General features: G+C 65.4%; 99 protein-coding genes and 1 riboswitch (2 of these 100 cut by a window edge). Of the genes, 55 read left to right on the forward strand and 44 right to left on the reverse strand.

Annotated features, from left to right (window positions below; translation table 11 throughout):
* The 4 genes from glcE to HNO53_RS16870 all read left to right on the forward strand — a co-directional run.
* A protein-coding gene (gene glcE / locus HNO53_RS16855; protein WP_209473745.1) for a glycolate oxidase subunit GlcE crosses the window boundary here: on the forward strand, positions 1 to 246 show its final stretch. 846 nt of this gene lie to the left of the window's left edge; the window shows 246 of its 1092 coding nt (coding positions 847-1092); its start codon lies off the left edge, out of view; the stop codon is at positions 244 to 246.
* Between the two features lie 18 nt (positions 247 to 264).
* On the forward strand, positions 265 to 1512 hold the full coding sequence (glcF, locus tag HNO53_RS16860; RefSeq protein ID WP_209473746.1) for a glycolate oxidase subunit GlcF: 1248 nt from the start codon (positions 265 to 267) through the stop codon (positions 1510 to 1512).
* Between the two features lie 185 nt (positions 1513 to 1697).
* Positions 1698 to 2099 carry a GlcG/HbpS family heme-binding protein gene (locus HNO53_RS16865; RefSeq protein ID WP_209473747.1) on the forward strand — a complete coding sequence of 134 codons (402 nt, stop codon included), beginning with the start codon at positions 1698 to 1700 and terminating at the stop codon, positions 2097 to 2099.
* Between the two features lie 218 nt (positions 2100 to 2317).
* Positions 2318 to 2569 carry a hypothetical protein gene (locus HNO53_RS16870; protein WP_209473748.1) on the forward strand — a complete coding sequence of 84 codons (252 nt, stop codon included), beginning with the start codon at positions 2318 to 2320 and terminating at the stop codon, positions 2567 to 2569.
* Positions 2570 to 2613: 44 nt separating this feature from the next.
* Here the strand turns inward: HNO53_RS16870 and HNO53_RS16875 are convergent, their stop codons facing one another.
* A complete protein-coding gene (locus HNO53_RS16875; RefSeq protein WP_209473749.1) occupies positions 2614 to 3525 on the reverse strand; it encodes a choline sulfate utilization transcriptional regulator in 912 nt (303 codons plus the stop codon).
* 137 nt (positions 3526 to 3662) lie between these two features.
* On the opposite strand from HNO53_RS16875, the gene betC reads away from it, so the two are divergent.
* From betC to HNO53_RS16910, 7 genes are all read left to right on the forward strand, one after another.
* Positions 3663 to 5189, forward strand: coding sequence for a choline-sulfatase (gene betC / locus HNO53_RS16880; protein ID WP_209473750.1), 1527 nt, complete (start codon positions 3663 to 3665; stop codon positions 5187 to 5189).
* 2 nt (positions 5190 to 5191) lie between these two features.
* The gene (locus HNO53_RS16885) at positions 5192 to 6862 is read left to right on the forward strand and encodes a SulP family inorganic anion transporter (protein ID WP_242597454.1); all 1671 of its coding nucleotides are present in this window, start codon (positions 5192 to 5194) and stop codon (positions 6860 to 6862) included.
* Positions 6863 to 6991: 129 nt separating this feature from the next.
* Positions 6992 to 8641, forward strand: a complete 1650-nt coding sequence (locus HNO53_RS16890) for a BCCT family transporter (RefSeq protein ID WP_242597455.1) — start codon at positions 6992 to 6994, stop codon at positions 8639 to 8641.
* Positions 8642 to 8779: 138 nt separating this feature from the next.
* A complete protein-coding gene (locus HNO53_RS16895) occupies positions 8780 to 9046 on the forward strand; it encodes a DksA/TraR family C4-type zinc finger protein (protein WP_209473751.1) in 267 nt (88 codons plus the stop codon).
* Between the two features lie 120 nt (positions 9047 to 9166).
* Positions 9167 to 10066 (forward strand): DMT family transporter, encoded by a 900-nt coding sequence (locus tag HNO53_RS16900; RefSeq protein ID WP_209473752.1) that lies wholly within the window; start codon positions 9167 to 9169, stop codon positions 10064 to 10066.
* Positions 10063 to 10644 (forward strand): gamma-glutamylcyclotransferase, encoded by a 582-nt coding sequence (locus tag HNO53_RS16905; protein WP_209473753.1) that lies wholly within the window; start codon positions 10063 to 10065, stop codon positions 10642 to 10644. The genes HNO53_RS16900 and HNO53_RS16905 overlap by 4 nt, the downstream gene beginning before the upstream one ends.
* 137 nt (positions 10645 to 10781) lie before the next feature.
* Complete coding sequence (locus HNO53_RS16910) at positions 10782 to 11930, forward strand: GGDEF domain-containing protein (protein ID WP_242597456.1); 1149 nt, start codon at positions 10782 to 10784, stop codon at positions 11928 to 11930.
* Between the two features lie 66 nt (positions 11931 to 11996).
* Here the strand turns inward: HNO53_RS16910 and HNO53_RS16915 are convergent, their stop codons facing one another.
* From HNO53_RS16915 to HNO53_RS16935, 5 genes are all read right to left on the reverse strand, one after another.
* Entirely contained in the window at positions 11997 to 12764 is a 768-nt protein-coding gene (locus tag HNO53_RS16915) for a MauE/DoxX family redox-associated membrane protein (protein ID WP_209473755.1), read from the reverse strand.
* A 53-nt stretch (positions 12765 to 12817) separates the two neighbouring features.
* Positions 12818 to 13660, reverse strand: coding sequence for a carbohydrate ABC transporter permease (locus tag HNO53_RS16920; RefSeq protein ID WP_209473756.1), 843 nt, complete (start codon positions 13658 to 13660; stop codon positions 12818 to 12820).
* On the reverse strand, positions 13657 to 14544 hold the full coding sequence (locus tag HNO53_RS16925; protein WP_209473757.1) for a carbohydrate ABC transporter permease: 888 nt from the start codon (positions 14542 to 14544) through the stop codon (positions 13657 to 13659). The genes HNO53_RS16920 and HNO53_RS16925 overlap by 4 nt, the downstream gene beginning before the upstream one ends.
* 187 nt (positions 14545 to 14731) lie before the next feature.
* Complete coding sequence (locus HNO53_RS16930; RefSeq protein ID WP_209473758.1) at positions 14732 to 16051, reverse strand: ABC transporter substrate-binding protein; 1320 nt, start codon at positions 16049 to 16051, stop codon at positions 14732 to 14734.
* Positions 16048 to 17334, reverse strand: coding sequence for an ABC transporter ATP-binding protein (locus HNO53_RS16935; protein ID WP_209473759.1), 1287 nt, complete (start codon positions 17332 to 17334; stop codon positions 16048 to 16050). Before HNO53_RS16935 ends, HNO53_RS16930 begins: the two co-directional genes overlap by 4 nt.
* A gap of 205 nt (positions 17335 to 17539) precedes the next feature.
* Here HNO53_RS16935 and HNO53_RS16940 point away from each other — a divergent pair, with 205 nt between their 5' ends.
* The 3 genes from HNO53_RS16940 to HNO53_RS16950 all read left to right on the forward strand — a co-directional run bounded on the left by HNO53_RS16940 (position 17540) and on the right by HNO53_RS16950 (position 20774).
* Complete coding sequence (locus HNO53_RS16940) at positions 17540 to 19111, forward strand: bifunctional GNAT family N-acetyltransferase/carbon-nitrogen hydrolase family protein (RefSeq protein WP_209473760.1); 1572 nt, start codon at positions 17540 to 17542, stop codon at positions 19109 to 19111.
* Between the two features lie 4 nt (positions 19112 to 19115).
* On the forward strand, positions 19116 to 19928 hold the full coding sequence (locus HNO53_RS16945; RefSeq protein ID WP_209473761.1) for a M90 family metallopeptidase: 813 nt from the start codon (positions 19116 to 19118) through the stop codon (positions 19926 to 19928).
* A gap of 162 nt (positions 19929 to 20090) precedes the next feature.
* A complete protein-coding gene (locus HNO53_RS16950) occupies positions 20091 to 20774 on the forward strand; it encodes a TVP38/TMEM64 family protein (protein WP_209473762.1) in 684 nt (227 codons plus the stop codon).
* A 4-nt stretch (positions 20775 to 20778) separates the two neighbouring features.
* Here HNO53_RS16950 and HNO53_RS16955 read toward each other — a convergent pair whose 3' ends face one another.
* Positions 20779 to 22104 (reverse strand): glycosyltransferase, encoded by a 1326-nt coding sequence (locus HNO53_RS16955; RefSeq protein WP_209473763.1) that lies wholly within the window; start codon positions 22102 to 22104, stop codon positions 20779 to 20781.
* Positions 22105 to 22127: 23 nt separating this feature from the next.
* The gene (locus HNO53_RS16960) at positions 22128 to 23057 is read right to left on the reverse strand and encodes a LysR family transcriptional regulator (protein ID WP_209473764.1); all 930 of its coding nucleotides are present in this window, start codon (positions 23055 to 23057) and stop codon (positions 22128 to 22130) included.
* A gap of 112 nt (positions 23058 to 23169) precedes the next feature.
* On the opposite strand from HNO53_RS16960, the gene HNO53_RS16965 reads away from it, so the two are divergent.
* From HNO53_RS16965 to HNO53_RS16980, 4 genes are all read left to right on the forward strand, one after another.
* The gene (locus HNO53_RS16965) at positions 23170 to 24243 is read left to right on the forward strand and encodes a tartrate dehydrogenase (RefSeq protein WP_209473765.1); all 1074 of its coding nucleotides are present in this window, start codon (positions 23170 to 23172) and stop codon (positions 24241 to 24243) included.
* 129 nt (positions 24244 to 24372) lie between these two features.
* Entirely contained in the window at positions 24373 to 25767 is a 1395-nt protein-coding gene (locus HNO53_RS16970) for an FAD-dependent oxidoreductase (RefSeq protein ID WP_209473766.1), read from the forward strand.
* A gap of 11 nt (positions 25768 to 25778) precedes the next feature.
* Entirely contained in the window at positions 25779 to 26126 is a 348-nt protein-coding gene (locus HNO53_RS16975; protein WP_209473767.1) for a DUF5368 family protein, read from the forward strand.
* A gap of 156 nt (positions 26127 to 26282) precedes the next feature.
* Positions 26283 to 27098, forward strand: coding sequence for a PRC-barrel domain-containing protein (locus HNO53_RS16980; protein ID WP_209473768.1), 816 nt, complete (start codon positions 26283 to 26285; stop codon positions 27096 to 27098).
* Positions 27099 to 27194: 96 nt separating this feature from the next.
* Here HNO53_RS16980 and wrbA read toward each other — a convergent pair whose 3' ends face one another.
* Complete coding sequence (gene wrbA, locus HNO53_RS16985) at positions 27195 to 27791, reverse strand: NAD(P)H:quinone oxidoreductase (RefSeq protein ID WP_209473769.1); 597 nt, start codon at positions 27789 to 27791, stop codon at positions 27195 to 27197.
* Positions 27792 to 27905: 114 nt separating this feature from the next.
* Entirely contained in the window at positions 27906 to 28808 is a 903-nt protein-coding gene (locus HNO53_RS16990) for a class I SAM-dependent methyltransferase (protein ID WP_209473770.1), read from the reverse strand.
* Positions 28809 to 29010: 202 nt separating this feature from the next.
* Between HNO53_RS16990 and astE the strand changes: the two genes are divergently transcribed.
* The 7 genes from astE (at position 29011) to iadA (ending at position 35693) form a co-directional block, all read left to right on the forward strand.
* A complete protein-coding gene (gene astE / locus HNO53_RS16995) occupies positions 29011 to 30006 on the forward strand; it encodes a succinylglutamate desuccinylase (RefSeq protein ID WP_209473771.1) in 996 nt (331 codons plus the stop codon).
* 222 nt (positions 30007 to 30228) lie between these two features.
* Positions 30229 to 30999 (forward strand): ABC transporter ATP-binding protein, encoded by a 771-nt coding sequence (locus HNO53_RS17000; protein ID WP_209473772.1) that lies wholly within the window; start codon positions 30229 to 30231, stop codon positions 30997 to 30999.
* Between the two features lie 11 nt (positions 31000 to 31010).
* Positions 31011 to 31712, forward strand: coding sequence for an ABC transporter permease (locus HNO53_RS17005; protein ID WP_209473773.1), 702 nt, complete (start codon positions 31011 to 31013; stop codon positions 31710 to 31712).
* 1 nt (position 31713) lies between these two features.
* Positions 31714 to 32448 (forward strand): ABC transporter permease, encoded by a 735-nt coding sequence (locus HNO53_RS17010; RefSeq protein WP_209473774.1) that lies wholly within the window; start codon positions 31714 to 31716, stop codon positions 32446 to 32448.
* 120 nt (positions 32449 to 32568) lie between these two features.
* Positions 32569 to 33336 (forward strand): transporter substrate-binding domain-containing protein, encoded by a 768-nt coding sequence (locus HNO53_RS17015; RefSeq protein ID WP_209473775.1) that lies wholly within the window; start codon positions 32569 to 32571, stop codon positions 33334 to 33336.
* Positions 33337 to 33695: 359 nt separating this feature from the next.
* Positions 33696 to 34481: a transporter substrate-binding domain-containing protein gene (locus HNO53_RS17020; RefSeq protein ID WP_209473776.1), complete on the forward strand. Its 786-nt coding sequence runs from the start codon at positions 33696 to 33698 to the stop codon at positions 34479 to 34481.
* A 63-nt stretch (positions 34482 to 34544) separates the two neighbouring features.
* A complete protein-coding gene (gene iadA / locus HNO53_RS17025; protein WP_209473777.1) occupies positions 34545 to 35693 on the forward strand; it encodes a beta-aspartyl-peptidase in 1149 nt (382 codons plus the stop codon).
* 17 nt (positions 35694 to 35710) lie between these two features.
* Here the strand turns inward: iadA and cadR are convergent, their stop codons facing one another.
* On the reverse strand, positions 35711 to 36166 hold the full coding sequence (cadR, locus tag HNO53_RS17030; protein ID WP_209473778.1) for a Cd(II)/Pb(II)-responsive transcriptional regulator: 456 nt from the start codon (positions 36164 to 36166) through the stop codon (positions 35711 to 35713).
* A gap of 84 nt (positions 36167 to 36250) precedes the next feature.
* Here cadR and HNO53_RS17035 point away from each other — a divergent pair, with 84 nt between their 5' ends.
* Both HNO53_RS17035 and HNO53_RS17040 read left to right on the forward strand, forming a co-directional pair.
* Positions 36251 to 38482: a heavy metal translocating P-type ATPase gene (locus HNO53_RS17035; RefSeq protein WP_209473779.1), complete on the forward strand. Its 2232-nt coding sequence runs from the start codon at positions 36251 to 36253 to the stop codon at positions 38480 to 38482.
* A gap of 96 nt (positions 38483 to 38578) precedes the next feature.
* On the forward strand, positions 38579 to 40186 hold the full coding sequence (locus tag HNO53_RS17040) for a gamma-glutamyltransferase family protein (RefSeq protein WP_209473780.1): 1608 nt from the start codon (positions 38579 to 38581) through the stop codon (positions 40184 to 40186).
* Positions 40187 to 40264: 78 nt separating this feature from the next.
* Here the strand turns inward: HNO53_RS17040 and HNO53_RS17045 are convergent, their stop codons facing one another.
* Positions 40265 to 41461, reverse strand: a complete 1197-nt coding sequence (locus tag HNO53_RS17045; RefSeq protein WP_209473781.1) for a cation:proton antiporter — start codon at positions 41459 to 41461, stop codon at positions 40265 to 40267.
* Between the two features lie 169 nt (positions 41462 to 41630).
* On the opposite strand from HNO53_RS17045, the gene HNO53_RS17050 reads away from it, so the two are divergent.
* Positions 41631 to 42881: an NAD(P)/FAD-dependent oxidoreductase gene (locus HNO53_RS17050; RefSeq protein WP_209473782.1), complete on the forward strand. Its 1251-nt coding sequence runs from the start codon at positions 41631 to 41633 to the stop codon at positions 42879 to 42881.
* 18 nt (positions 42882 to 42899) lie between these two features.
* Here the strand turns inward: HNO53_RS17050 and HNO53_RS17055 are convergent, their stop codons facing one another.
* The 8 genes from HNO53_RS17055 to HNO53_RS17090 all read right to left on the reverse strand — a co-directional run bounded on the left by HNO53_RS17055 (position 42900) and on the right by HNO53_RS17090 (position 52135).
* Entirely contained in the window at positions 42900 to 43619 is a 720-nt protein-coding gene (locus HNO53_RS17055; RefSeq protein WP_209473783.1) for a glutamine amidotransferase-related protein, read from the reverse strand.
* 99 nt (positions 43620 to 43718) lie between these two features.
* Positions 43719 to 44900, reverse strand: coding sequence for an iron-containing alcohol dehydrogenase (locus HNO53_RS17060; protein WP_209473784.1), 1182 nt, complete (start codon positions 44898 to 44900; stop codon positions 43719 to 43721).
* A 19-nt stretch (positions 44901 to 44919) separates the two neighbouring features.
* The gene (locus HNO53_RS17065) at positions 44920 to 46305 is read right to left on the reverse strand and encodes an aldehyde dehydrogenase family protein (protein ID WP_209473785.1); all 1386 of its coding nucleotides are present in this window, start codon (positions 46303 to 46305) and stop codon (positions 44920 to 44922) included.
* Between the two features lie 164 nt (positions 46306 to 46469).
* Positions 46470 to 47849 carry a glutamine synthetase family protein gene (locus HNO53_RS17070; protein WP_209473786.1) on the reverse strand — a complete coding sequence of 460 codons (1380 nt, stop codon included), beginning with the start codon at positions 47847 to 47849 and terminating at the stop codon, positions 46470 to 46472.
* 137 nt (positions 47850 to 47986) lie between these two features.
* The gene (locus HNO53_RS17075) at positions 47987 to 49045 is read right to left on the reverse strand and encodes a TRAP transporter substrate-binding protein (protein WP_209473787.1); all 1059 of its coding nucleotides are present in this window, start codon (positions 49043 to 49045) and stop codon (positions 47987 to 47989) included.
* 79 nt (positions 49046 to 49124) lie between these two features.
* Positions 49125 to 50447 (reverse strand): TRAP transporter large permease, encoded by a 1323-nt coding sequence (locus tag HNO53_RS17080; RefSeq protein WP_209473788.1) that lies wholly within the window; start codon positions 50445 to 50447, stop codon positions 49125 to 49127.
* On the reverse strand, positions 50444 to 50971 hold the full coding sequence (locus HNO53_RS17085) for a TRAP transporter small permease subunit (RefSeq protein ID WP_209473789.1): 528 nt from the start codon (positions 50969 to 50971) through the stop codon (positions 50444 to 50446). Before HNO53_RS17085 ends, HNO53_RS17080 begins: the two co-directional genes overlap by 4 nt.
* A 180-nt stretch (positions 50972 to 51151) precedes the next feature.
* The gene (locus HNO53_RS17090; protein WP_242597457.1) at positions 51152 to 52135 is read right to left on the reverse strand and encodes a LysR family transcriptional regulator; all 984 of its coding nucleotides are present in this window, start codon (positions 52133 to 52135) and stop codon (positions 51152 to 51154) included.
* Between the two features lie 69 nt (positions 52136 to 52204).
* Between HNO53_RS17090 and HNO53_RS17095 the strand changes: the two genes are divergently transcribed.
* Positions 52205 to 53005 carry a TraX family protein gene (locus HNO53_RS17095; protein WP_209473790.1) on the forward strand — a complete coding sequence of 267 codons (801 nt, stop codon included), beginning with the start codon at positions 52205 to 52207 and terminating at the stop codon, positions 53003 to 53005.
* Positions 53006 to 53011: 6 nt separating this feature from the next.
* Here HNO53_RS17095 and HNO53_RS17100 read toward each other — a convergent pair whose 3' ends face one another.
* Positions 53012 to 55351 (reverse strand): putative bifunctional diguanylate cyclase/phosphodiesterase, encoded by a 2340-nt coding sequence (locus tag HNO53_RS17100; protein WP_209473791.1) that lies wholly within the window; start codon positions 55349 to 55351, stop codon positions 53012 to 53014.
* 198 nt (positions 55352 to 55549) lie between these two features.
* Between HNO53_RS17100 and HNO53_RS17105 the strand changes: the two genes are divergently transcribed.
* Positions 55550 to 57571 carry a PhoX family protein gene (locus HNO53_RS17105; RefSeq protein WP_209473792.1) on the forward strand — a complete coding sequence of 674 codons (2022 nt, stop codon included), beginning with the start codon at positions 55550 to 55552 and terminating at the stop codon, positions 57569 to 57571.
* A gap of 105 nt (positions 57572 to 57676) precedes the next feature.
* Here HNO53_RS17105 and HNO53_RS17110 read toward each other — a convergent pair whose 3' ends face one another.
* From HNO53_RS17110 to HNO53_RS17130, 5 genes are all read right to left on the reverse strand, one after another.
* Positions 57677 to 58816, reverse strand: a complete 1140-nt coding sequence (locus tag HNO53_RS17110; RefSeq protein ID WP_209473793.1) for a 5-(carboxyamino)imidazole ribonucleotide synthase — start codon at positions 58814 to 58816, stop codon at positions 57677 to 57679.
* A 10-nt stretch (positions 58817 to 58826) separates the two neighbouring features.
* Positions 58827 to 59336: a 5-(carboxyamino)imidazole ribonucleotide mutase gene (purE, locus tag HNO53_RS17115; protein WP_209473794.1), complete on the reverse strand. Its 510-nt coding sequence runs from the start codon at positions 59334 to 59336 to the stop codon at positions 58827 to 58829.
* Positions 59337 to 59454: 118 nt separating this feature from the next.
* Positions 59455 to 61473 carry a TRAP transporter permease gene (locus HNO53_RS17120; RefSeq protein ID WP_209473795.1) on the reverse strand — a complete coding sequence of 673 codons (2019 nt, stop codon included), beginning with the start codon at positions 61471 to 61473 and terminating at the stop codon, positions 59455 to 59457.
* Positions 61474 to 61483: 10 nt separating this feature from the next.
* Complete coding sequence (locus HNO53_RS17125; protein ID WP_240549015.1) at positions 61484 to 62008, reverse strand: DUF1850 domain-containing protein; 525 nt, start codon at positions 62006 to 62008, stop codon at positions 61484 to 61486.
* Positions 62009 to 62014: 6 nt separating this feature from the next.
* Positions 62015 to 62974, reverse strand: coding sequence for a TAXI family TRAP transporter solute-binding subunit (locus HNO53_RS17130; protein WP_209473796.1), 960 nt, complete (start codon positions 62972 to 62974; stop codon positions 62015 to 62017).
* 281 nt (positions 62975 to 63255) lie between these two features.
* Between HNO53_RS17130 and HNO53_RS21615 the strand changes: the two genes are divergently transcribed.
* The gene (locus tag HNO53_RS21615; protein ID WP_209473797.1) at positions 63256 to 63537 is read left to right on the forward strand and encodes an XRE family transcriptional regulator; all 282 of its coding nucleotides are present in this window, start codon (positions 63256 to 63258) and stop codon (positions 63535 to 63537) included.
* A 100-nt stretch (positions 63538 to 63637) separates the two neighbouring features.
* On the opposite strand, the gene HNO53_RS17140 is transcribed toward HNO53_RS21615, so the two are convergent.
* The 4 genes from HNO53_RS17140 to HNO53_RS17155 all read right to left on the reverse strand — a co-directional run bounded on the left by HNO53_RS17140 (position 63638) and on the right by HNO53_RS17155 (position 68741).
* Positions 63638 to 63826, reverse strand: coding sequence for a hypothetical protein (locus HNO53_RS17140; protein ID WP_209473798.1), 189 nt, complete (start codon positions 63824 to 63826; stop codon positions 63638 to 63640).
* An 85-nt stretch (positions 63827 to 63911) separates the two neighbouring features.
* A complete protein-coding gene (gene ilvD / locus HNO53_RS17145) occupies positions 63912 to 65603 on the reverse strand; it encodes a dihydroxy-acid dehydratase (protein WP_209473799.1) in 1692 nt (563 codons plus the stop codon).
* Between the two features lie 105 nt (positions 65604 to 65708).
* The gene (locus HNO53_RS17150) at positions 65709 to 67151 is read right to left on the reverse strand and encodes an APC family permease (protein WP_209473800.1); all 1443 of its coding nucleotides are present in this window, start codon (positions 67149 to 67151) and stop codon (positions 65709 to 65711) included.
* Positions 67152 to 67352: 201 nt separating this feature from the next.
* Positions 67353 to 68741 (reverse strand): sodium:solute symporter family transporter, encoded by a 1389-nt coding sequence (locus HNO53_RS17155; RefSeq protein ID WP_209473801.1) that lies wholly within the window; start codon positions 68739 to 68741, stop codon positions 67353 to 67355.
* Positions 68731 to 68839: riboswitch (TPP riboswitch) on the reverse strand. It overlaps the preceding gene by 11 nt.
* Positions 68840 to 68955: 116 nt before the next feature.
* Between HNO53_RS17155 and HNO53_RS17160 the strand changes: the two genes are divergently transcribed.
* Complete coding sequence (locus tag HNO53_RS17160) at positions 68956 to 69624, forward strand: hypothetical protein (RefSeq protein ID WP_209473802.1); 669 nt, start codon at positions 68956 to 68958, stop codon at positions 69622 to 69624.
* 9 nt (positions 69625 to 69633) lie between these two features.
* Here HNO53_RS17160 and HNO53_RS17165 read toward each other — a convergent pair whose 3' ends face one another.
* The 3 genes from HNO53_RS17165 to HNO53_RS17175 form a co-directional block, all read right to left on the reverse strand.
* Positions 69634 to 70224 (reverse strand): peroxidase-related enzyme, encoded by a 591-nt coding sequence (locus tag HNO53_RS17165; RefSeq protein ID WP_209473803.1) that lies wholly within the window; start codon positions 70222 to 70224, stop codon positions 69634 to 69636.
* Between the two features lie 90 nt (positions 70225 to 70314).
* Complete coding sequence (locus HNO53_RS17170; RefSeq protein ID WP_209473804.1) at positions 70315 to 72165, reverse strand: sensor domain-containing diguanylate cyclase; 1851 nt, start codon at positions 72163 to 72165, stop codon at positions 70315 to 70317.
* A 144-nt stretch (positions 72166 to 72309) separates the two neighbouring features.
* Positions 72310 to 73809, reverse strand: coding sequence for a CoA-acylating methylmalonate-semialdehyde dehydrogenase (locus tag HNO53_RS17175; RefSeq protein ID WP_209473805.1), 1500 nt, complete (start codon positions 73807 to 73809; stop codon positions 72310 to 72312).
* Between the two features lie 143 nt (positions 73810 to 73952).
* On the opposite strand from HNO53_RS17175, the gene HNO53_RS17180 reads away from it, so the two are divergent.
* Positions 73953 to 74936, forward strand: coding sequence for a LysR family transcriptional regulator (locus HNO53_RS17180; RefSeq protein ID WP_242597458.1), 984 nt, complete (start codon positions 73953 to 73955; stop codon positions 74934 to 74936).
* 33 nt (positions 74937 to 74969) lie between these two features.
* On the opposite strand, the gene kynU is transcribed toward HNO53_RS17180, so the two are convergent.
* Together kynU and kynA are read right to left on the reverse strand one after the other, a co-directional pair.
* Positions 74970 to 76217 carry a kynureninase gene (gene kynU, locus HNO53_RS17185; protein WP_209473806.1) on the reverse strand — a complete coding sequence of 416 codons (1248 nt, stop codon included), beginning with the start codon at positions 76215 to 76217 and terminating at the stop codon, positions 74970 to 74972.
* Positions 76214 to 77086, reverse strand: a complete 873-nt coding sequence (gene kynA, locus HNO53_RS17190; RefSeq protein ID WP_209473807.1) for a tryptophan 2,3-dioxygenase — start codon at positions 77084 to 77086, stop codon at positions 76214 to 76216. The genes kynU and kynA overlap by 4 nt, the downstream gene beginning before the upstream one ends.
* Before the next feature lie 110 nt (positions 77087 to 77196).
* Here kynA and HNO53_RS17195 point away from each other — a divergent pair, with 110 nt between their 5' ends.
* The gene (locus HNO53_RS17195; protein ID WP_209473808.1) at positions 77197 to 78099 is read left to right on the forward strand and encodes a LysR family transcriptional regulator; all 903 of its coding nucleotides are present in this window, start codon (positions 77197 to 77199) and stop codon (positions 78097 to 78099) included.
* 3 nt (positions 78100 to 78102) lie between these two features.
* Here HNO53_RS17195 and HNO53_RS17200 read toward each other — a convergent pair whose 3' ends face one another.
* Together HNO53_RS17200 and HNO53_RS17205 are read right to left on the reverse strand one after the other, a co-directional pair.
* Complete coding sequence (locus tag HNO53_RS17200) at positions 78103 to 79581, reverse strand: protein adenylyltransferase SelO (RefSeq protein ID WP_209473809.1); 1479 nt, start codon at positions 79579 to 79581, stop codon at positions 78103 to 78105.
* Positions 79582 to 79670: 89 nt separating this feature from the next.
* Positions 79671 to 80354 carry a GntR family transcriptional regulator gene (locus HNO53_RS17205; protein WP_209473810.1) on the reverse strand — a complete coding sequence of 228 codons (684 nt, stop codon included), beginning with the start codon at positions 80352 to 80354 and terminating at the stop codon, positions 79671 to 79673.
* A 168-nt stretch (positions 80355 to 80522) separates the two neighbouring features.
* Here HNO53_RS17205 and dctP point away from each other — a divergent pair, with 168 nt between their 5' ends.
* From dctP to HNO53_RS17235, 6 genes are all read left to right on the forward strand, one after another.
* A complete protein-coding gene (dctP, locus tag HNO53_RS17210; protein ID WP_209473811.1) occupies positions 80523 to 81518 on the forward strand; it encodes a TRAP transporter substrate-binding protein DctP in 996 nt (331 codons plus the stop codon).
* A gap of 65 nt (positions 81519 to 81583) precedes the next feature.
* The gene (locus HNO53_RS17215) at positions 81584 to 82105 is read left to right on the forward strand and encodes a TRAP transporter small permease subunit (protein ID WP_209473812.1); all 522 of its coding nucleotides are present in this window, start codon (positions 81584 to 81586) and stop codon (positions 82103 to 82105) included.
* Between the two features lies 1 nt (position 82106).
* Positions 82107 to 83441 (forward strand): TRAP transporter large permease, encoded by a 1335-nt coding sequence (locus HNO53_RS17220; RefSeq protein ID WP_209473813.1) that lies wholly within the window; start codon positions 82107 to 82109, stop codon positions 83439 to 83441.
* A gap of 13 nt (positions 83442 to 83454) precedes the next feature.
* A complete protein-coding gene (locus tag HNO53_RS17225; protein WP_209473814.1) occupies positions 83455 to 84819 on the forward strand; it encodes a malonyl-CoA decarboxylase in 1365 nt (454 codons plus the stop codon).
* Positions 84816 to 86333 (forward strand): malonate--CoA ligase, encoded by a 1518-nt coding sequence (locus HNO53_RS17230; RefSeq protein WP_209473815.1) that lies wholly within the window; start codon positions 84816 to 84818, stop codon positions 86331 to 86333. The genes HNO53_RS17225 and HNO53_RS17230 overlap by 4 nt, the downstream gene beginning before the upstream one ends.
* Before the next feature lie 125 nt (positions 86334 to 86458).
* Positions 86459 to 87382 carry a siderophore-interacting protein gene (locus tag HNO53_RS17235; protein ID WP_209473816.1) on the forward strand — a complete coding sequence of 308 codons (924 nt, stop codon included), beginning with the start codon at positions 86459 to 86461 and terminating at the stop codon, positions 87380 to 87382.
* A 12-nt stretch (positions 87383 to 87394) separates the two neighbouring features.
* On the opposite strand, the gene HNO53_RS17240 is transcribed toward HNO53_RS17235, so the two are convergent.
* Positions 87395 to 89533 (reverse strand): methyl-accepting chemotaxis protein, encoded by a 2139-nt coding sequence (locus tag HNO53_RS17240; protein ID WP_209473817.1) that lies wholly within the window; start codon positions 89531 to 89533, stop codon positions 87395 to 87397.
* A 223-nt stretch (positions 89534 to 89756) separates the two neighbouring features.
* On the opposite strand from HNO53_RS17240, the gene HNO53_RS17245 reads away from it, so the two are divergent.
* The 3 genes from HNO53_RS17245 to HNO53_RS17255 all read left to right on the forward strand — a co-directional run bounded on the left by HNO53_RS17245 (position 89757) and on the right by HNO53_RS17255 (position 91567).
* Positions 89757 to 90359 (forward strand): 2-hydroxychromene-2-carboxylate isomerase, encoded by a 603-nt coding sequence (locus HNO53_RS17245; protein WP_209473818.1) that lies wholly within the window; start codon positions 89757 to 89759, stop codon positions 90357 to 90359.
* A gap of 177 nt (positions 90360 to 90536) precedes the next feature.
* On the forward strand, positions 90537 to 90818 hold the full coding sequence (locus HNO53_RS17250) for an EF-hand domain-containing protein (RefSeq protein ID WP_197451090.1): 282 nt from the start codon (positions 90537 to 90539) through the stop codon (positions 90816 to 90818).
* Between the two features lie 209 nt (positions 90819 to 91027).
* A complete protein-coding gene (locus tag HNO53_RS17255) occupies positions 91028 to 91567 on the forward strand; it encodes a helix-turn-helix domain-containing protein (RefSeq protein WP_209473819.1) in 540 nt (179 codons plus the stop codon).
* 35 nt (positions 91568 to 91602) lie between these two features.
* Here the strand turns inward: HNO53_RS17255 and HNO53_RS17260 are convergent, their stop codons facing one another.
* Together HNO53_RS17260 and HNO53_RS17265 are read right to left on the reverse strand one after the other, a co-directional pair.
* Positions 91603 to 92217, reverse strand: coding sequence for a flavin reductase family protein (locus HNO53_RS17260; RefSeq protein ID WP_209473820.1), 615 nt, complete (start codon positions 92215 to 92217; stop codon positions 91603 to 91605).
* A 58-nt stretch (positions 92218 to 92275) separates the two neighbouring features.
* Positions 92276 to 93220 (reverse strand): AraC family transcriptional regulator, encoded by a 945-nt coding sequence (locus HNO53_RS17265; RefSeq protein WP_242597459.1) that lies wholly within the window; start codon positions 93218 to 93220, stop codon positions 92276 to 92278.
* Positions 93221 to 93462: 242 nt separating this feature from the next.
* Between HNO53_RS17265 and HNO53_RS17270 the strand changes: the two genes are divergently transcribed.
* Entirely contained in the window at positions 93463 to 94185 is a 723-nt protein-coding gene (locus HNO53_RS17270; RefSeq protein ID WP_209473821.1) for an SDR family oxidoreductase, read from the forward strand.
* A 68-nt stretch (positions 94186 to 94253) separates the two neighbouring features.
* Positions 94254 to 94526, forward strand: a complete 273-nt coding sequence (locus tag HNO53_RS17275) for an EF-hand domain-containing protein (RefSeq protein ID WP_209473822.1) — start codon at positions 94254 to 94256, stop codon at positions 94524 to 94526.
* Positions 94527 to 94637: 111 nt separating this feature from the next.
* On the opposite strand, the gene HNO53_RS17280 is transcribed toward HNO53_RS17275, so the two are convergent.
* A complete protein-coding gene (locus HNO53_RS17280) occupies positions 94638 to 95630 on the reverse strand; it encodes a 5'-nucleotidase (RefSeq protein ID WP_242597460.1) in 993 nt (330 codons plus the stop codon).
* Between the two features lie 170 nt (positions 95631 to 95800).
* Between HNO53_RS17280 and recC the strand changes: the two genes are divergently transcribed.
* Complete coding sequence (gene recC, locus HNO53_RS17285) at positions 95801 to 99394, forward strand: exodeoxyribonuclease V subunit gamma (RefSeq protein ID WP_209473823.1); 3594 nt, start codon at positions 95801 to 95803, stop codon at positions 99392 to 99394.
* Positions 99395 to 99403: 9 nt separating this feature from the next.
* Here the strand turns inward: recC and HNO53_RS17290 are convergent, their stop codons facing one another.
* Entirely contained in the window at positions 99404 to 100312 is a 909-nt protein-coding gene (locus HNO53_RS17290; RefSeq protein ID WP_209473824.1) for a polyprenyl synthetase family protein, read from the reverse strand.
* A 189-nt stretch (positions 100313 to 100501) separates the two neighbouring features.
* Between HNO53_RS17290 and fni the strand changes: the two genes are divergently transcribed.
* Genes fni through crtB form a run of 5 tightly spaced genes read left to right on the forward strand, consistent with a single transcriptional unit; the run spans position 100502 to position 106424 of the window.
* Positions 100502 to 101548 (forward strand): type 2 isopentenyl-diphosphate Delta-isomerase, encoded by a 1047-nt coding sequence (gene fni, locus HNO53_RS17295; RefSeq protein ID WP_209473825.1) that lies wholly within the window; start codon positions 100502 to 100504, stop codon positions 101546 to 101548.
* 1 nt (position 101549) lies between these two features.
* On the forward strand, positions 101550 to 102809 hold the full coding sequence (locus HNO53_RS17300) for a glycosyltransferase (protein ID WP_209473826.1): 1260 nt from the start codon (positions 101550 to 101552) through the stop codon (positions 102807 to 102809).
* Positions 102806 to 104008 (forward strand): lycopene beta-cyclase CrtY, encoded by a 1203-nt coding sequence (crtY, locus tag HNO53_RS17305; RefSeq protein ID WP_209473827.1) that lies wholly within the window; start codon positions 102806 to 102808, stop codon positions 104006 to 104008. The genes HNO53_RS17300 and crtY overlap by 4 nt, the downstream gene beginning before the upstream one ends.
* A complete protein-coding gene (locus HNO53_RS17310; protein ID WP_209473828.1) occupies positions 104005 to 105492 on the forward strand; it encodes a phytoene desaturase in 1488 nt (495 codons plus the stop codon). The genes crtY and HNO53_RS17310 overlap by 4 nt, the downstream gene beginning before the upstream one ends.
* Positions 105489 to 106424: a 15-cis-phytoene synthase CrtB gene (gene crtB, locus HNO53_RS17315; RefSeq protein ID WP_209473829.1), complete on the forward strand. Its 936-nt coding sequence runs from the start codon at positions 105489 to 105491 to the stop codon at positions 106422 to 106424. The genes HNO53_RS17310 and crtB overlap by 4 nt, the downstream gene beginning before the upstream one ends.
* Here the strand turns inward: crtB and HNO53_RS17320 are convergent.
* Both HNO53_RS17320 and HNO53_RS17325 read right to left on the reverse strand, forming a co-directional pair.
* On the reverse strand, positions 106363 to 106914 hold the full coding sequence (locus HNO53_RS17320) for a sterol desaturase family protein (protein WP_209473830.1): 552 nt from the start codon (positions 106912 to 106914) through the stop codon (positions 106363 to 106365). The genes crtB and HNO53_RS17320 overlap by 62 nt on opposite strands.
* Positions 106911 to 107378, reverse strand: a complete 468-nt coding sequence (locus HNO53_RS17325) for an FAD/FMN-containing dehydrogenase (protein WP_209473831.1) — start codon at positions 107376 to 107378, stop codon at positions 106911 to 106913. Before HNO53_RS17325 ends, HNO53_RS17320 begins: the two co-directional genes overlap by 4 nt.
* A 192-nt stretch (positions 107379 to 107570) precedes the next feature.
* On the opposite strand from HNO53_RS17325, the gene recB reads away from it, so the two are divergent.
* From recB to HNO53_RS17345, 4 genes are all read left to right on the forward strand, one after another.
* Positions 107571 to 111497, forward strand: a complete 3927-nt coding sequence (gene recB, locus HNO53_RS17330) for an exodeoxyribonuclease V subunit beta (RefSeq protein ID WP_209473832.1) — start codon at positions 107571 to 107573, stop codon at positions 111495 to 111497.
* Positions 111494 to 113851 carry an exodeoxyribonuclease V subunit alpha gene (gene recD / locus HNO53_RS17335; RefSeq protein ID WP_209473833.1) on the forward strand — a complete coding sequence of 786 codons (2358 nt, stop codon included), beginning with the start codon at positions 111494 to 111496 and terminating at the stop codon, positions 113849 to 113851. Before recB ends, recD begins: the two co-directional genes overlap by 4 nt.
* 62 nt (positions 113852 to 113913) lie before the next feature.
* Positions 113914 to 114669, forward strand: coding sequence for a phosphatase PAP2 family protein (locus HNO53_RS17340; protein WP_209473834.1), 756 nt, complete (start codon positions 113914 to 113916; stop codon positions 114667 to 114669).
* Positions 114670 to 114866: 197 nt separating this feature from the next.
* A protein-coding gene (locus HNO53_RS17345) for a GmrSD restriction endonuclease domain-containing protein (protein WP_209473835.1) crosses the window boundary here: on the forward strand, positions 114867 to 115343 show its 5' portion. It continues 1026 nt past the right edge of the window; the window shows 477 of its 1503 coding nt (coding positions 1-477); it begins with the start codon at positions 114867 to 114869; the stop codon falls past the right edge of the window.

Below are 115343 nucleotides of genomic sequence, written 5' to 3' on the forward strand. Positions count from 1 at the left end.
GAGAGCCACATGATTCACGATTGGGCCGGTGCCCAGCGCTGGCTTCGCGCCGAGCTGGATGCCGAGGCCGTGCGCCGGGCCTGCCAGACAGCCGGCGGCCATGCCACCTGCTACGGCCCACGTCCGACCGCGATAGAGCCCTTCGCGCCGCTTCCCGAGGTACTGATGAAATATCACCGCAACCTCAAGGACCAGCTCGACCCCAAGGGAATCTTCAACCCCGGCCGGCTCTACGCGGCGCTCTGAGAAGCACAGGATCTCGACATGCAGACGCACTTCACCGAGGAAGCCCTCAAGCAGCCGCACATCCAGGAGGCCGACCGCGTCCTGCGCAGCTGCGTGCACTGCGGCTTCTGCAACGCCACCTGCCCTACCTACCAGCTGCTGGGCGACGAGCGCGACGGGCCACGCGGGCGCATCTACCTGATGAAGCAGATGCTGGAGAACCCGGACGACAGCGAGAACGTCACCGAGCAGACCCGCCTGCACCTGGACCGCTGCCTGACCTGTCGCAACTGCGAGACGACCTGCCCCTCGGGCGTGGAGTACCACAAGCTGCTCGACATCGGCCGCGCCGAGATCGAGCGCCGCGTGCCGCGCAGCACCGCCGACCGCGCCCAGCGCAACGTCCTGCGCAAGGCCCTGGTCGAGCCCAAACGCTTCCAGGCGCTGCTCAAGCTGGGCCAGACCTTTCGCCCGCTGGTGCCCGGCAAGCTCAAGGACAAGCTGCCACCCAAGCCGGTGGATGCCGGCACGCGCCCCGACCACCAGCGTCATGCACGGCAGATGCTGATCCTCGAAGGCTGCGTGCAGCCGGGGCTCTCGCCCAACACCAATGCCGCCACGGCGCGAGTGCTCGACCGCCTGGGCATCGGCCTCACGCCGGTGGCCGAGGCCGGCTGCTGCGGTGCCATCGACTTCCACCTCAACGCCCAGGACGACGGCCGCGCCCGTGCACGGGCCAACATCGACGCCTGGTGGCCGCATATCGAGGCGGGGGCCGAGGCCATCGTCCAGACCGCCAGCGGCTGCGGCGCCTTCGTCAAGGAGTACGTCGACATCCTCAATGACGACCCCGCCTACGCCGACAAGGCCAGGCGGGTGAGCGAACTGGCCAAGGACCTGGTCGAGGTGCTACGCGAAGAGGACCTGCAAGGCTTGAAAGTCGACGCGGGCCGCCGGCTGGCCTTCCACTGCCCCTGCACCCTGCAGCACGCCCAGCGGCTCGGCGGCGCGGTGGAGGGCGTGCTGGTCAAGCTCGGCTTCACCCTGACCCCGGTAGCCGACGCCCACCTCTGCTGCGGCTCGGCAGGCACCTACTCGATCACCCAGCCGGAGCTGGCCACCCAACTGCGCGACAACAAGCTCAACGCCCTCGAGGCCGGCAACCCGGAAACCATCGTCACCGCCAACATCGGCTGCCAGACCCACCTCAACGGCGCGGGGCGCACACCGGTCAGGCATTGGATAGAAGTTGTCGATGACGCATTGGCACCGCCCGTAAGCAGCTAGCTTCATCGGGTAGCGCATAAGAGAGCATTCGCACCTCATCCGATGAGCGACGGGGACAAGCCAAAGCGAGGGTCTTTTGCCATGGATGGCAAAAGGGGCGCCCAAGGACGGGTTCACAGCGCCCTCGCGTGGCTTTGTCGCCGGGAAGCTCATCACCGACAACATTGCGACTCAAGGAGAGTCCCATGAAGACCAAACCCGTACTCACCCTGACCGACGTCAACGCCATCCTCGACGCGGCCCAGCAAGAAGCCGAAGCCAACGACTGGAAAGTGACCATCGCCGTGGCCGACGACGGCGGCCACCTACTCGGCCTGCGCCGCCTCGACGGCGCCCCGGCCATGACCCCCGACATCGCCACCCAGAAGGCCCGCAGCTCGGCGCTCGGTGCCCGCGAAACCCAAGCCTTCGAGGACATGATCAACGGCGGGCGTAACGCCTTCCTCTCCGCGCCGATGCAGGGCCTGCTCGCCGGCGGGGTGCCGGTGATGATCGAGGGCCAGATGGCCGGCACCGTGGGCGTTTCCGGCGTCAAGCCCGACCAGGACGTGCAAATCGCCAAGGCCGGCATCGCCGCCGTCGGTTGATCTCACCACCCATCAACGTTGTGCGCCCGCCCTGCCCGCTCACGCCGGCAGGGCACCGTCGTTTCGGTGTGAATCGCCACGGCGATCTATACTGACAGCGCCCGACCGCAGCTCCACACCTGGCCAGCCCCCGGAGCACGACTGGGCAACTGACGCGAGGCATTCACCGGGCCCGGCCTGGACAGGTATCGAGGCCGCGCCCAACGGGAGGGACCACAATGATCAAGAAGCTCTTTGCCGCTATGGTGCTGATGGCCTTCATGGCACCTGCCTGGGCCAGCCAGTGCCCCATGCTCATGTCCGAGATCGACGACGCCCTGGAAGATGACGCCAAGGTTTCCCAGCTCAGCGAAGATGAGCTCGCTCGAGTCAAGGAACTGCGTGAGCAGGGCGAGCAGTACCACAACGACGGTGACCATGCCCAGTCCGAGGAAGCTCTCAATGAGGCCAAGGAGATCCTCGGCGTTTGACACCCGAGCCGGGCGCGCTCATACGCCCGGCTCCTCTCGTCCGTTCAGCAGCCCGCCGCTGCGCATTCCAATACCCACTCCTGTAGCGCCCGCTTGGCTTCACCCGGCGAATCGGGGCGCGCATCGATCAGCCCGTAGCCCTGCGTCGAGCGCAGCATCAGCTCGTGCAGACCGACTAGCATGCCGCCATCAAGCAGGTCGTCGACCAGGCCTCGCCAGCCCATTCCGATGCCCTGCCCGGCAATCGCCGCCTGGATCAGCAGGGTGTAGTTATTAAAAGTCAGCTCCGACGCTTCCTGATAGTCGATGCCCGCCAGTCGCTCGAAGTAGCGCGGCCAGTCCAGCCAGCTCTGGCCCTGGTCAGCGGTCAGGGTCAGCAACGGTAACTCGACCAGCCGTTGCGGCGAGTCGATGGGCCCAGCCTGCTCTAGAAACCCCGGACTGCAGACCGGCAAGACCTGCTCCGGGAACAGCCGCGGCACCCCGGAAGCCAGGGTGCGCTCATCACAGAACAGGATGGCCACATCGACTTCCTGGGCCCGCCAGTCAAGCACGCCCTGGTTGGTCACGATACGCACATCGATATTCGGATGCCGCTCCCGAAAGTGCGGCAGCCTCGGCATCAGCCAGTAAGCCGCGAACGAGAAGTCGGTCAGGATGTTCACGTGGGGGTGGCGATGCTTGTGCTGCAAGCGGTCGATCGTTCGGTCGATGGTCGCGAAGCCCTCCTGCACGCTGACGAACAGCGCCTGTCCCGCCTCGGTCAGCCTCACCCCACGGTAGATGCGCTCGAACAACGGCAAGTCGAGCTGTTCTTCCAGGTTGCGAACCTGCTGGCTGACGGCCGACTGGGTCGAGCGAAGTTCGCGTGCCGCGGCGGTGAAGCTCAGGTGCCGGGCCGCCGCCTCGAACACACGCAGGCTATTGGGCGAAGCCGCCCTGGCTATCCATGACATTAGTTAAGCTAATGCCTCCCATAAAAATTCAGCGAGTTTACAGACAATAAGATTAGCAGGGAGACTGTTTAAAGAGCCAGCCACGGTGTGGCTCGAGCATGACATACCTGTGCGCAGCGACAAGCTAGAGAGGCCCCATGACCCGCAAGCAACCCAATATCCTGTTCCTGATGGCCGACCAAATGGCCGCATCGGCGCTGCCCATCTACGGCCATTCGCTGGTCAAGACACCCAACCTGTCGCGCCTAGCCGCCGAGGGCGTGGTGTTCGACTCCGCCTATTGCAATAGCCCGCTGTGCGCGCCCTCGCGCTTCACGCTGATGGCCGGCCAGCTGCCTTCGCGTATCGGCGGTTATGACAACGCCGCCGAATTCGCCTCAGACATTCCCACCTTTGCCCACTATCTGCGCGATGCCGGCTATACCACTGCGCTGTCGGGCAAGATGCACTTCTGCGGACCCGACCAGCTGCATGGCTTCGAGGAGCGCCTGACCACCGACATCTATCCGGCCGACTACGGCTGGTTCGTCGACTGGGAGAACTTCGAATTACGGCCGAGCTACTACCACAATATGTCATCGGTGATTCAGGCCGGCCCCTGCGTGCGCTCCAATCAGCTCGATTTCGACGACGAGGTCACCTTCCGCGCCAAACGTTTTCTCTACGACTACGTGCGCAACGGCGAGCCGCGACCGTTCTGCCTGACCGTGTCGCTGACCCACCCGCATGACCCCTACACCATTCCGCAAGAGTACTGGGACCGCTACGACCACGACGCCATCGACATGCCGCGCGTGCCCTACTCGCGCGAGCTGATGGATCCCCACTCCCAGCGCCTGCGTCATGTCTATCAGCTCGACGAGGACACCATCGACGACGAGCAGATCCGCAGCGCGCGTCATGCCTACTACGGAGCGCTCAGCTACGTCGATGATCAGATAGGCGAGGTGTTGAAGACCTTGAAGGAGACCGGTCTCGATGAAGACACCATCATCGTGTTTTCCGGCGACCACGGCGACATGCTCGGCGAGCGCGGCCTGTGGTACAAGATGAGCTGGTTCGAGGACTCGGCGCGGGTGCCGATGATCTTCCACGCTCCCGGCCGTTTCTCCCCGGGACGCGTGCGCGAGTCGGTGTCGACCATGGACCTGCTGCCGACCTTCGCCGAACTCGCCCATGACGGCGCTGCACCGGAGTACGCCGTACCCGTCGACGGTCGCAGCCTGCTGCCGCATTTGAGCGGCAACGGCGGCCACGACGAGGTGATCGGCGAGTACCTAGGCGAGGGGGCCATCGCGCCGCTGCTGATGATCCGCCGCGGCCGTTTCAAGTTCGTTCACTCCGCGCCCGATCCGGACCAGTTGTTCGATCTCGAGGCAGACCCACTCGAACTCGACAATCTGGCCGAGGATCCCGCCCATCTCGATTTGTGCAAGCAGTTTCGCGACGAAGTCGCCAGGCGCTGGGATTATGCCCGGCTGCACGAAGAGGTGATCGCCAGCCAGCGTCGCCGCAAGCTGGTGTCGCGTGCGCTCATGAAAGGCAAGGTCACGCCTTGGGATCACCAGCCGACATTCGATGCCAGCACCCAGTACATGCGCAACACCATCGACCTGGACGATCTCGAGCGGCGTGCGCGCTTCCCGGTAGCTGCCGCCGAATAGTCATGATGACATCGCCGACCACAATCCACCGGCACCCGGCCAGGCTGCAACGCTGGTTGCCATTTCTCGGCTGGCTGCCGCAGCAGACCTCGCGTTCGCTGCGTGACGATGCCATTGCCGGTTTGACCGGTGCGGTGCTGGTCGTGCCTCAGGGGGTAGCCTACGCCTTGCTGGCCGGGCTGCCTCCCGAGTATGGCCTGTACGCCGCCATCGTGCCGACGATTCTGGCCGCCCTGTTCGGTTCCTCGCGATACATGATCAGCGGACCGACGGCGGCGCTGTCGATCGCGCTGTTCGCCACTCTGCAGCCCTTTGCCGATGCGGGAAGCGACGAGTTCATCGTCCTGGTGCTGACGCTGACCTTTCTCGCCGGCGTCTTCCAGCTCTTGCTGGGGCTGGCACGTTTGGGCGTACTGGTCGATCTCGTCTCGCACTCGGTGGTGACGGGGTTCACCGCTGGCGCCGCGCTGATCATCGCCACCAGTCAGCTACCCTACGCGCTGGGGCTTGCACCCCTGGAGAGCAGCGGTTTTATCGCCACATGGCCACAGCTATTGGAACGGCTAGACAGTATCCGCCCCGATAGCGTGCTGCTCGCCGGATTCACGCTCGCCGCCTGCCTGGCGTTTCGACGTTGGCTGCCACGCTGGCCGGGCATGCTACTGGCACTGCTGGCCGCCTCGCTGCTGGCTGCCTGGCTCGACCCGGCACATAACCAGATACTGCGCATCGCGGCGATCCCCACCGGCCTGCCACCACTCTCGTCGCCAGACCTCTCGTTGGAAACGCTACGCCTGCTGACGCCCGGCGCCATCGCCCTGGGGCTGCTGGGATTGGTCGAAGCCGCAGCGATTGCACGAGCACTGGCAGTCCGCACCGGCCAACAACTGGACAGCAATCAGGAGTTCATCGGCCAGGGACTCTCCAACATCGGCGGCGCCTTCTTCTCCGGCTATGTCTCGTCGGGGTCCTTCACTCGCTCAGGACTCAACGCCAGCGCCGGGGCCTGCTCGCCGTTGGCAGCAATTTTGTCGGCGCTGTTCCTGGTGCCGATCATGCTGCTGGCGGCACCACTGCTGCATCATGTGCCGATGTCGGCCATGGCAGGCCTGTTGCTGCTGGTCGCCGCGCGGCTGATCGACTGGCACAGCATTCACGAGGCACTGACCACCAGCCGTTCGGAGATGGCCGTCTTGCTGGTCACCTTCATCAGCACTCTGCTGTTGGCGCTGGAATTCGCCATCTATTTCGGCGTGCTCGCCTCGCTGGCTCTCTACCTGCGCCGCACTACCCGCCCGCCGGTGGTGAAAGACACGCTATCCCAGGCGCCCCAAGCGATACAGCAGGCCGTGGAAGCGCCGAGCTGCGACGTCGTCAGGATCGATGGATCGCTGTTCTTCGGTGCCTGCGAGTCGATCACCCGACGACTCGACAAGTACGACCGGCCGAACCTGGTGGTCCTGGCGGCGGGCATCAACTTCATCGACCTGAGCGGCATTCACCTCCTCCAGCGCCAGGCACACCGCTGCCATGCCCGCGGTGGAAAGCTGTACCTGGCCTGGATCAAACCCGGCGTTTTGGCCCGCTTGCAACGTAGCGGTCTCGTCGACAACGATCACCACGATGACAAGCCATTGGCACTGGCAATACGAAATACGAGAGGAGGCCCATGACGGATAAACCAAACAGGCAGAGGGATTCCCTGCAGCGACTCCATGTTCTTCAAGGTCGGCTTATGACAGTTAATTCCATGCCCTACAATTTATAATAACTCTATATCTTATAATAAGGAATGTTTCCCCATGACACTATCAAGCGACTCGACGTCGCCCTCCACACCAAGCGACATGCAGACGGACTACGTGGTCGGGCAGGATAATATCTCGGGGCGACTTGGCCCTATCGGCTTCGATATCCACAACCGTGTCTTCCTCGTATCGGCTCTCGCTTCGGTCGTCTTCATCGTCCTCACCCTGATGTTTCCGGAAAGGGCGGGGAGCCTGTTCCAGTCCATCGTCAGCTTCTCGACCGGGACGCTGGACTGGTATTTCATGATCGTGGTGGATTTCTTCATCCTGTTCTGTCTGGCGCTCGTCGTACTACCCTATGGCTCGGTCAGGCTGGGAGGTCCGGATGCCCGACCGGAGCACAGTTACCTATCCTGGTTTGCCATGTTGTTTACCGCTGGCATCGGCATCGGGCTGCTGTTCTTCAGTGTGCTGGAGCCGGTCTACCATGCCAACGTCTCGTTGCCATTGAGCATTCCCTCCCCTTTCGGGAGCGAGGGCGAACTGAACGCGGAGGCCATTCCCCAAGCCACCGCCCTGGGCCTGGCCGGCACCTTTCTGCACTGGGGCATCCATGGCTGGGCCGTCTATGTGGTCATGGCGTTGGCGCTTTCCCTTTTCACCTATAACAAGGGCCTGCCCTTTTCCATCCGTTCGGCGTTCTTCCCCATCCTTGGCGAACGTGTCTGGGGCTGGTGGGGGCATGTGATCGACATCCTGGCGGTATTCTCCACCCTGTTTGGCCTGGCCACGGCGCTCGGGCTCGGTGCACAGCAGGCCAATGCGGGGATGAATTTCGTCTTCGGTCTGGAGATCAGCACCACCTTCCAGGTCATCGTCATCGTGCTGGTGACGGCGGTGGCCCTGGTATCGGTCTGGCGCGGACTCGAGGGCGGCGTGAAGAAGCTCTCCGAGATCAACATGATCCTGGCCGTGCTGTTCTTCTTCTTCGTACTGTTCGCCGGCCCGACCCTGGTGGGTCTGAGCGGATTCTGGACGGGACTTTCCACCTACGTCACGGACTTCATCCCGTTGTCCGCTCCCTTCGGACGTGACGATGATGCCTATCGCCAAGCCTGGTCGGTCTTCTACTGGGCCTGGTGGGTCAGTTGGGCGCCGTTCGTCGGCATGTTCATCGCCCGGGTGTCGCGTGGCCGCACGGTACGGGAGTTCGTGATCTGTGTACTGGTCATTCCCAGTCTGTTCATCTTCATCTGGATGGGCGTGTTCGGCGGCATCGCGCTCGACCAGCTCTATGCCGACCCAGCGGGCAGCCTGATCAAGGATTATGTGATCGACAATTACAGCCCTGAGCTGTCGCTGTTCGGCATGCTGAATGGACTGCCGCTGACGGGCCTGATGTCGACCCTCGGCATCACCCTGGCGTTGATCTTCTTCGTCACCTCGTCGGATTCCGGCTCCCTGGTGATCGATACCATCACCGCCGGTGGCAAGATCGACGCCCCCAGGCCCCAGCGGATGTTCTGGGCCACGGTGGAGGGCCTGATCGCCATCGTGTTGCTGCTCGGCGGCGGCCTGTCGGCGCTTCAAGCCGGGGTGACGGCGACGGCGATCCCGTTCTCCATCGTCATGCTGCTGATGTGCTACACCATCATCAAGGCGCTCAATGGCGAACTGGGCCAACTGCGCCGCAAATCCGACTGAAGCATCCGGCACATGTGATAACGACTCGCTCCCCTGGGCTCCGTCGAGATGGGCCCCGGGGAGTGGTCCGAACCGTTCGGATGGCCCAGAATGTCAGGATGAGTAGACGGCGCCTCGAGGGCCGAAGGAGACGACATCATGGCAGGTGGCTGGTCGCGCGACGGAGCGGTGCAAGAGCAGATCGACAGCACCGTGGAGGATGCATTGCAGCGGGCACGCAGCGAGCTGCCCCGGGGCGAGAGCCTGACCCACTGCGAAGAGTGCGACGAGCCCATTCCCCAGGCCCGCCGCGAGGCCATGCCCGGCGTACGCCTGTGCATTGCCTGCCAGAGCGAGCGCGACAAGCAGCGCACCACCTACAGCGGCTACAACCGGCGTGGCAGCAAGGACAGCCAGCTGCGCTGAGCGTCGCACTCGGAAAACCTCTTAGCCTCCTTATCATTTGCACCGCTGCGACGGCTCGATATCATGGCGCCATTGCCGGCCCCGGTACCAGCGGGGCTTCTTTATGCTCATGAGGCCGCCATGCCGCTGCTCTACTTCCTGCCACCGCTGGGTGCCGTGCTGATCTGGTCAGGCAACATGACCATCAATCAGCTTACCGTCGGGGCCATCGCGCCTAGCAGTATCGCCTTCCTGCGCTGGGTACTGGCACTCGCCGTGCTCACGCCGTTCCTGCTCCCGGCCGCCTGGCGCCACCGCGATGCGCTGCGCCGCGAGTGGCCCAAGCTGGCCATACTGGGCCTGCTCGGTATGGGGCTGTGGCAGGGGCTCGCCTATATCGCCGCCGAGACCACCACCGCCACCAACATGGGCATTCTTGCCGCCATGGTACCGTTGCTCACGGTACTGCTCAGCGCCTTGATCCTGCGCGAGGCGCCCAGCCTCGGCGGTACGCTGGGCGGGCTTGTTGCCCTGTTCGGCGTGCTGGTGCTGCTGGGAAGGGGTGACCCACTTGCATTGCTCGACCTTGAAGTGGCACTCGGCGACCTGCTGATGGTGGTCGCCGCCACCTGCTACGCGCTCTACGGCGTGATGCTCAAGCGCTGGCCGTTGGGCCTGCCGCCCTGGGTGGTACTCTATGGCCAGGTGGTTTTCGCCGTGCTGTTCCTGCTGCCGCCCTACCTGATGGGGCCGATGACGCCAGTCGACGGCCATAACGTATGGCTGATCCTGTATGCCGGTATCCCTGCCTCGATCATTACGACCTTCCTGTGGATGCGCGCCATCCGTCAGATCGGCGCCAGCCAGGCCAGCATCTTCATCAACCTTATGCCGCTGTTCAGCGCGCTGATCGCCATGGCCTTCCTCGGCGAACGGATCTCGTCCTTCCACTTCATCGGCGGGACACTGGTGCTGGCCGGAGTGATCATGGCCCAGACGTTGACTCAACCACTCGTACGCAGAGCCACGCGCAGCCAATGACCCACGACACCACTCTGTTGAATCGAGAGAGGAACTTCTTCACTGACGGCGAGACACTGTGGCTGTTCGGCTACGGTTCGCTGATCTGGAAAGCCGAATTTCCCTTTCACGAGCGCTGCCCCGCCCATATCGAGGGATGGGCCCGACGCTTCTGGCAGGGCTCTCATGACCACCGCGGCACGCCCGAAACCCCAGGGCGTGTAGCGACCCTGATCGAGTCGCCCGGCGCGATATGCCAAGGCATGGCCTACCGTATCGACGCCGACACCCTGGGCCCGCTGGATGTGCGCGAGAAGAACGGCTATCTGCGTGAAAAGGTGATGCTGCACTTCCACGACGGCAGCCATGCCGAGGGATTGATCTATCTCGCGGGCGAACACAACGCCGCCTTCCTCGGCGACGCTCCGCTCGATGCCATGGCCCGGCAGATCGCCACCGCGCAGGGCCCAAGTGGCTTGAATTGCGATTACCTGCTGAAGCTTGCTGCCGCGCTGGAGGACCTCGGCGCCCAGGATGCCCACGTGTTCGCCTTGGTGGAGCGAGTGAAGGAGATAAAGACGAGAGCAACGAAGAAGTAAAGTTAGGTCTTTATTGGCCGATAACCCTTTCAGAGCACCAAGCCCAAAAATGGTGCCGTATCGTGAGGGGGTGGCCGGCTGTGAAAGAGGCCTTGCTGCAAGCAGTGGAAGCAGACCTATTCAGGCCTTGGTATCGCTTGCGCTTCAGCCACGCCGTGGAGACACGCTTCGAAGCCGATACCTCCGTTCAGCGCGGTCGTCACTTGGTGATCGCCGGTATCATGGCGTTGGTCATCTACGACCTCTACATCATCAACGACTATGCCTTCCGCCCTGAAGCCGTGCACATTGCCGCCTGGATCCGCTTCGGCCTGATGACACCCTTGGCTCTCGCAGTGTTTTACTGCATACGCCGCGGGCTACCGTCGCTCCTGCGCGAGGCGGCGATGGCGGCCACCATCGTCGTGGCCATGCTGCTCTCCAACGTGATCTTCTTCCTGTCCAAATCCCCCTATTCGTTTCTCGATACCTTCTCGTTCGGGTTGATCCTGCTGGTCGGCAATATCGTGCTTTCGCTGCGTTTCGCCTTTGCTGTCGGCTCGTCGCTGTTCTGCGCTCTGATCGTGGCTACGTTCGTGGTGACCTACGAGCCCATGCCGACGGAAGTAAAAATCAATACCCTCGTCGTCTTTACCTCAAGTGCGCTGTTTACGTTAGTGGCCAACTTCCGCCTGGAAGCCAGCGAGCGGCAGTCTTATTTGCTGCTCCTGCGCGAGCAGTTACGCAACCAAGCCGCCCTAGAGGACAACCAGGTCTTGGCCAAGATCTCGATTACCGACCCGCTGACCGGCGTCGCCAATCGACGTCATTTCGACACCATGCTGGAACAGCGCTGGGACGAGGCCATCGCCGAGCGAGCCATGCTCGGCATGCTGGTCATCGATATCGACTTTTTCAAGCATTACAACGACCATTACGGCCACCTGAAGGGAGACGCCTGCCTGCGCCAAGTTGCCCAGGAGATTCAGAACCATATCCGCCAGGAGGACGATCTGGTGGTGCGCTATGGTGGCGAGGAGTTCGTTGTGCTGCTACCCAACGCCTCGGCTTCCTCGGCGATGCGCGCCGCTCAGCGCATCCGGCAAGGCATCGAGGCACTCGCCATTCCCCAGGCAGGCCCCGGGGTGATTACCGTAAGCGTCGGCGCAGCGGCCGTGCGCCCCTACGAATCTATAGATCCCACCATGCTGCTCTCGATCGCCGACGAAGCGCTCTTCCAAGCCAAGCGGGCAGGGCGCAACCGCAGTGTACTGGCGCCGCTACAGGATGGCCCGCTGCCCGCATAAGCCATCGTGGGCCGGACGATACGGCTAAGACCCAGCCGGTACGCCAATACGGCCCCCGGCACTGCGCTAAAGCACATACATGCGCAGCGGCATCCAGATACCCATGCCGATCATGATCAGGTTCTCGGTCAGCGAGACGAAACCCAGCGGTACCTGGCTGTCACCGCCCACGCAGGCGCACTTGAGTTCACGCTTGTCGATATAGACCGCCTTGAACACCGAGACGGCGCCCACCGTGCCGATGAACAATGCCACGGGTGCGGCCAGCCATACCAGGGCGCCCGCCAGCATCAGGATGCCGGCCAGCGTCTCGGCATAGGGGTAAACGTAGCCGTAACGCACCTGGCGCTGAGCCAGCAGATCATAGTTGAGAAACATCGTGCTGAAGCTCTCCACGTCCTTGAGCTTCTGCAGCCCCAGCAGGGTCATGGCGATGGCCACGAAGTACTCCGGCATCCTCGCGCTCACCAGCGAACCGGTCGCGGTCCAACTGACGGCCAGCCCCATCAGCAGCGCCGTGGCGAACAGCGCGATCACCGGCCGGTAGGTGGTTTCGTCCTCGCCCGGCGAATCCTTGCCGAAATACTCACGCAGCTCGTCGTAGCCGCCGATGCGCTGGCCGTCGATAAAGGCCTGAGGCGTCGTATCGACGTCATGCTTCTCCTTGAACTCCTCGGTCTCCTCCCGCGTGGTCAGGTGATGGTCCTCCACCGCGAAGCCCTTGCGTTCCAGCAGGTCCTTGCTCTTGAGGCCGAAGGGGCACAGGTGCTCCTCCATGACCATGCGGTAGAGCTGGGCATGCTTGCCCTGTTCTGCCGTCTGTCCATGTGCCATGACATCTCTCCTTGGGTCATGCGTTCACCCCAAGGGTAGTCAATCGACTTTTATCAGCGAATCCCCGCCCTGAGGAACGACTGCACGAACTGGCGCTGGAACAGCAGAAAGGCGACCAGCAGCGGGGCGATGCTGAGCAGGGTGGCGGCGCTGACGGTGGCCCAGTTGACGCCGGTTTCCGGCGCCGAAAAGATGCCCAGCCCCACGGTCAGCGGGCGGCTGTCCACCGAATTGGTGACCACCAGCGGCCACAGGAAGTTGTTCCAGTGGTGGCTGATCGAGACCAGGCCGTAGGCCAGGTAGGTGGGCTTGGCCAGCGGTACGTAGACCTTGAGCAGGATCGCCATCCAACCGCAGCCTTCGACCCTGGCGGCCTCCTCCAGCTCACGCGGGATGGTCTTGAAGGTCTGCCGCAGCAGGAAGATGCCGAAGGCGCTGGCAACGTACGGCAGCCCGATACCGGTGATGGTGTCGACCAGCCCCAGGCCGCTGGCGATGCGGTAGTTCTCGACGATCAGCACCTCGGGAAAGACGAACAGCTGGATCAGCACCAGCATGAACAGCACGTCGCGGCCGGGAACGGGAAAGCGGGCAAAGGCGAAGCCCGCCAGGGTGCAGACCACGAACTGTGCCAGCACCACCCCGGTCACCAACAGAAAGGTGTTGAGGTAGTAGCGGGCGAATGGCGCCTGGGCCCAGGCGTCGGAAAAGTTGTCCAGTGTCAGCGGCGCGAGCAGGTCGAAGCGCACCATGTAGGCCGGCGGGTGGAAGGCGGCCCAGACCGCATAGACGAGCGGAAAGATCCAAACGATCGCCAGCAGCCAGGCCGCCGTCGTCTCCAGGCTAGGCACTCGCCAGGCAAGGCGTCCACGATGAGTGCTGATGGCTTGGTTCATTGATAGTGCGTCCTGCGGTCGAGCACGGTGAACTTGAGCGTGGCCACCATCGCCAGCACCAGCAGGATCACCACGGTGATGGTGGCGGCGTAGGTGCGGTCGAAGAACGAGAAGGCGTTTTCGTAGACGTAGTAGAGCAGCAGGTTGGTGGCGTTGTTGGGCCCGCCCTTGGTCAGGATGAACAGGTGATCGACCACCCGCACGGCATTGATCAGCGCGTTGATCAGCACGAACAGCGTGGTTGGCATCAGCAGCGGGAAGGTCACCCGCCAGAAGAAGCTCCAGCGGCTGGTGCCCTCCAGGTCAGAGGCTTCCTTGAGTTCCGGCGGAATGCTCTGCAGCGCCGCTAGGTAGAAGATCATGAAGAAGCCGGCCTCCTTCCACACCGTCATCACGATCACCGAGATCAGCGCAACACCGGGATCGCCCAGCCAGTTGACGCCGGAGAGCCCCAGCGCGCCGAGCAGCGTGTTGAACAGGCCGATCTGCGGGGCGTAGAAGAACATCCAGATGTTGGCCGCGGCGATCATCGGCAGAATCGTCGGCGTGAAGTAGGCCATGCGTACCAGGCCGCGCCCCGGCAGGCGGGCATTGACGAACAGCGCCATGCCCAGCGCCAGGGCGATGGAAGTCGGAATGGTGCCCAGTGCATAGAGCAGGTTGTTGCGCGCCACCTTCCAGAAGGTGGCGTCCCCGACCAGCATGGCGTAGTTCTCGAGCCCGACGAATTCGGGCGGCGCACCGCGAAAGCCGGGCAGGAAGAAGCTGTTGATCAGCGTCGCCACGGTGGGCAGGTAGGCAAAGGTGCCGAGCAGCACCGCCGCCGGCAGCAGCAATAGCGCGCCATAGATCTGCATGCGTCTGTCGGCGTTGTGGATCAGCATGGCTTGCCCCTGCTTCCCTTTGCCTCTCTTTGTTGAATCCACGAAAGGAAGCGCTGCACAAATAGGCGAGCGAGATGAAGCGCAAGGCGCACGGAGCACAGGAACCGGAGCCTATGGGGTATAGGTGAGGATTCCGAGCACCGCGCAACGCCGCGATTCGCTCGCGCAGCCATTTGTCAGTGTTTCCTCAACGTGAACGCGCGTAGCGGCGCAAGGCAGCATCGGCCTCCGCCTGGGCCTGCTTGAGCGCCTCCTCCGGCGACATCTGGCCGGTCAGCGCCGCCTGCACGGCATTGTCCAACGCCCGGCGTACGCGTCCGCCCTGGTAGGTGGCCAGCTCCGCGGTGGCGTGCTCGAGCTGGTCGCGGGCCACCGCCGCCGGCGGGAACTCCTCGACGTAGTTGCGCAGCGCCTCGGTCTCGTAGGCCGCCGGGCTCACGCCCATGTAGCCGGTCTCGATCGACCAGGCCGCGGCGCGCTCAGGATCGGTCATCCAGCGGATGAAGGTCATCGCGGCGTGCTGCTCCTCCTCGCTGGCGCCCTTGAACAGATAGAAGTTGCCACCGCCGGTGGGGCTGCCGCGCTGTTCCTTCATCGGCAGCATGGCCACGCCGAAGTCGAAGGAAGCCTCATTGCGTACTGCGGTCAGGTTGCCGGTGCTGTGCCACATCATGGCGGTCGACTCTTCGAGGAAGTTCTGGCGCAGGGTGCCCCACTCGATGGCGCCATCGGGCATCGCTTCGTGCTCCTCGGCCAGCGAGACCCAGTACTCCAGCGCCTCGATGGCGGCCGGATCGTCGAAGTAGACCTCGGTACCCTCTTCGTTCATCAGCCGGTGGCCGTTCTGGAAGGCGAAGGCCTGGAACATCCAGTAGGGATAGCCGGTCGAGGGCACCATCACGCCCCACTGCTCGCCGCCGCTGGCCTCACGCACCGCGGCAGCCATCTCGGCCATCTCCTCCCAGGTCTCGGGCGGCGTTTCGGGGTCGAGCCCGGCCGCCTCGAAGGCGTCCTTGTTCCAGTAGAGCACGATGGTCGAGCGCTGGAAGGGAATGCCGTAGGTCTGGCCGTCGATCCGCCCGTTCTCCATCAGCCCCGGATAGAAACTGTCGAGCCACTCACGCTCCTCGTCGGTCTCGATGACCTCGTCGAAGGCGATGATGGCGTCCTGTTCCAGCAGGTCGAACAAGTCGATGGAGAACAGCACCGAAAGCTGCGGCGCCTCGTCCGCCTCGATCGCCGACATCGCCCGCACCCGGGTGTCGTCGTAGTTGCCGGCGTAGATGGCATTCACCGAAATGTCGGGGTGCTCGTTCTCAAACTCGGCCACCAGGCCGTCGATGACATCGGTCAAGGCACCACCCACGGCGACCGGGTAGTACATGGTCAGTTCGGTCTGCGCCTGGGCATTCAACGAGCCGGCTGCCAGTAGACCGGCTACGGTCGCTGCCCCCACTCGATTAGCCTTGGAAAGCTTGCCGAGTGCCAAAGAGAAGCGTGCGTTCATCGGTTCACTCCTGAAGAGTCGTTCCCTGCATGGTTGGATGAGGCCCGGGCCTCGCCGTCTTGCACTGCCATGGCTGCCGTCGCCCCGGCCCCGCCCGACGCGAAGCGATGGCGGCCCGAAGGTGCGGCAAGGTCATGCCCTGCGATCGTCAGCCTCCGGCCGCTGCCCGCATCGAAGAAGTGCGCCGCCTCGCGCCGCCACTGCAGGCAACAGGCAGACCCGGCCGTTAACACCGGCCTGCCTTCGAGTCGTGCGCGCAGCTGCTGGCTGCCCACCTTGAGGCTCACGATGCTGTCGGCCCCCAGGTACTCGGTATCGATCACCTCGGCGGGCACGCCGGGGGCGTCGGCCGGCAGCAGGCGGATGTCCTCGGGGCGGACGCCGAGCCAGTGGCCCTTGGCCTCGTGCGCCGCCACGCTGCAGTGAGGCTCGCCGTCGATCACCGCCCCGTCGGCGGCAGCGGCGAGCGTCACCAGGTTCATCGCCGGGCTGCCGATGAAGCCGGCGGCGAACGCCGTCGCCGGCCGTTCGTAGAGTTCGTCGGGCGTGCCGTCCTGCACGATGCGGCCGCCCTGCATCAGGATCACCCGGTCGCCCATGCTCATCGCCTCGACCTGATCGTGGGTGACGTAGATCACCGTCATGCCCAGGCGCTGCTGCAGCGCCTTGATCTCGCGGCGCATCTCGCCACGCAGTCGGGCGTCGAGATTCGAGAGTGGCTCGTCCATCAGGCAGATGGGATGCTCGGAGATGATCGCCCGGGCCAGGGCGACCCGCTGGCGCTGGCCGCCGGAAAGCTGGGCCGGCTTGCGCTCCAGGTAGGCCTCTAGGTCGACCAGTTGGGCGACGCGCGCCAGCCGCTCGCGGCGCTCGGCCTTGGGTACCTTGCGGCTGCGCAGGCCGAAGACGATGTTGTCGGCCACGCTCAAGTGGGGAAACAGTGCGTAAGACTGAAACACCATGCTGATGCCCCGGTCGCCCGGCGGCAGATGGGTGACGTCGCGCTCGCCGATATGGATGCGCCCGGCACTGGCCTGCTCGAGGCCGGCGATCATGCGCAACGTGGTCGACTTGCCGCAGCCCGAAGGGCCGAGCAGGATGACGAACTCCCCTGGCGTCACGTCGAAGCCGATGGCGTCGACGGCCACCGTGTCGCCCCACCGCTTGCTCACGGCCTCGAGCCGGATGCGCTGGCGCTCCCTCGAACCACCCTGTTGGCCGGCTGGCTGGTGCCGCAGGCTCGGCTCCGGGGGCTGGCCCTGATTGTTGTTGTCTGGATTCATGCTGCGTCCGCGTTGCCGGTTAAGGCATGGCATGGCTGTCATCGACTCTCCCGAACTCAGCGTAGCCGCAAATTCGACGATGTGCGGCCCATCCTGGCGTCTTCCGGTGACGACGCAGTGACAAAACGGAGACAGAACGGCAACAATCGGCCGCTCTACCGAGCATGCTAGAATGCGGGCTTCACCCTGATCAGGACCGAGCGCAATGTCCCTAGACGACCTGCACCTCAATCTCCGCAACCTGACGCAGGACGATTACCCGCAGCTCAAGCAGCTGATGGATGCCGTCTACGACGACATCGGCGGTGCCTGGCCGCAGCACTCCATCGACCGGCTAATTCAGGAATTCCCCGATGGCCAGATCGCCATCGAGGACGACGAGCGGCTGGTGGGCGTGGCGCTCACCGTACGGGTCGACTACGACGAGTTCTCCAACCCGCACCAGTACGACGATCTGGTGGGCAATCGCGAGATCATCCTCAACGACCCGGAAGGCGACGCCATGTACGGGCTGGACGTGCTGATCCACCCCGACTATCGCGGCTACCGCCTGGGCCGGCGCCTCTACGAGGCGCGCAAGGAACTGTGCCGCTCGCTCAATCTGCGGGCGATCCTGGCCGGGGGGCGTATCCCCAATTACCACGCGCATGCCGGGGAGCTCTCGCCCACCGAGTACATCGAACGGGTGGCGCGCAAGGAGATCCACGACCCGATCCTCTCCTTCCAGCTCGCCAACGACTTTCAGGTCAAGCGGCTGCTGCGCAAGTACCTGCCCGAGGACGAAAAATCCCAGGGCTTCGCCACCCTGCTGGAGTGGAACAACATTCTCTATGAGCCCGCCGATCGGGTGCTGGAGAACCGTCCGACCCAGGTGCGCGTGGGGGCGGTCCAGTGGCAGATGCGCGAGTGCGCCTCGGTGGAATCGGTGCTGCAGCAGGTGGAGTACTTCGTCGACGCCATCTCCAGCTACCAGAGCGACTTCGCCGTCTTTCCCGAGCTGTTCAACGCTCCCTTGATGGGGTTGCAGGACCGCGCCACCCAGCAGGACCAGCTCGCCGCCATCCGCTACCTGGCCGGCTTCACCGAGCAGTTCAAGACCGAGATGTCGCGCATGGCGGTCTCCTATAACATCAACATCGTCGCCGGCTCGATGATCGAAGTGGGCGAGGACGACCGGCTCTACAACGTCAGCTACCTGTGCCACCGCGACGGCGACGTCGAACAACAGTCGAAGCTGCACATCACGCCCCAGGAGCGCCGCGAGTGGGTGATCGAGGGCGGCGACGAGCTGCGCGTGTTCGACACCGACGCCGGGCGCGTCGGCATCCTGATCTGCTACGACGTGGAGTTTCCCGAACTCGGCCGGCTGCTGGCCGACCAGGACATGGACATCCTCTTCGTGCCGTTCTGGACCGACACCAAGAACGGCTACCTGCGGGTGCGCCACTGTGCCCAGGCGCGGGCCATCGAGAACGAATGCTACGTGGTGCTGTGCGGCAGCGTGGGCAACGTGCCGTCGATCCGCAACCTGGACATCCAGTACGCCCAGTCGTCGGTATTCACGCCCTCGGACTTCGCCTTCCCCCACGACGCGGTGCTCTCCGAGACCACGCCCAACACCGAGATGGTGATCTTCTCCGACCTCGACCTCACCCGGCTCACCGTGGTGCGCGCCGAAGGCTCGGTGACCAACCTCAAGGACCGGCGCAAGGATCTGTTCGACCTGCGCTGGCGCGATTGGTCGTGGAAGTCGGGGGCACGGCAGGAAGAGAGCTGAAGCCATGTTTGGTCGCCTGCGCCGCTGGCGGGCCGAGCGCTTCGAGACCCGCCACCCGTTACCCGCTAACGCCTGGGCCGAGGCCCGCGCGCGCCTGCCGCTGCTGACCTGCCTCGGCAGCGACGAGGCCGAGCGCCTCGGGCGGCGCGCGTGGCGCTTCGTGCATGCCAAGCGGCTGAGCCTGCACCCCGAGCTGGCTTCGAGCACGCCCTTCGATGAACCCGCCCAACTGGCCCTCGCGGCCCAGGCCTGCCTGCTGACGCTGGGCTGGTCGGATGACGATCACGATGAGGCGTTCAGCGGTTTTCACGAGATCCTGATCCTGCCCGACGCCTTCCACCGCCAGGTGGAGGAGATGGACGAATTCGGCGTAATGCACGCCTATGAGGACGAGCGGGCGGGAGAGACTTCGCATCAAGGCCCAGTGGTGGTGGCCTTTCCCGACCTGATGGAGAGCGGCGACTTCAGCGGCTTCAACGTAGTGATCCACGAACTCGCCCACAAGCTCGACATGGGCAACTCGCTCGATGTCGACGGCTTCCCGCCGCTGCCGCGAGATATCAACCCAAAGGAGTGGCACCGCGTCTTCACCGCAGTGTGGGATGACTTGCAGGCGCACCTCGAACGTGGCGAGGAGCCGCCCATCGACGATTACGCCGCCACCCACCCCGGCGAGTGCTTCGCCGTATGCTGCGAGACCTTCTTCACCGCTCCCAACGTGCTTGTCGGCGCCTATCCCGAGCTGTACGACCTGCTCAGGCGCTATTTTCGTCAGGACCCGCTAGGCCGCCTGCCCGACGCCACCGCCGATGCTTGAGTTCAGTGCCGCCTGCAAGCATTTGGCCTGGCCGGCGGGCCCGCCCCATAACCCGCTCGATGCCGTCGCCGACCGAGCGTCCCCATCCCATCGACCCTTCGCATTTGGCCGCAGCCAACGGCGTGCCTATGCTGAAGCCACTCCTCCGCGCAGGCCATCCGCATGTCCCGCAAGGTTCTTCTCGTTCTCGTCGCTTTCGTGCTTCTCGCCCTGCTGGGGTTCCTGTGGCAGTGGCTGGCGGCACGCGACCTGCTCGATGCCAATACGCTGTTTGCGTTGATGCAGGGCTCGTTGTCCTGGCGCGACTCTCCGTTGGCGGGAGCAGTGGTGGTGGCGGCATTCCTCGCCGCCTCGCTGACCATGTTCCCGCTCAGCGTGCTGGTCGTCCTCGCCGGCCTGCTGTTCGGCCCCGTCTGGGGCTTCGTCTACTCCTTCATCGGCACACTCGCCGGCTCGGTCGTCACCTTCTGGGTGGGACGCCGGCTGGGACGCGATGCCTTGCTGCGTCATGGCGGCACGCGTCTTCAACGCCTGTCGCGCTATCTGGCAGGACGCGGCATCCGCACCATGACGCTGGTCAGCCTGCTGCCACTTGCCCCCTTCACGCTGACCAATATGATGGCCGGCGCCTTCCGCATCCGCTTTCGCGACTACATGCTCGGAACGGTCATCGGCCTGACCCCGGGGCTCGCCGGCATCATTCTGCTAGGCAGCCAGCTCGGCACGCTGCTGACCGCCGAAAATCGCCGCGAGCTGGTTTGGGGAGCAGGCGGCATCGTCGTCGCCATCGTCCTGCTCTACGGGCTCAAGCGTTATGCAGAGCGACGCCGCAGGCGGCGAGCTTGAGGACTCACTTGGGCGGCAGCTCCGATTCCCCCTCGCGCCGCCCCGGCCACCAGCTCGGGCGCTCCTGGTCCCATTCCCCTTGAACCAGATGCTTGAGCAGCCGACCGCGGTGACGCAGCATGCGCCACTCGGCGCCGAGCCTGGCACGCATGCGGTCCCATCCGCCTTCATCGGCATGCGTGTAGGGGCCACCCTTGGCGATGGCACGCCGATAGACGGCCAGGCAGCCCTCGGCGCAGCGCGCCTCATCCACCGCCTCCGCCATCCTGCGTGCCGCCGCCGCCATCGGCCGGTGCCGCTCGGTATCGCTCAGCTCTACCAGCGCCTGCGCCATGGCTTCGGCATCGTCCCGGGCCAGCAGGCGGCCATTGCGCTCGTCGATGATCATCTCCCTGACACCCGGCGCATCGACCGCAACCACGGGCAGCCCCGTGGCCATGGCCTCGGCGATGACCATGCCCTGCGTCTCGCTATGGGACGCAAAGGCAAAGACATCCATCGCATGGTAGGCGTCGACCAGGGTCGGGCCTTGCAGGCTGCCGGTGAAGTGTACCCGCTCGGCAATGCCCAGTTCTTCGGCCATGTTCTGCATGGCCTCGCGGGCGTCGCCGCTACCGACCACCAGAAAGTGCGCCTCGGGCAACCGTCTCAGGGCCCGGCCCACCGACTCGGTCAGAAACAGCAGATTCTTCTCCCGCGCAAGCCGACCGAGGTGGCCGATCAGGTAGCTACCCTTCGGAATGCCGAGCCGCTCGCGCCACGCCAGCGCGTTCCCCGTGGCGAAACGGGCGACGTCCACACCGCTCGGCACCACCGAGATCGAGGCATTGGCCCCACGCTCGATCAGCATGTCGCGAATGCTCGCGCTGGGGGCAATCACTTCGTCGCACATGTGCGAATACTCCGTGGCCAGGGCCTTGGCGAAGCGCTGCATCAGCGGTGAGTCTCCGGGAACGTAGTGCGTGTAGTGCTCGTACAGGGTGTGATGGGTGAAGACCAGCGGCAGACCGTAGGTATCGGCGACCCGAGCTGCGGTATCGCCCAGCAGGAAAGGATGATGAGAATGCACCACATCGGGATCGAAGGCTTCGACCGCCTCGATGAGCTGCCCGGGGATCGGTACCGGCAGTGAAAAGTCGCTGCCGTTGAAGTGCTGCATCGCCACCACCCGCACGACATCGTCTTCGCCTAGCGGCTGACCTTCGAGGCGAGGCGCCACTATCAATACCTCATGCCCCGCCAATTGCAGTTGCGCCTTGAGACGCTGTACGGACTCGCTGACCCCGCCCACGATGGGCGCATAGGTATTGGTGAACATCAGAACGTTCAAGGAAGCAGGTCTCCTGTAGCGGCTCACTTGGCCTGTTCCGGACGACCCGGCGCAGGCACACGCCGAGGCATCTCTTGCTCAAGATAGGCAACGAAGGCACGAATGCGTGCCGGTACGTGGCGGCGCTGCTGATAAACGGCATGAAAATCGGCACGCACACCCTGCCACTCGGGCAGCAGTTCGACCAGCCGACCACTCTCGAGGTGCCGGTGGATATCCCACCACGAGCGCAGCACGATACCACGCCCGTCGAGTGCCCACTGCACGACCGCCTCGCCATCGTTGGAAGACATGGGTCCGGCCACCTTGACCGCCTGCTCCGCTGAGCTGTCGCGCTGGCGAAAGCGCCATACGGCATAGTCACTTTCGTTCTCCCGAAGTACCAGGCAGGGGTGGGCGACAAGATCGGCAGGCACCTTCAGGTCCGGCATGTGAGCCACATAGCCGGGCGCAGCACACAGTATTCTCCGGCTGGCGAGGATGCGCCGGGCCACCAGCCGCGAGTCGGGCGGTTCGCCCACGCGAATGCCGACGTCGAAGCCCTGTTCGCCCAGGCTCAGCGGATAGTTGGAAAGTTCCAGCGTCGCCTCGACGCCCGGATGGTACGCACAAAAATCCGACAGCAACGGCGCCACGTGGCGGCGGCCGAAGCCGAAGGTGGCATTGACCCGCAGCGGACCCGAGAGCGCCGCCTGCTGCTCCCCCAGCGCCTCCTCCAGCTCGGCCAGCTCCTCTAGGATCGCCGCCCCGCGCTCCAGATAGCGCTCGCCCTCGGCGGTCAGCGACAAGCGCCGCGTGGTACGGCTGGCCAACTCCACACCCAAGCGCGCCTCGAGCTGCTTGAGCCGCTTGCTCACGGCCGACAGCGACAGCCCCAGGTCGCGCGCCGTGGCGGTCAGGCTGCCCGCACGCGCCAGTTGCTGGAAGAAGACCAAGTCGTCGAGCTGAGCCATGCCACTCTCCACTCACATTCAACAATGGCTTTCCATTCAGCCCGATTATCTCCACGAAGCCAAGGGCTAGACTGCGGCAGACACTTCCTTTCTTCTTTCAGAGGAACCGACCATGACCCAGCGTATCGCTGTGATTCCCGGCGACGGCATCGGCAACGAAGTAATGCCGGAAGGCCTGCGCGTTCTCGAAGCCGTTGCCAAGCGCTTCGACATCGACTTGGCCTTCGAGCATTTCGACTTCGCCTGCTGCGACTACTACGCCAAGCACGGCAAGATGATGCCCGACGACTGGTTCGAGCAGCTCAAGGATTTCGACGCCATCTTCTACGGCGCGGTGGGCTGGCCCGACACGGTGCCGGACCATATTTCGCTGTGGGGTTCGCTGCTGCAGTTCCGCCGCCAGTTCGACCAGTACATCAACCTGCGTCCGTGCAAGCTGCTGCCCGGGATCAAGAGCCCGCTGGCCGACCGCAAGCCCGGCGACATCGACTTCTACGTGGTGCGCGAGAACACCGAGGGCGAGTACTCCAGCGTCGGTGGCAAGATGTTCGAGGGCACCGAGCGCGAGGTGGTGATCCAGGAGACGGTGATGACCCGCCACGGCACCGACCGGGTGCTCAAGTTCGCTTTCGACCTGGCCCAGAGCCGGCCGCGGAAGAAGCTCACCTCGGCCACCAAGTCCAACGGCATCGCCATCACCATGCCATGGTGGGACGAGCGGGTCGCGGCCATGTCGGGCAACTATCCCGAGGTCAGCGTCGACAAGTTCCACATCGACATCCTCACCGCCAACTTCGTCATGCATCCCGACTGGTTCGACGTGGTGGTGGCCAGCAACCTGTTCGGCGACATCCTCTCCGACCTGGGCCCCGCCTGCACCGGCACCATCGGCGTGGCGCCCTCGGCCAATATCAATCCGGAAGGCACTTTCCCCAGCCTGTTCGAACCGGTCCACGGCAGCGCCCCGGACATCGCCGGCAAAGGCATCGCCAACCCCATCGGCCAGATCTGGTCCGGCGCCATGATGCTGGAGCATCTGGGTCACAAGGAGGCCGCCGACGCCATCGTGGCCGCCTTCGAGGCGGTACTGACGGAGGCCGACCCGGCCGTGCTGACGCCGGACATTCGCGGCCAGGGCACCACCCAGACACTGGGGCAAGCCATTGCCGAGCGGGTCGCTGGTTAGGGCAAACCACTTTTTTGACCTGCATCAAGCTAGCGCGAGAATCCAGAGGCGAGACCTGTAGAAAAGGCATAGGTTATAAACATATAACAATATTTATAACCGACTTATTTCGCAGGAGACTCGCCTCCCATGCCTGGATCTGAACACGAAACCTCGCACCTGGACCGGCGCCAGTTTCTGAAGTATAGCGCTGGCGCCGGTGCAGCCGGACTGCTTTATGCCTCGGGCCTTCAGGCCCGGGCCCTGGCCACCGATGCCCGTATCGTCATCCTCGGTGGCGGAGCCGGCGGCATGGCCATGGCCAACCGCCTCTCCCGCCGTTTCGATGGTGCCCGCATCACGCTGGTAGAGCCACGCGAAGTCCACCACTACCAGCCCGGCTGGACACTGGTGGCTTCGGGTGTGTGGAACCCCGATAAGACGATGCGACCGAACTCCCGCTTCGTGCCGGTCGGCGTCGAATGGGTCCGCCAGCCCGCCGACGGCGTCGATGCCGCCAACCGCAAGGTGGCGCTGGAAGATGGCTCACAGCTCGATTATGACTACCTGATAGTCGCCACCGGCCTGCAGCTCAATTATCACCTGATCGACGGCATGTCTCCCGAGCTGGTCGGCAGCCACGGCATCGGCAGCGTCTATGCCAGCATCGAGGGCGCCACCCGCACTCGGGACGCCATCGACGCCTGGATCGCACAGGGCGGCGGCAAGGGTATCTTCACTGCGGCACCCACCCCGGTAAAATGCGCCGGTGCACCGCTCAAGATGACCTTCACCACCCTCTCCCGCCTCGAGGCGAGCGGACGACGCGACGCCTTCCAGGTGGAATTCATGGCCCCGGGAGATTCCCTCTTCACGCAGCCCTACGTCAACGACTTCGTCAAGCAGCGTTTCGACGATCAAGGCGTGAAGCGCCGTCATCACTATCGTATCTCGGCCATCGACCCGCAGGCTCGCGAGGCGGAGTTCACCTTCGTCGGGCCCGACAGCGAGTTCACCTCGCACCACGAGCTGCGCGAGGCGGAATTCTCCCGCGAGGGCGAACGCAAGGTGGTTACCGGGTATGACTTCATCCATGTCGTGCCACCGATGAGTGCGCCTGACTTCATCAAGAGCAGCGAGCTGATCGCTAAGGATGGCCCCTTCCGCGGCGAGTGGCTGGACGTGGACATCCATACCCTTCAGCACAACCGCTACCCCGAGGTGTTCGGCATCGGCGACGTGATCGGCGCACCGATCAACAAGACCGCGGCCAGCGTCAAGGCCCAGGCCCCGGTGGTCGAGGCCAACCTGCTCGCGCAGATGCAGGGCCAGGCGCTACCGCGCCGGCATAACGGCTACACCTCATGCCCGATGATCACCGGGATCGGCAAGGCGATGCTGGTGGAGTTCGGCTACGACAACGACTTCGCTTTTCTGCCCTCGTTTCCTTTCATCGACCCTCGCGATGAATCGTGGGTGACCTGGGTGATGAAGGACCGCATGCTGCAGCCCGCCTATTATGCGGTGCTGGAAGGCCGGGCCTGAGGAGAATCGCCATGACCATGACAGGCATCCTGACCATTATGATGTATGCCCTGGCCCCGTTCCTCGTGTGGATCGTTAGCGGACTGATACTGCTGGGCGGGCTTCAAACGCTGGCGCACCTACGTGGGTACCGTATCCTCCGCTATCGCTACCTCGGTGCCAACCTGGCGGCGGTCGCCGTCGGACTTTCCGGGCTGTGGTGGATCCCGCTACTCACCCATTCACGGCTAGCCTATGTGGCCAGCCCCTTCGACTGGATCGCCTTGGTCTGCGCCCTGTTCGGCACGGCAGTGGTGGCGTGGCTCGTCCTGCATCCGCTCAGTTTCCTGCTGCGCTCTCAGCCAGCGCGAACTCACTGATCCTGATTGCCGAACACCGCCCGGCCAGCCACTGACGGGTCACTGTTTGATGGCTTTACGTTACCCTCCGTAATCGCCGGCTTTTATTGTCGATTTGTCGTCTAGCCTGATCAGGGCAAGCCCACAAGGCAAGCCAATGGAGAAAGGAGAAACGGCATGAAAAGGACAGCAATTGCCATCGCGGTGGGTGCACTGAGCACCGGTCTGAGTCACGGGCTCCTGGCACAGGAGGCCCAGGACGAGGAGACCCAGCCGCTGAACGAACAGCAGCAGATGAGCGAAGATAACGCTCAGAGCCAGTCGGGCAGCCAAGCCGAGATTCAAGTCGAGCAAGATCCCGCCGACGTGAATGTCGATCAGCAGCCGGCCGAAGTTCAGGTAGAGCAAGAGCCGCCCGATGTCACCGTCGAGCAGCAGCCGCCGGAAGTTACCATCGAGCAAAAGGATCCCAATGTCAGCGTGGATCAGGCCGAGCCCGATGTCACCGTCAAGAAGACAGGCGAGGCCGACGTTGAAGTCCAGCCCGCCGAAGAGGCCGAAGCAGAGCTGCGCAACCCTGACGAACAGGAGCAAGAGCAGCAGAACTCGGACCAGGCGGCTCAGGACCAGGCCTCCCAGGACCAGGCCTCCCAGGACCAGGCTTCGCAGGGTGATGACCTGATGAGCATGAAGGTCAGCGAAGTCGAAGGGCAAACGGTCTACAGCCAACAGGATGAGCAAGAGATCGGTGAAGTGGAGCGCGTCGTGCGCGACACCGAGAGCGGTGACGTCTCAGTCGTGATTTCCGAAGGCGGCTTCCTCGGCTTTGGCGAGGATGAGATGGGCTACCCCGTCGACGAGCTGGAGGTCCGCAGCGAGGGTGAACTGGTCGTTCAGTCCGGTGACAGCGGCGAATCCGGAGACTACGGCAGCAACCAGTACGAAGAGGTCGAAGATAGCCAGACGCTGCGCGAAGCCACGCAGAGCAACTAAGTCTGGTCCAGAGAGACTGAAACATGACCCTACCAGCGGTCATGCCTAACAAGGCGCGGCTCATGCCGCGCCTTGTTTCGTGTCGCTCGCGGCCGCTCAGGAAGCGAGCTTGAGCGCTACGTCGGCCACGCTTCTGCCCTGCATCCTGGCCAGTTCCAGCTCGTGCTCGGTAGGCTGACGCGAGCCGTCGGGGCCGGCAAGCGTCGATGCCCCATAGGGCGAGCCACCCTGCACGCTCGAAATGTCGAACTGCGACTCGAGCCCATAGCCGATCGGCAGGATCAACATGCCGTGGTGCGCCAGCGTGGTCCATGAGGTAAGGATGGTGGTTTCGTTGCCACCCCCAGTGCCGGTCGAGGTGAACACGCTCCCCACCTTGCCGCGCAGCGCTCCCTTGGCCCACAGGCTGCCGGTCTGGTCGAGAAAGGTACGCATCTGGCCGGTCATGTTGCCGTAGCGGGTCGGTGTGCCGAAGATCACCGCATCGTAGTCGGCCAGCTCTTGGGGGGTGGCCTCGGGGGTATCGAAGGTCTTCCCCCCGGCCTTGGCAAAAGCCTCGGAATCCATTGTCTCGGGTACACGCTTGACCCAGACTTCGGCGCCCTCCACCTGACGCACACCTTTCGCCACGGCCTTGGCCAGGGTATCGATATGGCCGTACATGGAGTGGTAGAGCACGAGTACCTTGATCATCTTGCGCCTCCTTTCATGGTTGCCGTCCAAACGCCGGTACTGCCGGCGAGTGACTACAGCATAGAAAGGAACGCGCTCGAGAAAAGCGAAGCATTTCGTCCGGGGGGAACGAATTTATCGACGCGCGCTCCGCCAGACCCCTGAGAGCACTCGCACCTTGCCGGCGGCGAGGTTGTCGCGCAAGTTACGCCCCATCAGGACGAAATCGCTGCCAAAGATCGATGTCGGTCCCGGCGGCGCGACGGCTTTCTGCCCTGTCTCAGCGGGACGACTCTCGCGTCGGCTGTGCTCCTGACGCCAAGCCAGGGCCATATCTGTGATGTCCTCTACCGCGAGAGGCTCGAAGCCGGCCAGCGCCATGGCGCGCTCCAGCTGCTCTCGACTTCGCAGGTGGCTGGTGGCCTGGCTGCGCGCCCAGGGCACCGGCAGCGCCAACGGCTCGGTGTTCTCCCCGGCCACCAGCTCATGTAGCAGCACGCGACCGCGCGGCGCCAGCAGACGCTGCCACTCGGCAAGCACCCGCGGCACGTGGGGCATGTTCATCAGCGCATGCTGGCACCACACGACATCGACGCTGCCTTCCGACAGCGGCACGTTGGCGGCATCGGCACACAAGAAACGCGTACGCTCGGCCAGCCCGGTGGACACGCTGAGCCAGCTCGCCACTTCGATGAAGGCTGGCGTGATGTCGACCCCGACCACGTCGCAACCAAACTCGGCGGCCAGCAAGCGGCTCGCACCACCGGTGCCGCAGCCCACATCGAGCACCCGCTCGCCGGCGCACAGTTCGCCCAGTGTCGCCAGGGCCCGGCTAGCGCTGCGCCCGCCAAGATGCAGCTGATCGATGCCGGCCACGTCATCGAGGCTCAGCCGATCCAAGTCGCGTCCCGCGGCCCTGAACGCCACTTGCAGCCTCGCCAGCAGGGCCTCGCCTTCGCTTGCGGTAGCAGCATCGTAGTGCGCATTGAGCTGGTCGACGTAGTCGTCGAATCCCGGCTCGGCTCGATCAGAGGGCATGGTTAGCTCCTTGCGGTCATGGGTATGGCTGCTGCCAGCTTAGGCTGCGCATGGCCTTGAACCCATTGGCCAAAGGTCGGCTCGCCCAGTTTCAATATCGCACCCGGGCTTTCACCAGCCCGACGTGCGATCTTGCGATGTCGCCCCGTGCGCAGGATGGTGGCCGTGGTCTCACCGTACTTACAACCGACCCGGACATCCCATGCTGTCGGAATGGATCGAACTCAGCCTGGAAAGCACTGCGCCAACGTCACGTGGCGGCAAGCTTCCCGGCGGTACCTATACCCTGCACGCGGCAGGCGTCCTCGAACTCACGCCAACCGAGTGCCGTAGCGAGGCGCATGCCTGCGTACTCTCGGCAGGGATTCACGGCAATGAAACCGCCCCCATCGAACTGCTGGGCGAGTGCCTCGCTCGCCTCGAAGCGGGCCTGCTCGCACTGGGCGCACCAGTACTGGTGATCCTGGGCAACCCCGAGGCGATGCGCCGCGCCGAACGCTACGTCAATACCAATCTCAATCGCCTGTTCCGCCGCGACCTGGACGAAACCGGCATGGAGCCGGACCGCGCCCGCCTGCTGATGCGCGCCGTGGACGATTTTTTCTCTCGTTACCCCGAGCACGAGCGCCTGCACTACGACCTGCACACGGCAATCCGTGACAGCCGCTACCCACGCTTCGTGGTCGAGCCCTTCGCCGAGACTGCCACACGTCACGAACAGTGGCGCTGGCTGGCGGCGGCGGACATCCAGGCGGTACTGCACCAACATCAGCACAGTTGGACCTTCTCCCACTACTCCAAGCATCATCACCAGGCGCAGGCCTTTACCCTGGAGCTGGGCCGCGCCCTGCCTTTCGGCCACAACGACCTTGCGCCACTGGCACCCATGGCACGGCTGCTCGAGGCACTGCTGGAAGGGCGCAAACCGTCAAGCGATACTCCTGAACGCATGCGATTCTTCCGCGTAGCCCACGAGCTGATGCGTCATTCCGAGGACTTCCGGCTGTGCTTCGCCGACGACACGCCCAACTTCACTGAATTTGCGCCCGGCACGCAGCTCGCCGAGGACGCCGAGGCCGGTTCTTTTGTCGTCGAGAGCGAGCCGCTCAGCGTGGTGTTCCCCAACGCCGCGGTGGAACTGGGCGCCCGCGCCGCGCTACTGGCCCGACCGGCACCAGCGCCGGCTGACCCCGGATAGCTTTCAAGAACGAATATTTCCAGCGATTTTGCTACTTCAGAACAATAATCAGGAGCCTTCCAATGACACCTCCTCTCCACAATATCGACTATCGTCCCACGTCACGGGCCCATCTTCCTTCTTCTGAAAGCCCTCAGGCCTGTTAGAATCGCCCCTTTTTTCGCGCCTGCCCGCTTAACCGGCCGTCGCCCCGGCGACTCGTCCCGATCTGGAGCCCGTTCCATGGCCGATACCCAAATTCCCCTCGAAGTCCGCAACATCAAGAAGCGCTTCGGCGACACCGAAGTCCTCAAGGGTCTCTCGCTCAAGGCCCACAAGGGTGACGTCATCACCCTGATCGGAGCCTCCGGCTCCGGCAAGAGCACCTTCCTGCGCTGCATGAACCTGCTCGAGCAGCCCGACGAGGGCGACCTGATCGTTCACGGCGAAGAAATTCGCTTCAAGCAGACCAGGCATGGCCGCGAGCCCGCCGACTGGAAACAGGTCGTCAGCATGCGCGCCAAGCTGTCGATGGTCTTCCAGAGCTTCAACCTGTGGGCGCACATGACGCTGCTGGAGAACATCATCGAAGCGCCGGTGCACGTGCTCGGCAAGCCGAAGAAGGAAGCCGTCGAACAGGCCCGTGCGCTGCTCGAGCGGGTCGGCCTGACCGCACGCGCCGACGCCTACCCGGCGCAGATGTCCGGTGGCCAGCAGCAGCGTGGCGCCATTGCACGGGCGCTGGCCATGGATCCGGAGGTGATGCTGTTCGACGAACCCACCTCGGCGCTCGACCCGGAGCTGGTCGGCGATGTGCTCAAGGTCATGCGCGATCTGGCCGAGGAGGGGCGCACCATGGTCGTGGTCACTCACGAGATGGGCTTCGCTCGTGATGTGTCGAGTCAGGTCGTCTACCTGCACCAGGGCGTGATCGAGGAGGCCGGGGCGCCCCAGGACGTGCTGGTCCATCCCAGTTCGCCGCGGCTCCAGCAGTTCCTGGCGCCAAAGTACTGAGGGAGAGAGTCATGCTCGATCTACAAGGCTACGGCCCGCGCCTGCTGGAAGGCGCAGGCGTCACCCTGCAGCTGGCGGTGCTCTCTTTGGCACTGGCCGTCCTGCTCGGCCTGTTGACCGCCAGCGCCAAGATGTCGCGCAGCTGGCTGTTGCATCGCACGGCCACGCTCTACACCACGGTGATTCGCGGCGTACCCGACCTGGTGCTGATGATGCTGCTGTTCTTCGGCGGCCAGATGGGGCTCAATCTGATTACCGACATGCTCTACGACCAGTTCGGCGTGGACTGGTTCTTCAATCTCAACGCCTTCGTCGCCGGCGTGATCACCATCGGTTTCATCTTCGGCGCCTACATGGGCGAGACCTTCCGTGGCGCCTTCATGGCCGTGGATGAGGGCCAGATCGAGGCGGCCAAGGCCTACGGCATGGGGTCCTGGCTATTGTTTCGGCGCATCCGTTTTCCGCTGATGATGCGCCACGCTCTGCCGGGACTCTCCAACAACTGGATGGTGCTGCTCAAGACCACCGCGCTGGTTTCTGTAATCGGCCTCACCGACATGGTGCGCGTCGCCGCCGAGGCCTCCCGCGCCACCCACGAGCCGTTCACCTTCCTGATACCCGTGGCAGCCATCTACCTGCTGATTGCCAGCGTGTCGGAGTGGATCTTCGCCCGTTTGCAGAAACGCTACGACGTCGGTTTCGGGGAGCACTGACATGGACCAACTGAATCAATGGCTCGCCGGTCTGCTGGAAGGCAACGTCATCTTCACCCCGCAGACCCTCGGCTACTACTGGACCGGGCTGGTCACCACCTCGCAGCTGGTGTTCCTGTCGCTGATCATCGGCCTGGTGCTTGCCGTGCCGCTGGCCATCGGGCGCAGCTCGCGCCATCGCTGGATCAGCCTGCCCATCTACGTCTACACCTACGTGTTCCGCGGCACGCCGCTGCTGATCCAGCTCTACATCATCTATTACGGCGTGGTATTCGTGGAGGGGATCCAGGACAGCATGTTCTGGCCGATCCTCAAGGAGGCCTTCTACCCGGCCCTGATCGCCTTCACCCTCAATACCGCCGCCTACACCACCGAGATCTTCCGTGGGGCGATCAAGGCCACGCCACGCGGCGAGATCGAAGCGGCTCGCGCCTACGGCATGTCGCAGAGCCTGACGATGCGCCGCATCGTGCTGCCCAGCGCCTTCCGCCGCGCCCTGCCCGCCTATGGCAACGAAGTGATCTTCATGCTGCATGCCAGCGCCATCGCCAGCGTGGTCACGCTGATGGACCTCACCGGTGCGGCCCGCTTCGTCTATGCGCGCTTCTATGCCCCCTTCGAGGCGTTCATCTTCGTTGCCGCGATCTATCTCTGCCTGACCTTTGCCATTCTGTATCTCTTCCGCTACCTGGAGAAGCGATTGCTGGCACATCTCAAGCCGTTGGGCGGGAACTGATCAACGTCAAACAGGCGTTGGAAAAACTGCGCCCGGGGACTTTCGGCCCCGGCGTGGCTGCGCTAAATTCAGGCGCGACGTCATCTTAACGATGCACGAACGACAACAAGGAACCGAATGATGAAAAAACTGTTGACTGTATCCCTGCTGGGCGTCGCCATCGCCGCCGGTACCGCCCAGGCCCGTGACTACGATCACGTACGCTTCGGCGTCGACGTACCCTACGAGCCGATGGAGTACCGCACGCCCGAAGGTGAGCTGACCGGTTTCGACATCGAGCTCGGCAACGCCATGTGCGAAGAAATCGGCATCACCTGCGAGTGGATCGAGCAAGAGTGGGACGGCATCATTCCCGGCCTGCTGTCACGCAAGTACGACGCCATCATGTCGTCGATGACCATCAACGACGAGCGTCGCCAGACCGTACTCTTCTCGGATCCCTACATTACCCCGCCGTCCGCCTGGTTCGCTCCCGAGACGCTCGATGTCGAGGAGCCCAGCACCGAAGCCCTCGACGGCATGAGCATCGGCGTACAGCGCGGTACCCTGCAGGACAACTACGTCACCGACATGTACGGCGACGTGGCCGATATCAGCCGCTACTCCACCGCCGACGACATGGTGCTGGACATGGAAGCCGAGCGTCTCGACATCGTCTTCCTCGACTTCCCGGTCGGCAAGTCCACCCTGCTCGACAGCGAAGAGCGCGAGTACAAGGTAGTCGGCGAGCGTATCACCGAGCCCAAGGAGTACTTCGGTGACGGCTTCGGCATCGCCTTCCGTCCGCGCGACGAGGCACTGGCCGAGCGCTTCAACGAGGCCCTGGCCACGCTGAAGGAAGACGGTACCTACGACGAGATCTACACCCGCTACTTCGGCGGGGAGTGATCGCCAGCCCCCTCTCCGGCCTGCCGGGGAGGGGGCGTACGCTTGACCGTCCGACGCGATTGTCGGAAAGTAAAACCTGTCAAAGCCATCGAATCAGGACCCCGTCCATGATCGATTCCGCCGTCCACATTCGCCAAACGCTCGAGGCCTATCGCTGTTTCTTCGACAGCTTCTACCTCAGCGAATGGTTCGACGAATAAGCCCTTCCTGCGGCCTTCCTGGCCGTATCGGCACGCCCGTGCCACCCGATGCATCACGGTCCTTGCGCCCGTGATCGCATGATCCGTTGCCGCCCGCTTGCGGCACATCCGTAACCACCGCAACACACCACAACAAACGCCTTCCCGGGAGGAAGACTCATGCGCCATATCTCTCTGATCCTGGCCGCCGGCCTGGCTGTCGGCCTGTTCACCGGTGTCGCCCAGGCCCGCGACGACGACACCATTCGCCTCGGCGTCGATGTCCCCTACGAGCCCTTCATGTTCCGCACCCCCGATGGGGAGCTGACCGGCTTCGAGATCGAACTGGGCAACGCCGTATGCGACTACCTCGAGGCGGACTGCACCTGGGTCGAGCAGGACTGGGACGGTATCATCCCCGGCCTGCTGGCACGCAAGTACGACGCCATCATGTCATCGATGGCGATCACCGAGGAGCGAGCCCAGCAGGTGCTGTTCTCGGAACCCTACTACACCACGCCGAGCGCCTGGATCACCGCCAACGATCGCGAGATCGACATCGAAGACCGTGACAGCCTCGAAGGCATGGCGGTCGGCGTGCAGCGTGCCACCCTGCAGGACAACTACGTCTCCGAGCTCTACGGCGACATCGTCGAGATCCGCCGCTACACCAGCGCCGACGACGTGGTGACCGACCTGCGCGCCGGCCGCCTCGACCTCACCTTCATGGACTACCCGGTGGCCGAGTCCACCATCGCCATCGATACCGCGGGCAGCGACTTCAAGCGCATCAGCGGCTTCATCAAGGAACCCCAACACATCTTCGGCCAGGGCGTGGGCGTGGCCTTCCGCCAGCGCGACCGCGAGCTGGCCGAGCGCTTCAACGAGGCGCTTGCCGCGCTCAAGGAGAACGGCACCTATGACGCACTGATGGAGAAGTACTTCAACTACGATATCAAGCTGTAACGCGGCCTGACCCACCTGCGAACGCCGGTCTCCACCGGCGTTCGCCTTCCCTGAGGAGCCAGCATGCTGACCCTGCTGAAGAACGCCCGCCTCTACGCACCGCGTGCCATGGGGCTGTGTCACCTGTTGATCGCCGACCGCCGTATCGCCGCCGTGGTAGCGGCCGATCAGGGAGCCCCCGCGAGCGGCATGGCCGTCGAGGAGTTCGATCTCGAGGGCCGACGGGTGATCCCCGGGCTGGTCGACCCGCTGGTACATTTCACCGGCGGCGGCGGCGAAGGCGGCTTCGGCACGCGCACCGCCGAGCTGACGCTCGAGGATGCCCTGGCCTCCGGCGTCACCACGCTGATCGGTGCGCTGGGCACCGACGCCCTGACCCGTACCCCGGCCAACCTACTGGGCAAGGCACGTGAGCTGGCCGCAGGCGGTTTGACCACTTACTGCTATACCGGCTCCTACCAATTGCCGCCGGTCACGCTGACCGGCTCGGTAGGCAGCGACATCCTGTTCATTCCCGAATTCATCGGCGTGGGCGAGGTGGCGATCAGCGACCACCGCGGCTCACAGCCCTCCTCCTTCGAGCTGGCCCGACTGGCATCGGAGGCGCGTACCGCCGGCATGCTGGCGGGCAAATCGGGCATCGTCTTCATCCATACTGGCGACGCCCCGTCTCATCTTGAACCACTGCGCGAGGCGGCCCGCGACAGCGCCATTCCCCTTGCCCAGTTCCTGCCGACCCATATCAACCGTACCCCGGCGCTGTTCGAGGATGGCCTGCGCTTCGCCCGCGAGGGCGGCCGAATCGACTTCACTACCAGCACCACGGCGGAACTGCTGGCGGGCGGCGAAGTGGCCGCCGCCGAGGCCGTGGCCCGCGCCCTGCAGGCCCGCGTCGAGCCGTCGCACATTACGCTGTCATCGGATGCCAACGCCTCACTACCCCGCTTCGACGATCAGCGCCGCTTCGTAGGCCTCGAACCCGGGCGGCTCGCCAGCCTGTTCGAGGTACTCGGCCAGTGTGTCGAGGAGCATGGCATTGCACTTGAGCAGGCCATCGGCATGGCCAGCACCCATGCCGCCGAGGCGCTCGGGCTACCCGCCAAGGGGCGGCTAGAGCCAGGCCGTGACGCCGACCTGCTGGTGCTGGCCGAAGGCGAATGGGCCATCGACGAGGTCTGGGCGCTGGGCCGCCGGGTGTATCACAGCGGCTGAGTCGACGAACCGCGTGCTCAGTGGCCGTGCGGCCCCGGCACATGGCTGGGCTCGTCGTGAATGGCGGGCAGTTCGCGCGGTGCCGGCTGGGCCAGCTCCTGAAGAATGCCGCAGTGGCTTGAATCGGACTCGCCTTGGCAGCGCGAGCGTAGCGTCGCCAGTGCCTCGCGTAACGCCTGGAGCTGTTCGATGCGTGCCTCCACGTGGGCCAGGTGATCGTCGATCAGGCCGTTGACGGCGTTGCACGGCTGGCGCGGGCGATCGTGGTAGTCGAGCAGGGTGCGGATCTCGTCCAACGTCATGTCCAGCGTGCGGCAATGCCGGATGAAGCGCAGCCGCTCGGCATGGGGCTCGGCATAGAGCCGGTAATTGGCGCTCGAACGGGCAGGCTCGGGCAACAGCCCCTCGCGCTCGTAGTAGCGGATCGTTTCCACCGGGCAGCCCGTGCGGTTGGCAAGCTCGCCGATCTTCATTGCATGCCTCCTCAAATAACCGCTTGACCCTGTAGTGACTACAGGGTGTGTCATTACCATAACCGATGACACGGAGCCTTTGCCATGGCCGAACGATCCTGCTGCTCGAGCTGCAACCCAGTCGATACCGCCACAGTCCCGCCAAAGCGGGGCGCCCCCTCTCCTGATGCTCCCTACCCTAATGCCCAGGCGCTGCGCCTGCGCATCGAGGCGATGTGCTGCCCCACCGAGGAAGGGCTGTTGCGCCGGGCACTCGAGGACATGCCGGGCATCGAGCGGCTCGATTTCGACCTGATCGGCCGCAAGCTCACCGTGCACCATCGGGATGTCGGCGAGGAGGCCATTCGGCGACGAATCGCCGCCACCGGCATGACCGCCGAGCGCGATGACCCAACCCAGCGCACGGCGCCGGCTGCAAGCGACGAGGAACCGTGGTGGAAGATCGGCGCCGCCGCCGCCCTCGCCCTCGCGGCCGAGGCCAGCCACTGGCTGTCGCTGGCCGAGCCCTGGCTCGCCGCTGCGCTGGCGCTGGCGGCCATCGCCCTGGTCGGGCTGCCCACCTGGAAGAAGGGCTTCATCGCCCTGCGTCATCGTACCCTCAACATCAATGCTCTGATGAGCGTGGCGGTGACCGGTGCGCTGCTGATCGGTCAATGGGCCGAAGCGGCCATGGTCCTGGTACTGTTCACCCTCGCCGAACGCATCGAGGCACGCTCGCTGGGCCGGGCGCGCAACGCCATTCGCGAGCTGCTCGACCTGGCACCGGAGCGCGCCAGCGTACAGCAACCGGATGGCAGCTTCCGCGCCCTCCCGGCCGCCGAGGTCGCCATCGACAGCCTGGTACGCGTGCGTCCCGGCGAGCGCCTGGCGCTGGACGGCAACGTGGCCGAGGGACACCCGGCGCTGGACGAATCGCCCATCACCGGCGAAAGCCTGCCGGTGGACAAGACACCGGGCGACGCCGTGTTTGCCGGTAGCGTCAACCAGGGCAGCGAGTTCCTCTATCGCACCAGCCGAGCGGCGAGTGACACCACCCTGGCCCGCATCATCCACACCGTGGAGCAGGCCCAGGCCAGCCGCGCGCCCACCCAGCGCTTCATCGACCGCTTCGCCGCCGTCTACACCCCAGCGGTGTTCGGTATCGCCCTGCTGGTGGCGATCACCTGGCCTTGGCTGTTCGGCATCGGCTGGTTCGAAGGCACTTACCGCGCCCTGGTCCTGCTGGTGATCGCCTGCCCCTGTGCGCTGGTGATCTCAACCCCGGTAACCATCGTCAGCGGCCTGGCCGCCGCCGCCCGCTCCGGCATCCTCATCAAGGGCGGCAACGTGCTCGAGCAGGGCTACCGGCTGACCACCCTCGCCTTCGACAAGACCGGTACCCTGACCCGGGGCCGACCCTCGCAGCGTGCCTGGCACCCGCTCGATCCGACGCTGGACGAGCCGGCACGAGCCAGGCTGCGCGCCCTGGCGGCAGGGCTCGCCGGGCGCTCGTCGCACCCGGTGTCGGCGGCCCTGGCGCGCGCCGCCGAGGCGGATGGCGTCACACCACAAGATGTGAGCGACGTTCAGGAACTGCCCGGCCGCGGCGTGATTGCCCGCCAGGGCGGGCACAAGTTCTGGCTCGGCAACCGTCGGCTGATGCAACAGTTCGCGACGCTGGACGAGACATTCGCGACCCATCTGGCCGAGCATGAAGAGCGCGGTGAAACCCTGGTGATTCTAGGCGACGAGACCCGCCCGCTGGCACTGTTCGCCGTCGGCGACCCGCTGCGCGAGGAGAGCCGCGAAGCCATCCAGGCGCTGCATCGCCTGGGCGTGACCACGCTGATGCTGAGCGGTGACAACCCGACGAGCGTGGCCGCCGTGGCTGCCCAGGCCGGCATCGACGAGGCCCACGGCTCGCTGCTGCCCGAGGACAAGCTGGCGATGATCGAGGCGCGTGCCAAGCAAGGCCCGGTTGGCATGGTCGGCGACGGTATCAACGACGCCCCGGCACTGGCCCGCGCCGACATCGGCTTCGCCATGGGCGCGCTCGGCAGCGATGCCGCCATCGAGACCGCCGATGTGGCGCTGATGGACGACGATCCTCGCCGCCTGGCCGACTTCCTGCGCCTGTCGCGGCGCACGCGCTCGCTGCTGGTGCAGAATATCGCCATCGCCCTGGGCCTCAAGGCGGTGTTCATGGCACTCGCCTTCAGCGGTCATGCCACCCTGTGGATGGCGGTGTTCGCCGACATGGGCGCCAGCCTGATCGTGGTGGCCAATGGCCTGCGCCTGCTGCGCAGGGACGAGCAGCCAGCTCCGTCACGCGCGTGATGCGCAAGCCCTGGGGTGTCGTCAGCCACGAAGGGAACCGTAAAATGCAACGACTGCAGGCGCAGAGCCCGGTCAAGCATGCCAAGGAGCCTTTCCATGAAATATGACGCCCACTACTATCCCAGCGCCTCACGACGCATGGTCACGTTCGGTAGCCGCGGCATGGTCGCCACCTCGCAGGCTCTCGGGTCACAGGTGGGCATGCAAATCTTGCAACAGGGCGGCAATGCAGTGGACGCTGCCATTGCCGTCGCCGCGGCCCTCACCGTCGTGGAGCCCAACTCCAACGGTCTGGGCAGCGACGCCTTCGCCATCGTCTGGGTCAACGGCAAGCTGCATGGATTGAACGCCAGCGGACCGGCCCCCCAGGCAGCGACCATCGAAGCCATCAGGGCACAGGGGCACGACAGGATACCCGATCATGGCCTGCTGCCCGTCACCGTGCCCGGCGCACCGGCCGCCTGGGTCGCCCTTTCCGAGCGCTTCGGCAAGCTGTCCTTCGCCGACCTCTTGGCCCCAGCCATCGCCATCGCGGAAAGCGGCTTCCCCGTCTCGCCTGTCGTCAGCCAGCTGTGGGAGGAAGCTTGCGCAGACTACCGTCGCTACGACGATGACGTGTTCAAGCCCTGGTTCGCTACCTTCGCCCCCAAGGATCGCGCCCCTCGGCCTGGCGAACGCTGGTCGGCACCCGATCACGCCCGCACGCTGCGCGCCATTGCCGAGAGCCATGGCCGGGCGTTGTACCAGGGCGAGCTGGCCGAGCGCATCGACGCCTTCATACGGGAGCATGGCGGCCTGCTGCGCCGCGAAGACCTCGCTGCCTTCCAGCCCGAGTGGGTCGATCCGATCAGTACCCGCTATCGCAGCCACGACATCTGGGAAATTCCACCCAACGGCAGCGGGCTGATCGCCTTGCAGGCGCTAGGAATCCTTGAGCGCCTGGGCGAGGAGGGCCGCGACCCGGTGGAGACGCTGCATCGCCGCATCGAGGCCACCAAGCTCGCATACATGGACGGCAAGCGTTACATCACCGAGCGTGACGCCATGCAGCCCAGCGTGGAGCAGCTACTTGCTGACGACTACCTGCTGGCGCGTGCCGGGCTGATTGGCGAGCAGGCGCTCGATCCCAGGCACGGCAATCCGATCAAGGGGGGCACGGTGTACCTCGCCACCGCCGATGGCGACGGCAACATGGTGTCGTTCATTCAGAGCAACTACATGGGCTTCGGCTCGGGTGTCGTGATACCGGGCACCGGCATCAGCCTGCAGAACCGCGGCTGCTCCTTTTCCCTCGACCCGGAGCACGCCAACGTCCTGGCACCGGGCAAGCGCACCTACCACACCATCATTCCCGGATTCATCACCCGCGACGACGAGGCAGTGGGGCCATTCGGCGTCATGGGCGGTTACATGCAGCCGCAGGGTCATGTCCAGGTGATCACCGCCATGCTCGAAGATCGGCTGAATCCCCAAGCCGCGCTCGACCTGCCACGCTGGAAATGGACCGAGGGCAGGACAGTCGAAGTGGAACCGCACTTTCCTGACCATCTTGCCCAAGCCTTGGCACGACGCGGCCATCGGATCGTGAAAACGACGCATTCGACCGGTTTTGGCCGCGGGCAGATCATCCTTCGCGATAGCAGCTCCGGCGTGCTGTGTGGCGGCACCGAACCGCGCTCCGATAGTGCCGTTCTTCCTTGGTAATGCCAGGACATGCCGGTATCCCGAGAGCGGCCACCTGCTCGTATCCGTGGTGCGCCGCCCCCATCGCCCAAGCCTGGATCAGCGCAGCACCCGCCGCACCATGAAAGGCCCGAGCACCTCGAACACCACGGTGGAAGCCACCACCGCGGAGAGCAACGTCGCCCCCTGCTCGGGGTAGCGCTCCACCACCAGAAGCGCCATGCCCATGGCAATGCCGGCCTGCGGCGTCAGCGCGAGACCGATGTCGCGCGGCAGCGCCACCTCTCGGGAGCGCACCAGGCCGCCACCGACAACGCCTCCCAGGTAACGCCCCAGCGCACGCAGGACGATATACGCCAGGGTGAGCCACACGGCACCGCCAAGGTAGCGCAGGTCGATGCTCGCCCCCGAGAGCACGAAGAAGAACACCAGGAAGGGCCATTCGATGTGCTCGATCTCGTTGAACGAGCGAGTATGATGGCGGGAGAGATTGGCCACCAGCGCACCGGCGAGCATGGCCGCCAGCAGCGCCGAGACCTCCAGCCACTCGGCCAGGCCCGAGAGCAGCAGAATCAGCGCCAACGCCTCGACCAGGGTCGGCTCGCCGGGGCGTAGTCGCCCTGTCAGCCAGGCGGCCGGAGCCCCTACCGCCGCGCCGAGGAGCACCGCCCCGCCCAGCTCCCACAGCGACAGTAACAGTGTTCCTCCCCCATCGCCCGACAGCTGCCAGCCCAGCAGTGCCATGGCCAGACCGAAGGTCAGGATGCCCCAGGCATCGTCGATGGCGACGATGCCCATCAGCAAGCGTGCAGGCAGGCGCGTATCGCGCGTCTCGTGGATGACCTCGCGCACCTCTGCCGGGTCGGTGGCGACCGAGATCGCCGCCAGGCTGACGGCGATCAGCATCGAGTAACCCATCAGCAGAAGCCCAGCGCCAACCACCACGATGCTCACCACCAGCACCGCGAGCGACAAGACAAAGATCAACCGGCCGGTGCTGCGCAATCGCTCCAGGGTCAGTTCACCGCCGAGCAGGAAGGCCACCATCACCAGGGCGACCTGGATCAGCGGCTCGCCGAGCCCCTCCAGGGGGCGCCCCCCTTCCTGCCCCAGCCCCACCTGCTGAACGACGGCGACGCCTACGCCGACCAGTACCAGCAGCGAGATCCGCGGCAGCCGGGTACGGCTGGCCACAGTATCGGCAAGGATGCTGAGGCTCAGGATGAGACCCAGCAGGATCAGGTTGGTCGTGGCAAGATCGAGGTGTCGGACGGCTTCGGGCCAGGCTTCGCTCAAGTTCATCTCCTAGGGTCTCCTTGTCACGCTAGGGGCTCCGCGCTGGGCCAAAGCGTATCCTTCCGCCCGCCGCAGCGCGATGCCGGGCTGGCTTGCCGCTCAACGCAACGGCGTAAGAGAATCGCTGAAGAATTACACGGCGAGACCACCAGCATCCAGGCGACAGAACATGAACCAGCCCACTCAGCACGCCGAAATCGTTATCCTCGGCGCCGGTATCGTTGGCCTCGCCTGCGCCTGGCACCTGCACCAGCAGGGTTACGAGATCACCGTGATGGACCCCGAGCTTCCGGGCACGGGGGCGTCGTCGGGGAACGCCGGCCTTCTGGCCAACTTCGCGATCGAACCCTTGGCGCATCCACAACTGTGGCGCGAGATGCCACACCTGCTGCTGTCGCCACACTCGCCCTTCCACCTGCGCTGGCGTCACCTGCCCGGGCTCTCCCCTTGGTTATGGCGCTTCCTTCGGGCCACCAACCGCCGACGGGCCGAGCATGCCACTCGGATACTGAGCGAGCTGTTGGCGCCTTCGGTGAATGACTGGGCGACCATCTTCGACGACCTGGAGGATAACGGTGCCCTTCTGCAGCGGCGCGGCAGTCTGTGCTTCTACCGCAGCGAGCAGGGCTGGCGGGCAGCCCAACGCGATGCTGCCGCACGCAAGCGCTTCGGTGTCCGGCAGGAGCATCTCGACGCACGTGCCCTGGCGGCTCTCGAACCCGCCCTCGAAGGCCTGGCCAGAGGCGGGATCCTGTTCCCTGAGGCCTGCCACGTCAGCGATCCGCTGACCCTGGCCCAACGTCTGGCCGAACGCCTGAAAAGCCGCGGCGTGCGTCTGGTACGCGCCAAGGCCAAGGGGCTCGCTTCTCACAGGGGTGGCGTCGGCATCGATACCGATCGAGGCTCCTGGCAGGCCGACAAGGTGGTGGTCGCCGCGGGTGCCTGGTCGCAACCGCTGGCCCAGGACGCCGGCGATCGCATCCCGCTGATCTCCGAGCGCGGCTATCACCTCGAATATCCCGCCGCCAAGGAGCTGGTCAGCCGCCCTTGCAGCCCCGGGGAGTACGCCTTCTATCTCACGCCGATGCAGGACCGCCTGCGCATCGCCGGCACCGTGGAGCTGGGCCACAACGACGACCCGATCAATCCCCGGCGACTCGACTACATTCGCCGTCACGCCGAGAGCCTGTTCGGCCCGCTCGGCGAGCCCAGCCACACCTGGCTCGGCCTGCGCCCCTCGCTGCCCGACTCGCTGCCGGTGATCGGCCCTGCCTCGTCCCTGCCCGGCGTCAGCTACGCCTTCGGCCACGGCCACCTGGGCCTGACCCTGGCGGCCACTACCGGCCGCCTGCTGGCGGCCAGCATTAACGGCAAAGCCCCCGAGTGGCTGGCGGGCTGCGGCGCAGGCCGCTTTCGCTGACCATAACGGGCTTTGGTATCAACCGCGCACCGCTATCGCATGCTTGAGGAAGTTCAGAATCCAACGCGCCATCAGGGTGTCGTCGACTTCAGTGGCAAGCGAGCTCTGCCCTTCGCGCACGCGCTTGTCGCCTACCAGCTCGCGGCGCAGCGCCATCAGGTCGCGGGAGTACGCCTTGGTGAACTCGGGGTGGCCCTGCACGCCGAGGAAGTGGTTGCCGATCTGCATCAGGTAGTGGGGGCAGAAGTCGCTGCCGCCGACGACCGTGGCCTCGGGCGGCAGCGACTCGATCTGGTCCTGATGGCTGACCAGCAGGTCGAGCCCCGGCTGCCAGGGCTCCATCCATTCCGCCCGCGCCGTGACACGGTTGAACGACATGCCTACGCCCCAGCCGCGGTCGCTCTTGACCACTTCGCCGCCCAGCGCCTTGGCCATCAGCTGATGGCCGAAGCAGATGCCCACCAGCGGCTTGCCGGCCCGCCACAGCTCGCGCACGAAGTCGCACAGCTCATCGACCCAGGCCAGCCCGTCATTGACGCCATACTTCGAGCCGGTGGTCATCCAGGCATCGACGGCGTCGATGTCGTCGGGTATCTCGCCGTCCAGGCAACGCCACACCTGGAACTCCAGCGTCGGATCGACCCGCTGGAACAGGGCCGCGAACATTTCCGGATAGTTGCCGTGGGCCTCGCGCAGTTCCGGCGCCACGTCATCGCACTGCAGTAGTCCGATGCGCATCGGTGAATCTCCTTTCAAGTGACCTTCCCTGGCTCCCGGCGTACCGAGCGCGGCGTCGCCGGATTACTGCCCAGGGCTCGCCTGACGGCATGACGCTGCCTACAGACGGCCCTCCACGGCGGCAACGAAGATGCCGCGATACTCTTCGGCGTCGAAGGCGACGGGATTGCTGCCCGACGAGGGGTCCGCCACCGCCATGCGCCCAACCTTGTCGGCCTGACGCGTGTCGATACCCAGCTCGGCCAAGGTGTGCGGAATGCCGAGCCGTTCGCGCAGGCCCAGCACCCAGTCGATCACCGCCGCCGTGCCAGGCTGCTCCAGATTGAGGTAGCGTCCCAGGCGCACCATCGGCTCACCGATGGCCCGCTCGTTGGCGCGCAGCACGTAGGGCATCAGTACCGCATTCAGAGTTCCATGATGAGCGTCGTAGAGTGCCCCGAGCGGATGCGCCAAGGCATGCATGGCCCCCAGGCCGCGCTGGAAGGCAGTAGCCCCCATGCTCGACGCCACCAGCATGTTCATGCGCGCCTCGAGGTCGCTGCCGTCGCTATAGGCGCGCAACAGGTAGAGATCGATGCGGCGCATGCCCTCGACGGCGATGCCCTCGGCCATGGGGTGATAGAGCGGTGAGCACCACGCCTCCATGCAGTGCGACAGCGCATCCATGCCGGTCGCGGCGGTGACCTTGGGCGGCAGTCCCACGGTGAGCTCGGGGTCGAGAATCACCGTGGCCGGTACCATGCCGGGGTGAAAGATGATGCGCTTGACGTGTTCCGCCTCGTCGGTAATCACCGAGGCGCGTCCCACTTCGGAGCCGGTGCCGGCGGTAGTGGGTACGGCAACGACGGGGGCAATGGCCTGGGCATCGGCGTTCTTCCAGTTGTCACCGATATCCTCCAGTGACCACAGCGACAGTCCCTCGCGCTGGTTAGCCATCAGCGCCACCGCCTTGGCGGCATCGAGTCCCGAGCCGCCGCCGAAGGCGATCACGCCGTCGTGGCTGCCGCTGCGGAACGCGGCCATGCCGTCGAGAACGTTGCGCCCGGTGGGGTTGCCCTTGACCTGGCTGAACACGGCAATGCGCAGGCCGGCATCCCGGCACGCCTGTACGCAATCCTGCACCATCGGCAGCGCCGCCAGGCCGGGATCGGTGACCAGCAGCGGGGCGCCCATGCCCAGTGCCTTGCAGGCGTCGGGAAGATCGCGAATCCGCCCCGCCCCGGTGAGGATGTTCGAGGGATAGTTCCAGCCCATGGTGTAGTGATTCATGTCGTGGCTCATGGCGGTCTCCTGGGCCAGCTCAGGCGTGTTTGAGGTGGAACGACTTGGGCCGGGTCAGCGTCTCGTAGCCGACGCGCGACAGCGAACAACCGCGCCCCGACTGCTTGACGCCGGTCCAGGCCAGCTCCGGGTCTAGGTAGTCGCAGCGGTTGGTGAACACGGTCCCGGCTTCCAGTCGCCGGGCGATGGCCTCGCCCGCGGCGACATCGCGGGTGAATACGGCAGCCGTAAGGCCGAAGTCGCTGTCGTTCATCAGGCGTACGGCCTCGTCGTCGTCCGCCACCGGCATGATGCCGACCACCGGGCCGAAGCTCTCCTCGTGCATCACCCGCATCGAATGGTCCACGCCAGTCAGCACCTGCGGTGCCAGGTAGGCGCTGCCCGGCCGCGAAAGCGGATACTCCCCGGGGTCGATCCAAGCCTTGGCGCCGGCACTGACCGCCTCCTCGATCTGGCCGCGCACGAAGTCAGCCGCCGCCGGGCGCACCAGCGGCCCCAGGGTGGTATCGGGATCGGTGGGGTTGCCGAGCTTGAGCTGGCGCACCCAGGCCACTGCGCGCTCGACGAAGTCGTCGAAGATCGATTCGTGCACATAGATCCGCTCGATGCCGCAACAGCTCTGGCCCGAATTGAAGAAGGCGCCGTCCATTACCCCTGGCACCGCCTCGTCGAGGTCCACGTCGGCGCGGATGTAGGCCGGGTCCTTGCCGCCCAGCTCCAGGCCCGTGGCGATGAAGCGCCCGGTGGCATTGCGCTCGACCATCGCTCCGCCCGCCACCGAGCCGGTGAAGGAGACGTGGGCGATGCGGGGATCGCGAATCACTGATTCCGCGGCGTCATGGGAAAGGTGCAGATGCTGGAACACGCCCTCCGGCAGCCCGGCTTCGTCGAAGGCCTGCTGGAAGCGTTCGGCACACAGCGGGGTCTGGGCGGAATGCTTGAGGATCACTGCATTGCCGGCCATGATCGCCGGCACCACCGCATTCACCGCGGTCATGAACGGGAAATTCCACGGCGCGACGATAAACGACACGCCCAGCGGCTCGCGGGTAATGTAGCGGGTGAAGCCGGGCTTGTCGGCCAGGCGGATCGGCGCCAGGGCCTCCTCGGCCAAGGCGATCATGGTGCGCGCGCGATCCTCGAAGCCGCCGATCTCGCCAGCGGCCACGGCGATCGGCCGCCCCATCTGCCAGGTCAGTTCCTGCGCCAGTTCGTCGCGCCGGGCGACGAAGGCACCGACCATCCTCGAGCACAGCCGTGCGCGCTCGGCGAGACTCGTCTCACGCCACTTGCACTGCGCCGCTACCGCCTTGTCCAGCGTCGCCTCGACCCGCGCCGGGTCGGCCAGCTCCCGCTCGACGTAGACGGAGCCGTCGATCGGAGAAATCGTTTTCTGAATGGCCACTTGGCGTTCTCCTGCTAATTCATTGCCTCAAGTACAAGGTGAGCGCTGAGCGAGCGGTTCGCAGGCAAGGCGGAGCGAAAAGGAGCGAGCGGAGTTGACTGTAGTCAATGAGCATCGCGAGTTTTCGCTCCAACACAGCCTGCGGACCGCGCAGCCAGTGCGGATCAAATAATCTCGAAGTAGCGATCGAGCTCCCAGTCGGTAATGTGGCGTCGGAACTGGCGCTCCTCCCACTCTCGCGTAGCCGCGAAGTGCTCGACGAAGGCATCGCCGAACAGGCTGCGTGCGGCTTCCGAAGCCTTGAGCCGTTGGGCGGCCTCCCACAGCGTGCGCGACAGCGCCTGATGTTCGGGGTGCGCCAGCTCGTAGGCATTGCCAGTCACCGCCTCATCCGGCTCGAGCTGGTGCTCGATGCCGTAGAGCCCCGAGCCGATCGCCGCGGCCAGTGCCAGGTAGGGGTTGGCATCGGCGCTGCCCAAACGGTACTCGACCCGCTGCGACTTGGCGCTGCCGGGTATCACGCGTAGTGCGGTGGTACGGTTCTCCACTCCCCAGGTCGCGTCCGTCGGCGCCCAGAAGCCAGGAATCAGGCGGGTGTAGCTGTTTACCGTGGGGGCGAACATGGCCAGGAACTCCGGCATCAGCTGCTGCTGGCCGGCAACGAAGTGTCGCTGGATGTCGCTCATGCCGTGGGGCTTGTCGGCATCGAAGAAGGCCGATTCGCCGCTGTCGGTGCGATTCAGCGAGAGGTGGATGTGGCCGCTCTGGCCGGGGTAGTCCGGCGACCACTTGGCCATGAAGGTGGCCATCAGCCCGCGGCGCTGCGCCCATACCTTGGTGAAGGTCTTGAACAGCGCGCCCTTGTCGCCGGAGGCCAGCGCCTCGTCGACGCGGATCGCTGCCTCCAGTACGCCGGGGCCGGTCTCGGTGTGCAGCCCCTCGATGGGGAAATCCATCGCCTCGGCCATGCCCAGCAGCTCGTGGTAGAGCTCGCCGTGGACAGTGCTCCGCAGCATCGAATAGCCCATCATGTCGGGCGTCAGCGGCTTGAGGTTGCGAAAGCCCTTCTCGCGCACCGATTCCGGGGTTTCCTGGAACAGGAAGAACTCGTACTCCAGCGCCCCGCAGGCAGTGAAGCCCATCGCCTCGGCCTTGGCCAGCACACGGCGCAGCAGTCCGCGCGGGCAGATCTCCCCGGCCGGGCCGGTGAACTCGGCCAGGAACAGCAGCATGTCGCCCTCGCAGGGCAGCTCGCGGCAGCTCTCAGGAATCACCCGCAGGGCGGCGTCCGGGTAGCCCGTATGCCAGCCGGTATACTTCACGTTGTCGTAGAGCTCGTCCTTGCTGTCCCAGCCCAGCACCACGTCACAGAAGGCGAAGCCATCGCTCAACGCATGAAAGAACTTGTCGCGGCGCATGTACTTGCCGACCATCACGCCGTCGATGTCGAACATGCCGACCTTGATGTGGCTCAGGCCACGCTGTTCGACGATCCGCCGGGCATCGTCGGCACTCTTCACGTCTCTCGCCTGGAGTCGGCTCATCGCTGCTTCCTCGTCCACCCTTCGTTGTCTTTGTTCTTCGAAACCGTTCTTCGAAACGGTTCGTCAAGACGGTTCTTAGAAACCGTTCGATGAAAGCCGGCGGGAGCGCCGAGCCGAGGCCGGCGCTCCCCCCTTCCTCAACCGTAGCGGTAGGGAGGCCCGGCCTGCTGCATGGTCTGGCGGTAATCCTTGAGGATCTGCACCACTCGCGCATTGCGGTCGCTCTCCTGGGCGATCTCGTCCCAGAAGGACAACGCCTCGTCCTCCAGCCGCTGCCATTCCGACTCGGGAATCGAGGTCAGTTCCAGCTTGCCGCCGGTGGTGCGGTAGTGCGCCTCGCCCCACCAGTACCAGTGCTGCCGATAATAGTGGGAGCTGTCCATGCACAGCTTGAACAGGGTCTTGAGGTGCTCGGGCAGCTCATTCCAGCGTTCGGTGTTGGCAAAGTAGGAGCCTGCCCAGGCGCCGGAGATGTTGTTGGTCAGATAGTAGTTGCTGACATCGGCCCAGCCCACGGTATAGGCCTCGGTGATGCCGGCCCAGGCGATGCCGTCGAGTTCGCGGGTCTGCATGGCGACCTCGATGTCCTCCCACGGCAGCGTCACCGGCACCACGCCGAAGCGGCTGAGGAAGCGACCCGCGGTGGGGAAGGTGAATACGCGCTTGCCCTCGAGGTCGTCGAGACTCCGGATCGGGTCGCGGGTGACGAAGTTGCACGGATCCCAGGCACCCGAGCCCAGCCAGGTGACGCCTTCGACCTCGCCGTAGGCCTCCTCCCAGATCTCCTTGAGGCCGTAGTGGTGGAACAGCGCCGGCACGTCGAGGCTGTAGCGCGAGGCGAACGGGAAGTAGCCGCCGAACACCGAGACGTCGACCGGGGCGTTGATCGAGTCGTCGTCGCTCTGCACGGCATCGATGGTGCCGCGCTGCATGGCACGGAACAGCTCGCCGGTGGGTACCAGTTGGTCGGAGTAGTAGAGCTCGATCTCCATCTCGCCATTGGCGGCCTTGTTGAAGGCGTCGATGGAGGGCTTGATCACGTGCTCGGCCAGCGCCGGCCCCGCGTAGGTCTGCAGCCTCCAGCGAATCGGGCTGCGTGACTGGGCATGCACGTAGGGTGCCGAGAGCGTCGTGGCCCCGACGGTGGCGGCGGTGGCTAGCCCCGCCTTCTTGAGAAAATCGCGACGATTGGTCATGTCTCTTCTCCTGCTGTTTTGCTTGTTGTGGGAAGAAAGTGGGTCTTCGTTCGTCGTGCCGTGGTTCACCTCCTGGGAGTCAGTAGCCGCGATAGAGCTGCGGCAGCCACAGCGCCAGCTGCGGGAAGATCGTGATCAGCGCCAACCCGATCAGCATGATGCCGACGAAGGGCCAGACGCTGCGGTAGATGTCGCCCAGCGAGATCTCCGGCGGCGCCATGGCGCGCATCAAAAACAGGTTGTAGCCGAACGGTGGGGTCATGTAGGCGATCTGCACGGTGATGGTGTAGAGCACGCCGTACCAGATCGGGTCGAAGCCGAGGCTGATCACCAGCGGCACGTAGAGCGGCGCCACGATCACCAGCATGGCGGTATCGTCGAGGAACATGCCGAGCAGGATGTAGGAGAGCTGCATCATCACCAGTATCTGCCACGGGCTCATGCCGATACGGTCGAGGAAGATGTTCTCGATGGCGCGCACCGCGCCGAGGCCGTCGAACACCGCGCCGAAACACAGGGCGGCAAGGATGATCCACATGAACATGCAGCTGATGCCCAGCGTCTTGTGCACGGTGCTCTCGATCACCTTCCAGGTCAGTCGGCGCTTGATCAGTGCCGCCAGGGTGGCGGCCAGTGCCCCTACCGCCGAACTCTCCACCAGGCTGGTCACGCCCATCAGAAACAGCCCGGTCATGAAGAAGAAGATCAGCAGCGGCAGGATGCCGGCGCGCAGCAGCTTGAGCTTCTCGGCCAGGCTCATGCGGCGTTCCTCGGCGGGCAGCGCCGGGCCGAGGTGGGGCTGCAGGCGGCAGCGAATGACGATGTAGATCACGAACAGCGCCGCCAGGATCAGCCCGGGGATGGCCCCCGCCAGCCATAGCTGGCTGACCGGCTGGCGCGCGATCATGCCGTAGAGCACCAGCACCACGCTGGGCGGCACCAGGATACCCAGGGAGCTGCCGGCCTGGATCACGCCGGTGACCATGATCTTGTCGTAGCCGCGGCGCAGCAGTTCCGGTAGGGCGATGGTAGCGCCGATGGCCATGCCCGCCACGCTCAGCCCGTTCATCGCCGAGACCACCACCATCAGGCCGATGGTGCCCACCGCCAGGCCGCCCTTGAGCGAGCCCATCCAGACGTGGAACATCTCGTAGAGTTCGCTGGCGATACCCGACTCGGAGAGCATGTAGCCCATGTAGATGAATAGCGGCAGGGTCAGCAGCGGGTACCAGTTCATCAACTGAATGGCGGCACTGAAGGGCATCTCCACCCCGCCCTGGCCCCACAGCAGCAGCGCCGAGGCGGCGCCGACGAAGCCGATCACGGCGAACACGCGCTGCCCAGTCAGCAGCAGCAGCATCATGGTGGAGAACATCAGCAGCGCGATCATCTCGTAGCTCACGGGCGCGCCTCCCCATCCAGTGCCATGCCGCGTGCTCGGGCGACGTCCTTGAAGAAGGTCGAGAGACTTTGCAGCAGCATCAGGAAGATGCCGAAGGTCATGATGATCTTGATCGGCGCCAGCGGCGGCGCCCAGGAGGTATAGCTCGTCTCGCCGTAGCGCAGGGCGTACTCGGTGCTGGAGATACCGCCGGCGAGCAGCGCGCCGAGGAAGACGAACAGCAGCACGATGGTCAGCGCATCGACGAAGGCCCGCGTGCGGTCTGTCCAGCGCGAGTAGAACAGATCCATGCGCACATGGGCGCCCATCTGCATGGCGTAGGCGCCGCCCAGCAGGTAGTAGGCGGCCATCATGAACTGCGAGACTTCGATGCTCCAGATGAGCGGGCTGTTGAAGGCGGTACGCGCGACTGACGAGAAGAGCAGCACACCGATCATCACGAAGATCATGAACATGACGATGCGACCCACCACGCGGTTGAACGCGTCCACCCAACGCACGTAGAGCGTTATTATTCTTGGCATCTTTCAGCACCGATCGCTTGGGTTTCGCTCAAGTCTTCGCGGGGAATCCAGAAATGCGCAATCAGCATCGGTATCGCTGACGCCTGGGGTATCGATGAAATCGATAGTGCTCGCGAACGGTTCGCCAGTGTCTCCCGACGCACCGACACGGAGCGCGTAGACCGCACTTGGAAGGAGGAATCAGACCTGGGTGACGACCTCGGCGGAGAGCCAGGGCAGCGAGCGCTCCAGTTGGGTGCGGAAACGCTGCTCCAGCAGGCGACGGCTGTCGCGGGCCAGCAGGGCAGGCAGCTCGCCCAGCTCATCGCGCCGGGCTACCAGCGTGAGTTCTCGGATCAGCGGCGCCAGCGGCAACGGCGCCACCGTGACCCGGAGGTCGTCGAGGCCGGCCTGATAGAGGCATAGCGGCGTGGTAATGGTCCATCCGGCACCGGCCCCGACCAGGCGCAGTACGGCGAAGGTGTTGTCGAGGTGCAACCTGCCCGGCAGCTCGAGTCGGTTCAAGCGCAGATGTCGCTCGATCGCCTGACCGATCAGCGACTGCGGCGTATAGCGCACGAAGTCCAGGTGGCGCGCCAGCCAGCGCAGGTTATCGAGCGGACCGTTCCAGGAGAGCGGCACCACCAGCACGAAGGGCTCGCGCAGCAGGGCGTGGCGTTCCAGGCCGTCGTAGTTTTCCAGCCGATCATCGGAAATGATGATATCGACATGACGCGTCAGCAGGGAGTGGCCATGCATGTGCGACAGCCCCGTGGTCAGGGTATAGTCGCGGGTATGGCGCCGGATCAGTTCGATCAACGGCTGTCCCACCGCCGTGGCCAGCGAGTCGACCAGCGCCAGGCGCACCTGGTGGAGCTGACCGAAGCCGCCGCTGACCAGCTCGCGCCGGGTGTTGCGCGCATCGTCGAGCAGACGCCGTGCCCGATCGTAGAAAAAACGCCCTGCACTGGTCGGCTCCAGCGGTCGGGAATGCCGCTTGAACAGCGTCACGCCCATGCTCTCTTCCAGGTTGGCCAGGCTCTGCGACACCGAGGATTGCTTGAGTCCGAGTCGCCTGGCCGCCGCGCTCTGGCTGCCCTGCTCCAGGGTCTCGACGAATATCTCCATGCTGCGAAGATCGAAACCGAAGCCGCTGCGCATCTGTCTGCCCTCATCACGAGTCATCCGGACGCCGGAACTCCCACCCTGGCGCACCGGTCTGAAAGGCTGTCGTCACCATGACAGGGAGGTGTCATGACCGTACAGGCCGTCAATCCGGCGGTGCCCGAGCGCCCCGTTTCCACCTGGACCGGCTGGGGTCAGTGGCTGGCGCTCGCCACCATGACCATCGACCACCTGACCCGCTACGTCCTGCCTGCCGGCTGGGAGCTCGGCTGGGCGGGCTCGTCGCTGGGCCGCATCGCCTTCCCGCTGTTTGCCGCCATGGTCGCCTGGCATGGCCTGTTTAATACGCGCAACCCGCTGCGCTACGCCCGGCGCATCCTGGTCATCGGGCTGGCCGCCCAGCTGCCCTACATGCTGATGCCGCGGGCCTCTGACGCTTTCCTGCTCAACGTCTGCTTCACCCTGGCATTGGGCCTCGCCTGGGGCGCCTGGCTGCGCGATCTGCTCGCGCGCCAGCGCAGCGGCAGCCTGGGCAGCGTCTGGCTGGCGGCGGCGCTGGCCGCCTCGCTGGCGGTCTGGTACCTGCTCGGCGAGTGGCTCGAGTACGGCCATCGCGGCCTGCTGCTGGTTCCACTATTCATGCTCGCCCTGCATCACCTCCATACAGCCGGCGAGACACTAGCCGAGCGCCTGCAGGCCGTGGCCATGGCGGCGCCGCTGCTGATCGTGGCAGGGCTGATGAACAGCTCCGACATGGCCAAGTCGTTCACGGTCGCGACCTGCCTGGCGATACTATGGCTGGCCGCCGGCGCCCACCGCCTGACACCGGTCGTACCTGCCGCCATGCCTCGCCGGCTGTGGCTGGCATGGTACCCCGGCCATTTCGCCCTGATCGCCCTGTGGCTGTGGGCCAGCGGCGGTCTCGGCTGAGCGCTGTCAAACGGCATCCGACCCCACACGCTCGGCCAATAGCCGCTCGAAGTCTTCGAGCGGCATCGGGCGATGAAAGAAGAACCCCTGAAACAGACGACAGCCTCGCATCAACAGGAAATCCCGCTGCGCCCTGTTCTCCACCCCCTCCGCCACGACATCGATGCCGAGGTGCTGGGCCATGGACAGGATCGTTTCGACGATGGCGGCATCGCTGCCGTCGGCATCGAGATTGCTGACGAAGCTGCGATCGATCTTGAGCTCGTCCAGCGGCAGCGACTTGAGATAGGCAAGCGATGAAAATCCCGTGCCGAAATCGTCCAGGGCCAGGTGCACTCCCAGCCGCTTGAGCGCCCGCATACGCTCGACGGCATCCGCCACGCCGTCGATCATGATGCTCTCGGTCAGCTCCACGACCAGCCGTGCCGGGTCGATGCCATGGGTACCAGTGACCCAGGTAAGCCCTTCGACGAAGCCGGGCTGGGTGAAATGGCGCACGCTGATATTGACCGACAGACGAGGCAGGACGTCGACCGGCAGACGCGACAACAGTTCGCAGCAGCGATCCAGCATCCAGGTCTCGAGTTCGACGATCAGGTCGCTCTCCTCGGCAATGGCAATGAACACTTCGGGCGAGATCCAGCCATGTCGGGGATGGTGCCAGCGCATCAGCGCCTCCCCACCGATGACCCGTTCACTTTCGTCGAGCTGGGGTTGGAAGGCGATGCTGAGCTGCTCCTCGACCAGTGCCAGCCGCAGCGCCTGCTCCATCTCCAGGCGCCAACTCATCTGAGTCTGCATGGAGGGCTCGTAGCCGCAGATCTGCGCTCGTCCCTTCATCTTGGCCTGGTACATGGCGGTGTCGGCATGACGCAGCACGTCGCCCACATCCTCGTCGCCCAGCGGGAACAGCGTGTAGCCGATGCTAGGCGTCACGCTGATGTGCTGTCCGCCCAGGTCGTAGGCCCGACGCAGGGTCGAAAGCAGACGCTCGGCACGGTGCTCGGCCCGGCGCAGCTCGGCTTCGCGATCGGCGCTCAGAGCCGGCATCAATACCACGAACTCGTCGCCGCTGAGGCGCGCCGCCATGGCCTCCTTGTCGAGGCTCAGCAACAGGCGCTTGCTGACCTGACGCAGCAGCTCGTCGCCGACCGCGTGTCCCAGGGTGTCATTGATGATCTTGAAACGATCCAGGTCGAGGAACATTACCAGCCCGACGCGGCCATCGTCGCGCCGGTCGCGAATGGTCGACGCCAGCGTCTCGATCAGCAGGCGCCGATTGGGCAGCTCGGTGAGCGGGTCGAAGTAGGCCTGACGATGGATGGTCTCCTCGGCCAGCTTGCGCTCGGTGAAGTCCTCGAGAATCGCCACGCCTCCCACCACCTCGCCCGCCTCGTTGCGCAACGCGCTGTAGAAGGCACGCAGCGGCGTCTGCTTGCCGCTGACCACGGTGCGATAGGTGCCTTCGAAATAGCCGGTGCCGCTCTCCAGAGCGTCGCGTATCGCTCCGGTCACGCGCTCGTCATTGAGCTGCGTCAGCAGATTCATCCCCAGCAGGCGCTGACGGCTGGTACCGAGGATATCGAGGCACATCTCGTTGCAGTCGACCACTTGCCCCTCGCGATCGAAGTGCAGCACGCCCAATGGCGTATGGCGGAAAATGGCGCGGTAGCGCGCCTCGCTGACACGCAGCTGCCGCTCGCGCGAAGAGACGATGAGGCGCAGGGAGATGTTGTCGGATATGGTGCGATGCAGCCGCCGGTTGATCGTCAGCACCAGCCCCAGAAAGAGCATGACCATGGCGGCCAGCAGCAAGGAGAGGGAAGTGCCCTGAAGCAGCAGCTGACCCAGCAGCGGCAGCATGGTCGGCAGTACGAACAGCGGCGCCATCCACGCCACCGATGAGAGCGTGGTGACGCCGCCGGCAGCTATCCCGGTCAACACGATCGCCAGCGCCGCTAGCTGTCCATGGTGCTCCATGGTGAACATCGACGCGCCGGCCATCCCCCATAGCACCCCGGCAATGCCGGCACCCCAGGCAAACCGGTACAGCCAGCGCCGCCGAAGCCGCCGCTTCGCCGGCTGGCGCTGATAATGCCAGGCCAGCCACAGGCGACCGCCCGACACCACGATCAGCGCAGTCAGCCAGCCCACCAGATAGCTCGGCGGTATGACCGACCACATGGCCCCCACCAGCAGGCAAGCCGCCAACGTACTGGCCAGCACCGGCTGCCACAAACGCTCGTAGAGCAGGCGCACCTGCTCATGGGCCAGTTGACGGCGGTGAGAGACATCCGAAAGCGCTGCCACGTCGTGCTCGCGTTGTTCCTGCAGGGGGAGGGACATGCCGGGGTCCGAGTCGGTTGTTGTTGTCGCCGCCCTATCATGACTCGATTCCGCCAGGTTTGGCGAGGCAGTCTCTCAACGCAATTCGGTTATTCTTTCCAGGCGTCACCAAACCGCCTCCATTCGTTCATGCCGATGCAACATCGCGCTACCAAGATCGGGGGTTCATTCGATCTCCCATCCCGCACGAGGCCACTCATGGACCAGTCGTACAAGCCCGGGTACGTCGACCCGATCCTCGCCGCCGGCGACGAACCGGCGAGCAATGCTTCCCGCAACGCCTATTTCGGCGACATCCTCGAGGCACGCATGAGTCGCCGCACGCTGCTGCGCGGCAGCCTGGCCGCGGCGGTCGCCGCCGCCATGGCCACCAGCCTGCCCTTCGGCCGCGCCTTGGCCGCAGGCAATGGCGCACCGTCACCGAGCATCGGTTTCCAGGCGATTCCGGTCGGTACCGGCGACAACGTCGTGGTACCGGAGGGCTACCGGGTACAGACCTTCATTCCGTGGGGCACGCCCATCAGCGGCAACATGCCGGCCGCCTCGCCTGAGGCCAGCGGTGACGACCAGGCCCACCAAGTGGGCAGCCACCACGACGGCATGCACTTCTTCCCGCTGGAAAGCAGTTCCCGTGATGGTCTGCTGGTACTCAATCACGAATATGTCGAGCCTCGCTTTCTGCACGCCGCGGCCAGCGGCCTGGCGCTCGACTCCGAGGGCTTTCCGCAGCGCGAGGACGGCTCCCGCGACGCCGACCAGGTGCGCAAGGAACTCAACGCCCACGGCGTCTCGGTGGTCCGGGTGCATCAGGGCGACGACGGCCAGTGGCAGGTGGTCGAGGACGACCATAACCGCCGCATTACCGGCCTGACTCCGATGCGCCTGGCGGGCCCCGTGGCCGGCACCGAACACGTCATGACGAAGTACAGCCCCGACGGCAGCATGACCCGCGGCACCCTCAACAACTGCGCCAACGGCGTCACGCCATGGAACACTTACCTTGCCTCCGAGGAGAACTGGGCCGGCTACTTCGCCAACGAGGACGCCGAGATCGACCGCCGCCAGGCCCGCTACGGCATCACCACACGCGCCGAGGGGCGCTATCAATGGCACAAGGCCCAAGGTGGCGCCGATGAATTCGTGCGTTTCGATGCCACTGCCCGCGGCGCCTCGCCCAGCGACGATTACCGTAACGAACCCCACGGCTTCGGCTATATGGTGGAGATCGATCCCTACGACCCCGCGAGCACACCGGTCAAGCGCACCCACCTCGGTCGCTTCGCCCACGAGGGCGTGGTCTTCGCCCCCGCCGTGGAAGGCCAACCGGTGGTCTGCTATTCCGGTGACGATGCCCGCTTCGAATACATCTACAAGTTCGTCTCGGCCCGCCCCTATCAGGCCGCCAGCGCCGACGGCTCGCTGCTCGATGAAGGCACGCTCTACGTGGCCCGTTTCAACGACGATGGCAGCGGCGAATGGCTGGCGCTGGCCCCGGGCGTGAATGGCCTGACGCCGGAGAACGGCTTCGCCGACCTGGCCGACATCCTGGTCAACGCCCGCAGCGCCGCCGACCACGTCGGGGCGACCAAGATGGATCGCCCCGAATGGGGCGCGGTCGACCCCGCCACCGGTCAGGTCTACTTCACCCTGACCAACAACACTCGCCGCAGCGAGGAGCAAGTCGACGCCGCCAACCCCCGCGCCGAAAACCACTTCGGCCACATCATTCGCTGGCAGGAGACCGGCACCCATGCGGCCGAGCAATTCCAGTGGGACATCTTCCTGCTGGCGGGCGACCAGGAGAGCGGTCGCGACCTGAGCGGCGAACCGCTCGATCAGGATGCCATGCTGGCCTCCCCCGACGGGCTGTGGATCGATCCCGACCGCCGCGTGTGGATCCAGACCGACATCAGTGAATCGGTAGTGAATCAGGGCGAACACGAGGTGTTCGGCAACAACCAGATGCTCGTCGCCAACCCCGAGACCGGCGAGCTCAAGCGCTTCCTCACCGGTCCCATCGGCCAAGAGATCACCGGCATCGCCATGACGCCCGACCAACGCACCCTGTTTATCAACGTGCAGCACCCCGGCGCCACCACCTCGGCCGAGGCGTTCGCCGCGGGCGAGCTGACCAGCCACTGGCCGGATGGCGGCAACGCCATTCCGCGCTCGGCCACGCTGGTGATCAGCCGCGAGGACGGCGGCATCATCGGCGCCTGAGAGTCGTCACATGCTCGAGCCAATCGCTGCCGAATCGCTCGAGCACTGCCCCAAACGCAGCAGGCCCCGCCATTGGCGGGGCCTGCTGCGTTACGTCTTGCGGCGTTACAGGTTGCCCTGACGGAACGCGTCCTCGAAGCTGAAACGCGGCTCCGGCGCCTCGGGCAGCAGCCAGGCGCAGGCGTGCACCTTCTCCAGCAGTTCAGCGTGACTTTCGGCCACCAGATTGACGTGGCCGAGCTTGCGCCCGGGGCGCTCGCTCTTGTCATAGCGATGCAGGTGGGCATCGGTAATGGCGAGTATCGCCGCCGGGTTGCCCTCCTGGCCGATCACGTTGACCATGCAGGTAGGTTGCCGCGCCGAGGTGTCGCCCAACGGCAGGCCCTGGATCGCGCGCAGGTGATTCTCGAACTGGCTGGTCACCGCGCCGTCCATGGTCCAGTGGCCGGAGTTGTGCACCCGCGGCGCCATCTCGTTGGCCAGCAGCTTGCCGTCACGGGTCTGGAACAGCTCCAGGGTCAACACGCCGACGTAGTCGAGCTCGTCGAGCAGCGCACGGATATAGCCGTCGGCGGTCTGCTGCACCGCGTCGTCGAGGTCCGGCATCGGCGCCAGCGAATAGCGCAGAATGCCGTCCACGTGCAGGTTCTCGGCCATGGGGTAGAAGGCCACCTCCCCATCGCGCCCACGCACGGCGATGATCGACACCTCGCGCACGAAATCGACGAAGGCCTCGACGATCAGCTTGGGATGGTTGATCGAACGCCAGGCCTCGGCCGCCTCGCCCGGGTCGCGCAGCACGGCCTGCCCCTTGCCGTCGTAGCCCTCAGTGACCGACTTGGCCACCACCGGCGTGCCCAGCTCGCGGGCCGCTGCTTCCAGCGCCTCGGCGCTCTCCACGATGCGGTAGGCCGGGGTGGGAATGCCCAGCCGGTCGAACAGCGCCTTCTCCTCGGCGCGGTTCTGGCAGATGCGGATCGCCTCACTGCAGGGATAGACCGGCTTGACTTCCTCGATGGCCTGGACCAGCGCCACCGGCAGATGCTCGAACTCGTAGGTGACCAGGTCGACCTTGGCCAGGAAGTCGTCGAGCAAATGGTGTTGATCGGTGTATATCATGACCTCACCGATCCCGGCGCTGGGGTGACCGGTGGTGTCGAGGAAAGTGAAGCGATTGGCCAGCGGATAGCCGGCCAGGGCCAGCATGCGGCCGAGCTGGCCGGCACCGAGTACGCCGATATTCATGTCGGGCACCTCATTCGGGCTGGGGACGCGGGTCGGGATTGTCGAGCACGGCTTGAGTCTGCTCGGCGCGGAACGCCTCCACGGCAGCCCGCACCTTGGCATCCTGCAGACCCACGATCTGCGCCGCCAGCAGGCCGGCGTTGGTCGCCCCGGCCTTGCCGATGGCCAGCGTACCCACGGCGATGCCACCGGGCATCTGCACGATCGAGAGCAGCGAGTCGAGCCCCTTGAGAGCCTTGGACTCCACCGGCACGCCGAGTACCGGCAGCGCCGTCTGGGAGGCCACCATGCCCGGCAGGTGGGCGGCGCCGCCGGCGCCGGCGACGATCACCTGCAGGCCACGCTCGGCAGCGCCCTTGGCATAGTCGAACAGCAGATCCGGCGTGCGGTGGGCCGAGACCACGCGAGTTTCATGCGGGACCCCCAGGCGCTCCAGCATCGCCACCGCGTGCTCCATGACCGGCCAGTCGGACTTCGACCCCATGATCACGCCTACGCGTGGCTGCTCGTTGGACTGCATGTGCGGCTCCCGGAAGTAGCGCAGAGAATTCGAAGGGCGAGTATTCTAACGGCGCCCGCAGGCGCCGTCATCTTGACCAATCGGGCAGAAGCTGTCCGCCCGCAATCGACCACATCGCTCAGGCCGGTCCTGCTCCGGCAACGTTGGCCTCGCGCCGACTGGCCAGCCAGTTGCCGCCCATCGCCAGAATCATCACGACGACGCCAGCGACTTCCAGCATCAGGTTGGGATAGAAGGCCGCCACGATCGCCGGCAACAACACCAGGCGTACCGGCCACGACATCCAGGTGAAGAGGAACCCCTCCAGGGCCGCGGCGAAGGCGCCCAGCGCCAGGAAGCCTATGACAGCCGTCCATACCAGCACCGGTATCGAGCCCCCCATGATGATTTCCGGGTTGTAGACCATGAACAGTGGGATCAGATAGAGCCCCTTGGCGAACTTCCAGGCCTGGAAGCCGGTGTCCATGGGCTTGGCCCCCGCAATCGCCGCACCGGCAAAGCCTGCCAGCGCAATGGGCGGGGTCACGTTGGAGTCCTGCGAGTACCAGAACACCACGAGGTGAGCGATCAGCAGCGGCACGCCGAACTCAGCCGTCAGTGCCGGCCCCACCAGCACGATCAGCACGATGTAGCTGGCGGTGACCGGAAGGCCCATGCCCAGCACCAGGCTGGCCAGCAGCACCATGACCAGCGCCAGCAGCAGGTTACCGCCGGAGAAGGCCATCATCATGGAGGAGAACTTCAAGCCCAGCCCGGTGAGGCCCACCACGCCGACGATGATGCCGGCCACGGCACAGGCCATGGAGACGGCCACCGCGTTGCGTGCGCCCAGCTCGAGACCGCCAACGAGCTTGATCAGGCCCGCTTTCACGGCCTCTCGCAGCGTCTCGGCGGTCACTTTCTGGCCGTTGCGCGGAGCGATGAACAGGAACCATACAGCGAAGCGCAACACCGCCACGGCCAGCATGGTGAGGATGGCATAGTAGCCTACCCGCATCGGCGACATGTTCATCACCAGCAGCCATACCAACACCAGCAGCGGCAGCAGGAAGTGCCAGCCTTCCTGCATCACGTCGCGCATTTGGGGCAGCTCGGAGCGCGCCATACCCTGCATGCCCTGCTTGAGGGCGATGATGTGTACGAAAAGATAGACGGTGGAAAAGTACATGATCGCCGGCAGAATGCTGACCTTGACGATCTCGAGATAGGGCATCCGGGTATATTCGGCAATCAGGAAGGCCCCGGCGCCCATCAGCGGTGGCATGATCTGGCCGCCAGTGGAGGCGGCCGCCTCGATGCCGCCTGCCTGGTGAGGCTTGTAGCCCAGGCGCTTCATCAACGGAATGGTGAAGGCCCCGGTGGTCACCACGTTGGCGATGGCACTGCCCGAGATCGACCCCATGCCGGCCGAGGCGATGACCGCAGCCTTGGCCGGCCCGCCGCGCTGGCGCCCGGTGGCGGCATAGGCCAGGTCGATGAAGAACTTGCCGGCGCCGGTGATTTCGAGGAAAGCGCCGAACAGCACGAAGATGAAGATGTAGGTGGCAGCCACGCCCATGGGCAGGCCGAATATCCCCTCCTGGCCCAGATAGAGCTGACCCACCAGCCGGTCCAGGTTGTAACCGCGATGTTCGAGAATGCCGGGCAGGAACGCGCCCAGCCAAGGCAGCTCGCCGCGCGGGCCGGCAAAGGCATACAGGATCGCGATGATGCCGATCACCGTCATGCCCAGCCCCACGGCTCGCCGCGCTGCCTCCAGCACGGTCAGCGTGGCGATGCAGCCGACCAGGATGTCGGTCTGACTCCAGAACCCGGCGCGGTTGATGATCTCGTCGAGGAAGAGCACCAGATAGCCACCGGTCAGCAACGCACCGGCGAAGAAGACCGTATCGATCAGCCCCGTGACGATGCCGCGGTCGTGCTTGGGCCCGAGCAGCGGAAACATCAGAAAGGCCAGCATCATGATCATCATCAGATGGATGCTGCGCTGATAGAACAGGCCCAGCGGCTCGATGCCGGCGGAGTAGAGCTGGAACAGCGACAGCCCCACCGCCACCAGGGTGATCAGCCACAGCACCGGGCGGGAATGGTTCGCCTGGCTGCCGGGAATGACAGGGGAGGTTCCCGTATCGCTCATTGTGGTTCTCTCACTGGGTTTGTCGTGCCTCGGAGGCGTCGGGAGTCAGGGTCAGTCGGATCGTCACCCGTTGGTTCTCGGCCAGACTGCTCAGGCTGATACGGGTATTGTCGATCACCAGGCGATGGTCGACGCGCATCGAGCCTACCCGCAGGCGGTAGGCGTTGCCCGGCACCGCCTCGTCGATATTCTCGATCCAATAACCGCCCTCGCCATCGGAAACCTGAATCCCCCTTCCCGGGATATGATCCAGCCCTGCGGCGAAATCGGGCAAGTGGCTGCGTTCCAGGACCATGCGTCCGTCGCGGTGACGATAACAGTCCAGCACCGGGAAACCCTCGACAGAGTGATTCCACTCCAGGCACCAGCCCTCGCCTTCGGGCATCGGCAGACTCACCAGACGCTCGTCATCGCTCCTCACGACCTCCAGCACGGCCTCATCGGCAGCGGCCACCTGGCTGACTGCCGCCAGGCTCATGCAAAACAGCAGGGCGGGCAGCCAGGCCCGCCCTGCGTTCAGGCGTAACACGCTCATGTCGCGTCAGGGACGCTGATGATCCGCGATCTCGGCGCCCACTTCCTCGTAATAGCGCAGCGCTCCCGGATGGAAGGGTACCGGGGTCGATTCCACGCTGAACTCCACCGTGGTGTCGTTGGCGGCCGGGTGGATGGCGATGAGTTCGTCGGTCTGCTCGAACAGCACCTTGGTGATCTGGTAAGCGAGTTCCTCGTCCATCTCGCTGCTCACCGCCAGAACGTTGGGAATGCCAATGCTCTGCACGGCCTCGTCCATTCCTTCATAGAGTCCCGCCTTGAGCTGGTACGCGGCGAACACGGGCTCGGCTTCCTTGGCCTTGTCGATCTCCTCCTGACTCAGACCGATCAGGCGGATATCACGGGTAGTGGCCAGGTTCATGATCGAGCTGGTGGGCGGACCCACGCTCCAGAAGCCGGCATCGATGTCGCCATCACGAATGGCGTCAGCCGTTTCGTTGAAGTTGAGACGGCGCGGATCGAAATCCTCATAGGTGATGCCGTTGGCCTCGAGCAGGGCCCGGGCATTGAGCTCGGTGCCACTGCCGGGGGCGCCGACGGAGACCGTCTTGCCCTTGAGGTCGGCTAACGACTCGATGCCGGAGTCCGCCAGCGTGACGATCTGAACGGCATTGGGATAGATCGAGGCCAACGCGCGAATGTTCTCCAGCTCGCGCCCCTCGAAGTCACCGGTGCCGTTATAGGCCTGATAGACGGTATCGGCCAGCGCCAGGGCGAGGTCGGAATCGCCGCGCCAGACCAGGCCCATGTTCTCTACCGAGGCGCCTGTGACCTCGGCCACGGCGTCATAGCCCTCGATGTGGTTGCCGATCAACTCAGCCAAGCCGCCCCCATAAGGATAATACGTACCACCGGTACCCCCGGTGGCGATAGAAAGTTGCTGGGCACTCGCCAGTGGGGCAACGGCCAGCAGCGAAGCGGCTGCTGCAAATTTGAGAGCTCGCATGGAATCCTCCGTCCTGAAACCGGATCGTTTATGGTTGTAGCTCGGAACGTACCGGACAAAGCCGGCGGTTTACCTGACAAAAACTAGCACGCCCCTGCGCTGAGGGGCTAATCGACAGTTTCTACGTTCTTGTAAATTTTCGGCAATCCCACCAAGGTCGGTCAGTTGGGCCCCGCCGGACAGCGGTTCTCACGGCATCGTGAAAAAGTCGCGAATGGGTACTGGCAAAATCGCCGAAATGGCCCCATGATGTGGATGTCGCAACCGCCCACTGGAGCATCATGAGTACGGCACGACATTCTTCCAACGCGGAACTTCTCGACCCCCCGCGAAGAATCCCTGACCTCGATGTCAGGGATCTGGAAAAGCGCACACGCCTCATGCGCATCGTTACACGGCTGATCGCCGTCTCCGACCTAGGCTGTCGCGAGATCGCTCGACGCGCCGGGCTTCCGGCACAGAAGATCAGCGACCTGCTGGCAGGCCGCCTCGAGCACCTCTCTCTCGACGAGCTACGCCTGGTCTACCATACCGTCGACCCGGACGGCGCACTCAACTACTAGTCGCCACCACGAGACGGTACGCCGCTCGGCCGAACAACGAACGCCTCGCTGAATGCGAGGCGTTTTTTTCATGCGGGGTGACCATGAGGCAACGAGAGGGCTACTCCTCGCGCTGTTCGTACTCTTCGGCTGCCTTGAGCGCCTCGACTTCGGTGTCGTGAGCCGAGACGACGATCTCGTTATCGGGGTCCGTCTCGTCAATGACATTCCAGCCGGTCACCGGCAGATTGATATCGTCGGCATCGCGAATCGGCTCGATGCGTGCCTGCTTGGGTCCGCTCTTGGGCATGCTGCCTCCTTGCTCGTTGCGATCTCCGTGTCCCCCTCAAGCTAGCCAAGCCCCGGAGAAAAGCCAACCGCGCCTTACCGGCGGCTTACTCCCCCGCGGGCAGGTCGGTCACGGCCCCGGTGGAGGCCGAACTGACTGTGCGGGCGTACTTGGCCAGCACGCCACGTGTGTAGCGCGGCGCAGGCTGGCGCCAGGCTGCGCCGCGGCGGGTGAGCTCCGCCTCGTCGACATGCAGCTCGATGGTATCCGCCTCGGCGTCGATGGTAATGGTGTCGCCGTCCTCCACCAGCGCCAGCGGCCCGCCGTCGAAGGCCTCCGGCGACACATGCCCCACCACGAAGCCGTGGCTGCCTCCCGAGAAACGTCCGTCGGTAATCAGCGCCACCGAGTCGCCCAGCCCGCGCCCCATGATGGCCGAAGTGGGGGTGAGCATCTCGCGCATGCCGGGGCCGCCCTTGGGCCCCTCGTAGCGGATCACCACCACGTCACCTGCCATGACCGTGCCGTCGTTGATGCGCGCCTGGGCCTCCTCCTCGGAGCCGAACACTCGCGCGCTGCCGGAAAAGCGCGTGCCCTCCTTGCCGGTAATCTTGGCCACCGCGCCCTGCGGCGCCAGGTTGCCATGCAGGATGCGCAGGTGGCTCTCCGGCTTGATGGGGCTTTCCAGCGGGGCAATGATCTGCTGATCGTCGGGATAGGGCGAGACCTCGGCCAGGTTCTCGCCCAGCGTCCTGCCGGTGACCGTAAGGCAGTCGCCATGCAGCAGGCCGGCATCGAGCAGGGTCTTCATCAGCGGCTGAATGCCGCCGATCTCGACCAGCTCGCTCATCATGTAGCGCCCGCTGGGACGCAGGTCGGCGAGCACCGGTACGCGTCGACCGATCTCGGTGAAATCGGCAAGCGCGAGCGGCACGCCCACGGTATTGGCCATGGCGATCAGGTGCAGCACCGCATTGGTGGAGCCCCCCAAGGCAATGACCACGGTGATGGCGTTCTCGAAGGCCTCGCGGGTCATGATGTCGCTGGGCTTGATGTCGCGCTCCAACAGCGTCAGCACCGCGCTACCGGCGGCCTCGCAGTCGGCGCGCTTGGCCTGGGACACCGCCTCCTGGGCCGAGCTACCCGGCAGGCTCATGCCCAGCGCCTCGATGGCCGAGGCCATGGTGTTGGCGGTGTACATGCCACCGCAGGAGCCCGGGCCGGGAATCGCCGTCTCCTCGATCTGCTTCAGCTCGATCAGATCAAGATCGCCGCGGCTATGGGCGCCCATGGCCTCGAACACCGAGACGATGTCGGTATGGTTGGCACCCGGCTTGATGGTACCGCCGTAAACGAACACGCTGGGACGGTTCAACCGCGCCAGGCCCATCAGGCAGCCGGGCATGTTCTTGTCGCAGCCGCCGATCGCCACCAACCCGTCGAACCCCTCGCAGCCGGCCACCGTCTCGATGGAGTCGGCGATCACCTCCCGCGAGACCAACGAGTACTTCATGCCTTCGGTACCGTTGGCGATGCCGTCGGAAATGGTGATGGTATTGAAAATCACGCCCTTGCCGCCGGCCGCGTCGGCGCCGTCGCGGGCACGCTCGGCCAGCTCGTGGATGTGGCTGTTGCAGGGGGTGACCATGCTCCAGGTGGATGCGATGCCCACCTGGGGTTTGCTGAAGTCCTCGTCGGAAAAACCCACCGCGCGCAGCATGGCGCGGCTGGCCGACTTGCCGACGCCGTCCACCACCGGGGCGGAGTGACGACGACGAGGATCGGGGGAATCGCTCATGGGGCGGCCTCCGTTTCGGTTGCGCACCCCCTGAGGTTGGTCGTTGCGAAGGTTTCTGGCAAATCCAGGCCCGCCTGCGGGGCACGCAAGCGGGCGGCGAGGCGGTCAGCGTCCCGGGTAGGGATCTGCGCCGGCCAGTTCCCGCTTCATCATCTGGTCGCTATAGGAAACGCCGTAGCGCTTTCGTGACCAAGCGTAGAGCACCAGGCCACCCCCCATCCAGCCGGCGAACAACAACCATTCGACGGGAGCCAGGGCAGAGGGACTGCCCGGCATGTACAGGGCGATGAGCCCCAGCGAGAGCAGCACTGACAGGCTGCCCACCAGTTTTCCTTGGCGTACCCGGAACGGGCGCGGCATCTCCGGTTCGCGACGGCGAAGCACCACGAACGAGATCGCCACGAACAGGTAAGCGATGACGATGCCGAGCCCGCCGGCCACCACCAGCCAGACCAGCGCCGGGCGGCCGAAGAACGGCGCGATCGACGAAAGCACTCCCATCACCAGGATGGCGTTGGTCGGGGTGCGATGCCTGGGATGCAGCTTGCCCAGCCAGGCCGGCAGCATGCCGGAGTGAGCCAGCGCGTAGATCGCCCGCGAGCCGCCCACGTAGAAGGCGTTCCAACTGGTGACGATACCGGCGATACCGGCCAGAATCATCAACTTGCCCGCCCATGGGGCCTGGAAGACGGCCTGCATGGCATCCGGCACGGCCAAGGAACTGGCGGCCAGTTGCTCGGGATTCAGCATCAGCGCGGTGCCAAGGATGATCAGCGAATACCAGAACACCGCCATGATCACCGAAATCATCAGAACGCGGCCGATCTCGCGAAAAGGCAGGTTGATCTCCTCGGCCGCCTGTGGGATGACGTCGAAGCCCACGAACATGAACGGCACCATGATGATCACCAGCATGATCCCGCCCACGACGCCCTCTTCGACAGAAAACAGCGGCTCCATGGTCGCGGTGTCACCCTGGAAGAGCGCGCCGGTGATGAACATGATGCCCACCACCAGGATCAGCAGCGTCACCAGCTTCTGCAGCAGCGCCGCGGTGCGGATGCCTACGTAGTTCACCCACATCATCAGTACCGAGCCGGCCACGCCGACGGCCACCCAGGTTGCCTGAACGTCCCAGCCGGCAATCGTCCACAAGTGCCCCACGGCATAGTGGGGGAAGAGGTGCTCGACGACGGTGGGCAGCGCCACGGCCTCGAAGGCCACCACGCTGACATAGCCCAGGGTGATCGCCCAGGTGCACAGGAAGGAAGCGAAATGGCCCAGGGCGCGATAACTGTAGACATGCTCGCCGCCTACCTGGGGCATGGCGGAAGCGAGTTCGGCATAGGTGAGGCCCACCAGCACGATGATCAGGCCACCGATCAGAAAGGCCGTGATCGCGCCCAGGCTTCCTGCGGACTGGATCCAGCTGCCGGTCAGCACGATCCAACCCCAGCCGATCATGGCGCCGAAGGCCAGCGCCAGCACATCCTTGCGGGCCAGTACTCGAGCCAGTTGGTTCGGCTCTGCCGCGGATTCCTGTGTCATATCGTCCTCACGATTGTCATTGTTGAGTGTAAAATATTTACCTCACCTCTAACAAAATAATCAACGAAAGAAAGCTTAGGCACGAGGATCTTATAGAACAATAGACTTTGGTCTGGAGAAGGAATGAGAAATGCGCCAGCCGGGAGCTGGCGCGACGACAGATCGAGACTTCATTAAGCGCAAACCGGCCAGGAGGCCAATTCACTGCGTGCGGATACGCTCATGCGGTGCCGTCCATGCCACAGCCAGGCTGACCAGCGTGGAGGCCGCCAACGCGCCGAGAAACGGCGGCAGCGTGGGGATGCTGCCCGGGAAGCTCGCCGCCAGCAAGCCAGCTGCCAGGCTGCCCTGGGCGACCCAGCCGGGCAGGATCGCGCCAAGCAGCCCCGCCACGCCACCCATCACCGCGGCCAGCGGCGTCATGCGGCGCCACAGTCCCAGCAGAACCGGCACCACGATGGCGGCACACAGCAGGTCGGCGATCAGGAACAGCCGCAGCACCGAGAGGCCCTGAAGTGCCACGATCACCACCGGCACCATTAGCCCTACCGTGACCAGCCGCGCCGCACCGATGGGCAACCCGCGCCTGCCGGACCCCGCCACCACCAGCGAGGCGATGCCGTTCTGCAGAGTATCGACGCTGGAGGCAACCAGGGTCACCGCCAGAACCAGCGCCGGCAGCGCCAGCCAGCTTGGCGCCTCGCCGAGCAGAGCGAAGAACGGCATCGGCGGCTCGCCTAGTGCCACGCCGCTCATCGACGCCAGCATGCCGAGCCCGCCCACCATCGCGACCACCGCCACGGTGGTCGCGCCGCCCAGCCAGGCGCCCCGGTTGAGCGCACGCTCGTCGCGGGCGGCCCACACCCGCTGCCAGTAGCCCTGATGGAACAGGTTGGCCGCCGTGACCGCGATGACCAGCGTTAGCGCCACGCCCAGTGCGCCGTCGACGGGAATCGACGGCAGCGCCGCGCCTGCGGGCATCTCGGGCAGGCGCGCAAGCGCCACGCCGCCTACCACCAGCAGCAAAGCGATCAGCAGCCATGCCTGCCAGCGGTCGGTGGCCAGGCTCGCCCTCAGGCCACCGATGGCGGTGTAGAGCAGGGTGGTCACGGCCACGCCGATCACCACCAGTGCCGGCGGCACGTCGGAAAGCAGCGCGGTGATCGCGCCGATGGCCGTCAGCTCGGCGGCGAGAAAACAGGCCATATAGAGAATCGAGACCAGCGCCACCCAGCGCCGCACGCCGGCGCCGTAGCAGACTTCGGCGAACTCCCCGATGCTGCGCCCCTCGGGCAGGTGACGGCGGATCGCCGGGCCGTAGAGTCCCAGCACGATGAACGGCAGCGCCGAGCCGATGGCGTACCCCGCCAACGCCACCGGACCGACGAAGGCGCCGATCTCCGGCGGCGCGAAAAGTATCCACGCCCCCATGCCCGAGGCCAGGAACGACAGCCCCAGGGTGGCGGCAGATTGGGAGTTGCGGGCGGTGATGTAGTCGTCGAGTGGACCGTCGGCCCGGCGGGCGCGCAGGCCCAGGAAAACAAAGCACAGCAGCGCCGCGCCGAGCACGGCTGACGTCAGATAGGACATGTCGCACTTCCTCCGCCGGCATGAACCGGATCAGGTTCCAGGGTCAGCGCCTGGCGCTCTCTCAGCCCCGCCGCAGCGAGACTCCCCTGGCGACAGTGAATGAATTTTGCGTCGCTAGACTCAAGCTGGCCCCACACGGACCGATATGACTCGAGCCTCTGGAATGATATAACAACGAAAAAACCAGAACACTTCTCCCCCGCAGGGACCCACCATGTTTAGCGAAGCCAAGGAACACGCCCCCGGGCATCTTCATCAGATCTTTGCCGACCCCTACTCCGCCTTCGACAATCTTTCCGTCGAGCGGCAGTTGCACCTGAGGGTCGCCTTGCAGGCACTGGTCGGCGAGCCGCTGGCCAACGGCCGCCTGACGCTGCGAGTCATTCATGGCTGGGAAAACGGCGGCTTCGAGCCCGCCGATCTGGCCCATGGCGACTACCGTATCGCCTCGCTCGACGATCTGGCGCGAATCAGCAGCGACCATCAGCAGGCCATCGATCATGCCGCCCCGCTGCCGCGCGACGATGCCTCGCTGCTCGCCGAGCCACTGGCCGACGCCATCGCCGCCGCCGAGGCCAAGGGGCAGGTTCTCGACGAAGAGATGCGCAGCATTCCCGCCCGCTGGCCAGCCTTCGACCAGGGCCTAACGCTCTACACCTTCTTCAAGGTCTACCATCGCCTGACCTACGGCGAGGACGACACCTACCGCTCGATCCAGTGCCGGACGCCGGAAGGCCTTCGCGAGATCCATGAATTCCATCTCGAAGAGGGCGAGTTCGCCGTGGTCCGCCCCAGCCAGGATGCCCCCGGCAACAGCGTGATGGTATTGCACGTCAGTCAGCTGGAACCGGTGCGGCGGCTGATGGAAGCCTGCAGCGCCTGACCTGACGAGTTACTTGTTCTCTCGCGGCACCCTACCCATCAGGTAGAACTCCGGATTGGGCGGGGTACCGGTGAGGGTGACCAGGCGGTTGGAGAGGCCGAAGAAGGCGACGATGGCACCGATGTCCCAGATGTCGTCGTGGGTGAAGCCAACCTCGGTGAGACGGGCCTGCCATTCGTCGGTGAGCTCGCCCACGTCCAGGCCGCAGTGCAGGGCAAAGTCGAGCATTACCCGGTGGCGCTCGCTGATCGGCGCAGTGCGGTGGTTGATCGCCACCTGGTCGGCCAGCAGCGGATCCTTGCCGTAGATGCGCACCAGCGCGCCGTGGGCCACCACGCAGTAGAGGCAGCGGTTGCGCGCGCTGGTAGCCACCACGATCATCTCTTTCTCCGCCTTGGTGAGCGTGTCGGATTCACGCTCCATCAGCGCATCGTGGTAGGCGAAAAAGGCACGGAACTCGTCCGGGCGATGGGCCAGCATCAGGAACACGTTGGGTACGAAACCGGCCTTCTCCTGCACGGCGAGAATGGCCTCCCGAATATCCTCGGGTAGGTCATTGATCGACTCGGGGACGGGAAAGCGGCTGAGCGGTGCAGTCATGGCAAAACCTCTGGCGTCTTTGCGGTAACGACAGTTAACGTCAACGTAAAGATGATGTCCATGCGACATACGCGCATCCCGCAAGCAAATTCACTCCCAAGCCCCGGCCAGCGACCGGGTCACCACCCGGTTGCGGCTACGCTCCTTGGCTTCGTACATGGCCTGGTCCGCCTGGCGATATAGGGCTATGGCAGAGGGCACCTGTCGGCAGTCGCTGCAGCACACCAGGCCGAAGGAACCGGTCACCACGCCATGGCGCGACGTTTCGTGGGGAATCCGAAGCTGCTCCAGGGCCTGACGGAAGCGCTCCAGGGCGTGCTGGCCCGCCTCCAGGGAGTCGGCCTCGAGCAGGATACCGAACTCCTCTCCCCCGAGGCGGAACAACCGGTCGCCGGCGCGCCGGAAGTGATCGAGTAGCAGCGTCGCCACCTGCATCAGCACCTCATCCCCGGCCTGATGGCCATGGGTATCGTTGAACAGCTTGAAGTCGTCGATATCCATCACCGCGAACAGCAGCGGCTGACCGCTGCGTCGACGCTCCTGCAGCTTCTCCTCGACCAGCTCATGGAACTGTCGGCGATTCAACAGGCCGGTCAGCGGATCCGTGCGCGCCAGCGCCATGAGCCGCCTGTTGGCTCTCTCCAGTTCGCGCGTGCGCTGCTCTACCACGACTTCCAGTCGTTCATTGAGGGAGCGCTGCAGCTCGAGTGTGGCACGCTCGGCGGCGAGCTTCTCGTTCTTGAACTGATTGATCTTCCAGGCCAACCCCAGCGAGAGCAGCAGGAACTCGATACCCGAGCCGACCTGGACGGCGTACTCGGTCACGAGGTTGTACGGCAGTACGCCCGCGACCCGCAGGAAGTACAGCGCGACGCCAACCAGCAGCACCCCCCACGCCACCAGATAGATCCTGGCCAGGGTGTCGCGCTGCCAGCTGCGCCAGACCGCCACGCCGAGCAGCAGGCCGGAGAGTACGATGGCGGCAGGAATCATCAGACGAAATACCGGCGCGTAATGGCCGAGCAGCGCAGGCAGCGAGCTCAACAGGCACAGCCCAGCGACGCCGAAAATCGCGCGAGTCACCCCCGGCGCATGTCGACGCAGATTGAGGAAACTGTTGCTGAAGACGGCGAGCGTAACGGCGAAGACACCGATGTTGATCGGCACCAACTGGTTGTTGAACTGAGGCAACGCCGGCCACCAGTGCTCGAAGGCAAAGCCACGCGCCGTAAACATCAGAACGAAGAACGATCCGAGATAGGTCACGTAGAGCAACAGCGAGCGCTCCCGGGTCGCTACGTAGAGCAGCAGGTTGTAGATCAACAGCGCCAGCAGCGCACCGAAGTAGAGGCTGAAGGCCATCAGCTCGCGCTGGGCCTTGGCCAGGAAACCCGCATCGCTCATAAGCGAGAGGGGTGTGGCATCGTAAAGCCCGTCATGAGTGTCCAGCCGCAGGAAAATCTCTCGCGACGCACCGGCTGGCATATGGATGGGTAGCACGAAGGTGCGGTGGGCAACCGGGCGAGAATCGAAGCGGCGTCGGTCTCCGGTCTGCCAGCGGTCGACCGTATCACCCTGCTCGTCTACCACATAGGCATCGAGATAGTCGTGCAGCGGCATGGCCAGCTCCAGCAAGCGGCGCACTGGGGAACTGGCGTTATTTTCGAAGCGCAGCCGCAGCCACCACGCCGAGTCGGAGAAGCTGAAGTTGAGGGTCTCCTGTCGCGAAGGCTGCCACGCCAGGGCGCACCCCTCGCCCACAAGCTGCTCGATATCGAGCTCTCGCTCGGCATCCTCGAGCAACTGGACATGCGGCCCCAGGTTCAGCTCCCCTGTCAGGGTGCCGACCTCGATAGCGGCCTGTGCATTGAGCGAGACGAGCCACAACGAGGCCAGCAGCCAGTGGAGCACCCCGACCACTGAGAAAGGAAGATGAGGCATGCAGCAGGTTACCCAGTCATGGTGGTGCCAGTGTCTGGTCTAGATACCACGCTTGTTGACGGCTTGCTGCAAAAAAAACTTAGCCGCTGTAAACGCAGGCGCCCTCGCCGAAGAGGGCGAGGGCGCCTGCTTACCTGAGCCAGCTTAGCTCAGCGATATCGTGCTGTTGATACCGCTGGAAACGTTCTCGGGCTCGAACCAGCGCGCGGTGACGGTCTTGGTCTGGGTCCAGAAGGCGATCGCCTGCTTGCCGTTGGGGCCCAGATCGCCCAGTTTGGAGCCGCGCGAGCCGGTGAAGCTGAAGTAGGCCACAGGCACCGGGATCGGCACGTTGATGCCGACCTGGCCCACGTCGATGTCGGTCTCGAAGCGGCGCGCCACCCAGCCGGAGTTGGTGAAGATCGAGGTGCCGTTGCCGTTGGGGTTGGCATTGACGAAGGCGATCGCCTCATCGAGCGTATCGACGCTGACCACGCACAGCACCGGGCCGAAGATCTCCTCGCGGTAGATGGTCATTTCAGGCGTGACATCGGCGAACACGGTGGGGCCGACGAAGTTGCCGTCCGGGTAGCCCTCCACCTGGTAGCCACGGCCGTCGACCAGCAAGCGGGCGCCCTCTTTCTCGCCGGCATCGATCAGCCGCACCACGCGGTCGCGGGCGGCCTTCGAGACCAGCGGGCCGAGGTCGGCGTCGCGCTGGGTACCCGGGCCTACCTTCATGTTGCGCGCCCCCTCGACGATGTCGTCGAGCCAAGCCTGGGCCTCGCCCACCAGCACCACCACCGAGTTGGCCATGCAGCGCTGACCGGCGGCACCGAAGGCAGAGCCCAGCAGGTTGTTGATCGCCTGGCTGCGGTTGGCATCGGGCATCACCACACAGTGGTTCTTGGCCCCCATCATCGCCTGCATGCGCTTGCCGGCTGCGGCGGCACGATTGTAGAGCAACGAGCCCACGTGGCTGGAACCGATGAACGACAGCGCCTTGATGTCGGGATGATCGGCGATCTGGTTGGCGACATCCGGGCCGCCGTGCACCACGTTGAGCACACCGGCGGGAACGCCGGCCTCATGCGCCAGCTCGACCAGGCGCATGGTGGAACTCGGGTCCTGCTCGGAAGGCTTGAGCACGAAGGTGTTGCCGGTGGCGATGGCCAGCGGGAACATGAAACAGGGCAGCATGATCGGGAAATTGAAGGCGGTGATGCCGGCGCCCACGCCCAGCGGCTGGTTGAGGGTATAGACGTCCACCTCATTGGCGGCGTTCTCGGCCAGCTCGCCGAGCTGCAGCGAATTGATCGAGCAGGCATGCTCCACCACCTCCAGGCCGCGACCCACCTCGCCGGCGGCATCGGGCAGGGTCTTGCCGTGCTCCTCGGTGATCAGCGCGGCGAGTTCGTCGGTATGTTCGCGAATCAGCGCCTGCAGCTTGAGCATGATGCGCTGACGCTTGGCCAGTGGCGTCTTGCGCCACTCCTTGAACGCGGCCTTGGCGCTGGCCACGGCGCGGTCGACTTCCTCGGCGCTGCAGAACGGCACCCGCGCCACCACTTCCTGGGTGGCGGGATTGATCACGTCGCGCCACTCCTGGCTCTGGGACGGCACGTGCTGGCCGTCGATGAACATCGAGATCTCACGAACGGACATGGCGATGTGCTCCTCTCTCGTGGTTGTAATCGTTATTCGGATTAGACTTTCTGTGTAGAAATACACGAAACAAGTTAGCTTCGAGTCTATATATCCGTAAGCAGGCGTGACAACGCGTACTTCTTCACATGCTTTGTGCAAGAATGCACAAACAGATCATTCTCGGCCACTCACCTGAGACACACCCCATGCTCGACTGGCAGGACATCCAGATCTTTCTCGAGGTTGCCCGCAGCCAGCGGCTGACGGACGCCGCCCGCCGCCTGGGGCTCGACCACTCCACGCTGTCGCGTCGTACCCGCCGCTTCGAACAGAAACTCAATACCCAGCTCTTCGAGCGTAGCACCCACGGCTATCACCTGACCGAAGCCGGCCAGCAGCTGCTGGCTCACGCCGAGGAGATGGCGCGCCACGCCTTCGAGGCCGGCGAGAGTCTGGCCGACAAGAATCGTCAGCTCAGCGGCCAGATCCGCCTGGGCGTGACCGAGGGCTTCGGTACCTGGGTCATCGCCCCGCTGCTCTCTACCTTTTGCGAACGCCACCCCGGCATTACCCTGGACCTGCTTGCCCTGCCTCGGGTGGTCAACCTGAGCCGCCACGAGGCCGATCTCGCCATCACCGTGGAGCGCCCCGCGAGCCAGGGGCTAGTCATCTCGCGGCTGTGCGACTACCGGCTACGGCTATACGGGAGCCAGGGCTACTTGCAGAGTTATGGCCGTCCTGCGCGAGTTGCAGAACTGAGCAAGCACCGCCTGATCGGCTACGTCGACGACCTGATCTTCAGCGAGCAGCTCAGTTACCTCGACCCGCTGCTCGACCCGGCGGTGGTCGGCACGGCGCCACACTTTTCGATACGCAGCACCAGCGTGACGACCCAGCACGCCGCCGCGCTGCAGGGCGCCGGGCTCGCCGTGCTGCCCTGCTTCATGGCCGAAACCGGCGACAGGCTCGAGAGCGTGCTGAATGACGAGGTGGAGATCGTGCGCCAGTTCTGGATCACCGCGCGCCAGGAGCAGCGACGCCTGGCACGAGTGAGGCTGCTGTGGGACTTCCTGCGCGAGGCGCTGGAAGTCAACCGGGGCTTGTTGATGGGTGAGGCGCGGGAGCTGGTGCTGCCCAGCGTCTAGACTCAACTACCCAGCCACCACGCCCAGCCGCACTCACGTCACCGCCCCGCGCTGCTGGAAGCGCGGGGCCAGGTACTCGCCTTCGCTCAGCACTTCACGCAGATGCTGCGCCGCCTGCCAGACGTCCTCATGACTCAGGTAGAGCGGCGCGAAACCGAAGCGCATCAGCCCCGGCTCACGGTAGTCGCCGATCACGCCCCGCGCGATCAGCGCCTGGACGATGGAATAGCCGTGCGATGGCGCCAACAGTCCCACCTGGCTGCCGCGCTGCGCCTCGTCCGGCGTGATGTCGCTGATGCCGTGCTCATCCAGACAGTCGGCCAGCGACTCGCGGAACAGCGCGATCAAGCGCTGACTCTTGCGCCGCAGCTGGGTGAGGTCCACCTCCTGCCACAGGGTCAATGACACTTCCAGCGCCGCGAAGGCCAGCGGCGAATGGGTGCCGGTACGGAACTGCGAGATGCCCGGCGCGGGGGCATAGTCGGCTTCGAAGGCGAATGGCGCCGCGTGCCCCAGCCAGCCCGAGAGCGGCTGCCAGCCCCGGGCCTGGCAGTCGCGTCTCACGTAGAGAAAGGCCGGCGCGCCGGGGCCGCCGTTGAGGTACTTGTAGGTGCAGCCCACCGCGTAGCGCACCCCGCAGGCGGCGAGGTCCACCGGCAAAGCACCGGCCGAGTGGGCCAGGTCCCAGATCACCTCGGCGCCGCTGGCATGAACCTGTCGGGTGATAGCCGCCATGTCGCGCAAGCGCCCGGTGCGATAGTGCACATGGCTAAGCACCACCACAGCCACGCGCTCGTCGAGGTACGCCTCCAGCGCTTCCCCTTCCGGCACGACCCGGTGCTCGAAGCCACCGAAGCGACAGAAGCCTTGGGCGATGTAGCCGTCAGTGGGAAAGTTGCCCCCTTCACTGAGAATCACCGGACGCGTCCGGCCCTGCCCTTCGGTGATATAGCCCATTAGCTTGAACAAGTTATGAGTGATGGTGTCGGTCACCAGCACTTCACCCGGCTCGGCCCCGAGCAGCGGCGCCAGCCGGTCGCCGAGCCGCTCCGGTGCATCGAACCAGCCTTGGTTCCAGCCCTGGATCAGCAAGTCGCGCCACTGCACCATCAACCCCTCGACCGCTTCCACTGCAGCGCTCGGCTGGGCCCCCAGCGAGTTGCCGTCGAGGTAGATCGTGCCCTTCGGCAGGGCGAAGCGGGTCTTGAATGAGGCCAGCGGGTCCTGGCGGTCCAGCTCGCGGATGCCGTCGAGATCCAGAGGACGCTGGAGCAGGCTCATGAGGCGCCCTCCTCGAGGGTGGTTCGCACCGACCACAGTTCGGGAAAGAACTGCAGGTCCAGCGCCTTGGCGAGATACGAGGCCCCACCGGTGCCACCGGTGCCGGGCTTCTGTCCGATGATGCGCTCCACCGTCTTGAGGTGGCTGAAGCGCCACTGCTGGAAGTGATACTCGGTATCGACGAGCTTCTCGGCCAGCTCGTAGAGTTCCCAATGACGCCCGATATCGCGATAGATGTCTGCCCAGGTCTGCTCCACCTCGGTGCTGGGCCGGTAGGGTTCCGACCAGTCGCGTTCGATCACCGACTCGGGAAGATCGAAGCCCCGCCGCGCCAGCAGCTGTAAGGTGATGTCGTAGAGGCTGGGCGCGTGCAGCACTTCGCGGAGCCGCTGATAGTGCGCTGGATGCCGACGATGCACTTCGACCATCGCTGCATTCTTGTTGCCGAGCAGGAACTCCAGTTCGCGATACTGGAAGGACTGGAAGCCCGAGCTCTGGCCCAGGCTGTCGCGAAAGCGCGCGTAGTCGGCAGGCGTCATGGTCACCAGCACCTCCCAGGCGTTGATCATCTGCGCCTGGATCCTCGCCACCCGGGTGAGCATCTTGAACGCCGGGCGTAACCGGTCGGCGGCGATATGTGCGGCGGCGGCATGTGCCTCGTGCAGGCACTGCTTGAGCCACAGCTCCGAAACCTGGTGAATGACGATGAACAGCATCTCGTCATGTTCTTCGGTGCCCGGCCGCTGCGCCGACAGCAGCGGCCCCAGTTGCAGGTATTCGCCGTAGCTCATCGGCTGGTCCCAGTGGACGCCCTCCTGCGAGAGATCCAGCGCACCGCTGCGCGGCGTCTCGCCTTCGTGCCTGGCCATGGCAGCTCTCCTGTCTTGTCGAGCCTACGAGTTGTTCCTACAAACAGTTTACGAGGAGCCTTAAGGCATTTAAATTGATTTAAATACGCTTTTATATGAAATAAATTAATATGACGACACGCCTCAGTACCCGCCAGATGCAGATGATGGTGGCCATCGCTGATGCCGGCAGCGTGTCGGATGCTGCCGTTCAACTCGGCCTGACCCAGTCGGCTCTGAGCCATCGGCTCAAGGAGGCGGAGCGTCTGTTGGGCGTGGAGCTGTTCGCCCGCCGGCAACGCCTGCTGATTCCCACTCAGGCGGGCAAGCGGCTGTTGCACGCCGCCCGCGGCGTACTGGCAGAGTTGGAACGGGCCGAGCAGGACATTCAGCGCCTCGCGGTGGGCGTCGAGGAGGTCGTGCGGGTGGGCGTCGAGGCGTGCGGCGGCTATCACTGGCTGCCCGAGGGGCTGTCGACCTTGGCCGAGCGTCACTCAAAGGTCGGTGTGGAGATCGTGCCGGATGTGTCCCTGGAGCCCTGCCGCGCACTGCGCCGCGGCCACGTGGATCTGGCCCTGGTCGCCGCCAGCCATCCCCCCGTCGGCTTCGAAACGGTTTTGCTACGACGTGATGAACTGCGCCTGGCCACCCCTCATGACCATCCCCTTGCCCAGCGTGACTGGGTCGACGCCGAGGACGTGGCCAGCGAACCCTACATCGCCTACCACACCACTCCGGAGAAGGGCCGCGAGTACGAGCAGCTGTTCAGCCCTGCCGGCGTACTCCCGGCCAAAGTCATCAGTGCCGGGGTGACCGACGCCGTGCTGTCGCTGGTACGCGGCGGCCTGGGCGTGAGCATTCTACCGGCCTGGACGCTCTTGCCGTACCTGGCGCAGGGCGACCTCTCTTCGGTTGCGCTGACCGATCGAGGGCTCTACCTCAATTGGTACCTGGTCATGCGACAGGGCGAAGCCGAGGGCTCGGCTACCAGGCGGCTAGCCCATACGCTGCGTGACCGCCTCGGCAAAAGCTGACGCTCAAGTCCCGCAGAAGGTTCGGAAGACGCGTTCGGTGGGCTCGGCCGGCAGGGTGTACTCCACGCGCTCGGGCTGGTCGTCGTAGGGCCGGGTGACGATTTCGAGCAGCGTCTCGAAGGGACCGAAGTCGTTCTCGTCCATGGCCGCGGTCAACGCTTGCTGCACGCGGTGGTTGCGCGGAATGAAGGCCGGGTTGGTCAGGCGCATCCGACGTGTTCGCTCACCTTCAGGCAGCGGCTCCTGGGCAAGCCGCTGGCGCCACTCCTCGAACCAGCCGGAGATCTCCTCGGGGCGCTCGAACAAGGCCACCAGCGATGCCTCGGCCTTGTCGCTCTCGGCCGCTTCGGCCAGGCGGCGAAAGGTCAGGGTGAAGTCGGCGCGGCCGCGATGCATGGCCGCCAGCAGCGCCTCGATCAGCGCCTTGTCGCCTGGCTGCGCCTGCTGCAGGCCGAGCTTGGCGCGCATCATCTCGAGCCATTCGGATTCGTGTTGCTCGGGGTAGCGCTGCAGCAGCTCGGTGGCGCGCTCCACTGCACGGTCGCTATCGTCGTCGATCAGCGGCAGCAGGGTCTCGGCCAACCGCGCCAGGTTCCACTGGGCGATCCACGGCTGGTTGGCATAGGCGTAGCGCCCACCCTCGTCGATCGAGCTGAACACCATCTGCGGCTCGTACTGTTCCATGAAGGCGCAAGGCCCGAAGTCGATGGTTTCGCCCGAGATCGAGGTGTTGTCGGTGTTCATCACACCGTGGATGAAGCCGACACCCATCCACTTGGCGATCAGAGCCGCCTGGCGCGCCTGCACCGCCTCCAGCAATCCCAGGTAGCGCTCGCCACCCTCCCGTTTCGTGAGTTCCGGGTAGTGGCGCTCGATGGCGTGATCGGCCAGTTCGCGCACGCCCTCGACGTCGCCGCGGGCGGCGAAGTACTGGAAAGTACCAACGCGGATATGGCTGGCTGCCACGCGGGTCAGAATGGCTCCCGGCTCGGGTATGCCACGCACCACCCGTTCACCGGTTGTCACCGCGGCAAGCGCACGGGTAGTGGGAATGCCCAGGGCGTGCATTGCCTCGCTGACCAGGTATTCGCGCAGCACCGGGCCCAGCGGTGCACGGCCGTCGCCGCCACGGGAGAATGGCGTACGCCCCGCACCCTTGAGCTGAATGTCGCGCAGCCGGCCGTCGCGGTCGGTCACCTCGCCGAGCAATACGGCACGGCCGTCGCCCAACTGCGGTACGAAGCCGCCGAACTGGTGCCCGGCATAGGCCTGGGCCAGCGGCTCGGCGCCACGCGGCACCACATTGCCGGAGAACCACACCGCCGCCTCCTCGGCATCGAAGGCGGCAAGGTCGAAGCCGAGCGCCTCGGCCAGTGGCCGGTTGAAGGCAATCAGGTGCGGCTCGCGCACGGGTACCGGTTCGAAGTGCGCGTAGAAGCGCTCCGGCAGGCGGGCATAGCGAAGGGTGAAAGGGGGAAACATGACGACTCCACTAACGTTCCTGCCCGTCACTTTAGGCGCGCAGAGAACGAAAATCGAGCGCACCGCCTCCTTGCAAGCCGCTTTGCCGCCTAGCCGGTGGCGGAAACGGGGTTCTCGAAGGCGCGGATACTGGCGACGAAGTCGCTGAAGCGCTCGCCCTGGATCAGCACGTGGTCGCGCAGGGCATGCTCCGCCGCGGCCGGATCGCCGGCCTCGATGGCCGCCACCACGTCGCGGTGCTCGCGCAGCGAGCTGTGCATGCGCTGGCGCACCTGTAGCTGCAAACGCCGGTACGGCTTGAGCCGCTGCTTGAGCTGGCGCGCCTCGCCAAGCAGGAAGGTGTTGTGGCTGGCGCGATAGATGCAGTCGTGGAAGGCTTCGTTCTCATAGTAGTACTCGTCGGTATCGCCGGCTTGGGCGGCGGCCTCACAGCGCTCAAGTGCGCCGCGCAGCTCGGCCAGTTCCGCGTCGTTGATGCGCCTGGCCGCCAGGCGACCACACATCCCCTCCAGCTCGGCCATGACCTCGAACATCTCGATCAACTGGTCGATACCCACCTTGGCCACGAAGGTGCCCTTCTTCGGCGTGACCGTGACCAGTCCGCTGGCGACGAGCTGCTGGATCGCCTCGCGCACCGGGGTTCGCGAGACATTGAACTCACGGCCCAGCGCTTCGGGATCGAGCCGCTCGCCGGGCGCCAGGCGGCCATTGATGATGGCGTTCTCCAGCGAATCGCGCAGGCGCTGTGCACTCGAGCGCTTGGGGCTGGCCATGGTCACCCTCCTTATTCTTCCCGGCGTCCCTCGAACGAACGCAACGTCTTTTTACTGTAACGGATTTGACATGAGTATACGCAAGCGCTATTGAAGTATACATCAGCCTCGCTGATAAACATCACAGAACAAAACCTACCACACAAGAACAACCCGTGGAGACGCCAAATGCAACGCCACATCCTCACTCCCCTCGCCTTGGGGCTGGCCCTCGCCTTCAGCGGCGCCGCCTCTGCCGAAACCGTGCTTCGCGCCTCGCACCAGTTCCCCGGCGGTCAGGGCGACGTGCGCGACGAGATGGTCCAACTGATGGCCGACAAGGTCGCCGAGGCCGACGTCGACCTGAAGATCGAGGTCTACCCGGGCCAGTCGCTGTTCAAGGCCCGCGAGCAGTGGGCGGCCCTGTCGCGCGGTCGCCTCGACATCACCGCGCTGCCGCTCGACTACGCCAGCGGCCGCCACCCGGAGTTTTCCGCCACCCTGATGCCCGGCCTGGTGCGCAACCACGAACACGCCCAGCGCCTCAACGACTCCGAATTCATGGGCATGATCAAGGAGGTCATTCGCGAAGGCGGCGCCCGTGTGCTGGCAGACGCCTGGCTGGCAGGCGGCTTCGCCTCCACCGAGAACTGCATCACCTCGCCGGAGAGCGTCGACGGCCAGACCTTCCGCGCCGCCGGCCCCGCCTTCGAGCAGATGCTGGAAACCGCCGGTGCATCGATCGCCTCGATGCCATCCTCCGAGATTTACACCGCGCTGCAGACCGGCGTGTTGGATGCCGCCAATACCTCGTCGATGTCGTTCGTCTCCTATCGCATCTACGAGCAGGTAGAGTGCCTGACCGAGCCCGGCGAGCATGCCCTGTGGTTCATGTACGAGCCGATCCTGATCTCCGAGCAGGTCTGGCAGGAGCTCAACGAGGAGCAGCAGCAGGCGCTGACGGAGGCCGCCCAGGCCGCCGAGGAGTTCTTCGCCGCCGAGGCCGCCGGCCTGGACCAGCAGATGGTCGATGTCTTCCGCGAGAACGGCGTCGAGGTGGTCAGCATGAGCGAGGAGGACTACAACGCCTGGCTGGAGATCGCCAAGCAGAGTTCCTACCAGAACTTCGCCGAGAACGTCCCCAACGGACAGGCCCTCATCGACGCCGCGCTGGCCGTCGAGTGACGCCGATCTGCTCAGCCATCGGCACCGGCCCCCGTGGCCGGTGCCCCTGACTCCGGGAGGACGACATGGCCATGGCCAACACCTCACCCCTCGCCAGGCGAATGCCCCTCGTAGCCGGATACGTGCGCTGGATGGATCGCCTGTCCCGCTCCGCCGCCTACCTCGCCGCCGTCATGTTCATCGCCGGCGTGGCGGCGATCTGCCATATGGTCTTCGTGCGCTACGTACTGGGCATGAGCACCAGTTGGCAGACCGAGTTCACCATCTTCTCCGTCACCGGCGCCATGCTGATGGGAAGCCCCTACGTGCTGATGACCGGCGGCCACGTCGCCATTACCCTGCTGCCCGACATGGTGGGCGGCATCGGCCAGCGCATCATGCAGTGGATCGCCTCGCTGTTCGGCCTGGCCTTCTGCGCGGCACTGACCTACGGCAGTTGGGTCTATGGTGCCGAAGCCTGGCACGGTCAGTGGACCACCGGCACGGTATGGAACCCGCCGCTGTGGCCGGCGCTGGTTCCCGTGGCCCTGGGGTCGACCCTGCTGACGCTGCAGTACGTGGCCGAAATGCTGCGCGGAGGGGAGTGACATGGATCCGATCACGCTGGGCATCATCGTTGCCCTGGGCCTCATGGCCCTGATGGCCATCGGCACTCCCATCGCCTTCGCCCTGGGCGGCGTCTCCCTGCTCGCCCTGCTCTACGACCGCGGCCTGCCCGAGCTGACCTACTTCGGCGAGACCTTCTTCGAGCGCATCGCCGAGTTCGGCTTCGTCGCCATTCCGATGTTCATCCTGATGGGCGCCGCGGTAGCCTCCTCGCCCACCGGACGCGACCTCTACCGCTCGCTCGACCTGTGGATGGGGCGCCTGCCCGCCGGGCTGGCGGTATCCAACATCGGTGCCTGCTCGATCTTCGCCGCGCTTTCCGGTTCCTCGCCGGCCACCTGTGCCGCCATTGGCAAGATGGGCATTCCCGAGATGCGCACCCGCGGCTATCCCGACGGCGTGGCGGCGGGCTGCATCGCCGCCGGCGGTACCTTGGGGATCCTGATTCCGCCGTCGGTGACCATGATCATCTACGGCATCGCCAGCGAGACATCGATCGGCCGGCTGTTCATCGCCGGGGTGGTGCCGGGCTTCATGCTCGCCGGGCTGTTCATGATCTGGACCGTGATCGCCTGCAAGCTGGCCGGCGGCTATGCCAACCCGCTGGCCCAGGCCGCCGGGCAGATGAAGGAGACGGTCAAGGCCAACGTCGAGACCAACATGCGCGCGCTGATCCGCGTGCTGCCCTTCCTCGCCGTGGTGGTAGGCATCCTGTTCGCCCTCTACGGCGGCGTGGCCACGCCCTCCGAGGCCGCCGGCGTGGGCGCCTTCCTGTGCCTGGCCCTGGCCATCGTCATCTACCGCATGTGGCAGTTGGGTCCGATCAAGCTGATCATGCGCGATTCGCTTCGCGAGAGCGTGATGATCATGCTGGTGATCGCCTGCGCCGAGGTGTTCGCCTATGCCCTCTCCTCGCTGTTCATCACCCAGACCGTGGCGGGCGCCATCGCCGACCTGGAGGTCAACCGCTGGGTGCTGATGGGCGTGATCAACCTGTTCCTGCTGGTGGCCGGCTTCTTCCTGCCACCGGTGGCGGTGATCGTGATGACCGCGCCGATCCTGCTGCCGATCATCCTCGCTGCCGACTTCGATCCCTACTGGTTCGCCGTGGTCCTGACCATCAACCTGGAGATCGGCCTGATCACGCCTCCGGTGGGACTCAACCTGTTCATCATCAAGGGGATCGCACCGGATATCTCGCTGCGCGACATCCTCATGGGCAGCCTGCCCTACGCGCTGTGCATGGTGCTGGCCATCGTCCTGCTGTGCTTCTTCCCGGGGATTGCCCTGTGGCTACCCAACCTGATCATGGGCTGACGGAGCAAGACGCATGAACATGTCATTCCTGCAAGAGCTGTTCAACAGCATCACCCAGCGCGATGCGCGGTTATGGCGTCGGCAGGGCGGGCTCACCGCACCCGACCACGCTCAGTTGCTCGACGCCTGCCGGGGGCTGCTGGAGAGCGACGGCGAGGCCTCGAGCATCAGCCTGGCCAGCCGTGCGCTGGCCATGTACCAACAGCTGAGCGAAGACGAACGCACCCGCTTCTTCGAGGGCCTGGCCCGCGATTTCGCCGCCGACCCGGCACGCATCGACGCGGCCTACGAGACCTATCGCGAGCAGCGCGACAACCCCAGCCTGCACGCCCTGTTCGAGGCCTGCGAACCGCGCCGCCAGGAGCTTTTCCGGCGCCTCAACCTGGCCAGCGAGGGTACTCATGCGCTGGTGCGCATGCGCGAGGGACTGCTTGAGCGGCTGCGCGAGCAGCCGGCGTTCAAGCCCATCGACGCAGACTTCGCCCACCTGTTCGGCTCGTGGTTCAATCGCGGCTTCCTGGTGCTCAAGCGCATCGACTGGAACACCCCGGCCTCGATCCTGGAGAAGATCATTCGCTACGAGGCGGTACACGAGATCCGCGACTGGGACGACCTGCGCCGCCGCCTCGACGCCCGCGACCGTCGCTGCTTTGCCTTCTTCCATCCGGCCATCGGCGACGAACCGCTGATCTTCGTCGAGGTGGCGCTGTGCAAGGGTCTGCCCGACCGCATCCAGCCCATCCTCTCGGGCGAGAGCGCCGGGCAACGCGACATCGACGACCCCGAGGCCGCCGACAGTGCCGCCTTCTTCGGCATCAGCAACTGCCAGACCGGCCTGCGCGGCATCTCCTTCGGCAACTTCCTGATCAAGCAGGTAGTGCAGGAGCTCAAGCTGGAACTGCCCCAGCTCAAGCACTTCGTCACGCTCTCGCCGGTGCCGGGCTTCGCCCACTGGCTCGCCGAACGGCGCGACGACGAGGCGCTGCCCGGCGAGCTGCGCCAGGTACTGCACGAACTCGACGCTCCCGACTGGCACCTCGACCCGGCCCAGAGCGAGCGCCTCAGGGCGGTCATCAAGCCCTTGGCCGCCCGCTACCTGGTCGAGGAGAAGAACGCCCGCGGCCTGCCGCTCAATCCGGTGGCCCGTTTCCATCTCGGCAACGGCGCCGAGCTGCATCGCATCAACTGGCTCGGCGACACTTCCCCCAAGGGGGTGAAGCAGGCGGCCGGGCTGATGGTCAACTACCTCTACGTACTCGATGACATCGAGCGAAATCACGAGAACTACACGGCCAACGCCACGGTGGTCTGTTCCAGCGAGGTCCGCGATCTCAACCGCCGCGCTCGCAAAATGGCCAAGGGAGAGCTTGCCAAATGAGTCACAACCTCTTCGACACCTTCGCCGCCCGCATGCGCGACCGCGGCGACGCCGATTTCATCACCACTCGCGAAGGCCGTCGCTACTCCTATCGCGATGCCCTGGGCGCCAGCGCCCGCCTGGCCGGTGCCCTGACCGAGCTGGGCGTGACCCCGGGCGACCGGGTCGCCGTGCAGGTCGACAAGAGCCCCGAGGCGATCCTGCTCTATCTGGCCTGCCTGCGCATGGGTGGCGTCTACCTGCCGCTCAATACCGGCTATACCGCCGACGAGATTCGCTACTTCCTCTCCGACGCCGAGCCGGCGCTGTTCGTCTGCCGCCCCGCCGCCCTCGATGAGGCCCGCACGGTGGCCGGCGAGAGCGGCTGCCCGGCGGTGGAAACGCTCGGCACCGATGCCGATGGCAGCCTGATGGACCTGGCGCAGCGCACCGCCCCCTTCGACGCCATCGAGCCGCGCGCCAGCGACGACCTGGCCGCGATTCTCTATACCTCGGGCACCACCGGGCGCTCCAAGGGCGCCATGCTGACCCACCGCAACCTGGGCTCCAACGCCGCCACTCTGAAGGAAGCCTGGCGTTTCAGCGCCGAGGACCGCCTGATCCACGCGCTGCCGATCTTCCATACCCACGGCCTGTTCGTCGGCTGCAACGTCACCCTGATGGCCGGCTCGAGCATGCTGTTCCTGCCCAAGTTCGATGCCGACGTGATCTTCGAGGAGATGGCGCACGGCACGGTGCTGATGGGCGTGCCGACCTTCTACACCCGCCTGGTCGCCGACGAGCGCCTCTCCCCGGAAGCGACCGCCAACATGCGCCTGTTCGTGTCCGGCTCCGCCCCGCTCACCGCCGAGACCCACCAGGCGTTCCAGGCCAAGACCGGCCACGCCATCCTCGAGCGCTACGGCATGACCGAGACCAACATGAACCTCTCCAACCCCTACGACGGTGAGCGTCGTGCCGGCACTGTGGGCATGCCGCTGCCCGGAGTGGAGTACCGCATCACCGATCGCGAAAGTCACGTGCCGGTGCCCCAGGGCGAGATCGGCATGCTCGAAATCCGCGGCCCCAACGTCTTCATCGGCTACTGGCGCATGCCCGAGAAGACCCGCGAGGAACTTCTCGACGACGGCTTCTTCGTCACCGGCGACCTGGCCATGATCGACGATCAGGGCTACGTGCACATCGTCGGGCGCGACAAGGACCTGGTGATCTCGGGCGGCTACAACGTCTACCCCAAGGAGGTCGAACAGGTGATCGACGAGCTCGAGGGCGTGGTGGAGTCCGCGGTTATCGGCGTGCCGCACCCGGACTTCGGCGAGGGCGTGACCGCCGTGGTGGTACCGCAGCCGGGCGCCGAACTTGTGGAGCGGCAGGTGCTCGATCATCTCGAGGGGCGACTGGCGAAGTACAAGCAGCCCAAGCGGGTATTCTTCACCGACACCCTGCCACGCAACACCATGGGCAAGGTGCAGAAGAACGAGCTGCGCAAGCGCTACGAGGACATCTATCGCTGATCGGTGGCGGCCGCCTGACGGTCATCAGGCGGCCGCGTTTCGCGCTCCGCTCGGCGGCGCAATAATATTGAGAATGATTATCGAGAATGCTAGCCTGCTGCCATCTCACGCGGAGTCCCGGCACCATGGCCAAGCAGAGCTACCAAGTCTTCGACATCACCCTTTCCCGCCGCACCCAGGTCAGCCCCTCGCTGGCCAGGCTCACCTTCACCGGCCCCGATGTGGCGCGCATGGCCACTCACGCGCCGGACCAGCGCATCAAACTGTTCTTCCCCACCGCATGCGGCAGCCTCGATGCCCTGTTCGACTGCGTCGAGGGCGAGCCCGACGACTGGTACGCCGCCTATCGCGCCATGCCGGACGACCTGCGCCCGCCGATGCGCACCTACACCATTCGCGCCCTGCGGGCCGAGCGCTGCGAGGTCGACGTCGAGTTCGTGCTGCACGGCGACGAAGGCCCCGCCTCGCGCTGGGCCATGCGCGCCCAGCCGGGTGACCGCCTGGCCATGACCGCTCCGGTCAGCGAGGTGGAAAACCTCGGCGTGGGCTACGAGTGGAAGCCGCCGCGTGGCGTGAAGCGCATTCTCGTCGTGGCCGACGAGACCGCACTGCCCGCGGCGGCCGGGATTCTCGAGGAGCTGGCTGCACGTGCCGACCAACCGCGGGTGGACGCATTGATCGAGGTCCCCCTGGGTGGAGATGCCCAGACACTCCCCTCGCAGGCCAAGGTGCGCTGGCTACCTCGTGACACGAGGCCCGGCTGTGCCCATGGCGAGCAATTGCTGCGCGCGGTGCGCGATATCGACCTGCGCGCCGAGATCGCCAGCCTGGGCGGCACGCCCGACAGCGCCGACTCCCACGAAGCACCCGACGACGGCCTGCTCTGGGAAGCCGCAGCGACCGACGACGACGCCCCCTTCTACGCCTGGATCGCCGCCGAGAGCAAGGTGGCACTGGGCATCCGCCGCTACCTGGTCAACGAGTGCGGGCTGCCCAAGCGCTACGTCAGCAGCATGGGCTACTGGCGCGAGGGCAAGGTGCTGGGTTGACTTGGCGACCGATCAATAGGCGCTCGCTTCGGTCCGCGGGGCAGGCAAGGCGGCGGGCGTCCATAGCGGAGCGCGGGCATTCGTATCGGCCAGGGTGAAGGCGCCCACCACCTCGGCCAGGCGCAACGACTGCTCCTCGAGGCGCTCGGCAGCGGCACTGGACTCTTCCACCAGGGCGGCATTCTCCTGGGTCATGCGATCCAGCTCGGCGACCGCCACATTGACCTGGCCGATGCCGTCGCTCTGCTCGCCGGTGGCCGCGGTGATCTGCTGGAGTACGTCGCTTACCCGGGAAACGCTGGTAACGATCTCGTTCATGGTCGCGCCGGCCTGGCTGACCAAGTCGGAGCCGCTGCGTACCTTGGATCCCGAAGCGTCGATCAGGGCCTTTACCTCGCGCGCGGCGGCCGCCGAGCGGCTGGCCAACTGGCGCACCTCACCGGCCACCACGGCGAAGCCGCGCCCCTGCTCGCCGGCCCGGGCCGCCTCGACCGAAGCGTTCAGCGCCAGCAGGTTGGTCTGGAAGGCGATACCGTCCATCACCGTGACGATCTCGGCGATCTGGCGCGAGGCGTCGGTGATCTCGTCCATGGTGGTCACCACCCGGGACACCACCTCACCGCCACGTGCCGCCACCTCTGAAGCAGACTGAGAAAGCGCATTGGCCTCGCGCGCCGACTCGGCGGTGTGCTCCACGGTACTGGTGATCTCCTCCATCGAGGCAGAGGTCTGCTGCAGGCTGGCGGCGGCAGTATCGGTGCGTCGCGACAGATCCTGGCCGCCGCTGGCGATCTCGGTGGCAGCGACACGTACCGCCTCACTACTCACCCGCACCTCGAGCAGCACGTCGTGAATCTTGTCGGCAAAGGCATTGAACTGCGTGGCCAGCTCGGCGCTCTCGTCGCGCCCCTTGATCGGCAAGCGCTGGGTCAGGTCACCATCGCCGGAGGCGATCTCGCGCATGCGTCCGGCCAGCTCGCGCAGCGGTCTGGCAATGCTGCCACCGACCAGCCAGATCGCCACCAGACCGAGGCCGGCAACGATCAGCCCGACCACCACCATGCCCAGCAGATGCTGGTTGCGCTGGTCCTCCAGGGTACGCTGCAGGGCGCCGAGCTCGGCCAGCACCACCTCCCGCGGCAGGCGTATGAGCAGCACCCAGGGCGCTTGCGCTTCGGCCTCGCTGACGGAGAACGGCCAGTAGAGTTCGAGCATGCCATCGGCATCCTCGACCTTGCGCATTTCGCCGCGCTGCTGGGTCTCGAGGATACGCTGGTGGACGGCATCGCCCAGCACCTCTCCGGCCGCGCCCCCCAGGGCTTCAGCATCGGCGGTATAGGCCGCCACGCTGCCCAGCGAGGCGATCAGCGCCATCTCGCCGGCGCCGTCATAGAGCCCCTGGTTGGCCTGGGTAAGGAATTCCTGGGTGAAGTCCACCGACAGGTCGACGCCGGCGATGCCGCGGAACTGGCCCTGCGCCAGGATCGGCACGTTGAAGGAGGTGACCATGCACATGACACCCGCGTAGTCGTAGGCCGCCGGGTCGATGACGCAGGGCGCCAGGGTATCGCGTGGGCAGAGATAGTAGTCGCCACGCCGCATGCCGTTACCCAGCGGCGCCTCGCTCTCCATGTTGTCCTCGTTGAGCAACCCGAGACGCATGCTGCCATCGGACTCGCGGACCCACCAGGGCCGGAAGCGCCCGCTACCCTCGCCGAACCCGGTCTCGGTATACCTGGCATCGGTACCGAAGGCATTGGGCTCCCAGCCGATATAGGCGTCCAGCAATTGGGCATTCTCGGCCACCGTATGACGCACCAGCCGGGAGAGCTCTTCACGCCTCAGGCGAAGCTGAGGACGGCCGTCATCCCCGGGGATGGCCATCAGGGCATTGGTGTGGGCCAATTGGCTGGCCAGGGTCAGGGCCCGATCCAGTTCATTGCGAATGCGTTCGGCCTGGGCATTGGCCAGCGAGGCCAGCCGCTCGTCGATGCTGCTCTCGAGCAGTGACTGGGTGTGCTCGGCCACCACCTCCTGGGTACTCGATGCGGACACCAATGAATAACTGACCAGCGCAGTGGCCACGGCGAGAAGACAGGCACCGGCCAGGGCGACGACGAGCAGTCGAAGGGAGCGGAATCGGGAGCGCATGAGGGGGGACTCGTTCTTTTTGTACGAATGATGAACCAAGGGCTGACCATAGTGCTTTCATGCGAGTAAAAACGTAGTCAAAACGACTGAGAGCTTGGTATTCGCGCCACTATCGGCAGCCGCTTGCGTTAGTGCCGTCCGCTCATCGACGCAAAACCAGGACACCTTGCGCCAGGCGAGCTAGCCTCTGGAAACCGTATGCAACGGTCGAGAGGAGCCCCCCATGTCCAAGCGCATCACCTACTACTTCAGCCCGGTATCGCCCTGGAGTTACCTGGGACACGCCCGCCTCGGTGAGATCGCCGCCCGCCACGGCGCCACGGTCGACTATGTGCCGATCACGGTAAGCGGCATCTTCCCCAGAACGGGCGGGGTGCCGTTGCCCAAGCGCGCTCCCGAGCGCCAGGCCTACCGCCTGGCGGAGCTGAGGCGCTGGCCGCGCCTGCTGGGCATCCCGCTCAACCCGCAACCGAAGTACTTCCCCGTCGACGACCGCCCGGCGGCACGCCTGCTACTGACCGCCAAGGCCCGGGGCCACGACATCGCCGAGCTGACGCTGGCCATACAGCGGGCCTGCTGGGCCGAGGAGCGTGACATTGCCGACCACGCCACGCTAGGCGAGATCGCCGATAGCTACGGCCTGGACGGCCGGGCGCTACTGCAGGAAGCGGACACGGAGTCGGGCCAGCAGCGCCTCGATGAAGCCTGCGAGCAAGCCATCGCCGCCGGCTGCTTCGGTGCTCCTTGGTATGACGTCGACGGGGAGCCGTTCTGGGGGCAGGATCGGCTCGAACTGGTGGAAAAGAAACTGGCCGGGGAGCTTTAATCTCCTGCGGTGAAGAGTCGGCGTTCATGCGGTCACGACGACTCCATCGTTTGGCACAGCAGAAACGTGCAAACCACCGCACGGCCGGGCAAGCCTGGCCGTGGGCGACGTCCCATCATGGATATGACGAGTTGGCCCTGGCTCGTTCCCCATCAACCATGACAGGAGGTCGCCACCATGAGGCTTCGCACTCTAGCGCTACTGTTCACCCTGTCCCTCGTCCCCGGTACGGCGCTCGCCGATCGCCCGTCCCCCGAGGATGAGCCCATGATGACGCGTAGCGGCAGCATGCAGGCTCCCTTGATCAAGCGTCACTTCGACCAGCTCGATACCGACCGCGACGGGCGGCTGAATCAAGCCGAAACGGTTGGAGTCTCGTTGTCAGACGCGTTCTGGGAGCTCGACCGCAACCGCGACGGCTTTCTCAGCCGCCAGGAGTATGACTACCATCCCAACTGATCGCGCTATCTCTGCCCTGCCGACGCGAGTGCCTGAGCACTCGCGTCTGTGCTTGAGGAGGTAATTCAGCTGAACCGTAGGCTCGAATGGGAATGGTCGACGGTAGGGCTGGCCTATACTTCTTATCGGCCCGTTCAACGGAACCAGACCCTCTGAGCGATCAAGCCCCAGCTTCGCCCAGGATGTCCGAAACTTTCGGGGGCGATGCCATGACGCCGTTACCGGCCGGGACACAGCGAGTACCCAGCACCATCCACGAGTTGCGAGAACGACTCATCCAACTGCTCGACGAGGCCACGGCGACCCTGGCCCGGGACCAGGAAGCGGCACGCAACAGCCTGGCCCAGGCCCTGCTGCTGCTGGCCCAGGCGCCTTTGGCAACCGCGCCGGCACCGGCACTTCATGGCGGGCTCGTCGGCTGGCAGATCCGCCGCGTGATTGCCTTCGTCGACACCCACTTGGACGCGACGATCCACGTCAATGAGATGGCCGCCGAAGCACGACTCAGCCTCAGCCACTTCTCGCATGCCTTCAAGCTGACCTTCGGCGAACCGCCACTGGCCTACGTGAACCGCCGTCGCCTGGCCCGGGCCTGCGAGATGATGCTGGCCGGCAGCGAGCCGCTGTCGTACATCGCGCACGAATGCGGTTTCTACGACCAGTCGCACTTCACCCGCCACTTCCATCGGCGGCTGGGCATGACGCCCCAGCGCTGGCGCCGCCTGCACGCCGAAGAGCCCAATGACTGAGGCAACCAAGAACCTGTCGCCCAGTCACCACCAGCTCACGCCGGACGCTCCAGCCCGAACAGATCGCTGGTGCGGGCATAGTCGCTGCCCGCCATGCGGCCGATGGGCTTGAGCGCCTCGACGCTCACGTGACGCCCGTTCCAGATGGCATCATCAATGTGGATCGAGACCACTTCGGCCAGTACCAGGCAACCCGCCATGGGCTGGTCGCCGAAACGAACGATCTCACGCAGCCGACAGCCGAAGGCCACCGGGGCCGCCGCCACCCGCGGCACCGAGAGCCCCGGCATGGTCACCTTCTCCAGCCCCGCAAGGGCGAATTCGTCCTCTCCCGCCGGCAAGCTGGCGCTGGTGGCGTTCAGTTCATTGACCAGCGCCTCGCCGCTGATGTGCACCACGCACTCCGGCACCTGCTCCAGGTTGCGAATGGTGTCCTTGGGCTGGCCTTCGCCATTGAGCAGCGGAGAGAAGCCCAGCACCGGCGGCGCCACGCTCACCACGTTGAAGAAGGAGAACGGCGCCAGGTTGGTGTTGCCGTCTCGGTCATGGGTCGAGACCCAGGCGATGGGGCGCGGACAGATCGTGCCGCAGAACATGCGATAAATGGCCCCGCTGCTCAGCGGTGACTCTTCCAGCAGATAGTCGCTCATGGCCAGCCCTTGCTGCATTCGGTAAAGGCCTTCCATCCTACACCCGTCGCGGCACCGCTCAATGCGTCAGCGCCAGCCCCGCCGCCTGAGCCGGTGGCAACAACGCCAGCGAGGCCTTCATTTCACGCACTTCCTCACCGGGAGGCCGGCCGAAGAAGCGCTTGAACTCGCGGCTGAACTGCGAAGGGCTCTGGTAGCCCACCCGAGCAGCAGCAGCCGCTGCGGGCAGGCCATCACGGATCATCAGCAGCCGGGCCTGGTGCAGCCGCGTCGACTTGATGTACTGCAGCGGTGATGTCTGCGTTATCGCCTTGAAGTGCACATGGAAGACTGCCGTGCTCATGCCGACTTCGCTGGCCAGGCGCCCCACCTCCAGGGGCTCGGCATAATCCGCGTGGATGCGGTGCAGTGCCTTGGCGATCCTGCCGAACTGGCCCTGATGAGCCAGCGCCGCACGCACGCTTCCGCCCTGCTCGCCTACCAGTACGCGGAAACAGATCTCCCGCACGATGCCCGGCGCCAGCACCTGCGCCTCCAGCGGCGAGGCCAGCGCCTCGATCAGTCTGAGCGTGGCATCCGCCATGGGCTCGCCCAGCGGCGTCGAGAGCATGCCTCGCGGCGGCGCCACCGAGCGCTCGCCCAATTGGTCCAGCATGAACACCAGCTCCGCCACCACGGCCATGTCCAGGCGAATCGAAATGGCCAGCAGCGGCTCCTCCGGGCTGGCTTCGGTCTCGGATGCGAAAGGCAGCGGTACCGACAGTATGAGATAGTGCAGGGCATCGTAGAGATACACCTCATCGCCCAGATAGCCTCGCTTGCGCCCCTGGCACACGATGACGATGCTCGGCTCGTACAGTACCGGCGTCAGCTTCAATGAACGATTCGAGCGCAGGAAGCGCACCCCATCCAGCATGGATTGGGTGTAGCCCTCATGCGGCACGAGCCGATACAGCAGCTCGACCATTCGCTCACGAGGAAGGCTGGCGGGCCTCGATGTCATCGAACAAGCACCTTTTCACTTACTGACGGATTAATTTTTAGGCAACAATATTCTACATATTCCCGCACAAGAAAAGCCCGACCAATAGGATTAGGCAAAATTCTAATAGGATTTGCTCTATCGGCACCCACGCCGCCTCCGTAGGCTTGTTCCAACGACGCTCCCACCACAGGAATTCACGGATCGCTCATTGCGAGCTCGGTGGGAAAGTCCTCACAAGCCACCCATACGGAGCCTATCCCATGAGCAAAGTCATTCTTCTCACCGGCGCCAGCAGCGGCATTGGCGAAGCTACCGCGCGGTTACTGGCAAGTCACGGCCACCGGCTGGTCATCGGTGCACGCCGCACCGACAGGCTGGAAGCCCTGGCGCAAGCCATTCGCGCCGAGGGCGGCAGCGCGGATTACCGCGCGCTGGATGTCACCCAGCGGGATGACGTGCAGGCCTTCGCCGATGCCGCGCTGGAGATCCACGGGCGCATCGACGTCATCATCAACAATGCCGGCGTGATGCCGCTCTCCCCCCTGGCCTCGCTCAAGCTCGACGAGTGGGACCGCATGATCGACGTCAACATCCGCGGCGTGCTGCACGGCATCGCCGCCGTGCTTCCCACCATGCAGGCCCAGGGCAGCGGACAGGTGATCAATATCTCCTCCATCGGCGGCCTCTATGTGGTGCCCACCGCCGCCGTCTACTGCGCGACCAAATACGCCGTGCGAGCGATTTCCGACGGGCTGCGCCAAGAGCACGACAAGCTCCGCGTCACCTGCGTCTATCCCGGCGTGGTGGAGTCGGAGTTGGCCGACACCATCACCGATGCCGGCGCCGCCGAAGCGATGAAGAGTTTCCGTCAGATCGCGCTCAAGCCCGACGCCATCGCTGCGGCCATCGCCCATGTCATCAATCAGCCCGACGAGGTGGACACCAGCGAGATCGTGGTTCGCCCCACGGCCAGCCCGGCATGAGCCCGGGTGCAGTCGAGCAATCCACCGGCTCAACGTCATCAACCTACTTTTCGAAGGGAAATCAAACGATGAAAACTCTGAAAAGCGCGCTGCTCCTGGCACTGGCCCTTCCCGCGGGTGCCACCCTGGCCGAACAGGGCGAAGGTCCCCTGGTTCTGCCGCACCTCGCCTCCTCCAACACAGCCGGCCAGGACAGCTTCGACCGGCTGGATCTGGATAGCGATGGCGATATCTCCCGGCAGGAAGCCCAGGCGGGTTCGCTACCGGAAATCTTCGTGCTGATGGATCGCAACCACGATGGGCTGATCTCACGGCAGGAGTTCCACTATCGTGCTCGCTGACAATTCGGCACAGCACAACGCAGAAGCAGGCAAGCAATAGCTTTCAGCCTGCACTTTGATTAAGGGGGCCCTAGGCCCCCTTCGTCGTTTTTTGGCAGGCCCCCGCTAATCTCATGGCAAATTCTCTTCAGGCAGGGAGTGAACAGCTCGGCTTGTCTCCTCCTCTCCGGAAACGAGGCCCTGGTTGAGCTGCCCGAACGGCACATGCACCGACGGCAGGATGTCGCTGGTGGCCGAGAGATGGGAGGCCTGATCGTCGAAGAAGATATGCGGCTTGATGATGCCGAGGACATGCTCCTTGGCAATGCCGCCGAGGAAATAGGCCTCGTTGACGGTCACGCCCCAGCTGCGCATGGTATGGATGACCCGTTCATGAGCCGGCGCGTTGCGGGCCGTCACGATGGATACCCTGACCTTGGGACGGTAGTCGCCCTGGGTTTCCTCCTCGCGCTGCTTCTCCAGCAACTGGATATGGGCCAGCTTGCGCAGGAAAACGGCCAGCAAGCCCGCCTCCGCGGGCACCTGTGCATTGGCCCGCTCGTAGTCGCGGAACGCTTCGATCCCCTGCTGCTGGTAGATGGTTTCGGACTCGTCGGTGACCAGCACGCCATCGAAGTCGAAGGCGATGCGCAGCTCCTCTTCGTCGGTCAGGTCGAGATCGCCCGACGACAGCACCTGTCCCGCCGGATGCCCGGCCAGGATCGCCTGGTCGACGTCCTGACGATTGGCCGACAGGAAGAGGCTGATGTTCAATGCCGGGATGAAGCGGTGGGGATAGCGCCCTTGCAGGAAGATGGCCCGCGTTATGCCCAGTTCATGGTGTTCGATGGATTTCATGACGCGCAGTCCGGTTTCCGGATCATTGCGCGAAAGCAGCACCACCTCGATGGGCGGGTTGTCCGGGCTAAGCTCGTTCAACGACAGCAGACGCTTGATGAACGGAAAGGCAACGCCAGTGTTTAACGGCTTGTTCTCGTTGTCCCGCTGATAGACGCGATAGGACGCCTCGCCCTGCTCGCGAAAGACCCGATCGGACTCCGCTAGATCGAACAAGGCGCTGGATGCCAGCCCGATTACCAGGCGTTCGCTGAGATCGTAGGCCATGGTCGTCCCTGATGAAGAAGTGCAATGCACGATCTCCAGACCATGCCTCAGCGCTCCCTGCCAGACAAGCGCCTATGCGTATAGGCGTCTCGGCTTGGAACCGCATGACGGTAAAAGCTTAAACCTGTAAAACTGCAAAACTGTATTCAAGTTCGCAGCAAGGACCCGCCATGCCATTCGCCGCTTCCCAGGAGAATGCCCTCACCCCCGGCTTCATGGTCGTTCACGGCAATCGCCTGGAGGACCTGCGCGGCGTGGCGGTGGAGTGGATGAAGCGCCACCCGCTCGCGCCGCTGGAAAACGAGACCATCCTGGTGCAGAGCAACGGCATCGGCCAGTGGATGAAGCTGGCGCTGGCTGCCGATGAGGCCGACGGCGGCAGCGGTATCGCCGCCGCGCTCGACGTCACCCTGCCGGCGCGCTTCCTGTGGCAGGCTTACCGCGCGGTGCTCAACCACGTGGAAGGCGACCCCAACGCGGTGCCGGCCACCTCGCCCTTCGACAAGTCGCACCTGCTGTGGCGGCTGCTGCGCCTGCTGCCGGAGCTGATGCCGCGCGATGAGTTCGCTCCGCTGCGCCGCTTCCTCGAAGGCGACAGCGACCTGCGCAAGCACCACCAGCTCGCCGAGCGCTTGGCCGACCTGCTCGATCAGTACCAGGTGTACCGCGCCGACTGGCTCGAGGCCTGGTCCCGCGGCGAGGACGTGCTGATCTCCGCCCGCGGCGAGGCCCGCCAGCTCGACGACACCCAGCGCTGGCAGCCCGCCCTGTGGCGGGCCGTGGTGAAAAGCGTTGCCGAAGACGTGGGCGATGACGGCGTCGCCTCCAGCCGCGCCATGGTGCACCGCCGTTTTCTTGACGCCGCCCGCGAGCTTCATGGAGGCGAATGCCCACCCGGCCTGCCGCGGCGGGTGATGGTGTTCGGTATTTCATCGCTGCCGCAGCAGGCGCTGGAAGCCCTGGCCGCCATCGCCCGCTGCTGTCAGGTCGTGCTGTGCGTGCACAACCCCTGCCAGCACTACTGGGCCGACATCATCGAGCACAAGGAGCTTTTAAGATCAGCGCGAAGGCGGCAGCGGCGCAAGGCCGGCATGCCCGAACGGCTCGACGTACTCGGCGATGGAGATGGCGAAGAGAGCCTGCATCTGCACGCCCAGCCGCTGCTGGCCGCCTGGGGCAAGCAGGGCCGCGACTACCTGCGCCTGCTGGACGAACACGACGACGCCCAGCAGTACGAACGCCTGTTCGCCGCCGACTCGCTGCGCATCGACCTGTTCGAGCCCTTCGTACGCGAAGGCGACGGCCGGCTGCTGCAGCAGTTGCAAGACGACATCCGCGAACTGCGCCCACTGCACGAGACCCGCGAAACCTGGCCGGCGGTGGACTCGGCTCGCGACGACTCCATCGTCTTCCACGTCGCCCACAGCCCCCAGCGCGAAGTGGAGATCCTGCACGACCAGCTGCTCGCCGCCTTCAGCGCCGACCCCGACCTCAAGCCCCGCGACGTGATCGTCATGGTGCCGGACATCGACCACTACGCGCCGCATGTACAGGCAGTCTTTGGTCAATATGCGAGAGGGCAGATCGAGCGCGACGATCCGCGCTACATTCCCTTCACGCTCTCCGATCAGGGCAGCCGCCACCGCCAGCCGCTGTTGATCGCGCTGGAGAAGCTGCTGCGCCTGCCGGAACTGCGCCTCTCGGTGAGCGACCTGCTCGACCTGCTCGACGTGCCCGCCCTGCGTGCGCGTTTCGGCATCCAGGAAGACGACGTACCCACCCTGCGTCGCTGGGTCGAGGGCGCCGGCATCCGCTGGGGGCTCGACGCCGGCCAGCGCGGCAGCCTCGACCTGCCCGCCGGCATGGAGCAGAACACCTGGGCCTTCGGCCTGCGCCGGCTGCTGCTGGGCTACGCCGTGGGCGAAGCCGCGAGTGGCCCCTGGCAGGGCATCGAGCCGTTCGACGACATCGGCGGGCTGGAAGCGGCGCTGGCCGGCCCGCTGGCCGCGCTGCTGGAAACCCTGGAACAGCAGTGGCGCAGCCTGCGCGAACCCACCGACGTGGCCGGCTGGGTGCAGCGCCTGCGCGCCCTGCTGGAGGCGAGTTTTCTGGCGGAAGCGCCTGAAGACAGCCTGATGCTGGCCCAGCTCGAACAGGCGCTGCAGAGCTGGCAGGAGAGCGCCGAGGAAGCCGGCCTGACCCGCGAGCTTCCGCTCTCGGTAGTGCGCGAGCACTGGCTGAGCCAGATCGACGAGCCAAGCCTGTCGCAGCGCTTCCTCGCCGGGGCGGTGAACTTTGCCACCCTGATGCCGATGCGCGCCATCCCCTTCAAGCGGGTGTGCCTGCTGGGCATGAACGACGGCGACTACCCGCGCAGCCACCCGCCGATGGACTTCGACCTGATGAACGGCGACTACCGTCCCGGCGACCGCTCGCGCCGCGAGGACGACCGCTACCTGTTCCTCGAGGCCCTGCTCTCCGCCCGCGAACAGCTCTATGTGAGCTGGGTGGGTCGCAGCATCGTCGACAACAGCGAGAAACCGCCCTCGGTGCTGGTCGGCCAGCTACGCGATCATCTCGAAGCGGGATGGCAGACGACCGACGGCAGCAACCTGCTCGAAGCCCTCTCCACCGAGCATCCGCTGCAGCCGTTCAGCCGCAGCTACTTTCCCAGCGAGGTGCAGCAGGCCGAGCGCAGCGTTTCGGCCCAGCGATTGTTCACCTACGCCCACGAGTGGCGCGAGGTGCATGGAGAAACGGCTGCATCGGAAGCGGCCGTAGAACTCAAGGAGTTCACACATGAAGCTCCTTTGACGCTGGCACAGCTCGGCAATTTCCTGCGCGACCCGGCACGCGCCTTCTTCACTACCCGCCTCAAGGTTCATCTCGAACGTGAGGACATCGTCAGCCTCGACCACGAACCCTTCGCCCTGGACGGCCTGGCCAACTGGCAATTGCAGGACCTGCTGATTCGCGAGCAGCGCCGCGCAGTGGACGAAGGCCAGCCCCGCGAGCCCGCCATGCTCGATACCCTCGACCGGCTACAGGGCCAAGGCGTGCTGGCCATGGGTGCCTTCGGCGAGCGCATGCGCGACCAGCTCATTGAACCCATGTCGGAGCTGTTCGAGTCCTACGAGGAAGCCCTGGCAGCATGGCCCCGTGCGGTGGAGGAACCCGAACCAGTGCAGCTCAACGTACCCGGCGCGCCGCCGTTGGAAGACTGGCTCGACGAACTGCGCGAAAGCGAAGCGGGTGAGCGCTGCCGCCTTGTGCTCGCCAGCAGTAGCCTGGTGAAGAAGGGAAAGTACCGCTGGTCGCATATCCTGCGCCACTGGGTCGCGCACCTGGCCGGGCACCTGAACGACAGGCCCATGACCACCCTGCTGCTCTCCAAGGCCGGCCACGTCACCCTGCCGCCCCTCGACCCGGAAGCCGCCCGCGGGCACCTGCGCGAGATCGTCCGCACCTGGCAGGCCGGCATGCGCCAGCCGCTGCCGCTGGCCTGCGACACCGCCTTCGTGTGGCTGAGCAAATTGGGAACACCGGAGAGCGAGCGCGCCAGCGACGCCTGGCGCGCCGCCGCCAGCACCTACGAAGGCGATTCGTTCAACGCCGGCGAGGCGGGCCGCAACGCCTACCTCGCCCACCGCTGGCCGAGTTTTACCGCGCTCTATGAAGCCCGCCAGGACAGCCTCGGCTTCGCCGAACTCAGCGAACGGTTGTTAGCCCCGGTGCATCAGGCGGTCAAGGGGAAAAGATCTTGAGCCGTCGCCTCAGGTAGGACTCATCAGCCGCACGCAGAGCGCCTCGACGTAGCGCCGGATCGGCTGCTCCGGCGGGAAGACCGCCGCCAGATGCCGCTCGGCCTGCTCCAGCTGGCTGCCGAGCCGCCACCGCACCGTTTCCGCCCCGAGCAGGGCAATCAGCGTCGTCTTGCCTCGATCCTGCCCCGCATCCTTGCCAGTGCCGCCGCTCTCGTCGATGAGATCGTCGTAGTGCTGGAAGGCCTGGCCCAGCGCCTGGGCAAAAAGGCTCAGCTCGGTCGTGGCCCTTTCGTCCGCCTTGGCGACGACAGCCGCCATGAGCATGGCGGCTTCGAACAGCGCCCCCGTCTTGAGCGCGTTGGTGGTCGCCACGGCCTGCGCCGAACGCAGGCGCGGGTCGGCGTGCAGGTCACGATACTGCCCCTTCACCAGGCCCCGCATACCCGACGCATCGGCCAGCCTCGCGACCAGTTGCGCTCGCGCCTCGGCCGGTACACTCGGCGTCGAGGCTACCAGGCGAAAAGCCTCGGCCAGCAAGGCCACGGCGGCGAGCACCGCCACGTCCTCGCCGAACTGGCGGTGAATCGTAGGCTGGCCCCGTCGCAGTTGGGCGTTGTCCATGCAGGGCAGGTCGTCGAGTATCAGCGAAGCACCATGGACCATTTCCGTGGCGCACCCCAGATCCACCAGGGCTGAGCCATCGCTACCCAAGCCCTGCCCGGCCAGCACCAGCAGCATCGGCCTGATGCGCTTTCCCGGCGAGAGCAGGCACGCCCGCATGGCGAGCCCCACCGGATCTTCCTCGCCCTCCGCCATGGGCAGCAACGCCTCCAGTCGCACGACAAGGCGATCGCGAAGCTCGTCGAACTCATCAGGGCCCTGGGAAACGCCGTCGATTCGTGGCACGGGTAGGTTCATTGCGCAATTCTCCTTCAGGCGCCAGCCAAGACGAGCTATAGATAACGCCATGGATACTGCTGGTTGACGCGTCATGCTATTAGACTAGGATCTTATACAAGCGTTGCACAAGAACTATATCCTAGTAATATAGACGCTGATTCGACGAGACGCTCCGGCTCGGCAATTCTGCTTCCCAGGAGGCACATCATGGCCGACGATGACCTGGTCCACCGCAAGAACGATCACCTGAACATCGTGCTGGGCATGGAGCAGGCCGCTTCCCAAGTGACTAGCGGCCTGTCGCGCTATCGCTTCCGTCACTGCGCCCTGCCGGAGATGAACCTCGACGCCATCGACCTGGGCACGACCTGGTTCGACAAGCCGCTTCGCGCCCCGATGTTGATCAGTTCCATGACCGGCGGCGCCACCCGGGCGGCGGCGATCAATCATCACCTTGCGGAGGCGGCCGAGGCCCTGGGGATTGCGCTGGGAGTGGGCTCGCAACGTGTCGCCCTGCAGTCCGGCGCCGATCATGGCCTGACCCATGACCTGCGGCGCTTCGCCCCCAACGTGCCGCTGCTCGGCAACATCGGCGCAGCGCAACTGCTCGAGCCCCAGGGGATCGAGTGGGCCAGACGCGCCGTGGGGATGATCGCCGCCGATGCGCTGATCGTGCATCTCAACCCGCTGCAGGAGGCCGTTCAGGCCGGTGGCGACCGTGACTGGAGCGGCGTGCTGCAGGCCATCGAACGTCTGGTCCTGGCACTCGACGTGCCGGTCGTGGTGAAGGAGGTGGGCGCCGGGATATCGGCCCCGGTGGCACAGTCGCTGGTAGCGGCCGGTGTGGCAGCGATCGACGTGGCGGGCGCCGGCGGCACCAGCTGGGCCCAGGTAGAGGGCGAGCGTGCCAGGAACGAAAGTGCACGACGGGTGGCGATGGCCTTCGCCGACTGGGGCATTCCCACGGCCGAGGCACTGGTGAGCGTTCGCCGGGCACTGCCGGATACCCCGCTGATCGCTTCGGGCGGCATCCGCAACGGCGTTGAAGTCGCCAAGGCGATCCGCCTGGGAGCCGACCTGGTGGCGCAGGCCGCCGCGGTACTGCAGAGTGCCATGCACTCGACCGAGGCCGTCATCGAGCACTTCCAGGTCGTCATCGAGCAGCTGCGAATCGCCTGCTTCTGCACCGGCAGCGCCAATCTCGCCGAGCTGCGCCGTGCCCCGCTGATACCGCCTGACGAACTGCCGTCCTGACATGGCACGCCATATCGGTGTCGTCGCACCGCCCTTTCCCAGCCACTTCCACGCCCTGCAGGCCCTGGCCGACGCGCTGGTCGAACGTGGCCACCGAGTCACCTTCCTGCACCAGCAGGAGGCCGCCCGCTGGCTCGACTCTCCTCAGGTTTCCTTCAGTGCCGTGGGTCATACCAGCCATCCGCCTGGTGCCCTGGCACGTAGCCTGCGCCTGGCGGCCCAGCCGGGCGGACCGCTGGGGCTGCGCCGCCTGATCGCCGACCTGAGCCACACCACCGACATGCTGTGTCGCGAGCTGCCCCGTGCGCTCGACGAGCTTGGCATCGACGCCCTGATCTGCGACCAGATGGAGGCGGCCGGCGGGCTGGTGGCCGAGGCCAGCGGGCGGCCCTTCGTCTCGGTCGCCTGCGCCCTGCCGGTCAATCGCGAGCCCGGCCTGCCGCTGCCGGTGATGCCGTTTGCCTATGGTCGCAGCGAGCGGCACCAGCAGCTCTATGCCAGCAGTGAGCGGACCTACGACCTGCTCATGGCGAAGCATCGCCGCACCGTGGCCCGGCATGCCGCGTTGCTCGGGCTCTCGCCACGGAGCGGGCTGCATGAGTGCCTCTCACCCTACGCCCAGATCAGCCAGACGGTGGCGGGCCTCGAGCTGCCCCGCCGCGACCTGCCCGCGCATTTCCACCACGTCGGCCCTCTGCGCCCTTCGGCGACCTCCCAGTGGGAGACGGCGCCAAGGCTGTCCCCCGACAAGCCCGTGATCTTCGCCTCGCTGGGCACACTGCAAGGCCATCGCTTCGCGCTGTTCCGCCGCATCGTGCGGGCCTGCGCTGCCTTGGACGTACAGCTGCTGGTGGCGCATTGCGGCGGCCTCGATCGCAGGCAGGAAGAGAGGCTCCTGCAGGAGGGAGCCATCCAGGTGACGGACGTTTTTCCACAGCGTGCCGTACTGTCGCGCGCCGATGCGGTGATCACGCATGGCGGGCTCAACACGGTGATGGATGCCCTGGTGGCGCGCACGCCGATGCTGGTGCTGCCCCTTGCCTTCGACCAACCGGGCGTCGCCACGCGCGTCCAGCATGCCGGCGTGGGGCTGCGCGCCTCGCCACGTGTCGACGGTCATCGCGCATTGAGCGGCAAGCTGGAGGCCTTGCTCGGGGAAACCGGCTTCGCCGCCGCCCTGACCCGCCTGGGAAAGGAAGTCGAAGCCGCCGGCGGCACGCCTCGCGCGGCGGACATCGTCGAGGAGGCCATTCGCTCATGACGGCCCGGCACGATCTGATCCTGGTGGGAGGTGGCCTGGCCAATGGCCTGATCGCGCTGCGCCTCAAGCAGGTCCGTCCCGAACTCGATGTGCTCGTCCTCGAGCAGGACGCCGCGCCGGGTGGCAACCATACCTGGTCGTTTCACGACAGCGACCTCACCCCCGCGCAGTGGAACTGGATCGGCCCGCTGGTGAGCTGTCGCTGGGCGCATCACGAGGTGCGCTTCCCCCAGCGCCGGCGCACCCTGCACAGCGGCTATGCCAGCATCTTCTCGCAGGACTTCGCCCTCGTGCTGCGCGAAACACTCGGCAGTGCCCTGCGGGTCGAGGTGCGCGCCTCGCAGCTCGGCCCCACCCAGGTGCGCCTGGAGGATGGCCACACCCTGCATGCCGGTGCGGTGATCGATGGGCGCGGTGTGGCGACGAGCCCGCACCTGGCGCTGGGCTACCAGGCCTTTCTCGGCCAGGAACTCAGGCTGGCGCAGCCCCATGGTCTCTCGGGACCCATCCTGATGGATGCCACGGTAGCCCAGGGCCAGGGCTACCGCTTCGTCTACGTGCTGCCCTTCACCCGGGACACGCTGCTGATCGAAGACACGCATTATGTTGATAGCAACCAGGTCGACACTAGCCAGGGCGACAAGGGGAGGCTCGATCCTCAACATCTTCGCGACAACATCGCCGACTATGCATACGCCACCGGCTGGCAGGTGCAGGCGATGCTGCGCGAGGAAAGCGGCGTGCTGCCCATCACGCTGGCCGGCGACTTCGAGGCCTTCTGGCGCGAGGCCGATTCCCAGCCGCGCAGCGGCCTGCGCGCCGGATTGTTCCACCCCACCACCGGCTATTCGCTGCCCCATGCCGTGCGCCTGGCCGAACGCATCGCCCGCCTCGACGACCTGAGCGCGCCGGCCCTGTTCGACGCCATTCGTCGCGAGGCGCTCGGCGAGTGGCGGCGCCAGGGCTATTTTCGCCTGCTCAACCGCATGCTGTTCCTGGCCGGGCGCCCCGAGCAGCGCTGGCGGGTCATGCAACGCTTCTACGGCCTGCCGGAACCTCTTGTACAACGCTTCTACGCCGGGCGACTGACCGCCCTGGACAAGTTGCGCATCGTCAGCGGCAAGCCCCCTGTGCCCATGGGCGAAGCCCTGCGTGCCGCGCGGCTCGGCTCCCCTCATCAGATCAGGACAGCCAAATGACAGATTCTCCTCGCGCCGTCGTCATCGGCGCCGGTTTCGGCGGCCTGGCGCTCGCCATTCGCCTGCAGGCCGGTGGCTATCGCACCACCCTGCTGGAGAAGCGCGACAAGCCCGGCGGGCGTGCCTACGTCTATGAGGACAAGGGCTTCACCTTCGACGCCGGCCCCACGGTGATCACCGACCCCAGCGCGCTCGAGGAGCTGTTCGCCCTGAGCGGTCGACGCATGGCCGACTACGTCGAGCTGCTGCCGGTCACGCCCTTCTATCGGCTGTGCTGGGAGAATGGTCCGGCCTTCGACTACCTCAACGACCAGGCCGAACTCGAACGGCAGATCGCCCAGCGCAACCCCGCCGACGTGGAGGGCTATCGCCGCTTCCTGGCCTATTCGCAAGCGGTATTCGAAGAGGGCTATCGCAAGCTCGGCGCAGTGCCGTTCCTCAGCTTTCGCGACATGGCTCGCGCCGGGCCACAGCTCGCTCGGCTGCAGGCCTGGAGGAGCGTCTACGCCATGGTGTCGCGCTTCGTCCGCGACGAGCACCTGCGTCAGGCTCTCTCCTTTCATTCGCTGCTGGTGGGCGGCAACCCCTTCGCCACCTCGTCGATCTACACCCTGATCCATGCGCTGGAGCGTGAATGGGGGGTATGGTTCCCGCGCGGCGGCACCGGCGCGCTGGTGCAGGGAATGGTGACCCTGTTCGAGGAGCTGGGCGGCCAGCTTGAGCTCAACGCCAGCGTGGATCGCATCGAGGTCGAGCAGGAGCGAGTGACGGCGGTACACCTTGCCGACGGTCGTCGCTTCGAGACCGACGCCCTGGCCTCGAACGCCGACGTGATGCATACCTACGGCCACCTGCTTCGCGGCCACCCGCGAGGCGTCGGCGAGGCCAGGCGCCTAGCCGGCAAGCGCTTCAGCATGTCGCTGTTCGTGATCTACTTCGGCCTGGATATGCCACCCCCTCCCGAGCTGGCGCACCATACCGTCTGCTTCGGCCCACGCTATCGCGAGCTGATCGACGAGATCTTCCACGCCAAGACCCTGGCCGACGACTTCTCACTCTACCTGCACGCCCCCTGCGTGACCGACCCCTCGCTGGCCCCTCCCGGCGGCAGCGCCCACTATGTTCTGGCGCCGGTACCGCACCTGGGCAATGCACCCATCGACTGGGCACGGGAAGGGCCGCGCTACCGCGATCGCATCCTCGACTACCTGGAGCAACACCATATACCGGGCCTGCGCGAGCACCTGGTCACCTGTCGCCACTTCACGCCCGAAGATTTCCGCGACGAACTCAACGCGCACCTCGGCTCGGCCTTCTCGCTGGAGCCGATCCTCACCCAGAGCGCCTGGTTCCGCCCGCACAACCGCGACGACCGGATCGAGAACCTCTACCTGGTGGGCGCCGGCACCCACCCCGGTGCCGGGGTACCGGGAGTGATCGGGTCGGCCAAGGCGACGGCCGGACTGATGCTGGAACGGACATGAACGAGACCCTCGCTGCTCACGCCGCCCGCACCATCCAGGCCGGCTCGAAGAGCTTCGCCACCGCCGCCAAGCTGTTCGCCCCCGCCACCCGTCGCAGCGCCGTGATGCTCTACGCCTGGTGCCGCCACTGCGACGACGTGGTGGACGGCCAGTCGCTGGGGTTTGCCGACGAGCCAAGCGACGCCCGCCATGGCATGGAAGGCCGTCAGCGCCTCGCCGAACTGCGCGACCTGACCCGCCGCGCCTACGCCGGGGAAGCGATGAGCGAACCGGCCTTCGCCGCCTTTCAGGACGTGATACAGCGACACGCCATCCCCGAGCGCTACCCCCTTGAGCACCTGGCGGGCTTCGCCATGGACGTCGACGAGACCCGCTACGTCAGCTTCGACGATACCCTGCGCTACTGCTACGGCGTGGCCGGTGTGGTGGGAATCATGATGGCGCACATCATGGGAGTGGAAGAGGAGACGACGCTGGATCGCGCCTGCGACCTGGGCCTGGCCTTCCAACTGACCAACATTGCCCGCGACATCGTGGAGGATGCCAGGATGAACCGCTGCTACCTGCCCGCCGAGTGGCTGCGTGAAGCCGGCATCCCCGAAGGCGAGGTCGCCGACCCGGCGCACCGCCCCGCCCTGGCGAGACTGGCGGCGCGCCTGGTCGATGCCGCCGAGCCGTATTACGCCTCCGCACGCGGCGGGTTATTCGCACTGCCGCTGCGCTCGGCCTGGGCGATCGCCACGGCCCACGGCGTGTACCGGGAGATAGGCATCAAGGTGAAGCGCCGCGGCCCTCACGCCTGGGACAGGCGGGTCTCGACCGGCAAGGCCGAGAAGCTGCGGCTGCTGGCCTTGGGCGCGAGAATGGCCGTCACGTCTCGCGGCGAGACGCCTGCCCCGCGTCCGGCGTCGCTGTGGCAGCGTCCTCGCTAGCCAGCGGCCCGCCATGCCGCTCGCGCAGCTGGCGCTTGAGCCTGGCGACCGGAGGCGCGAACAGAAAGCCGAACGACACGCAGCCCTCGCGGCCGCGCACGGCATGATGCATCAGGTGGGCCTGGTAGAGCCGCTTGAGGTAACCCTTGCGCGGCACGTAACGAAACGGCCAGCGCTGATGCACCAGGCCATCGTGGGCAACGAAGTAAAGAAAGCCATAGGCGGTCATGCCCGCCCCGATCCACTGCAACGGGTATTTCCCCGCGGTGCCCAGCGCGATCAGCACGATGGCAATGCTGGCAAACACCACGGCGTAGAGATCGTTCTTCTCGAACCAGCCGCGTCGCTCGGGGGAACCGGGCGGCTCATGGTGCGACCGATGCCAGCCCCATCCCCAGCCGTGCATGATGTACTTGTGCGCAAACCAGGCGAACAGCTCCATGCCGACCACGGTCAGCACTACGATCAGGACGGGGGCGATCACGCTCATCTCGGCAATGCCTCCAGGGCCTGGCGCAAGGCCTCCGGGGAATCGTAAGTGCGCCGCTCCTCGACCACCAGCCCCTCCAGGCCAAGCCACAATACCTCGTCGCCCTGGCCGAGATGCGCCGGCGCCACCTTGCTGTCGTAGTCGAGCAGGACACTGTAGGACGCCGAGCGCATCGCGGGCACCATCACCATGCGCGTGATCATCTTCGGCATTCGCGAGACATCGGCCACGTAAAGCGCCATGTGCGACTCGAGGAAACCCTCCGGCAGCCCCTCCAGTGCTTCGTTCACCACATCGGCTGCCTTGCGGCTGCTGGCCACCAGCAGCAAGCGAGTCTCGGGCGCGATCATCACGGGATCGCCAAACTGATCCTCCAGGGTCCATGCCCTTACCCGTTCCCCTTCGGACTTGGCCTGCGCGGCAACGCTGCACAGCATCAACAGCAAGATGGTCAGGAGTCTCATCGACGCCTCCTCATCAAGTTGGCAGTCACGTCTACATGGTAACCCAGTGCCCGTCACTTGGCGCTCCGGGCATGAAAATCTCGTCGGCGCGCAGGCGAGCCTGCATTTATCGCCTCGACGTTTTGCGGCAACATAACCCGGCAGCGCCGGATGAATCAGCCCGTGATGGGCGTCACCAACAGGGGAACAAGCATGAGCGAGGTAACGCAGCTCGATCCATTGGCCTTTCCCCTGCACGGCAGCCGACTGATCGAAGCCAGCGCGGGTACGGGCAAGACCTTCACCATCGCCCTGCTCTACGTGCGCCTGGTACTCGGCGCCCGCTCGGCCGACGACGATACCGCCTTCGAGCGCCCGCTCACGCCGCCCGAGATCCTCGTCGTCACCTTTACCAACGCCGCGACCCAGGAGCTGCGCGAGCGGATACGTGCGCGGCTGGTGGAAGCTGCCAATGTCTTTCTCTCTCCCCAGGCGACCGGCACTGCCCAAGCTTCGGGAGCAGGATGTAGCGGAGGTCCTATGCCAGGGATGGCATCGGTAGCGCCCAGGGATGGGTTCACAGCGCCTCCGCGAAATCCTGCTGACGAAGCGGCCCACCAAAGCCCTGACGCAGGATCATACCTGACGCCACAAGATCCGTTGCTCCTGGCCCTCCGCGACCAGTACGATCCGGCCAGCTGGCCCGCCTGCGCCCGTCGCCTGCAGCTCGCCGCCGAGTGGATGGACGAGGCCGCCGTTTCCACCATCCACAGCTGGTGCTACCGCATGCTGCGCGAGCACGCCTTCGACAGTGGCAGCCTGTTCTCGCTCGACCTGGAAAACGACCAGACCGAGCTGGAACTCGAAGTGGTGCGCGACTACTGGCGCAGCTTCTACTACCCGCTGAGCACCGACGAGCTGGCCAGCGTGGTACGCCACTGGAACACCCCTGAACAGCTCCACGCCGCCGTGCGCGGCCTGATGCCCGAAGCCGAAGCCCTCGACAAGGGCGCCCCGCCGCCGGAAGTCAGCGTAGCCAACGCCCAGCACGAGACCGCCGAGCGCCTGGCTCAGCTCAAGGCCTCCTGGCCCCAGTGGCTCGACGAGTGCGAGGCGCTGTTCGAAGAAGCCGCCCAGCAGAAGGCCTTCAAGGGCCAGAGCTTCAACGCCAAGAGCCGCGCCAACTGGCTCGGCGCCCTGCGTGAATGGTGCCAAGGGGAGGCCACCTGGCCCGGCCTGACCGATGCCGCCTGGAAGCGCCTCACGCCCCAGGGCATGGCCGATATCTGGCTCAAGGGCGAGCCGCCGGATCATCCGGCGCTGGCCGCGCTGGAAAAGCTGCAGGACGAGCTCAACGCCCTGCCCGATCCCTACGCCGACCTGCTCACCCACGCCGTGCACTGGTGCCGCGCACGGCTCGACCGCGAGCAGGAACGCCGCGCCGAGATGGGCCCCAACGAGCTGCTCACGCACCTCGACCGGGCCCTCACCGGCCCCAACTGCGAGGCGCTCGGCGCGCAGATCCGCCGCCAGTTCCCGGTCGCCCTGGTCGACGAGTTCCAGGACACCGACCCGGTGCAGTACCGTATCTTCGACTGCGTCTACCGCATCCGCGAGAACCACCGTCAAAGCGGCGTCTTTCTGATCGGCGACCCCAAGCAGGCGATCTACGCCTTCCGCGGCGCCGACATCTACACCTACCTGCGCGCCCGCCGCGACACCCAAGGCCGCCACGTCACCCTGGGCACCAACTTTCGCTCCAGCCGCGAGATGGTCGAGGCGGTGAACCGCTGCTTCGCATTCGCCGAAGCGCACCCGCCCGGGGCCTTTCTGTTCAACTCGCCCGAGGGGAACCCCGTTCCCTTCCTGCCCGTGGGAGCGAAAGGACGCAAGGACTCACTCACCCGCCAGGGCCAGCCGCTGCCGGCCATGACCCTGTGGCAGCTGGAAAGCGACGAACCGCTCTCCAAGACCGCCTACCACGGCGAGATGGCCGAGCGCTGCGCCTCCACCATGGTCGAGCTGCTCAACGAGGGCCAGCGCGGAAGCACCGGGTTTCAAGAAGAGGGAACGCTCAAGCCGCTCAAGCCCTCCGACATGGCGGTGCTGGTCAACGGCCTGGGGGAGGCGCGGGCGATCCGCCAGGCGCTGGCCCGGCGCGGGGTGAAGAGCGTCTACCTCTCGGACAAGGACAAGGTCTTCGCCTCGCCGGTCGCGCGGGATCTCGACGCCTGGCTGCGCGCCTGCGCGGCGCCCGACGACGATCGGCTGCTGCGCAGCGCTCTGGCCACTCCGGTGCTGGGGCTCGACATCGCCACGCTGGACAGGTTGAACGAGGACGAGCTGGCCTGGGAAGGCCGCGTGCTGCAGTTCCGCGACTACCACCGGCTGTGGCAGCGCCAGGGCGTGCTGCCGTTGGTGCGCAGGATCATCCAAGACTTCGACGTGGCGCAGCGGCTGCTCTCCAGCGGCCCTGCCAGCGACGGTGAGAGAGCACTCACCGACCTGCTTCATTTAGGAGAGTTATTGCAGCACGCCAGCCAGGAGCTCGACGGCGAACACGCGCTGATCCGCTTTCTCGCCGAGGCCATCGCCAACCCCGAAGGCCACGGCGACACCCACAAGCTGCGCCTGGAGAGCGACGCCGACCTGGTGCAGGTCATCACCATCCACAAGTCCAAGGGGCTGGAATACCCGCTGGTGTTCCTGCCCTTCATCTGCAGTCACCGCGCGACGAAAAAGGACGACTCGCCGCTGCGCTGGCACGACGCCGAGGGTCGCCTGCGCATCAGCCTGGAGGCCGACGATGAAACCCTGGCCACCGTCGACCGCGAGCGCCTGGGCGAAGACCTCCGCAAGCTCTACGTGGCGCTGACCCGCGCCCGCCACGCCACTTGGCTCGGCATGGCCCCGCTAAAGAACGGCGAAGGCAGCGCCATCGGCCAGCTGCTGGCCAACGGCGACCTGCTCGGTCCCACTGGGTTCAGCGAAGCGCTCACACGCCTCAAGGGCAACTGCGCAGCCATCGAGATCGCCCCGGCGCCGCCGGCCCACGCCGAGATCGTCCGCCAAACCGAGCGCGACGACGCCCTGGGCGAAGCGCGCATGCCCACGCGTCCCGCCCGCGAACACTGGTGGATCGCCAGCTACTCGGCGCTGCGCCTCTCCGGGGAGATCGTCAGAGTCGAATCGGCCAGCGCCCCAGTAAGGACTGACTCACCTGTTAAGCCCCATGACAGCGCTGCGCAGCGTAGCGGCAGCCTGCCGGAACCCGCCACCGCCATGGAAGCCACCGCGCTGGAGGTGCTGGAGGAACCCCGCGACAGCGGCCAGAGCGAACCGCTACCCTCGCTACACAGGTTTCCGAGAGGCCCAGGTCCTGGCACCTTCCTCCACGGCGTTCTCGAATGGGCTGGGGAACTGGGCTTCGCCCGCGTGGCCCGCGACCCCGCCCTGCGCGAGGAGACCCTGGCCAGGCGCTGCCAGGTGCGCGGCTGGCAGCCGTGGCTGAACACCCTGCACGCCTGGTTCGGCACCCTGCTCGCCGCCCCGCTGCCGCTGCCCGATGGCGCGGGCAGCCTACGGCTCGAAGCGCTGACGAGCTACCAGGTCGAGATGGAGTTCTGGTTCGCCTCACGCCAGGTCGACACCCGCCGGCTGGACGCCCTCGTAAGTGCTTACACACTCCCTAGCCCGGATAACGGCTCGGGTGCCGGCCTGCCCCGCTCCGCGCTGGATGCCGACACCCTCAACGGCATGCTCAAGGGCTTCATCGACCTGGTATTCGAGCATGAGGGGCGCTACTACGTGGCCGACTGGAAATCGAACCACCTGGGGCCGGACGACAGCGCCTACAGCCAAGAGGCGATGCGCCAGGCGGTGGCCGAGAAACGCTACGACCTGCAGTACGCGCTCTACCTGCTGGCCCTGCACCGTCTGCTCAAGGCGCGCCTACCAGGCTACGATTACGACCGGCATATCGGCGGCTCGCTCACCGTCTTTCTCAGGGGGGCGAATGCGGAGAGTCGCGGCGTACACGCCGAGCGCCCCCCGCGGGAGCTGATCGAAGCGCTGGACGCGCTGTTCCAGGGCGACACCCGAGCGGCAGGCACCCGCACCACCACGGAGGCGCCGGCATGAGCAAGCGCAGCAAGCACCACGACGACGCCACCCCGGACCTGTTCGCCGATCTCGGAGAGGAACCAGCAGGCAGCCGCCAGGCAGCCGACGAGGGCGCCGAACCTGAACCGCCCCAAGCCGAGCCGGAACCGCCCCCAGCCGCGCAGGGCAATGTGCAAGCCGCACTCCACGACACCCAACCACTGTTCGCCCTGCTCGACCGCTGGGTCGAGCGCGGCTGGCTGCGCGCGCTGGATCGTGCACTGGCCAGCTTCTTCCAGCGCGAGGTAAGCGACGCCCCGCCCCTGCTGCTGCTCGCCGCGGCGCTGGCCAGCCATCAGCTCGGCCGCGGCCACGTGTGCCTCGATCTCGCCCAGACCCTTGCCGCCCCCGACCTGGCGCTCTCGCTGCCGCCGGAAGGCGACGACCTGAGCGACCCGCCACCGCTGCCCAGCGAATTGCTGGCCGAGCTGGATCTCGCCACCTGGCGTGATGCCCTGCACCACCCCACCCTGGTGGCGGACGGCAGCGAGCCGTCGGGCAATACCCCGCTGGTGCGCAGCGAGCGCGACGGCAACGTGCGGCTCTACCTGCGTCGCTACTGGCAGTACGAGCAGGACATTCGCGGCCTGATCGGCGCCCGGCTGACAGCCACCACCGAGGCAGAAGCCGACACCGCCACCCTGGTCGGGGCGCTGGCGGCGCTCTTTACCCCAGGGCATGCACTCGATTGGCAGCAGGCCGCTTGTGCACTGGCCAGCCGCTCGCGCTTCGCCGTGATCACCGGTGGCCCCGGCACCGGCAAGACCACCACCGTGGTCAAGCTGCTCGCCCTGCTGCAGGCCTTGGCCCTGGGCGAAACCGCACCCGCCGGCACCGTCCCGCGCCCGCTACGCATTCGCCTGGCCGCCCCCACCGGCAAGGCCGCCGCACGGCTCAACGAATCCATCGCCAAGCAGGTGCAGGGGCTTTCGCTGGTGGAACTGGCCGCCGCCGTGGGCCAACAGGGTGTGGATATCTCAACCCTGCGCGACAACATTCCCACCGAGGTAACCACGCTGCACCGCCTGCTCGGCTCGCGACCGGATACCCGCCACTTCCGCCACCACGCCGGCAACCCGCTGGCGCTGGAGGCCCTGGTGATCGACGAAGCCTCGATGGTGGATATCGAGATGATGGCCGCCGTGCTCACCGCCCTGCCACCCAGGGCGCGGCTGATTCTGCTCGGCGACAAGGACCAGCTCGCCTCGGTGGAGGCCGGCGCCGTGCTCGGCGACCTGTGCCAGCGCGCCGAAGGCGGCCACTACACCCCGGCCACCTGCGACTGGCTGCACGCCGTGACCGGCACGCCTATCCCTGAACGCTACAAGGACGAAGGCGGCCAGCCGCTGGACCAGGCCATCGCCATGCTGCGAGTGAGCCACCGCTTCGATGCCAAGAGCGGCATCGGCCAGCTTGCCGAAGCGGTCAACCGCCCGATAGGCAACGGCCAGGCTGAAAAGGAAGGTCAGAAAGAGAAGAAACGCGCCGTACGCGAGATTTTCCAGCAGGGCTATGCCGATATCGCCCGGCTCGCCCTGGCGGACGCCGACGACCCGGCGCTGGATCGCCTGGTGGTGAACGGCAACCCGGCCGGTTTCATCAACGGCGGCGAAGGCCGCCACGATCGCCGTGGCGAGCCCATCGCCCCGCCCCGCGGCTACGCCCACTACCTGGACGTGATGCAGGCAGCACGCCCCGGGCAGCCCTACTTCGGCGAAGGCGAAGCGCGCCAACCCTATGACGACTGGGCGCGCCAGGTACTCGCCGCCCACGGCCACTTCCAGCTGCTATGTGCGCTGAGGAAAGGCCCCTGGGGCATCGAGGGGCTGAACCCACGCATCGGCCGCGCCCTGCGCCGCGCCGGCTGGCTCAAGGCCAGCGACCTGGAACTGGAACAGGGCTGGTTCGAAGGCCGCCCGGTACTCGTCACCCGCAACGACTACGGCCTGGGGCTGATGAACGGCGATATCGGCATTACCCTCTCAGTACCCGAAGCCCGCAGCGCAACCGAACAACCCGGCCGCACCCTGCTGCGCGTCGCCTTCCCCGCCAGCGACGGCAGCGGCGACATCAAGTGGGTGCTGCCCAGCCGCCTGCAGGCGGTGGAAACCGTGTTCGCCATGACGGTACACAAATCCCAGGGCTCGGAATTCACCCACACCGCCTTGCTGCTCCCCGACGCCCCCAACCCCATCCTCACCCGGGAGCTGGTCTACACCGGCATCACCCGAGCAAGGGACTGGCTTACGCTGTTAGAGACGGGCCGCGGGATGCTGGATGAAGCGGTGACGAGGGAGGTGGTGAGGGTGAGTGGGTTGGGGAGGTTGCAATAGTGCATCCACCTCAGGTTGTCTGAAAGACGTCGCGTGTCGTTACCAAAGCAAGGGAGTTGCCAATGAAGCACTACCGAAAAATCGAACATGTGAGACGCCACGGCCTTTCCCTGCTGGCTAGGCTCGGCCGCTACGAGTTGGCAGTGCTGCTGTGTGTCTCGGTCCTTTCCGGCGGGGTCTGGGGGTTCATCGAGCTGGCCGATGCCGTCACCGAGGGAGAGACCCAGAGCATCGACGAGACCCTGCTGCTCTCCCTGCGCAACGCTGCCGATCACACCGATCCGCTCGGCCCGGGCTGGGTCGAGGAAATGGGGCGGGACTTTACCGCGCTCGGTGGGGTCGGCGTGCTGGTCGTGATCGCCCTGGGCGCCCTGGGTTACCTGCTGCTCGCCCGGCACTATCGCGCGGCGCTCTTTGCCTCGGTCGCGGTGCCCGGCGGCATGCTGCTCAGCACGCTGATGAAGATGGGCTTCGATCGTCCCCGGCCCGACCTCGTGCCGCATGAAGCCATGGTCTACACCGCAAGCTTCCCCAGCGGCCACTCGATGATGTCTGCCGTCACCTACCTCACCCTGGCCGCCCTGCTCATCCGGGTACAGCCAGCGCTGAGGCTGAAGGCCTACCTGCTGATACTGGCGATACTGCTCACCCTGCTGGTGGGCATCAGCCGTGTCTACCTCGGCGTGCACTGGCCGACGGATGTACTCGCCGGCTGGACCGCCGGAGCGGCCTGGGCCGCGCTGTGCTGGCTGGTGATGCGTTGGTTGCAGCGGCGCGGGCAGGTAGAGACAGAAGAGAGCAGCTCGGGCACCGAGTAGGTGTTCAAGCGATGGCCGCAGCATCAAGCGGTGCTGCGGCTGCCAACGCCTTAACCTATCCTCACTTGGAGAACTGGGCTACACAAGTGACTGGCTGACGCTGCCGGAGACTGGACGCGGGATGCTGGATGAGGCAGTGTTACAGGAGGTAACCAGAGCAGGCGAAATTTCTGCTTATAGACAATCAGGAAAATAAAGTGGAATTCCAAAACTCCCAATACACAATAGATAAGATTCTTAATAGAGTTCGCACAAGCAAGCTAGCCCTTCCAGACTTCCAAAGAGACTTCGTGTGGTCGCCGGGGAGAGTTGCAGAGCTCTTAGATAGCATCTCCAGGCAATGGCCCATCGGAGCTTTACTCTTATTAGAAGGCCCGCAACAATTTGCCAGCAGATCAATAAATTGCGGACCATTTATAGAAAAAAATTCAGAGCCATCATTCATACTTGACGGGCAACAAAGGATAACTGCTCTTTACCACGCAGTATATGATGTATCAGATTATTGTTATTACGTAGACTTTAAAATACTCAACCAAGAAAAAGAAGAATATATACGATGGGAAAGAAGAGATAAGTTTACAAAGCTATACCCTTCTACAAAAGAGAGAGCCCTCGCACAAATAGCACTAATAAGTGACTTATGGGAGCTCCAGGATTTTTATAGCTGGATT

Source organism: Billgrantia antri (assembly GCF_017868935.1).
Taxonomy (GTDB): domain Bacteria; phylum Pseudomonadota; class Gammaproteobacteria; order Pseudomonadales; family Halomonadaceae; genus Halomonas; species Halomonas antri.

Coding starts and splice junctions, on each gene's coding strand:
- glcF (WP_209473746.1), top strand. CDS start 265: ATGCAGACGCACTTCACCGAGGAAGCCCTCAAGCAGCCGCACATCCAG.
- HNO53_RS16865 (WP_209473747.1), top strand. CDS start 1,698: ATGAAGACCAAACCCGTACTCACCCTGACCGACGTCAACGCCATCCTC.
- HNO53_RS16870 (WP_209473748.1), top strand. CDS start 2,318: ATGATCAAGAAGCTCTTTGCCGCTATGGTGCTGATGGCCTTCATGGCA.
- HNO53_RS16875 (WP_209473749.1), bottom strand. CDS start 3,525: ATGTCATGGATAGCCAGGGCGGCTTCGCCCAATAGCCTGCGTGTGTTC.
- betC (WP_209473750.1), top strand. CDS start 3,663: ATGACCCGCAAGCAACCCAATATCCTGTTCCTGATGGCCGACCAAATG.
- HNO53_RS16885 (WP_242597454.1), top strand. CDS start 5,192: ATGATGACATCGCCGACCACAATCCACCGGCACCCGGCCAGGCTGCAA.
- HNO53_RS16890 (WP_242597455.1), top strand. CDS start 6,992: ATGACACTATCAAGCGACTCGACGTCGCCCTCCACACCAAGCGACATG.
- HNO53_RS16895 (WP_209473751.1), top strand. CDS start 8,780: ATGGCAGGTGGCTGGTCGCGCGACGGAGCGGTGCAAGAGCAGATCGAC.
- HNO53_RS16900 (WP_209473752.1), top strand. CDS start 9,167: ATGCCGCTGCTCTACTTCCTGCCACCGCTGGGTGCCGTGCTGATCTGG.
- HNO53_RS16905 (WP_209473753.1), top strand. CDS start 10,063: ATGACCCACGACACCACTCTGTTGAATCGAGAGAGGAACTTCTTCACT.
- HNO53_RS16915 (WP_209473755.1), bottom strand. CDS start 12,764: ATGGCACATGGACAGACGGCAGAACAGGGCAAGCATGCCCAGCTCTAC.
- HNO53_RS16920 (WP_209473756.1), bottom strand. CDS start 13,660: ATGAACCAAGCCATCAGCACTCATCGTGGACGCCTTGCCTGGCGAGTG.
- HNO53_RS16925 (WP_209473757.1), bottom strand. CDS start 14,544: ATGCTGATCCACAACGCCGACAGACGCATGCAGATCTATGGCGCGCTA.
- HNO53_RS16930 (WP_209473758.1), bottom strand. CDS start 16,051: ATGAACGCACGCTTCTCTTTGGCACTCGGCAAGCTTTCCAAGGCTAAT.
- HNO53_RS16935 (WP_209473759.1), bottom strand. CDS start 17,334: ATGAATCCAGACAACAACAATCAGGGCCAGCCCCCGGAGCCGAGCCTG.
- HNO53_RS16940 (WP_209473760.1), top strand. CDS start 17,540: ATGTCCCTAGACGACCTGCACCTCAATCTCCGCAACCTGACGCAGGAC.
- HNO53_RS16945 (WP_209473761.1), top strand. CDS start 19,116: ATGTTTGGTCGCCTGCGCCGCTGGCGGGCCGAGCGCTTCGAGACCCGC.
- HNO53_RS16950 (WP_209473762.1), top strand. CDS start 20,091: ATGTCCCGCAAGGTTCTTCTCGTTCTCGTCGCTTTCGTGCTTCTCGCC.
- HNO53_RS16960 (WP_209473764.1), bottom strand. CDS start 23,057: ATGGCTCAGCTCGACGACTTGGTCTTCTTCCAGCAACTGGCGCGTGCG.
- HNO53_RS16965 (WP_209473765.1), top strand. CDS start 23,170: ATGACCCAGCGTATCGCTGTGATTCCCGGCGACGGCATCGGCAACGAA.
- HNO53_RS16970 (WP_209473766.1), top strand. CDS start 24,373: ATGCCTGGATCTGAACACGAAACCTCGCACCTGGACCGGCGCCAGTTT.
- HNO53_RS16975 (WP_209473767.1), top strand. CDS start 25,779: ATGACCATGACAGGCATCCTGACCATTATGATGTATGCCCTGGCCCCG.
- HNO53_RS16980 (WP_209473768.1), top strand. CDS start 26,283: ATGAAAAGGACAGCAATTGCCATCGCGGTGGGTGCACTGAGCACCGGT.
- wrbA (WP_209473769.1), bottom strand. CDS start 27,791: ATGATCAAGGTACTCGTGCTCTACCACTCCATGTACGGCCATATCGAT.
- HNO53_RS16990 (WP_209473770.1), bottom strand. CDS start 28,808: ATGCCCTCTGATCGAGCCGAGCCGGGATTCGACGACTACGTCGACCAG.
- astE (WP_209473771.1), top strand. CDS start 29,011: ATGCTGTCGGAATGGATCGAACTCAGCCTGGAAAGCACTGCGCCAACG.
- HNO53_RS17000 (WP_209473772.1), top strand. CDS start 30,229: ATGGCCGATACCCAAATTCCCCTCGAAGTCCGCAACATCAAGAAGCGC.
- HNO53_RS17005 (WP_209473773.1), top strand. CDS start 31,011: ATGCTCGATCTACAAGGCTACGGCCCGCGCCTGCTGGAAGGCGCAGGC.
- HNO53_RS17010 (WP_209473774.1), top strand. CDS start 31,714: ATGGACCAACTGAATCAATGGCTCGCCGGTCTGCTGGAAGGCAACGTC.
- HNO53_RS17015 (WP_209473775.1), top strand. CDS start 32,569: ATGAAAAAACTGTTGACTGTATCCCTGCTGGGCGTCGCCATCGCCGCC.
- HNO53_RS17020 (WP_209473776.1), top strand. CDS start 33,696: ATGCGCCATATCTCTCTGATCCTGGCCGCCGGCCTGGCTGTCGGCCTG.
- iadA (WP_209473777.1), top strand. CDS start 34,545: ATGCTGACCCTGCTGAAGAACGCCCGCCTCTACGCACCGCGTGCCATG.
- cadR (WP_209473778.1), bottom strand. CDS start 36,166: ATGAAGATCGGCGAGCTTGCCAACCGCACGGGCTGCCCGGTGGAAACG.
- HNO53_RS17035 (WP_209473779.1), top strand. CDS start 36,251: ATGGCCGAACGATCCTGCTGCTCGAGCTGCAACCCAGTCGATACCGCC.
- HNO53_RS17040 (WP_209473780.1), top strand. CDS start 38,579: ATGAAATATGACGCCCACTACTATCCCAGCGCCTCACGACGCATGGTC.
- HNO53_RS17050 (WP_209473782.1), top strand. CDS start 41,631: ATGAACCAGCCCACTCAGCACGCCGAAATCGTTATCCTCGGCGCCGGT.
- HNO53_RS17055 (WP_209473783.1), bottom strand. CDS start 43,619: ATGCGCATCGGACTACTGCAGTGCGATGACGTGGCGCCGGAACTGCGC.
- HNO53_RS17060 (WP_209473784.1), bottom strand. CDS start 44,900: ATGAGCCACGACATGAATCACTACACCATGGGCTGGAACTATCCCTCG.
- HNO53_RS17070 (WP_209473786.1), bottom strand. CDS start 47,849: ATGAGCCGACTCCAGGCGAGAGACGTGAAGAGTGCCGACGATGCCCGG.
- HNO53_RS17075 (WP_209473787.1), bottom strand. CDS start 49,045: ATGACCAATCGTCGCGATTTTCTCAAGAAGGCGGGGCTAGCCACCGCC.
- HNO53_RS17085 (WP_209473789.1), bottom strand. CDS start 50,971: ATGCCAAGAATAATAACGCTCTACGTGCGTTGGGTGGACGCGTTCAAC.
- HNO53_RS17090 (WP_242597457.1), bottom strand. CDS start 52,135: ATGACTCGTGATGAGGGCAGACAGATGCGCAGCGGCTTCGGTTTCGAT.
- HNO53_RS17095 (WP_209473790.1), top strand. CDS start 52,205: ATGACCGTACAGGCCGTCAATCCGGCGGTGCCCGAGCGCCCCGTTTCC.
- HNO53_RS17100 (WP_209473791.1), bottom strand. CDS start 55,351: ATGTCCCTCCCCCTGCAGGAACAACGCGAGCACGACGTGGCAGCGCTT.
- HNO53_RS17105 (WP_209473792.1), top strand. CDS start 55,550: ATGGACCAGTCGTACAAGCCCGGGTACGTCGACCCGATCCTCGCCGCC.
- HNO53_RS17110 (WP_209473793.1), bottom strand. CDS start 58,816: ATGAATATCGGCGTACTCGGTGCCGGCCAGCTCGGCCGCATGCTGGCC.
- purE (WP_209473794.1), bottom strand. CDS start 59,336: ATGCAGTCCAACGAGCAGCCACGCGTAGGCGTGATCATGGGGTCGAAG.
- HNO53_RS17120 (WP_209473795.1), bottom strand. CDS start 61,473: ATGAGCGATACGGGAACCTCCCCTGTCATTCCCGGCAGCCAGGCGAAC.
- HNO53_RS17125 (WP_240549015.1), bottom strand. CDS start 62,008: ATGAGCGTGTTACGCCTGAACGCAGGGCGGGCCTGGCTGCCCGCCCTG.
- HNO53_RS17130 (WP_209473796.1), bottom strand. CDS start 62,974: ATGCGAGCTCTCAAATTTGCAGCAGCCGCTTCGCTGCTGGCCGTTGCC.
- HNO53_RS21615 (WP_209473797.1), top strand. CDS start 63,256: ATGAGTACGGCACGACATTCTTCCAACGCGGAACTTCTCGACCCCCCG.
- HNO53_RS17140 (WP_209473798.1), bottom strand. CDS start 63,826: ATGCCCAAGAGCGGACCCAAGCAGGCACGCATCGAGCCGATTCGCGAT.
- ilvD (WP_209473799.1), bottom strand. CDS start 65,603: ATGAGCGATTCCCCCGATCCTCGTCGTCGTCACTCCGCCCCGGTGGTG.
- HNO53_RS17150 (WP_209473800.1), bottom strand. CDS start 67,151: ATGACACAGGAATCCGCGGCAGAGCCGAACCAACTGGCTCGAGTACTG.
- HNO53_RS17155 (WP_209473801.1), bottom strand. CDS start 68,741: ATGTCCTATCTGACGTCAGCCGTGCTCGGCGCGGCGCTGCTGTGCTTT.
- HNO53_RS17160 (WP_209473802.1), top strand. CDS start 68,956: ATGTTTAGCGAAGCCAAGGAACACGCCCCCGGGCATCTTCATCAGATC.
- HNO53_RS17165 (WP_209473803.1), bottom strand. CDS start 70,224: ATGACTGCACCGCTCAGCCGCTTTCCCGTCCCCGAGTCGATCAATGAC.
- HNO53_RS17170 (WP_209473804.1), bottom strand. CDS start 72,165: ATGCCTCATCTTCCTTTCTCAGTGGTCGGGGTGCTCCACTGGCTGCTG.
- HNO53_RS17175 (WP_209473805.1), bottom strand. CDS start 73,809: ATGTCCGTTCGTGAGATCTCGATGTTCATCGACGGCCAGCACGTGCCG.
- HNO53_RS17180 (WP_242597458.1), top strand. CDS start 73,953: ATGCACAAACAGATCATTCTCGGCCACTCACCTGAGACACACCCCATG.
- kynU (WP_209473806.1), bottom strand. CDS start 76,217: ATGAGCCTGCTCCAGCGTCCTCTGGATCTCGACGGCATCCGCGAGCTG.
- kynA (WP_209473807.1), bottom strand. CDS start 77,086: ATGGCCAGGCACGAAGGCGAGACGCCGCGCAGCGGTGCGCTGGATCTC.
- HNO53_RS17195 (WP_209473808.1), top strand. CDS start 77,197: ATGACGACACGCCTCAGTACCCGCCAGATGCAGATGATGGTGGCCATC.
- HNO53_RS17200 (WP_209473809.1), bottom strand. CDS start 79,581: ATGTTTCCCCCTTTCACCCTTCGCTATGCCCGCCTGCCGGAGCGCTTC.
- HNO53_RS17205 (WP_209473810.1), bottom strand. CDS start 80,354: ATGGCCAGCCCCAAGCGCTCGAGTGCACAGCGCCTGCGCGATTCGCTG.
- dctP (WP_209473811.1), top strand. CDS start 80,523: ATGCAACGCCACATCCTCACTCCCCTCGCCTTGGGGCTGGCCCTCGCC.
- HNO53_RS17215 (WP_209473812.1), top strand. CDS start 81,584: ATGGCCATGGCCAACACCTCACCCCTCGCCAGGCGAATGCCCCTCGTA.
- HNO53_RS17220 (WP_209473813.1), top strand. CDS start 82,107: ATGGATCCGATCACGCTGGGCATCATCGTTGCCCTGGGCCTCATGGCC.
- HNO53_RS17225 (WP_209473814.1), top strand. CDS start 83,455: ATGAACATGTCATTCCTGCAAGAGCTGTTCAACAGCATCACCCAGCGC.
- HNO53_RS17230 (WP_209473815.1), top strand. CDS start 84,816: ATGAGTCACAACCTCTTCGACACCTTCGCCGCCCGCATGCGCGACCGC.
- HNO53_RS17235 (WP_209473816.1), top strand. CDS start 86,459: ATGGCCAAGCAGAGCTACCAAGTCTTCGACATCACCCTTTCCCGCCGC.
- HNO53_RS17240 (WP_209473817.1), bottom strand. CDS start 89,533: ATGCGCTCCCGATTCCGCTCCCTTCGACTGCTCGTCGTCGCCCTGGCC.
- HNO53_RS17245 (WP_209473818.1), top strand. CDS start 89,757: ATGTCCAAGCGCATCACCTACTACTTCAGCCCGGTATCGCCCTGGAGT.
- HNO53_RS17250 (WP_197451090.1), top strand. CDS start 90,537: ATGAGGCTTCGCACTCTAGCGCTACTGTTCACCCTGTCCCTCGTCCCC.
- HNO53_RS17255 (WP_209473819.1), top strand. CDS start 91,028: ATGACGCCGTTACCGGCCGGGACACAGCGAGTACCCAGCACCATCCAC.
- HNO53_RS17260 (WP_209473820.1), bottom strand. CDS start 92,217: ATGAGCGACTATCTGCTGGAAGAGTCACCGCTGAGCAGCGGGGCCATT.
- HNO53_RS17265 (WP_242597459.1), bottom strand. CDS start 93,220: ATGACATCGAGGCCCGCCAGCCTTCCTCGTGAGCGAATGGTCGAGCTG.
- HNO53_RS17270 (WP_209473821.1), top strand. CDS start 93,463: ATGAGCAAAGTCATTCTTCTCACCGGCGCCAGCAGCGGCATTGGCGAA.
- HNO53_RS17275 (WP_209473822.1), top strand. CDS start 94,254: ATGAAAACTCTGAAAAGCGCGCTGCTCCTGGCACTGGCCCTTCCCGCG.
- HNO53_RS17280 (WP_242597460.1), bottom strand. CDS start 95,630: ATGGCCTACGATCTCAGCGAACGCCTGGTAATCGGGCTGGCATCCAGC.
- recC (WP_209473823.1), top strand. CDS start 95,801: ATGCCATTCGCCGCTTCCCAGGAGAATGCCCTCACCCCCGGCTTCATG.
- HNO53_RS17290 (WP_209473824.1), bottom strand. CDS start 100,312: ATGAACCTACCCGTGCCACGAATCGACGGCGTTTCCCAGGGCCCTGAT.
- fni (WP_209473825.1), top strand. CDS start 100,502: ATGGCCGACGATGACCTGGTCCACCGCAAGAACGATCACCTGAACATC.
- HNO53_RS17300 (WP_209473826.1), top strand. CDS start 101,550: ATGGCACGCCATATCGGTGTCGTCGCACCGCCCTTTCCCAGCCACTTC.
- crtY (WP_209473827.1), top strand. CDS start 102,806: ATGACGGCCCGGCACGATCTGATCCTGGTGGGAGGTGGCCTGGCCAAT.
- HNO53_RS17310 (WP_209473828.1), top strand. CDS start 104,005: ATGACAGATTCTCCTCGCGCCGTCGTCATCGGCGCCGGTTTCGGCGGC.
- crtB (WP_209473829.1), top strand. CDS start 105,489: ATGAACGAGACCCTCGCTGCTCACGCCGCCCGCACCATCCAGGCCGGC.
- HNO53_RS17320 (WP_209473830.1), bottom strand. CDS start 106,914: ATGAGCGTGATCGCCCCCGTCCTGATCGTAGTGCTGACCGTGGTCGGC.
- HNO53_RS17325 (WP_209473831.1), bottom strand. CDS start 107,378: ATGAGACTCCTGACCATCTTGCTGTTGATGCTGTGCAGCGTTGCCGCG.
- recB (WP_209473832.1), top strand. CDS start 107,571: ATGAGCGAGGTAACGCAGCTCGATCCATTGGCCTTTCCCCTGCACGGC.
- recD (WP_209473833.1), top strand. CDS start 111,494: ATGAGCAAGCGCAGCAAGCACCACGACGACGCCACCCCGGACCTGTTC.
- HNO53_RS17340 (WP_209473834.1), top strand. CDS start 113,914: ATGAAGCACTACCGAAAAATCGAACATGTGAGACGCCACGGCCTTTCC.